The 115,343-nt window shown below is 66.0% G+C and carries 74 protein-coding genes, 4 tRNA genes and 2 rRNA genes (1 of these 80 cut by a window edge); 37 read left to right on the forward strand and 43 right to left on the reverse strand.

The genetic code is table 11. The annotated features are described in order from the left end of the window. From GYH29_RS02870 to GYH29_RS02880, 3 genes are all read left to right on the forward strand, one after another. A 23S ribosomal RNA gene (locus GYH29_RS02870) occupies nt 1–2,052 on the forward strand; it begins 837 nt to the left of the window's first position. A gap of 122 nt (nt 2,053–2,174) precedes the next feature. Beyond that, nucleotides 2,175–2,289: ribosomal RNA gene (gene rrf / locus GYH29_RS02875) — 5S ribosomal RNA — on the forward strand. Nucleotides 2,290–2,621: 332 nt separating this feature from the next. Continuing rightward, complete coding sequence (locus GYH29_RS02880; protein ID WP_019101561.1) at nt 2,622–3,371, forward strand: carbonic anhydrase family protein; 750 nt, start codon at nt 2,622–2,624, stop codon at nt 3,369–3,371. A 28-nt stretch (nt 3,372–3,399) separates the two neighbouring features. On the opposite strand, the gene GYH29_RS02885 is transcribed toward GYH29_RS02880, so the two are convergent. Both GYH29_RS02885 and pdxR read right to left on the reverse strand, forming a co-directional pair. Further along, entirely contained in the window at nt 3,400–3,891 is a 492-nt protein-coding gene (locus GYH29_RS02885) for a DUF523 domain-containing protein (RefSeq protein WP_161523154.1), read from the reverse strand. Continuing rightward, nucleotides 3,882–5,339, reverse strand: coding sequence for a MocR-like pyridoxine biosynthesis transcription factor PdxR (gene pdxR / locus GYH29_RS02890; protein WP_081575538.1), 1,458 nt, complete (start codon nt 5,337–5,339; stop codon nt 3,882–3,884). The genes GYH29_RS02885 and pdxR overlap by 10 nt, the downstream gene beginning before the upstream one ends. Before the next feature lie 91 nt (nt 5,340–5,430). Here pdxR and GYH29_RS02895 point away from each other — a divergent pair, with 91 nt between their 5' ends. From GYH29_RS02895 to GYH29_RS02905, 3 genes are all read left to right on the forward strand, one after another. Then, nucleotides 5,431–5,814: a rhodanese-like domain-containing protein gene (locus tag GYH29_RS02895; protein WP_019101564.1), complete on the forward strand. Its 384-nt coding sequence runs from the start codon at nt 5,431–5,433 to the stop codon at nt 5,812–5,814. An 11-nt stretch (nt 5,815–5,825) separates the two neighbouring features. After that, a complete protein-coding gene (locus tag GYH29_RS02900) occupies nt 5,826–6,557 on the forward strand; it encodes a GNAT family N-acetyltransferase (RefSeq protein WP_232060502.1) in 732 nt (243 codons plus the stop codon). 78 nt (nt 6,558–6,635) lie between these two features. Beyond that, nucleotides 6,636–8,084, forward strand: coding sequence for a hypothetical protein (locus GYH29_RS02905; RefSeq protein WP_019101566.1), 1,449 nt, complete (start codon nt 6,636–6,638; stop codon nt 8,082–8,084). Between the two features lie 302 nt (nt 8,085–8,386). Here the strand turns inward: GYH29_RS02905 and gabD are convergent, their stop codons facing one another. The 6 genes from gabD to GYH29_RS02935 form a co-directional block, all read right to left on the reverse strand. Next, complete coding sequence (gene gabD, locus GYH29_RS02910) at nt 8,387–9,847, reverse strand: NADP-dependent succinate-semialdehyde dehydrogenase (protein ID WP_161523155.1); 1,461 nt, start codon at nt 9,845–9,847, stop codon at nt 8,387–8,389. Between the two features lie 63 nt (nt 9,848–9,910). Then, nucleotides 9,911–11,176, reverse strand: a complete 1,266-nt coding sequence (gene gabT, locus GYH29_RS02915) for a 4-aminobutyrate--2-oxoglutarate transaminase (RefSeq protein ID WP_161523156.1) — start codon at nt 11,174–11,176, stop codon at nt 9,911–9,913. A 506-nt stretch (nt 11,177–11,682) separates the two neighbouring features. Beyond that, on the reverse strand, nt 11,683–12,993 hold the full coding sequence (locus GYH29_RS02920; RefSeq protein ID WP_043594180.1) for a TolC family outer membrane protein: 1,311 nt from the start codon (nt 12,991–12,993) through the stop codon (nt 11,683–11,685). A 50-nt stretch (nt 12,994–13,043) separates the two neighbouring features. Continuing rightward, nucleotides 13,044–16,097: an efflux RND transporter permease subunit gene (locus tag GYH29_RS02925; RefSeq protein ID WP_161523157.1), complete on the reverse strand. Its 3,054-nt coding sequence runs from the start codon at nt 16,095–16,097 to the stop codon at nt 13,044–13,046. Between the two features lie 7 nt (nt 16,098–16,104). After that, entirely contained in the window at nt 16,105–17,169 is a 1,065-nt protein-coding gene (locus GYH29_RS02930) for an efflux RND transporter periplasmic adaptor subunit (RefSeq protein WP_043594174.1), read from the reverse strand. A 1-nt stretch (nt 17,170) separates the two neighbouring features. Further along, nucleotides 17,171–17,827, reverse strand: coding sequence for a TetR/AcrR family transcriptional regulator (locus tag GYH29_RS02935; protein WP_043594172.1), 657 nt, complete (start codon nt 17,825–17,827; stop codon nt 17,171–17,173). 170 nt (nt 17,828–17,997) lie between these two features. On the opposite strand from GYH29_RS02935, the gene argB reads away from it, so the two are divergent. Together argB and GYH29_RS02945 are read left to right on the forward strand one after the other, a co-directional pair. Next, nucleotides 17,998–18,879 carry an acetylglutamate kinase gene (argB, locus tag GYH29_RS02940; protein ID WP_118266542.1) on the forward strand — a complete coding sequence of 294 codons (882 nt, stop codon included), beginning with the start codon at nt 17,998–18,000 and terminating at the stop codon, nt 18,877–18,879. A 161-nt stretch (nt 18,880–19,040) separates the two neighbouring features. Then, nucleotides 19,041–19,475, forward strand: a complete 435-nt coding sequence (locus GYH29_RS02945) for a CBS domain-containing protein (RefSeq protein ID WP_019100867.1) — start codon at nt 19,041–19,043, stop codon at nt 19,473–19,475. A gap of 169 nt (nt 19,476–19,644) precedes the next feature. On the opposite strand, the gene GYH29_RS02950 is transcribed toward GYH29_RS02945, so the two are convergent. Next, entirely contained in the window at nt 19,645–20,412 is a 768-nt protein-coding gene (locus tag GYH29_RS02950; protein ID WP_161523158.1) for an IclR family transcriptional regulator, read from the reverse strand. 162 nt (nt 20,413–20,574) lie between these two features. On the opposite strand from GYH29_RS02950, the gene GYH29_RS02955 reads away from it, so the two are divergent. The 8 genes from GYH29_RS02955 (at nt 20,575) to ylqF (ending at nt 29,868) form a co-directional block, all read left to right on the forward strand. Beyond that, the gene (locus GYH29_RS02955) at nt 20,575–21,762 is read left to right on the forward strand and encodes an acyl-CoA dehydrogenase (protein WP_043594164.1); all 1,188 of its coding nucleotides are present in this window, start codon (nt 20,575–20,577) and stop codon (nt 21,760–21,762) included. A 109-nt stretch (nt 21,763–21,871) separates the two neighbouring features. Then, nucleotides 21,872–23,065 carry a CaiB/BaiF CoA transferase family protein gene (locus tag GYH29_RS02960; protein ID WP_161523159.1) on the forward strand — a complete coding sequence of 398 codons (1,194 nt, stop codon included), beginning with the start codon at nt 21,872–21,874 and terminating at the stop codon, nt 23,063–23,065. A 112-nt stretch (nt 23,066–23,177) separates the two neighbouring features. Beyond that, complete coding sequence (locus GYH29_RS02965) at nt 23,178–25,511, forward strand: mechanosensitive ion channel domain-containing protein (RefSeq protein ID WP_161523160.1); 2,334 nt, start codon at nt 23,178–23,180, stop codon at nt 25,509–25,511. 101 nt (nt 25,512–25,612) lie between these two features. Next, nucleotides 25,613–27,232, forward strand: a complete 1,620-nt coding sequence (locus GYH29_RS02970) for an electron transfer flavoprotein-ubiquinone oxidoreductase (RefSeq protein ID WP_039754279.1) — start codon at nt 25,613–25,615, stop codon at nt 27,230–27,232. A gap of 288 nt (nt 27,233–27,520) precedes the next feature. Further along, a complete protein-coding gene (locus tag GYH29_RS02975; protein WP_019100861.1) occupies nt 27,521–28,090 on the forward strand; it encodes a hypothetical protein in 570 nt (189 codons plus the stop codon). A 40-nt stretch (nt 28,091–28,130) separates the two neighbouring features. Continuing rightward, nucleotides 28,131–28,469: a DUF4870 family protein gene (locus GYH29_RS02980; protein WP_039754276.1), complete on the forward strand. Its 339-nt coding sequence runs from the start codon at nt 28,131–28,133 to the stop codon at nt 28,467–28,469. Nucleotides 28,470–28,715: 246 nt separating this feature from the next. Further along, nucleotides 28,716–28,928 (forward strand): DUF3820 family protein, encoded by a 213-nt coding sequence (locus GYH29_RS02985; protein ID WP_019100859.1) that lies wholly within the window; start codon nt 28,716–28,718, stop codon nt 28,926–28,928. Between the two features lie 4 nt (nt 28,929–28,932). Then, on the forward strand, nt 28,933–29,868 hold the full coding sequence (gene ylqF, locus GYH29_RS02990; RefSeq protein WP_039754268.1) for a ribosome biogenesis GTPase YlqF: 936 nt from the start codon (nt 28,933–28,935) through the stop codon (nt 29,866–29,868). A 64-nt stretch (nt 29,869–29,932) separates the two neighbouring features. Here the strand turns inward: ylqF and GYH29_RS02995 are convergent, their stop codons facing one another. The 6 genes from GYH29_RS02995 to GYH29_RS03020 all read right to left on the reverse strand — a co-directional run bounded on the left by GYH29_RS02995 (nt 29,933) and on the right by GYH29_RS03020 (nt 34,647). Further along, nucleotides 29,933–30,619, reverse strand: coding sequence for a response regulator transcription factor (locus GYH29_RS02995; protein WP_081575529.1), 687 nt, complete (start codon nt 30,617–30,619; stop codon nt 29,933–29,935). Next, nucleotides 30,597–32,510 carry a sensor histidine kinase gene (locus GYH29_RS03000; RefSeq protein WP_043594159.1) on the reverse strand — a complete coding sequence of 638 codons (1,914 nt, stop codon included), beginning with the start codon at nt 32,508–32,510 and terminating at the stop codon, nt 30,597–30,599. The genes GYH29_RS02995 and GYH29_RS03000 overlap by 23 nt, the downstream gene beginning before the upstream one ends. Before the next feature lie 174 nt (nt 32,511–32,684). Continuing rightward, nucleotides 32,685–33,140, reverse strand: a complete 456-nt coding sequence (locus GYH29_RS03005; protein WP_043594158.1) for a DUF3592 domain-containing protein — start codon at nt 33,138–33,140, stop codon at nt 32,685–32,687. Then, nucleotides 33,137–33,655: a DUF3592 domain-containing protein gene (locus GYH29_RS03010; protein WP_081575527.1), complete on the reverse strand. Its 519-nt coding sequence runs from the start codon at nt 33,653–33,655 to the stop codon at nt 33,137–33,139. Before GYH29_RS03010 ends, GYH29_RS03005 begins: the two co-directional genes overlap by 4 nt. Before the next feature lie 7 nt (nt 33,656–33,662). Next, nucleotides 33,663–34,100, reverse strand: a complete 438-nt coding sequence (ruvX, locus tag GYH29_RS03015) for a Holliday junction resolvase RuvX (protein ID WP_043594155.1) — start codon at nt 34,098–34,100, stop codon at nt 33,663–33,665. Continuing rightward, complete coding sequence (locus GYH29_RS03020; RefSeq protein WP_043594153.1) at nt 34,084–34,647, reverse strand: YqgE/AlgH family protein; 564 nt, start codon at nt 34,645–34,647, stop codon at nt 34,084–34,086. The genes ruvX and GYH29_RS03020 overlap by 17 nt, the downstream gene beginning before the upstream one ends. A 133-nt stretch (nt 34,648–34,780) precedes the next feature. Here GYH29_RS03020 and smc point away from each other — a divergent pair, with 133 nt between their 5' ends. From smc to GYH29_RS03035, 3 genes are all read left to right on the forward strand, one after another. After that, complete coding sequence (gene smc, locus GYH29_RS03025; RefSeq protein WP_161523161.1) at nt 34,781–38,266, forward strand: chromosome segregation protein SMC; 3,486 nt, start codon at nt 34,781–34,783, stop codon at nt 38,264–38,266. Between the two features lie 284 nt (nt 38,267–38,550). Beyond that, a complete protein-coding gene (locus tag GYH29_RS03030; protein ID WP_019103189.1) occupies nt 38,551–39,927 on the forward strand; it encodes an MFS transporter in 1,377 nt (458 codons plus the stop codon). A 386-nt stretch (nt 39,928–40,313) separates the two neighbouring features. After that, nucleotides 40,314–40,598, forward strand: coding sequence for an energy transducer TonB (locus GYH29_RS03035; RefSeq protein WP_161523162.1), 285 nt, complete (start codon nt 40,314–40,316; stop codon nt 40,596–40,598). Between the two features lie 105 nt (nt 40,599–40,703). On the opposite strand, the gene GYH29_RS03040 is transcribed toward GYH29_RS03035, so the two are convergent. Next, nucleotides 40,704–41,171, reverse strand: coding sequence for a MarR family winged helix-turn-helix transcriptional regulator (locus GYH29_RS03040; protein WP_019103187.1), 468 nt, complete (start codon nt 41,169–41,171; stop codon nt 40,704–40,706). Nucleotides 41,172–41,446: 275 nt separating this feature from the next. Here GYH29_RS03040 and GYH29_RS03045 point away from each other — a divergent pair, with 275 nt between their 5' ends. The 6 genes from GYH29_RS03045 to GYH29_RS03070 all read left to right on the forward strand — a co-directional run bounded on the left by GYH29_RS03045 (nt 41,447) and on the right by GYH29_RS03070 (nt 48,488). Beyond that, nucleotides 41,447–41,740, forward strand: coding sequence for a hypothetical protein (locus GYH29_RS03045; RefSeq protein ID WP_161523163.1), 294 nt, complete (start codon nt 41,447–41,449; stop codon nt 41,738–41,740). Between the two features lie 13 nt (nt 41,741–41,753). Beyond that, complete coding sequence (locus GYH29_RS03050) at nt 41,754–42,932, forward strand: cell division protein ZipA C-terminal FtsZ-binding domain-containing protein (protein ID WP_019103186.1); 1,179 nt, start codon at nt 41,754–41,756, stop codon at nt 42,930–42,932. A 125-nt stretch (nt 42,933–43,057) separates the two neighbouring features. Next, nucleotides 43,058–45,478 (forward strand): NAD-dependent DNA ligase LigA, encoded by a 2,421-nt coding sequence (gene ligA, locus GYH29_RS03055; protein ID WP_161523164.1) that lies wholly within the window; start codon nt 43,058–43,060, stop codon nt 45,476–45,478. Between the two features lie 14 nt (nt 45,479–45,492). Beyond that, nucleotides 45,493–46,917, forward strand: coding sequence for a tetratricopeptide repeat protein (locus GYH29_RS03060; RefSeq protein WP_161523165.1), 1,425 nt, complete (start codon nt 45,493–45,495; stop codon nt 46,915–46,917). 73 nt (nt 46,918–46,990) lie between these two features. Continuing rightward, the gene (gene galU / locus GYH29_RS03065) at nt 46,991–47,863 is read left to right on the forward strand and encodes a UTP--glucose-1-phosphate uridylyltransferase GalU (protein WP_039755999.1); all 873 of its coding nucleotides are present in this window, start codon (nt 46,991–46,993) and stop codon (nt 47,861–47,863) included. Nucleotides 47,864–47,945: 82 nt separating this feature from the next. Further along, entirely contained in the window at nt 47,946–48,488 is a 543-nt protein-coding gene (locus tag GYH29_RS03070; protein WP_019103182.1) for a hypoxanthine-guanine phosphoribosyltransferase, read from the forward strand. A gap of 213 nt (nt 48,489–48,701) precedes the next feature. On the opposite strand, the gene GYH29_RS03075 is transcribed toward GYH29_RS03070, so the two are convergent. The 6 genes from GYH29_RS03075 to hemP all read right to left on the reverse strand — a co-directional run bounded on the left by GYH29_RS03075 (nt 48,702) and on the right by hemP (nt 54,957). Continuing rightward, the gene (locus GYH29_RS03075; RefSeq protein WP_161523166.1) at nt 48,702–49,517 is read right to left on the reverse strand and encodes an ABC transporter ATP-binding protein; all 816 of its coding nucleotides are present in this window, start codon (nt 49,515–49,517) and stop codon (nt 48,702–48,704) included. Then, nucleotides 49,510–50,496, reverse strand: coding sequence for a FecCD family ABC transporter permease (locus GYH29_RS03080; protein WP_232060503.1), 987 nt, complete (start codon nt 50,494–50,496; stop codon nt 49,510–49,512). Before GYH29_RS03080 ends, GYH29_RS03075 begins: the two co-directional genes overlap by 8 nt. Continuing rightward, a complete protein-coding gene (locus GYH29_RS03085) occupies nt 50,493–51,203 on the reverse strand; it encodes a heme/hemin ABC transporter substrate-binding protein (protein ID WP_232060594.1) in 711 nt (236 codons plus the stop codon). The genes GYH29_RS03080 and GYH29_RS03085 overlap by 4 nt, the downstream gene beginning before the upstream one ends. Before the next feature lie 214 nt (nt 51,204–51,417). Next, the gene (locus GYH29_RS03090; RefSeq protein WP_081575520.1) at nt 51,418–52,461 is read right to left on the reverse strand and encodes a hemin-degrading factor; all 1,044 of its coding nucleotides are present in this window, start codon (nt 52,459–52,461) and stop codon (nt 51,418–51,420) included. A 60-nt stretch (nt 52,462–52,521) separates the two neighbouring features. After that, entirely contained in the window at nt 52,522–54,702 is a 2,181-nt protein-coding gene (locus tag GYH29_RS03095; protein ID WP_081575519.1) for a TonB-dependent hemoglobin/transferrin/lactoferrin family receptor, read from the reverse strand. A gap of 81 nt (nt 54,703–54,783) precedes the next feature. Next, a complete protein-coding gene (gene hemP / locus GYH29_RS03100) occupies nt 54,784–54,957 on the reverse strand; it encodes a hemin uptake protein HemP (RefSeq protein WP_081555510.1) in 174 nt (57 codons plus the stop codon). Nucleotides 54,958–55,120: 163 nt separating this feature from the next. Here hemP and GYH29_RS03105 point away from each other — a divergent pair, with 163 nt between their 5' ends. Continuing rightward, nucleotides 55,121–55,807, forward strand: a complete 687-nt coding sequence (locus GYH29_RS03105; protein ID WP_081575518.1) for a 4'-phosphopantetheinyl transferase family protein — start codon at nt 55,121–55,123, stop codon at nt 55,805–55,807. Nucleotides 55,808–55,885: 78 nt separating this feature from the next. Here the strand turns inward: GYH29_RS03105 and GYH29_RS03110 are convergent. The 8 genes from GYH29_RS03110 to hmlG form a co-directional block, all read right to left on the reverse strand. Further along, nucleotides 55,886–55,960, reverse strand: a tRNA-Glu gene (locus tag GYH29_RS03110). An 8-nt stretch (nt 55,961–55,968) separates the two neighbouring features. Continuing rightward, a tRNA-Arg gene (locus GYH29_RS03115) sits at nt 55,969–56,045 on the reverse strand. A gap of 3 nt (nt 56,046–56,048) precedes the next feature. Continuing rightward, nucleotides 56,049–56,123, reverse strand: a tRNA-Glu gene (locus tag GYH29_RS03120). A gap of 9 nt (nt 56,124–56,132) precedes the next feature. Then, a tRNA-Arg gene (locus GYH29_RS03125) sits at nt 56,133–56,209 on the reverse strand. A gap of 190 nt (nt 56,210–56,399) precedes the next feature. Beyond that, the gene (locus GYH29_RS03130; RefSeq protein ID WP_081575517.1) at nt 56,400–56,729 is read right to left on the reverse strand and encodes a hypothetical protein; all 330 of its coding nucleotides are present in this window, start codon (nt 56,727–56,729) and stop codon (nt 56,400–56,402) included. A 347-nt stretch (nt 56,730–57,076) separates the two neighbouring features. Continuing rightward, nucleotides 57,077–57,856 (reverse strand): thioesterase II family protein, encoded by a 780-nt coding sequence (locus tag GYH29_RS03135; protein ID WP_161523168.1) that lies wholly within the window; start codon nt 57,854–57,856, stop codon nt 57,077–57,079. A 4-nt stretch (nt 57,857–57,860) separates the two neighbouring features. After that, on the reverse strand, nt 57,861–59,183 hold the full coding sequence (hmlH, locus tag GYH29_RS03140) for a jagaricin export MFS transporter HmlH (protein ID WP_161523169.1): 1,323 nt from the start codon (nt 59,181–59,183) through the stop codon (nt 57,861–57,863). Then, the gene (gene hmlG / locus GYH29_RS03145) at nt 59,176–67,632 is read right to left on the reverse strand and encodes a jagaricin-like haemolysin non-ribosomal peptide synthetase HmlG (protein ID WP_161523170.1); all 8,457 of its coding nucleotides are present in this window, start codon (nt 67,630–67,632) and stop codon (nt 59,176–59,178) included. Before hmlG ends, hmlH begins: the two co-directional genes overlap by 8 nt. Before the next feature lie 385 nt (nt 67,633–68,017). Here hmlG and GYH29_RS03150 point away from each other — a divergent pair, with 385 nt between their 5' ends. Further along, on the forward strand, nt 68,018–68,251 hold the full coding sequence (locus GYH29_RS03150; protein WP_019102904.1) for an MbtH family protein: 234 nt from the start codon (nt 68,018–68,020) through the stop codon (nt 68,249–68,251). Nucleotides 68,252–68,298: 47 nt separating this feature from the next. Here GYH29_RS03150 and GYH29_RS03155 read toward each other — a convergent pair whose 3' ends face one another. Genes GYH29_RS03155 through hmlA form a run of 5 tightly spaced genes read right to left on the reverse strand, consistent with a single transcriptional unit; the run spans nt 68,299 to nt 96,098 of the window. Beyond that, nucleotides 68,299–69,072, reverse strand: a complete 774-nt coding sequence (locus GYH29_RS03155; RefSeq protein WP_019102903.1) for a glycosyltransferase family 32 protein — start codon at nt 69,070–69,072, stop codon at nt 68,299–68,301. Further along, nucleotides 69,069–69,839 carry an SDR family oxidoreductase HmlD gene (gene hmlD / locus GYH29_RS03160; RefSeq protein WP_161523171.1) on the reverse strand — a complete coding sequence of 257 codons (771 nt, stop codon included), beginning with the start codon at nt 69,837–69,839 and terminating at the stop codon, nt 69,069–69,071. Before hmlD ends, GYH29_RS03155 begins: the two co-directional genes overlap by 4 nt. Then, a complete protein-coding gene (gene hmlC / locus GYH29_RS03165) occupies nt 69,836–80,758 on the reverse strand; it encodes a jagaricin-like haemolysin non-ribosomal peptide synthetase HmlC (RefSeq protein ID WP_456298363.1) in 10,923 nt (3,640 codons plus the stop codon). The genes hmlD and hmlC overlap by 4 nt, the downstream gene beginning before the upstream one ends. Then, nucleotides 80,755–89,772 (reverse strand): jagaricin-like haemolysin non-ribosomal peptide synthetase HmlB, encoded by a 9,018-nt coding sequence (hmlB, locus tag GYH29_RS03170; RefSeq protein ID WP_161523173.1) that lies wholly within the window; start codon nt 89,770–89,772, stop codon nt 80,755–80,757. The genes hmlC and hmlB overlap by 4 nt, the downstream gene beginning before the upstream one ends. Continuing rightward, nucleotides 89,769–96,098: a jagaricin-like haemolysin non-ribosomal peptide synthetase HmlA gene (hmlA, locus tag GYH29_RS03175; RefSeq protein ID WP_161523174.1), complete on the reverse strand. Its 6,330-nt coding sequence runs from the start codon at nt 96,096–96,098 to the stop codon at nt 89,769–89,771. The genes hmlB and hmlA overlap by 4 nt, the downstream gene beginning before the upstream one ends. Nucleotides 96,099–96,400: 302 nt before the next feature. Between hmlA and GYH29_RS03180 the strand changes: the two genes are divergently transcribed. The 3 genes from GYH29_RS03180 to GYH29_RS24965 all read left to right on the forward strand — a co-directional run bounded on the left by GYH29_RS03180 (nt 96,401) and on the right by GYH29_RS24965 (nt 101,117). Continuing rightward, nucleotides 96,401–98,155: a cholesterol oxidase substrate-binding domain-containing protein gene (locus tag GYH29_RS03180; RefSeq protein WP_052052165.1), complete on the forward strand. Its 1,755-nt coding sequence runs from the start codon at nt 96,401–96,403 to the stop codon at nt 98,153–98,155. Nucleotides 98,156–98,290: 135 nt separating this feature from the next. Further along, nucleotides 98,291–99,565 (forward strand): Y-family DNA polymerase, encoded by a 1,275-nt coding sequence (locus GYH29_RS03185; RefSeq protein WP_161523175.1) that lies wholly within the window; start codon nt 98,291–98,293, stop codon nt 99,563–99,565. Nucleotides 99,566–99,704: 139 nt separating this feature from the next. Beyond that, nucleotides 99,705–101,117 (forward strand): 3'-5' exonuclease family protein, encoded by a 1,413-nt coding sequence (locus GYH29_RS24965; protein WP_269473794.1) that lies wholly within the window; start codon nt 99,705–99,707, stop codon nt 101,115–101,117. 6 nt (nt 101,118–101,123) lie between these two features. On the opposite strand, the gene ubiB is transcribed toward GYH29_RS24965, so the two are convergent. From ubiB to queA, 5 genes are all read right to left on the reverse strand, one after another. Continuing rightward, nucleotides 101,124–102,650 carry a ubiquinone biosynthesis regulatory protein kinase UbiB gene (ubiB, locus tag GYH29_RS03195; RefSeq protein ID WP_081555472.1) on the reverse strand — a complete coding sequence of 509 codons (1,527 nt, stop codon included), beginning with the start codon at nt 102,648–102,650 and terminating at the stop codon, nt 101,124–101,126. A gap of 6 nt (nt 102,651–102,656) precedes the next feature. Beyond that, complete coding sequence (locus GYH29_RS03200) at nt 102,657–103,241, reverse strand: ubiquinone biosynthesis accessory factor UbiJ (protein ID WP_161523176.1); 585 nt, start codon at nt 103,239–103,241, stop codon at nt 102,657–102,659. Nucleotides 103,242–103,471: 230 nt separating this feature from the next. Further along, nucleotides 103,472–104,206 (reverse strand): bifunctional demethylmenaquinone methyltransferase/2-methoxy-6-polyprenyl-1,4-benzoquinol methylase UbiE, encoded by a 735-nt coding sequence (ubiE, locus tag GYH29_RS03205; RefSeq protein WP_043592865.1) that lies wholly within the window; start codon nt 104,204–104,206, stop codon nt 103,472–103,474. 2 nt (nt 104,207–104,208) lie between these two features. Further along, a complete protein-coding gene (locus tag GYH29_RS03210) occupies nt 104,209–104,580 on the reverse strand; it encodes a gamma-butyrobetaine hydroxylase-like domain-containing protein (RefSeq protein ID WP_019101334.1) in 372 nt (123 codons plus the stop codon). Nucleotides 104,581–104,617: 37 nt separating this feature from the next. Beyond that, on the reverse strand, nt 104,618–105,640 hold the full coding sequence (queA, locus tag GYH29_RS03215) for a tRNA preQ1(34) S-adenosylmethionine ribosyltransferase-isomerase QueA (protein WP_019101333.1): 1,023 nt from the start codon (nt 105,638–105,640) through the stop codon (nt 104,618–104,620). A 279-nt stretch (nt 105,641–105,919) separates the two neighbouring features. On the opposite strand from queA, the gene aroQ reads away from it, so the two are divergent. The 5 genes from aroQ to GYH29_RS03240 all read left to right on the forward strand — a co-directional run bounded on the left by aroQ (nt 105,920) and on the right by GYH29_RS03240 (nt 110,343). Then, complete coding sequence (gene aroQ / locus GYH29_RS03220; RefSeq protein ID WP_043592887.1) at nt 105,920–106,369, forward strand: type II 3-dehydroquinate dehydratase; 450 nt, start codon at nt 105,920–105,922, stop codon at nt 106,367–106,369. A 36-nt stretch (nt 106,370–106,405) separates the two neighbouring features. Further along, nucleotides 106,406–106,861: an acetyl-CoA carboxylase biotin carboxyl carrier protein gene (gene accB, locus GYH29_RS03225; RefSeq protein WP_043592859.1), complete on the forward strand. Its 456-nt coding sequence runs from the start codon at nt 106,406–106,408 to the stop codon at nt 106,859–106,861. A 121-nt stretch (nt 106,862–106,982) separates the two neighbouring features. Continuing rightward, nucleotides 106,983–108,341 carry an acetyl-CoA carboxylase biotin carboxylase subunit gene (accC, locus tag GYH29_RS03230; protein WP_019103345.1) on the forward strand — a complete coding sequence of 453 codons (1,359 nt, stop codon included), beginning with the start codon at nt 106,983–106,985 and terminating at the stop codon, nt 108,339–108,341. Further along, complete coding sequence (gene prmA, locus GYH29_RS03235) at nt 108,341–109,237, forward strand: 50S ribosomal protein L11 methyltransferase (RefSeq protein ID WP_043592855.1); 897 nt, start codon at nt 108,341–108,343, stop codon at nt 109,235–109,237. The genes accC and prmA overlap by 1 nt, the downstream gene beginning before the upstream one ends. Further along, nucleotides 109,234–110,343, forward strand: a complete 1,110-nt coding sequence (locus GYH29_RS03240) for a DUF3426 domain-containing protein (protein WP_043592853.1) — start codon at nt 109,234–109,236, stop codon at nt 110,341–110,343. The genes prmA and GYH29_RS03240 overlap by 4 nt, the downstream gene beginning before the upstream one ends. 222 nt (nt 110,344–110,565) lie before the next feature. On the opposite strand, the gene queF is transcribed toward GYH29_RS03240, so the two are convergent. From queF to murJ, 3 genes are read right to left on the reverse strand one after another with little or no spacing between them, the layout of a single operon-like run. Further along, entirely contained in the window at nt 110,566–111,405 is an 840-nt protein-coding gene (gene queF, locus GYH29_RS03245) for an NADPH-dependent 7-cyano-7-deazaguanine reductase QueF (RefSeq protein ID WP_081576184.1), read from the reverse strand. Nucleotides 111,406–111,455: 50 nt separating this feature from the next. Beyond that, on the reverse strand, nt 111,456–112,223 hold the full coding sequence (locus GYH29_RS03250) for a CPBP family intramembrane glutamic endopeptidase (RefSeq protein ID WP_019103349.1): 768 nt from the start codon (nt 112,221–112,223) through the stop codon (nt 111,456–111,458). 2 nt (nt 112,224–112,225) lie between these two features. Then, nucleotides 112,226–113,761, reverse strand: a complete 1,536-nt coding sequence (murJ, locus tag GYH29_RS03255) for a murein biosynthesis integral membrane protein MurJ (protein WP_019103350.1) — start codon at nt 113,759–113,761, stop codon at nt 112,226–112,228. Nucleotides 113,762–113,887: 126 nt separating this feature from the next. On the opposite strand from murJ, the gene rpsT reads away from it, so the two are divergent. Then, nucleotides 113,888–114,151, forward strand: a complete 264-nt coding sequence (gene rpsT / locus GYH29_RS03260; RefSeq protein WP_039756090.1) for a 30S ribosomal protein S20 — start codon at nt 113,888–113,890, stop codon at nt 114,149–114,151. A 92-nt stretch (nt 114,152–114,243) separates the two neighbouring features. Further along, nucleotides 114,244–115,287: a phospholipase A gene (locus GYH29_RS03265; protein ID WP_043592845.1), complete on the forward strand. Its 1,044-nt coding sequence runs from the start codon at nt 114,244–114,246 to the stop codon at nt 115,285–115,287. Nucleotides 115,288–115,343: the final 56 nt, after the last annotated feature.

A 115,343-nucleotide genomic window follows, 5' to 3' on the forward strand; every position in this document is an offset into this window, starting at 1 on the left:
ATGTATCACTTCCGGGGGTAAAGCACTGTTATGGCTAGGGGGTCATTGCGATTTACCAAACCATGGCAAACTCTGAATACCGGAAAGTGCGAGCATGGGAGACAGACGGTGGGTGCTAACGTCCATCGTCAAGAGGGAAACAACCCAGACCGCCAGCTAAGGTCCCAAATGATCAGTTAAGTGGTAAACGAAGTGGGAAGGCCTAGACAGCCAGGATGTTGGCTTAGAAGCAGCCATCATTTAAAGAAAGCGTAATAGCTCACTGGTCGAGTCGTCCTGCGCGGAAGATGTAACGGGGCTCAAACTGATAACCGAAGCTGCGGATTTGCACGTAAGTGCAGATGGTAGGGGAGCGTTCTGTAGGTCTGAGAAGGTGTCTCGTAAGGGATGCTGGAGATATCAGAAGTGCGAATGCTGACATGAGTAGCGATAAAGCGGGTGAAAAGCCCGCTCGCCGAAAGCCCAAGGTTTCCTACGCAACGTTCATCGGCGTAGGGTGAGTCGGCCCCTAAGGCGAGGCTGAAAAGCGTAGTCGATGGGAAACGGGTTAAAATTCCCGTACTTTTATGCAGTGCGATGTGGGGACGGAGAAGGTTAGGTCATCAGACTGTTGGAATAGTCTGTTTAAGCCGGTAGGCTGGGGAGGTAGGCAAATCCGCCTTCCCTTAAGGCCGAGACGTGATGACGAGGGTCTACGGACCTGAAGTGACTGATACCACGCTTCCAGGAAAAGCCACTAAGCTTCAGCTGCATAAGAACCGTACCGCAAACCGACACAGGTGGGCAGGATGAGAATTCTAAGGCGCTTGAGAGAACTCAGGAGAAGGAACTCGGCAAATTGATACCGTAACTTCGGGAGAAGGTATGCCTCTTAGAGTGAATCCCCCGCGGGAGGAGCTTTGAGAGGTCGCAGAGAATCGGTGGCTGCGACTGTTTAACAAAAACACAGCACTGTGCCAACACGAAAGTGGACGTATACGGTGTGACGCCTGCCCGGTGCTGGAAGGTTAAGTGATGGGGTGCAAGCTCTTGATCGAAGCCCCAGTAAACGGCGGCCGTAACTATAACGGTCCTAAGGTAGCGAAATTCCTTGTCGGGTAAGTTCCGACCCGCACGAATGGCGTAACGATGGCCACACTGTCTCCTCCTGAGACTCAGCGAAGTTGAAGTGTTTGTGAAGATGCAATCTCCCCGCTGCTAGACGGAAAGACCCCGTGAACCTTTACTGTAGCTTTGCATTGGACTTTGAACAGACTTGTGTAGGATAGGTGGGAGGCTATGAAGTGGGAACGCTAGTTCTCATGGAGCCGTCCTTGAAATACCACCCTGGTGTGTTTGAGGTTCTAACCTTGGTCCGTGATCCGGATTGGGGACAGTGCATGGTAGGCAGTTTGACTGGGGCGGTCTCCTCCCAAAGTGTAACGGAGGAGTTCGAAGGTTACCTAGGTACGGTCGGAAATCGTGCTGATAGTGCAATGGCAAAAGGTAGCTTAACTGCGAGACCGACAAGTCGAGCAGGTGCGAAAGCAGGACATAGTGATCCGGTGGTTCTGAATGGAAGGGCCATCGCTCAACGGATAAAAGGTACTCCGGGGATAACAGGCTGATACCGCCCAAGAGTTCACATCGACGGCGGTGTTTGGCACCTCGATGTCGGCTCATCACATCCTGGGGCTGTAGCCGGTCCCAAGGGTATGGCTGTTCGCCATTTAAAGTGGTACGTGAGCTGGGTTCAAAACGTCGTGAGACAGTTTGGTCCCTATCTGCAGTGGGCGTTGGAAGTTTGACGGGGGCTGCTCCTAGTACGAGAGGACCGGAGTGGACGCACCTCTGGTGTACCGGTTGTGACGCCAGTCGCATTGCCGGGTAGCTAAGTGCGGAAGAGATAACCGCTGAAAGCATCTAAGCGGGAAACTCGCCTGAAGATGAGACTTCCCTGAGGGCTTGACCCTCCTGAAGAGTCGTTCGAGACCAGGACGTTGATAGGTCGGGTGTGGAAGCGCTGTGAGGCGTTAAGCTAACCGATACTAATTGCTCGTGAGGCTTGATCCTATCATTTGAGTGGCTTGGGAGACTGAGCGACGAGGTGTGGGTGTGCGACACAATTGAATACCGAATATATGTGGGTTGATGAAACATCAACTCAGGCTTCTTCTAGTTTGTACCAGTTTATGTCTGGTGGCCATAGCGAGGTGGTCCCACGCCTTCCCATCCCGAACAGGACCGTGAAACGCCTTAGCGCCGATGATAGTGTGGCATTCGCCATGTGAAAGTAGGACACCGCCAGACGCCCGATTGCGAAGCCCAGCTCATACGAGCTGGGCTTTTGCGTTGGTGCTGCTGAGACGGCGCTACAACAAGCCTCCCATTGGGAGGCTTTCGTGCGTCTGAGGCAACTCGTCTGCGCCGGTTTCTTCCGTTTGTTTTCTCTATTTCCTTCTTTTCTTCTTCTTCTCTGTGTCCGGCAGCTGGCTGCGGGAGAGGGCTTTTCATCTCCATGTCCTAATTGCGTGTGCAGTGAACTAAGTCGCTAACTATCATCTAATTAAATAGTTACTAAATAAAATTAAAAAACTTTATACCACTGTACCTTTATGTCACTACACTAGGAAAGGACGCGAATGAGCGAGCATCTGTGTCGGGAAGTGAATTGCGGCGAGTCTATCGGCCGACGGACGGTGATGAAAACCGCCTTGGGCGCCGCGGCGCTATTTGCCATGGGTGCCGGCGGGGGCCTGAACGGCGTGGCGTATGCGGCGTCTTTGAGCAAGTCCCAGCGGGATGCGATGACGCCGGAGCAAGTGCTGGCGGAGATGGCGAAAGGCAATGAGCGCTTCCGAAGCGGCAAGCCGATGCAGCACGACTACCTGGCGCAAAAGCGTTCCAGCGCGGAGGGGCAGTACCCCTCCGCGGTGGTGCTCAGCTGCATAGATTCGCGCGCGCCGGCGGAAATCGTGATGGATGCGGGCATCGGCGAAACCTTTAATTCCCGGGTTGCCGGCAATGTGGTGAATGACGATTTGCTGGGTAGCATGGAGTTTGCTTGCGCGGTTGCCGGGGCCAAAGTAGTGCTGGTGATGGGGCATACCGCTTGTGGCGCCATCAAGGGGGCTATCGACCATGTGGAGCTGGGCAACCTGACGGGGTTGCTGGCGCGCATTCGGCCGGCGATTTCTCTGACCAAGTACGATGGCGAGCGCAGCAGCAAGAATGCGGAGTTTGTCGATGCGGTGGCACACAGCAATGTGTTGCATACCATCGATCAGATTCGCAAGCGCAGCGATGTGCTGGCCAAGTTGGAGAAAGAGGGCCGGATCAAGATCGCCGGCGCGATGTATCACTTGAGCGGCGGCCGCCTCGAGTTTTTGTAAAGGTCGTTCACGAGAGCGTCTAGGGGATTTACTCCCCAGGCGCTTTCAGCAATTCTTCCATGTGGTCTTCCGAACAGACCTTGATGCCAGCCTGTCGCAACAGGTTGGCGGTCACGCCTTCCCCATTCTTGAGCTGGCCGGAAAATTCGCCGTCGTAGATGCGGAGCGTGCCGCATGAGGGGCTGTTGGCCTTCAACAGCGCTTGCCGGCAGCCATGGGCCTGAGCCAGGCGCAGGCTGGCCTGGGCTCCGCGCACAAAGGCGGCGCTGACATTTTCGCCGGCGGCGGTTTCAACCGTGGCCTGACCGCGCAGCGCGGCAGCGCCGTCGCCTCCGCGCAGCTCCGCCGCGGGCCTGGGCGTAGGTAGGCCGCCCATGCATTCTGGACAGGCGGGGAGCAGGGTGAATTCCCGGCGCAATCGAGTCCAGGCATGTTCAGCCAGCGGTTTGGCTTGGCCATCGTAGCGTACGGGCTGCCCCAGCAGGCAGGCGCTGACCAGCAGCGTAGGTTTCACTTCCATCGCGTTTCCAATAGCGCCGCCAGCTTGAGCGCGGCGGCGTGAAGTTCCTGTTCTTCCACTCCGGCGTAGCCTAGCACTAATCCGTTGCGGTCCGCCGGGCCGATGAAGTGCTTGGCCAATGGGCGCAGCCACAGTTGCTGGCGGGCTGCGGAGCTGCTGAGCTCCCATTCATCGAAGCCGGTCGGCAGCTGTGCTACCAAGTGCAGGCCGGCCTCGCCGGCTGACAGCGGCAGCGCGTCGCCCAGCGCGCGCTGGAGAGTGCCGCGCAGCAGTTGTTGCCGCAATTGGTAGAGCTCGCGCATATGCTTGATATGGCGGGCGAAATGACCTTGTTCGATAAAGTCGGCCAGCGCGGCTTGCACCTGGTAATTGCCCTCCCGGTACAAACGCGCCTGAACGCGGCGGAACGGCTCCACCAGCGCTTCGGGTAGGATCAGGTAGCCCAGTCCCAGCGCCGGAAACATCACTTTGCTGAAGGTTCCGAGATAAATGACGCGTTCGCTGTCGGCCAGCCCTTGCAGGGAGGCGATGGGGTGGGTGGTGTAGCGGAATTCGCTATCGTAGTCGTCTTCGATGATCCAGCTGTCGTGCTGCTTGGCTAATTGAAGCAGTGCTAACCGCCGCGCCAGCGACATGACGACGCCGGTTGGATATTGATGGGACGGGGTGATGTAAATCAGGCGCGGCGGCATGGCCTGATGCGCGGGCGTCGGGGCCATGCCTTGGGCGTCAACGGGAACCGGGACGATGTTCAGTTCCGCTGCTCGCAGCGCGGCCTGCGCGCCGCTGTAGCCGGGATCTTCCACCCAGGCGTCGTCGCCGGGGTCGGCCAATAGCCGGGCCAGCAGTTCCAGTCCTTGCTGCGCGCCTTGGGTGATGACGATTTGCTCCGGCTGGCAGCGCACCGAGCGCGATAGATACAGGTATTGGCTGAGGGAGCGCTTGAGTTCGGGCAGACCGCCGTCGTGGCGGTAGTGCAGATGGTCCAGCTGCGGGCGTTGGATATGGTTTTGCAGGCAGCGCTGCCATTGGGCGTGGGGGAATTGTTTTAGCTCTGGCGTCCCGGGGGCGAAGGCGCCAGCCAGCCCAGTGGGCAGTGTGCAGTGGCCGGAGACGCGCTGGCCGCGTTGCGACAGCCCCGGGTGTTGCTGAGCGCGCTGCGGCGGCGCGGAACGCGGGCTGAATAAGGCCGCGACATAAGTGCCTGAGCCGTGACGGCTTTCCAGATAGCCTTCGGCGCCCAGTTGTTCATAGGCGTTGAGAATGGTGTTGCGGCCCAGAGCCAGTTCCGCCGCCAGCGCGCGGCTGGCCGGCAAGGGCGCGCCGCCGGCCAACTGACCGGCGCGGATCAGTTCGCGCAATAAGCGGTACAGCTGGCGAGCCAGGCTTTCCGCGCCTTGACGTTGCAGCCGCTGGCGCAGGAAATCGATCAACCACTCGGTGGACAAAGTGGTTCCTCCATAGTTTGCATGGTGGCACTGTTTGGGGTATGACTTGTCGCTTAGGCTAACAGCATTTACAAGGGCACAGGAGAAAAAAATGTTGAGTCAGCAAGATTTTTACGCCGCCAAGCTGGCGTACGAGATGGACGCCGCCGATGTCTGGAGTGCTTTGCAAGCCGGAGAAAAATTGGTGTTGATCGACGCGCGCGCGGAAGAGGCCTTCCTTAAGGAAACCCTGCCCGGCGCCGTGTCCGTGCCGCATAGAACCATGGACGAGGCAAGCACCGCGCATTTGCCCAGGGATGCGGTTCTGGTGTCGTTCTGCGATGGCATCGGTTGCAATGCGTCGACCAAAGGGGCCTTGAAACTGGCGCGTCTTGGTTTCAATGTGCGCGAATTGCAGGGCGGCCTGGATTGGTGGGTGCGCGACGGCTATGCAACCACGGCGCGAGCTGGCGTCTCCGTGTCCTGCGCATGCTGAAGGGGAAGGGGATGATTGAGGCGAGCATGGCGTCGGCGGGCACGGTCAACGCCTTGGGCCAGGCGGTGGGGCTGCCGGTGTCGGAGTGGCGCGAGGCGGCCTGGCCGCCTAAGACGGATCTGCGGGGGAAGTTCTGCCGGCTGGAACCGCTGCAGGCCGAGCGGCACGGCCCAGGCCTGTTCGCGTCGATGGGCGCGGACGCGGAGGGGCGCAACTGGACTTATCTGAGCTATGGCCCGTTTGCCGCTTACGCTGACTTCTCTGATTGGCTGGCCGAGCAGCAACGGCAGCGTGATCCGCACTTTTACGCGATTGTGGACGCTGTCAGCGGGGAGGCGCTGGGCGTAGCCGCCTATTTGCGCATTGACCCGAAGATGGGCTGCATCGAGGTGGGGCATCTGAATTTCTCTCCCTTGCTGCAGCGCAGGCCGGCGGCGACGGAAGCGATGTATCTATTGATGCGTCAGGCCTTCGCGCTGGGTTATCGCCGTTATGAATGGAAATGCGACGCCTTGAACCAGCCTTCACAGCGGGCGGCGCTAAGGCTGGGTTTCCGCTTCGAGGGTCTATTCCGGCAGGCCATGGTTTACAAGGGGCGTAATCGCGATACCGCCTGGTTTTCCGTCCTGGATCATGAGTGGCCGGCATTGCGGCTGGGCTTCGAGAACTGGTTGTCCGCTGACAATTTCGACGCGGCGGGCGAGCAGCGTCGAACATTGGCGCAATGGAGGGGAGAGGATTGATTTGGCCAGCGGACTTCAAGCCGCCACGCTAGGCAGGTACAATGAGTGTTTGATTTATTGAATAGATTCGCTTGCCAGATGAAATCCCTGCCGCGTAATGCCCGCATCAAGGGCGAGCCGTTTTTGCCCAACCGCTTCATTTTTGGTGATGCCGTTGACGATCAGGGCCTGGAAGGTTCCGAGTACCTGATTCACACCGAAGCGCCGGCTTTTGTTTGCCGTTTGCTTGGCGATGACGACACGGACTTTCCCGGACGCGATCGCGAAGGTCTGACTAGCGCCATGCTGTTCGACGAAGCGGACAATGTGACGGTCTATGTCTGCAATCTGCGTCTGCGTTTATTCGACTTCAACTTCAGCAATGAAGACGAGATGCCGACCGTGGGTCAGTTGCAGGCGATCTGCGACGAAGCGATGCAAGCTTATCAGCGTCTGCACAAGGCCTATGCCGACCGCGAGGCCGCGGGTCCGGTTCCGCGCGAGATGCGTACCGGCCCTACCGAGCCGCTGCCTCCGGCGGAGCGCGGTCGAGCGGTGAAGCAATTGGTGGAGCTGGCGCGCCGCGCGGTGGATCAGCCTATGGAGCGCGCGCAGCTGGCAGGCGAGGTGCAGATGGCGCTGGCGGCCGGCGACCAGGCCGTGTTCACCGAGTCGCAACTGGCGCTGTTGTCCCAACCGGCCGCGCGTCAGTTGCTGGTCAATTGCGCGCGCGACGCAATCGCTTTCCCCGAGGTGATGCGCAAGGATGGCTCGGTGGTGTCGTTCGAACTCTGGGCCTTGCCGTTCGCGTTTTCACGCGCCCAGGGCGGCGTGTGGTGGCATTTCCCTCAGCTGGAGCGGCTGGAAGTGGCGCTGGCGGATGCACTTGAGGTGCCGGAGCAGTCGATACTGTGGATTTCGCCCACCTTGTTCTCTCTGGAGATGCTGAACGAACGCGCCTGCCAAGACCTGGTGCAGTTGGCGCCGGTGATGGATGCGGGTTGCGATTTCGCGCCGCTGGATCCGGACTCCTCGCGCGCCACATACGAGGCGGCGCGCAAGACCAACGAGCCGCAACTGGTGCTGGCCTGGATTCCCTTCTTGGTGGAGCGCGGGGCTTTGCCGCCGGAGCAGGCGCGCCGTTTGGCGCGCAAGGCGCTGGATGCGGCGATGCCGCTGGTACAGCAGGCGGTGGGCGCCGAGATGGAATACGGCGAGGCCGAGCTGTTCGCGCCCTTGCCCTGGTGGGAGGCGGTGCAGACCGGTGTGCGAGCCTGGAACCGCAAGCGCCTGGGTGTGACCGCGGCCTTGCTGGCCGCGAGCGCGGGCGGGGTGCAAGAGCTGGAGGCTGTTGCGGAATATCAGCCGGAAATGCAGGGCTACGAAGTGGGCTTCCGCCTGCGCGGCCGAGAGGAAGTGGCGGCGCACGCGCCGTGGCTGGTGACGCCGGATGTGGCGCCTGAGCGCGACGAGGCCTGGCGGGATCTGGCTGAATGCCTGAAAGAGGCAGGGATTCCCCTGTCGGAGACCTTGGCCAAGTTCCACTAAGAGCGGCTAACAAAATTCCTGATGCTGCGTTGCGCCGACTTGCCGTACTCAAGTGCTGCCTGCGTCGGCGCGCCTTGCCTCAGCCGTGAAACTGATTTTTGTTAGCCGTACCTGTTCAATGTGTGCTGCGCTTCGGCGATGCGGCCTTGGAAGCCTCTTCAGAATGCTTGTGTACCGTGTGTACATTCCGCTTCTTCAGCGCTTGCTCTTGCTCGCGAGATTTTGAACAGGTTCTAAGCGCAGCGGTTGCGGCAATAAAAAACGGGCTGGATATCCAGCCCGTTTCGCATTGGCGGGGCGCTTTACTGGTCGATGCCGCCTAGCAGTACGTATTTGATTTCCAGATAGTCCTCGATGCCGTACTTGGAGCCTTCACGCCCCAGGCCGGATTGCTTGACGCCGCCGAAGGGCGCGGCCTCGTTGGACAGAATGCCGGTGTTGACCGCCACCATGCCGTATTCCAGACCTTCTGACACGCGGAAAATGCGGCCGATATCGCGGGCGTAGAAGTAGCTGGCCAGGCCGAACTCGGTGTCGTTGGCCATCCGGATCGCCTCTTCTTCGGAATGGAAGCGGAACAGCGGCGCCAGCGGTCCGAAGGTTTCCTCCTTGGCCACCTTCATTCGCGGCGTAACGTCGGTGATTACCGTCGGTTCGAAGAAGCTGTGACCCAGCGCGTGGCGCTTGCCGCCTGCCACCAGTCTGCCGCCCTTGGCCAGCGCGTCGGCGATGTGTTCTTCCACTTTGGCCACTGCGTTCATGTCTATCATCGGGCCTTGGGTGACGCCAGGCTCCAGACCGTTGCCCACTTTGAGCTTGGCCACCGCGGCGGCGAACTTCTCTGCGAAGGCGTCGTAGACGCCATCCTGCACCAGCAGACGGTTGGCGCAGACGCAGGTCTGGCCGGCGTTGCGGTATTTAGAGATGATGGCGCCTTCCACCGCGGCGTCGAGGTCGGCGTCGTCGAATACGATGAAAGGCGCGTTGCCGCCTAATTCCATCGACACTTTTTTGACGGTGTCCGCGCATTGAGCGATCAGCTTGCGGCCCACTTCGGTGGAGCCGGTGAAGGAGAATTTCTTTACCAAGTCGCTGCCGGTCAGCACCGCGCCGATTTCGCTGGAGCCGCCGGTGAGCACCGAGAACACGCCGGCGGGAATGCCCGCGCGTTCGGCAAGCACGGCCAGGGCCAGGGCCGAGAGCGGGGTCTGACTGGCCGGGCGCACCACCATTGGGCAGCCGGCGGCCAGCGCCGGGGCCGCTTTGCGCGTGATCATCGCATTGGGGAAGTTCCACGGCGTGATCGCTGCGGTGACGCCGATCGCTTCCTTGTTGACCAGGATGCGCTTGTCGGCGCCGGGAGAGGGGATGGTGTCGCCGTACAGGCGCTTGGCTTCTTCAGCGTACCACTCGATATAGGACGCGCCGTAGGCGATTTCGCCCTTGGCTTCCGAGAGCGGCTTGCCCTGTTCGCTGGTGAGGATGACCGCCAGGTCGTCCTGATTCGCCATCACCAGATCGAACCAACGGCGCAGCAGGGCGGCGCGTTCTTTCGCCGGCTTGCGTTTCCAGAGAAGGAAGGCTTCAGCCGCGCCGGCCACGGCGCGCTCGGCCTCGGCCTTGCCCATTTTGGGCACGCTGGCGATAGTTTCGCCGGTGGCGGGGTTAGTGACGGGAATGGTTTCGCCGTTGTCGGCGTCTAGCCAGGCGCCGTTCACATAGCACTGCTGCTTCAGCAGCGCGGGGTCTTTCAAATTCAACATGGGTTCTCCAACGCAGAGATGTCGGACTAGGCCCGCGCCGGCGGCGCGGGCCCGGCGCGGCCTTTAAGCTTTGAGCGCGGCTTCCAGCTTGGCCAGGGCTTCTTCGAACACCGCGTCTTCTATGGTCAGCGGGAACAGGAAGCGCACCACATTGGCGTAGACGCCGCAGGTCAGCAGGATCAGGCCGGATTCCAAGGCCTTGGTCTGCACTTTCTTGGCGAAGTCCGAGTCGGGTTGCGGGCTGCCGGGCTGATTGAACTCCACCGCCAGCATCGCGCCCAGCCCGCGGACCTCGGCGATCTGCGGCACCGCGCTCTTCAGGCCGTGCAGTTTTTCCTTCAGCAGCTCGCCCAGGCGGTTGGCGCGGTCCAGCAGCTTTTCTTCGGCGATGACGTCGATCACCGCCAGCGCCGCGGCCACCGCCAGCGGGTTGCCGGCATAGGTGCCGCCCAGGCCGCCGGGGGCGGGAGCGTCCATCAGCTCGGCCCGGCCGGTCAGCGCGGACAGCGGGAAACCGCCGGCCAGCGATTTGGCCATGGTGATCAGGTCGGCCTGCACCGGATAGTGCTCCATCGCGAACAGCTTGCCGGTGCGGGCGAAACCGGACTGCACTTCGTCGGCGATCAGCAGGATGCCGTGCTCGTCGCAAATCTTGCGCAGCCGGACCACCCACTCGCTGGGCGCGACGTAGAAACCGCCTTCGCCTTGCACCGGCTCAAAGATGATGGCGGCGACGCGTTTGGGGTCGACGTCGTACTTGAACAGCTTTTCCAGCCCGTTCAGGGAGTCTTCCACGGACACGCCGTGCAGCGCGTTGGGATAGGGAGCGTGATAGACGTCGCTGGGGAAGGGGCCGAAGCCCACTTTGTACGGGACCACCTTGCCGGTCAGCGCCATGCCCAGCAGGGTGCGGCCATGGAAGGCCCCGCCGAAGGCGATCACCCCGGCGCGGCCGGTGGCGGCGCGCGCCACTTTCACCGCGTTTTCCACTGCTTCGGCGCCGGTGGTGAACAGCGCGGTTTTCTTCGCGTGCTGGCCCGGCGTCAGTTGGTTCAGCCGCTCGGCAAGACGGATATAGGATTCGTAAGGGACAACTTGATAGCAGGTGTGACTGAACCGGGACAGCTGTTCGGCGACCGCGGCCTGTACTTTGTCATGCAGATGGCCGGTATTCAATACGCCAATGCCGCCGGCGAAATCGATATAGCGTTTACCGTCGGTATCCCAGACTTCGGCATTCTTGGCGCGCTCGGCAAAGAAGCCGCACATCACGCCCACGCCGCGCGGGGTGGCGTCGGCCTTGCGTTGCATCAAATCCTTATTGCTCATCTGCTATCTCCTCGACGTTGTGCGGCCGGCGCCGCGTATGGCGGGCCGCCGCGAATCGGTGTCGGAGCGATGCCGGTCTATCGTGGCGCCGGCTGGCCGCTCCGTGGCTTGGCTTTCATTATTCTTGTCTGACCGTCTCAGCACCTGTTTACGATCTGTTGCGCGTTGGCGGAATAGTTTAGACAAGGGCGTTAAAAACGGTTTCGAAATGCGTACATTCCGCTCTCTTAGCCGCAATGCCTTGTCTCGCCCACGCTCGCGATATCGTAAGCACGTTCTCAGGCATTCTATGTTTGTGTTTAGCAAAAAGCTACACGCGCACTAAAAAATTAAACACCTGTTGCGCGGATGCCAGCGGAGGAGCGTGGAAGGGGCGGGGAGACGGCGGCCATGCCTGTTGGCATGGCTGCGGAGAACCTAAGCCAAGGCGCGCCGACGCAGGCAGTACTTGAGTACGGCAAGTCGGCGCGCAGCATCAGGGGTTTGTTAGCCACTCTTAGCGGGGGTTAACGGCGGATGACGGCGTTGAGCTTGCTCAGTACCTCGCTATCCAATTGGCCGGCGGCCTGGGACAGCGACAGCCGCGCGATCAGATACTCATACTTGGCGGTGGCCAGGCTGGTGAGCGTCGAGTAGTAAGCCTGTTCGGCTTGCAGCAGGTCGATATTGGTGCGGATGCCCACTTCCTTGCCCAGGCGGGTGGACTCCACCTTGCTCTTGGCGGAGATCAGCAATTGCTCCTGAGCGCGCACCAGAGCCGCGCCGTTTGTAACGCCCAGGAAGGTGCGGCGCACGTCTTCGCGCACTTGGCGGCGGACGGCTTCCAGCTTGTCTTTGGCGGACTCCTGCTGCGCCGCCGCCTCGCGCACTTGCGAGTTGATGCCGCCGCCGGCGAACAAGGGCAGGGTGATGCCGACGCCTATGCTGCTGCCGCGGGTGTGGGGCTGCTGCATCGGGGCGCGGGTCTGGGTATCGCTGTAGCCGGCGGTCAGGCTGATCACCGGCAGGTGGCCGCCTTTTTTCTCGGTGACGTTCTTGCCGGCGATTTCCAGCGTTTGCTCGGCGGCCTTGATGCTCAGGCTGTTGCGCAGGGCGATCCCGATCCAGGCTTCCAGGGTAGCCGGCGTCGGCAGTTCCAGCGGCAGCTTGTCCAACACCGGTTGAATGGTTTTGGGGTCCAGCCCGGTGATGCGGCGCAGATTGTTCTCCGCCAATTCCAGGCTGTTGATCGCCTTGATTTCCTGTGCCACCGCGCCGTCGTAGCCGGCTTGGGCTTCGTGGGTGTCGGTGATGGTGGCGGTGCCCACTTCGAAGGCGGTCTTGGCTTGTTCCAATTGTTGCTGGAACGTTTTCTTGCTGGCGCTGGTGGCGGACAGGGTGTCCTTGGCCAGCAGCACGTTGAAATAAGCTTGGGAGGTATCCAGGATCAGCTGTTGTTCAGCTGCGCCGTAGCTGGTTTCCGCTTGCTGAGTGGCCAGCTTGCCTTTTTGGTAGCCGGTGTATTTGCTGACATCGAACAGCGGCTGTTGCAAGTTGACGCCGTAGGTGGTGGAGTCGTAACCGCCTTGGCCCGCGGGTGCGATTGGATTGGTGTAATTGTAATTGGCGGTGGCGCCCACCTGGGGCATCAGCAGGGCGCGGCCTTGCGTCGCTTTTTCCCGGCCGGCGTCGAGGTCGGAGCGCGCGGCGGCGAAGTCGGCGTTGTAGTCGCGGGCGGCGCGCCAGGCTTCAACCAGGTCGAAGGCGTGGGCCGGCAGGGCGAAACCCAGCAGCAACAGGCTGCCCAGCAGGGGCAATCGGAATCGGGTCTTGTTCATTTGTGTTTATATGCTCGGTTTGTTTTGTCTTGTCGCGCGGCAAGGGGCCGTCAGGCCTGGGGCCGCCGTACCTTGAACCATTGCGCGTACAGCGCCGGCAGGAACAGCAGGGTCAGTACCGTGGCCACCAGCAGCCCGCCCATGATGGCCACGGCCATCGGTCCCCAGAACGTGCTGCGGCTCAGTGGGATCATCGCCAGGATGGCCGCCAATGCCGTCAGCATGATAGGCCTAAAACGTCTAATTGTGGAGCCGACAATAGCGTGCCAGGGATCGATGCCGTCGCGAATGTCGTGTTCGATCTGGTCAACTAGAATAACCGAGTTGCGCATGATCATGCCGGACAGCGCGATGACCCCCAGCATGGCGACGAAGCCGAACGGCGCGCTGAAAGCGATCAGGGTCAGCGTCACGCCTATCATGCCCAGCGGCGCGGTCAGCAGCACCATGATGCTGCGCTGCACGCTGTGCAGCTGCAACATCAGCAGGGTTACCACCACCACCAGCATCAACGGCGCCACCGCCGCAATGGCTTTTTGCGATTTGGCGCTGGATTCCATGCTGCCGCCGGTTTCGATGTGATAGCCCAGCGGCAGCGTCTGCTCCAGCGCTTGCATCTTGGGCAGCAACTGCCGGGAGATGTCCGCGCCCTGGGCGCCTTCCGCCGGATCCGCGCTCACCGTGATGGCGGGCAGGCGGTTGCGCCGCCAGATGATGCTTTCTTCCGGCTGATATTCGATATGTCCGATCTGCGATACCGGCACAAAGCGGCCGCTGCCGGTTTGTATCATCAAGTTGCCGAGGCCGGCGACATTCTTGCGTTCGTCCGGATTGAGCCGCGCGACGATGGCGATGGCCTGGTCGCCTTCGCGGAAGTTGGTCACGGTGGCACCGGAAATCAGCATCTGCAATTGCTGCGACAATTGCTGAGAGGACAGGCCGAGCGCGCGCGCCTTGTCCTGATCAATGCGGATGCGCAGGGCCTTCACCTGCTCGCCCCAGTTGATGTTGACCTGGCGGGTGGACGGATGCGCACGCATCAGCGCCTCCACCTGGGCGGCGATGGCGCGCACCTTGGCGTGGTCCTCGCCCATCACCCGGAATTGTACCGCGTAGCCCACCGGCGGACCGTTCTCCAGCCGGGTCACCCGGCCGCGGACATTGGGGAAGTCGTTGTCGAATAGCTTTTCCAGCCGTTTCTTCACGTCTTCGCGCACATGTTCGTCCAGGGTCATCACCATCAGCTGCGCGTAGTTCAAGTGTTGCAGCTGCTGATCCAGCGGCAGATAGAAACGCGGGCTGCCGCTGCCCACGTAGCTGGTGACGCTGACGATGTCCGGGTCGCGTTTGAGCAGGGCCTCCAGTTTTTCTACTTCGCGTTCGGTGGCCTGATGGCTGGCGCCGCGCGGCAGCCACATGTCCACCATTAGTTCGGGTCTGTTGGACGAGGGGAAGAACTGTTGGGCCACCAGCAGCTTGAAGGCGAGCAGGGACAGCACGAAGGCGGCCAGAGTCAGCGCGATCACGGTCTTGCGACGTTCCAGGCACCATTCCACCACTTGTCGGAAGCGGCGGTAGAACGGTTTGTCGTAAACATCGTGCGCCTCGTGGTGCTGGAGGTTTTCCGGCAACAGCTTGTAGCCCAGGTAGGGGGTGAACACCACCGCGACGATCCAGGACAGCACCAGCGCGATGCCGACCACGGCGAACAGGCTGAACACGTATTCGCCGGCGTTGGACTTGGCGATGCCCACGGGCAGGAAAGTGGCGGCGGTGATCAGGGTGCCGGTCAGCATGGGGAAGGCGGTGCTGGTGTAGGCGAAGGTGGCGGCCTGAAACTTGCTCCAGCCTTGTTCCAGCTTCAGTGCCATCATTTCCACCGCGATGATGGCATCGTCCACCAGCAGCCCCAGAGCGATGATCAAGGAACCCAGCGAGATACGCTGCAGGTCGATATTGAAGAAATACATGGCCAGAAAAGTCATCGCCAGCACCAGCGGTATGGACAGCGCCACCACGATGCCGGTGCGCAGGCCCAGGCTGAAGAAGCTGACGGCCAGCACGATGACCACGGCCTCCACCAGCGAACGCATGAATTCGCCAACCGCGTTCTTGACCACCTTGGGCTGGTCGGAAACCGAATGGATTTCCAGGCCCACCGGCATTTTGGACTGGATCTGCAGCATGGCGGCATTCAGGTTTTTGCCTAGGCGCAGCACGTCGCCGCCGCCCTTCATGGTGATGGCCATGCCCAGTACCGGCTTGCCGTTGAAGCGCATGGTGCTTAGAGGCGGATCAATGTAGCCGCGTTTGACCGAGGCGATGTCGCCCAAGCGAAAGGTTTTGCCGTTGACGGTGACCGGAGTGGCGGCGATGGCCTCCACGCTGGCGTAGTTGCCGGTGGGGCGGACCCAGATGCGGTCGCTGGCGGTTTCGAACACGCCGGACGGCGTCATCGCGTTTTGTTGTTGCAAGGCTTTCCAGATTGCGCCGGTATCCAGCCCCAGCGAAGCCAGCTTGGCGGTGGACAGGTCCACGTAGACGCGTTGCTCCTGCACGCCCAGCAGGCTGACCTTGGCCACGTCCGGCACGCGCAGGATCTCGCGCTTGGCGTCCTCCAGGTATTGGCGCACTTCCTCGTAGCTGAAGCCGTCGCCGGCGAAGGCGTAGATGTTGCCGAAGGTATCGCCGAACTCGTCGTTGAAGAACGGTCCCTGGACTTCCGCGGGCAGGGTGGCGCGGATATCGCCTATCTTCTTGCGCACCTGGTACCACAGTTGCTGCACGTTCTTGGGCGGCACGTCTTCGCGCACCGAAATCAGCAGCAGGCTCTCGCCCGGTTTGGTATAGCTTTGGACGTAGTCAATCTCGCCCATCTCCTGCAGCTTTTCCTCCAGCTTGTTGGTGACCTGCTGTTCCATCTCCAATGTGCCGGCGCCGGGCCAGTAAGCTTGCACCAGCATGGCCTTGAAGGTGAATTCCGGGTCTTCCTTCTGGCCCAGCTGGGTGTAGGCCCAGACTCCGGCCAGCATCAGCATCACCATCAGGTAGCGCACCAAGGACTGGTGACGCAGCGCCCATTCCGAGAGATTCAGTTTTTTCATGACCGTCTCAGTGCTCCAACAGTTTCACGGCCTGGCCGTCGCGCAGCAGGTGGATGCCGGCGGTGACGATTTTGTCGCCAGGCCGCACGCCCTGGGACAGGGTGGCGGAGTCGGCGTCCACGCGGCTGACCGTCACCGCGCGGCGAGCGACCTTGCCGTTGGGGGCGATCAGCCAGACATAGTGCTTGCCCTGTTCGTCCAGCAAGGCGGTCAGCGGCAGGCGCATCTGCGCGTCCGCGGCGTTAGGCAAGGCGACGCTGGCGGTCATTCCCAATTGCAGGCGGCTGGAGTCGCCGCTGATGGCGACGCGCGCGGCGTAAGTGCGGGTAGCGGGATCGGCGTCGGCCGCCAGCTCGCGCAGCGTGCCCGACATCGGCGCGCCGCCGTTCCATAGAGTCACCAGGAATTGGCCGGCGCGGCGTACCTTGTCCAGTGCGTTCTCCGGCACTTGGACCGCGACCTCGCGCGCGCCGTCCTGCGACAGTCTAGCCATGGCCTGGCCGGCGGCCACCACCAGGCCGGGCTCGGCGACCATCTGGCTCAGCACGCCGTCGGCGTCCGCCACCAGGCTGGTGTAGCCGGTTTGATTGCGGCTAGCGGCGAGCTGCGCCTTGGCTTGATCCACCTTGGCTCGGGCGGCGTTGACCGCGTTCTGTTGCCCGTCCACCTGCGCCTGGCTGACGAACTGCTTGGCTAGCAGTTCGCGGTAGCGTTTCAGGTTCAGCTCTTGTTGGCCCAGGTCGGATTGCGCGGCGGCCAACTGAGCTTGTTTGGCCGACAGGTCCAGCGCGTAGTCGCTGGGGTCCAGCCGAGCCAGCACCTGACCTTTTTTTACCCGGTCGCCGCTATTGGCCAGCTTGGCCACCACTTTGCCGGCCACGCGGAAGGCCAGATTGGTCTCGTGACGGGCGCGGATTTCGCCGGAGTAGCTATCGCCTTGTTGCTGGGCGGTGGCGCCCGCCACCACGTAACGGACGGGGCGAGGCGCTTCCGGAGGCGCCTCCGGTTTGCCGCAGGCGGCGAGGGTCAGACTGACGATGCCTAGCCAGAGGCAGTGAGCGGCAGTTTTCATGTCAATTCTCGTAGGTTGGATTCTTCAGGCCTTGCAGCACCAACTGCAAGGCTTCGCTCAGGTGCGCGCGGGAGTATTGATGCGAGTAGCCGCAGACATCGGGCACCACCTTGGCGAAGGAGTGGGCCCAGGTCATCGCCATCACCAGGGGGGCCAGCAGAGCGTCGCTGCTGCTGGCGATGGGCAGGACGCGGAATTCGCCGCTGTCCATGCCGCGGCGCAGGATGTGCTCGATCATGCTCAAACAGGGGGAAATCACTTCCGTGGTGTAGAAGCGCGCCAGTTCCGGGAAATTGGTGGCTTCGGCTATGGCCAGCTTGCACAGGCCGGCGGCCGGCGTGGCGCCCACTTCATCCCACCACTTGAGCAGGAGGATTTGTAGCAGCTCGCCCACCGGTCCCGTGTGTTGCTGTTCTAGTTCGACGAAGGCGCTGAGCCGGCTGGATAGATGGTGGCGCACCATGGCTTTGAAGATCTCTTCCTTATTTTGGAAGTACAGATAAGGCGTGCCCTTGGTCACGCCGGCGGCGCGGGCGATGTCTTCCATCTTGGTGGCGCTGAAGCCTCTTTCTACGAACAGGGTCAGCGCGGCGTCCAGGATTTCGCTGGGGCGGGCGTCTTTTTTGCGCTGCCAGCGTGAGGCGGGGACTTGTGCCATTGGGATATAGATGAATATCGGTTCATTAATGAGTTGGAATGTATTGCAGAATGCCGTTGTTCTGCAATTAATAAATTACAGTTCATTAACCGGCTTGATTAAAATGCAACAGATCAGACCATCAGGTCAGAACCGTCATATCGCCGGCCCGGCAACGGCCCGGCGCAACCATGGAGAACGCCGTGCCGACCGATGCAGCAGAAAAAGCCCTGATTCTTGCCGAAGCCCTGCCCTATATCCGCCGTTTCGCCGGCAAGACCCTTGTCATCAAGTACGGCGGCAACGCCATGACCGACGCGGCTTTGAAAGAGGGTTTCGCCAAGGACGTGGTTTTGCTCAAGCTGGTGGGCATCAACCCGGTAGTGGTGCATGGCGGCGGCCCGCAGATCAACGAACTGTTGAACCGCGTAGGCAAGCAAGGCGAGTTCATTCAGGGCATGCGCGTGACCGACTCGGACACCATGGATTTGGTGGAAATGGTGCTGGGCGGCCTGGTGAACAAGGAAATCGTCTCGCTGATCAACAAGCACGGCGGCAAGGCCGTTGGCCTGACCGGCAAGGACGGCCACTTCATCCGCGCCAGCAAGATGTATCTGAAATCCGAAACCGACGACGAGATCGACATCGGCCAGGTGGGTGAAATCTCCGGCATCGATCCGTCGCTGGTGTCTTTGCTGGACAGCCAGGATTTCATCCCGGTGGTGGCGCCCATAGGCGTCGGCGAAGACGGCGAAGCCTACAATATCAACGCCGACCTGGTAGCCGGCAAGCTGGCGGAGACTCTGAGCGCGGAAAAGCTGGTGTTGATGACCAATACCCCGGGCGTGCTGGACAAGAACGGCAAGCTGTTGACCGGCTTGTCCGCGCAGCAAGTGGACGGCTTGTTCGCCGACGGCACCATACATGGCGGCATGCTGCCCAAGATCAGCTCGGCGCTGGACGCGGCGCGCAACGGCGTCAACGCGGTGCACATCATCGATGGCCGCGTGCCGCACGCGCTGTTGCTGGAGATCCTGACCGACGCGGGCGTCGGCACCATGATCCGGGCCTGACGAGCCGCGAGGTCTCGACCTGGGGATGGCCGGCAGGCTTGCGTGCTTACCGAGGCGCCGCAGCCTGCGCTATAGTGGATTGGTAGGCGCTCGTCCGCGTCGTCTGGCGGTGGGAGAGGGCCACGGGAACGGCCGGATTGCCGGTTTGAAAGGGGACATGCATGCAAACGGTAAGACAGTTGTTGGACAGCAAGCCAAACCGCGCCTTGGTCTATGTGAACCCGGAGAGCACGGTGTTCCAGGCTTTGCAGGTGATGGCGGAAAACGACATTGGAGCGGTGCTGGTGATGGAGGAGGGCGGCATCGTCGGCATCTTCTCCGAGCGCGATTACGCGCGGCGCATCGTATTACAGGGACGCACTTCCGCCGGCACCAAGGTGCGCGACATCATGACCAGCCGCGTGGTCTACGTGACGCCCAGCCAGACGCTGGACGACTGTATGGGCCTGATGACGGAAAAGCGCATACGCCACCTGCCGGTGCTGGAAGGCAGCGATGTGATGGGCATGTTGTCCATTGGCGACTTGGTCCGCGCCACCATCGAGGAGCAGGAGCAGGTGATCAATCACCTGGTCCATTACATCCAGTCCGCTTGAACCCGGCGAACGGTCTCGCGCGCTTAGAACGTGTTTACGATCTCGCGAGCTAAGGCGGGACAAGGCGAAAACGGCTGAGAAAGCGGAGTGTACACACGGTACATGAGCATTTCGAAGCCGTACTCACCGTGCAACGCTCCACGACGCACAGCCAATCGTAAACAGGTTCTTAGCCCAGCGGTGCCAGCCGCTGACGCAAGGCCTTCAAGGCCGGCGCGATGCGTTCGCGCATCGCGCTTTCGTGCAAGGCGAAGGCCGGGCCGCTGGCGTTCAGCGCCATCGCCGGCTGGCCGGGCACGGCCAAGTGCACGCCCACCGCCATCACATCCGGTTCGTACTCTCCAAAGGACGCGGAATAGCCTTGGTGCAGATAGTCTTGGCGGGCCTCCTCCAAGCGCGTGCTGATTTCCCCCCATTCCGCGCCGTAGCGCGCGGCCAGCACCGGCTGCAGCTTGAGTTGCTCAGTCTCCGGCAAGCCGGCGTAATAAGCGCGGCCTATGGCGGTGGTGGCCAGCGGTACCCGAGAGCCCACGGTCAGCTGCACCGAGATGCGCGCCGGGCTGCGGCAGGTCTCCAGATAGACCATATCGCTGCCGTCGCGCAGCGCCAGGCTGATGGACATGCCCTGTTCCAGCGCGAACTCGCGCATCAGCGGTCCGGCGATCTGGCGGATGTCGTAGCTGGCCAGGACAGTGGAGCCCAAAGCCAGCACAGCCAGCCCTAGCCGGTAGTGGCCGCTGGCCTCGTCCTGGGCCAGATAGCCCAGCCGGGTTAAGGTGTAGCTCAAACGCGACACTGTTGATTTGGGCAGGCCGGTGCGTTTGGCCAGCTCCTGGTTGGATAGCGCCAGCTCGCCAGGGCGAAACGCCGCCAGTACTTCCAGCCCGCGCGCCAGCGCGGTGATGAACAACCGGTCCTTATCTGTTTCCAAATCCATTGCATCCATCTTGTTTGGTGAGCCTCCGCTTGGGTTGCGCGCTGCGGGCGGGCGTCGAGTTTCGCAAAAACGCTTTACATCCGTCCAGACGGCGATTAGTCTATTCTGCAATGTGAAACCAAATTCCGCAATGCGGAACAAGTTAACGCGGAGACAGAACTTATGGCAGCCCCTTCCAGTCGCGCGCCGTTCAGTTGGGACGATCCTTTGCTTTTGGCGGAATGCCTGAGCGAAGAAGAACGCATGGTGCAGCAGAGCGCCCATGACTACTGTCAGGACAAGCTGTTTCCGCGGGTGTTGAGCGCCAACCGCGAAGAACGCTTCGACCGCGAAATCATCAACGAGATGGGCGAGCTCGGCCTGCTGGGTTGCACTATCGAAGGTTATGGCTGCGCAGGCCTCAGCCACGTGGCCTACGGCCTGGTGGCGCGCGAGGTGGAGCGGGTGGATTCCGGCTATCGTTCGGCGATGAGCGTGCAATCCAGCCTGGTGATGCACCCGATCTGGGCTTACGGCTCGGACGCGCAGAAAGACAAATACCTGCCGCGATTGGCCAGCGGCGAATGGCTGGGCTGTTTTGGCCTGACCGAGCCAGACTCCGGCTCGGACCCGGCCAGCATGAAGACGCGGGCGCGCAAAGTGGATGGCGGCTATCTGCTCAACGGCAGCAAGATGTGGATCACCAACAGTCCGCAGGCCGATGTGTTTGTGGTTTGGGCCAAGGACGACGAGGACGAAATCCGCGGCTTCGTGTTGGAAAAAGGCATGGCGGGTCTATCCGCGCCCAAGATCCACGGCAAGTTTTCGCTGCGCGCCTCCATCACCGGCGAGATCGTGATGGACGATGTGCTGGTGCCGGAAGACGCCATCCTGCCGGGCGTCAAGGGCTTGAAAGGGCCGTTTGGCTGCCTGAACAAGGCGCGCTACGGCATCGCCTGGGGGGCGCTGGGCGCCGCCGAATTCTGCTGGCACGCGGCGCGTCAGTACACGCTGGACCGCAAGCAGTTTGGCCGCCCGCTGGCCGCCAACCAACTGATCCAGCTGAAGCTGGCCAATATGCAGACTGAAATCGCGCTGGGCCTGCACGCCGCGCTGCGCGTGGGACGTTTGATGGACGAGGGCAAGGCCGCGCCGGAAATGATCTCGCTGATCAAGCGCAACAACTGCGGGAAGGCGCTGGACATCGCCCGGCTGTCGCGCGACATGCACGGCGGCAACGGCATCGCCGACGAATTCCACGTAATCCGCCATGTGATGAATCTGGAGGCGGTCAACACTTACGAAGGCACGCACGATGTGCATGCCTTGATTCTGGGCCGAGCCCAGACCGGTATTCAGGCGTTCGCCTGATAAGCCGGCGCGGCCGGGAGGCCGGCCGCGCCGTTATTCCTGTCTGTCCTTGGAGGCCCGGCTTGCCGGGCCGCTTTTTTTCGATGGACCGATGTATCGGGAGACGCAGATGACGGGCGCGCTGGAAGGCATCAAGGTATTGGATTTGTCTAGGGTATTGGCCGGGCCGTGGACCGGCCAGTTGCTGGCCGATCTGGGCGCGGAAGTGATCAAGGTGGAGCGCCCGGGCTGCGGCGACGATACCCGGCAATGGGCGCCACCCAGCCTGCCGGACGGCACCGCCGCCTATTTTCTGTGCGCCAACCGCGGCAAGAAATCGCTGACCGTGGACATCGCCAAGCCGGAGGGGCAGGAGATCGTCCGCCGGCTGGCCGCCGACGCCGACGTGCTGATCGAAAACTACAAGGTGGGCGGGCTGGCCAAGTACGGGTTGGACTACGCCAGCCTGGCCGAACTCAACCCGCGGCTGGTGTACTGCTCGGTCACCGGCTTCGGTCAGGACGGACCGTACGCGCAGATGGCCGGCTACGACTACATCGTGCAGGGCATGTCCGGGTTGATGAGCATCACCGGTCCGGCCGACGGCGAACCCCACAAGGTGGGGGTGGCGGTCACCGATCTGTTCACCGGGCTCTACGCCGCCAACGCGATTCAGGCCGCCTTGTGGGCGCGGCAAGGCAGCGGCCGCGGTCAGCATATCGACATGGCTTTGTTCGACTGCGCGCTGGCGATGCTGGCCAACGTCAACATGAACTGGCTGGTGGGCGGCGCGGTGCCGCCGCGCCTGGGCAACGCCCATCCCAATATCGTGCCCTATCAGGTGTTCAAGTGCGCCGGCGACGGCCACTTCATCCTGGCCTGCGGCAACGACCGGCAGTTCCGCTCGGTGTGCGAACTGATTGGCCGCCCGGAATTGGCCGACGATCCCCGCTTCGCCAGCAATCCGCAGCGCGTCGCGCACCGGGACGTGTTGGTGCCCTTCTTGACCGCCGGCTTCTTGGCCCAGCCGCGCGATGCCTGGCTGGCGCAACTGGACCAGGCGGGCGTCCCCTGCGGGCCGATCAACACCGTGGACGAGGCCTTCGCCGACCCGCAAATCCGGCACCGGCGGATGCAGATTGAACTGCCGGGTTTGGACGGCGAGGAGGTGCCTCTGGTGGCCTGCCCGATCAAACTGTCGGACACGCCGCCTCAATATCGCGACGCGCCGCCCCGGCTGGGGCAGCACACCGACGCCTTGCTGGAGCAGGCCGGTTACGACGCCGAGGCTATCGCCCGTTTGCGCGGCGCGGGCGTGATCTGAAGCCTGGAGATGCTTTCGGCATTTTAGGCGTCTGGGTGTCGCGCGCGGATTCGTGCGAAAATGCGCCGTCGAGTTGCCGCCGGCGGTCTGCGCCAGGGCAAGGTCCACCGTCATGTTGAATGAAATGCCTAGCGTGAAGAGCCGCTTCATTTTCGCCTGTTGTCTGCTTGCCGGGTTTTTGTCGAGCTCCGCGGCTTACGCGGCTCTGCCGACAATGCCCAAGCCCGCGGCGAAGCAGGCGGCTTCGGCGCCCGCTGTCAGCCTGACGGACAAGCTGGCCGAGGCACAGCAGGCGCTGGATCAATTGGAAACCATCAAGCTGGACAAGCTGCCGGCCGGCGTGACGCCGGGAGAGCTGTTGTTCCGTCGCGCCTTGCTGGAGCGTCTGGTGGCGTCCTACGCTTGGCAGCTGGATCTCGCGGGTGAACGCGATCAGCGGCTGAGGCAGCAAGCCGAGGCCGAGGAGGCTTTACGGATCTGGAGCGGTTTCGCGCAAGCCGGCCCTTATCCGGTGTCCTTGGTGGAAGGCTTGCGCAGCCGCTTGCAGACTGGAGGCTGGGAGAAAGAGACCCAGCAGGCTCAGCAACTGATGCTGTCGCAGATGCAGGAAGCGATGCGCAACAGCCTCAAGCTTAATGAAGTGAGCTTGCGCCAGGCGCGGGAACAGTTGGAGGGCGCGGCTGCCGGAGAGGCCGAGGCGCTGCGCTGGAAGATGGACGGCGCGCGTTGGCGTCGCGACATCAGCGCGTCGGAGTTGCTGCAGTTCGATGCCTTGGGACAGGTGCTGCGCATCCGCCAACAAACGTTGCAGGCGCAGCTGGAGCTCTGGCGCAAGCAACTGGACGGCATCGGCAAACAGGTCCGCTTTCAGCCGGCCGAGCTGGACGGGGTGCAACGGCGGCTGGGAGAGGAACGCCTGCGGCTGGAGCGGGAAATGGGCGCGCATGAGCAGCGCCGCCGCCGGGTTAAGGCCGAGTTGGAGGAGTTGGAGAGGCAGCTGGCCGCGTTGAAGCTTAAAAAGGACGCGCCGGCGCAGGCTGCCCTGCTACAGGATTTGACCCAGCGCACAGTCGAGCAACGCCAGGCTCTGGACAATAGCGACCTCGCGGTGCAACTGACGCGCATCCGACAAGAGGCCAACTCACAGGAAGGCGGCATTTGGGAATACCGCTACCAGCTGTACGCCGGCAAGGCGGCCAACCTGGCCGAAGTGGCCAGCGCCAGCCGCCAGGCCGGCGAGGAGTTGGGCGCGGTGCGCGACTATCTGCAAAAAGAGGCCGAGCTGACGATGGCCAAGATGGCGGACGTGCAGCATGAGATCGGTCTGGACCGCGGCAGCGGCCACGCGCTGGCCATGCTGCAACTGCTGCGCCAGCGGCTGGACATCGTCAACGCCGCTCAGCAGCCGGTGCAGGCGGCTTTGACCGGCATTCTGCTGCTGCAGCAGGAGTTCGATGTCGGCGCGCCGGCGGAGGGCACGCCGCAGGAGGTGTCCCGTCGGCTAAGCGAGCGCGTGTTGCAGGCGTCGCGGGCGCTGTGGAATTATGAGCTGTTCAGCGCCGACGACAGCGTGGAAATCAACGGCCAGAAAGTGCAGGCCACCCGCAGCGTGACCATCGGCAAGAGTCTGGGCGCCATCCTGGTGCTGCTGATAGGCTACGCCGCCAGCACTGCGCTGCTGCGCGCTTTGCGGCGCCTGGCCACGCATCGCTTGGGCGTGAGCGAAGCCGCCGCCAATATCTGGTGGCGTTGGAGTTATGTCTGCGTGATCGCTCTGCTGGTGGTGTTCGCGCTTAATCTGGTCAAGATTCCGCTGACGGTGTTCGCCTTCCTGGGCGGCGCCTTGGCGATCGGCATCGGCTTCGGCACTCAGAACCTGCTGAAGAACCTGATCAGCGGCGTGATGCTGCTGGTGGAACGGCCGCTGAAAGTGGGCGATTTCGTTCAGGTCGGCGGCATCAGCGGCACCGTCAGCAGCATAGGGCTGCGCTCTTCGGTGGTGCGCGCCGGCGACGGCATCGAAACGCTGATCCCCAACTCCACCTTCGTGGAGAGCGCGGTGACCAACTGGACGTACAGCAACCGGCGAATTCGCCGGAAAATAGCCATCGGCGTGGCTTACGGCAGCCCGCCGCGCGAGGTGTGCAATCTGTTGCTGGCGGAGGCGGAGCGTCATGGCCTGGTGCTCAAGGAACCGCCGCCTCGGGTGCTGTTCAGCAACTTCGGCGTCGACGCGCTGGAGTTTGAACTGGAATACTGGCTGGACATCGGCGACGCCGACTCCGTGCAGGTGGCCAGCGACTTGCGCCACATGATAGACGGCGCGCTGGCCAAGGCCGGCATCGAGCTGCCTTTTCCGCAGCGCGATGTGCATTTGCAACAGGGCGAGCCCTTACAGATTGAAGTCAGACGCGCGGGCGACGGTCGGGCGTCTGACAGTTTTTAAACGGTTGTTTGATTTTTGATCGCGCGCCATGCAACATGCATGCGGTAGCGGGGCTTTTGAACCCGGCGCGCGATTAAGGAGATGCAGTGGAACGCGATTACATGGAATACGATGTGGTGATCGTCGGCGGCGGCCCCTCCGGGCTGACCGCGGCGATTCGCCTGAAGCAACTGGCGGCGGAGCAGGGCCGGGAGGTCAGCGTCTGTCTATTGGAGAAGGGCTCGGAAATCGGCGCGCACATCTTGTCCGGCGCGGTGATCGAACCGCGAGTGCTCAATGAGCTGATTCCGGACTGGAAGGAAAAAGGCGCGCCGCTGAACACCGAGGCCAAGTCCGACCGCTTCCTGCTGCTGACTGAGACCGAATCCATCCAGCTGCCGACGCCGCCGCAGATGCACAACCACGGCAACTACATCGTCAGCCTCGGCAATTTCTGTCGCTGGCTCGGCCAGCAGGCCGAGGAACTGGGCGTGGAAATCTACCCCGGCTTCGCCGCCGCCGAAGTGCTTTATCACGAGGACGGCTCGGTCAAGGGCGTGGCCACCGGCGACATGGGCATCGGCAAGGACGGCGAAAAGACCGACGCCTGGCAGCCCGGCATGGAGCTATGGGCCAAGCAGACCATCTTCGCCGAAGGCTGTAGGGGCTCGTTGACCAAGGCCTTGTTTGAGCGTTTCCGCCTGCACGACGGCGCCGATCCGCAAACCTACGGCATCGGCATCAAGGAGTTGTGGGAAGTGAAGCCGGAACTGCACCAGCCGGGCAGCATCACCCATACCGTGGGCTGGCCGGTGGACACGGCCACCTACGGCGGCTCCTTCATGTACCACTTGGAGAACAACCAAGTGGTGGTGGGCTTCGTCATCGGCCTGGATTACCAGAACCCCTACCTGTCGCCGTTCGAGGAATTCCAGCGCTTCAAGACCCATCCGGCCATCCGCAAGGTGTTCGAGGGTGGCCGCCGCCTGTCCTACGGCGCGCGTGCGCTGACCGAGGGCGGCTTGCAAAGCCTGCCGCGCCTGACTTTCCCCGGCGGCTTGCTGGTGGGCGACACCGCCGGCTTCCTCAACGTGCCCAAGATCAAGGGCACGCACACCGCGATGCAGTCGGCGATGCTGGCGGCGGAAGCGGTGTTCGAACTGCTGGGCCAGGAGCAGCCCGCGCGCGAAGCCACCGCCTATAGCGAGAAGTTCAAGCAGAGCTGGCTGCATGAGGAGTTGCACCGAGTGCGCAATATCCGGCCGTCGTTCCGCTGGGGCCTGTGGCCGGCGATGATTTATTCGGCGCTGGACACCTTCCTGTTCCGCGGCAAGGCACCGTGGACGCTGCGCCATCACCAGGCCGACCATCAAAGCCTGAAGCCGGCCGACGAGTGCGCGCCCATCGCCTATCCCAAGCCGGACGGGGTGCTGACCTTCGACCGCCTGTCCTCGGTGTTCATCTCCAACACCAATCACGGCGAGGACCAGCCGCCGCATTTGAAGCTGAAGGACGCCAGCGTGCCGGTGGCGTTCAATCTGGCCAAGTACGATGCGCCGGAACAGCGTTACTGCCCGGCCGGCGTTTACGAAATCGTCGGCCGCGAAGAAGGCGAGCCGCGCTTGCAGATCAATGCGCAGAACTGCGTGCATTGCAAGACCTGCGACATCAAGGACCCAAGCCAGAACATCGTCTGGACCACGCCGGAAGGCGGCGGCGGCCCCAACTATCCCAATATGTAAACGGGATGATTTGGCGAAACCCCGGAGCGCGCTCCGGGGTTTTTCTTGACAAGCCGGGCCGATTATTGGCAGCATGGACGACATGACTCAATCTTTCGCCTTCTTCAACAGCTATTTTTATTGGTACCGCACACCGGCGGCGCCAAGGGATGGCTGTGAACTGAAAGATTGATCCAGCACTAGTAAAGATTCCCGATAAATGCCGCCGCGCTACCGGCGGCATTTGTTTTTCCTCCCCGAAATACATGACCTCCGGAAGCCAGGCCAGACCCCTAGGAGGTCCGTTCCATGAATGAAGTCAGCGATGCCGCGCAAATCGCGCGCCAGTCTTGGTCCCTGCTATGTCCTTGCGACGCCGTGCCGGTGAGAGTGTTGACCGACGGCGAACGCTACGCCAACCATCCGGCGCCGGACGCCGCGTGGATGGCCGCCGCGCGACGCGACGGCGGCGTGCTGGAAAGCCGCTTGCCGCAACTGCGCGCGATGGCCATGCTGCTGGCGGCGCAACGCTGGCGCGAACGGAGCGGGGAGACCTCGGCGCGGCTGGCCGACGCCGCGGATTGGCTGGCGGCGCGCATTCTGCTGCTGGGTCTCAGCCATGTGTTGGTGACGGCGGAGAGCTTTTCCCTGCTGGATCTGGCGAACCGTCGCTGCCGCGCGTGGTCGGAACAGACCGGCCAGCCGTTTGCGCCGGCGCTGCCCATCCTGGTGGCGGACGCCGGCGGCGAATCCTGCCTGCAAGCCTGGAGCCGCAGCGCCGAAGTGGCGCTGGCTTTGGCCGGCGGCAGAGCGGAGGCGGCGTTGACGCGGCATTGCGAGCAGCGCTTGCAAGCGCTGCTGGCTAGGGTATCTTGTTAATTGTTTCGCATGAAATTTAAGCCGGGGAGGCATGATGTCGATGGACGTGATTACGCAAGAAGACGAACGCAAACTGAATAATCTGACCCTTGTGGTCTATATCCTGCAGGCAATCAGCCTGTTTGTCGGCCTGACAGGTTTGGTGGCGGTGATCATCAACTACGTCAAGCGCGACGATGTGCGCGGCACGCGCTATGAGAGCCATTTCAACTGGCAGATCCGCACTTTCTGGTGGGCCTTGCTCGGCACTGTGCTGGGCGTGGCGCTGGCCTGGATCCTGGTGGGCTTCGTGATCCTGGGCGTCACTTGGGTGTGGTACGTCTACCGCATCGTGCGCGGTTTCCTGAATTTCAACGACGGCAAGCCGATGCCGGAGTAAAGCGGTAAAAAAGACGGGCGCGGACATGGATGATGCCCGGCGCCCGCAAGGGTTCTGCGCGAACCGGAAAATGGGCGGCGAACGCCGCTGGTTTTTGAAGGCCGCCTACATGCTAAACCCCGTGCCTGCTCGTCCCCAGTTAAACCGCGCCCGCGTTTGCGCCATGTCAAGCCGGAGCCGGGCAACGGGCATGGTCAGAGCGCCGCGGTTTTGGCACAATGCGCAACTTGCTTGAAGGGAGCCGCAATGCAAGCCGATGATTTGCAAAGCCTGGTGACCCGGGCCATGCCGTTTGGCAAACACAAGGGCACGCTGATCTGCGATCTGCCCGGCAACTATCTGAACTGGTTCGCCCGCGAAGGATTTCCCCCCGGCGAAATTGGCCGCCTGCTGCAATTGATGCAGGAGCTGGACCATAATGGTCTAACCTATCTACTTGATCCGATAAGAAAGCGCTAGAAGCATGGCAATCCAATGGTTCCCCGGCCATATGAACAAGGCCCGCAAGGATGTGGCCGAGCGATTGAAAGACATCGACGTGGTCATTGAAATGCTGGACGCGCGGCTGCCGGCTTCCAGCGCCAATCCCATGCTGGCGCGCATGGCCAAGGGCAAGCCGCGGCTGATGATTCTGAACAAGCAGGATCTGGCCGACGCCGCCGCCACTTTGCAGTGGCTGGAATGGTATCGCGCCAAGAAGAACACCCAGGCGCTGGGCATGGACGCCGGCGAACGCGCTCCCGCTCAGAAGCTGGTGGCGGCCTGCCGCGAGCTGGCGCCGACGCGCGGCGGCCTGGAAAAGCCGCTGCGGGTGTTGATCTGCGGCATCCCCAACGTTGGCAAATCCACGCTGATCAACAGCATGAGCAGCCGCAAGGTGGCCAAGACCGGCAATATGCCGGGCGTTACCAAGAACGAACAGCGCATCATTCTGGCCGACGACGTGGAGTTGTTCGACACCCCGGGCATGCTGTGGCCCAAGATCGAGGTGGAAGAGGGCGGCTACAATTTGGCGGCCAGCGGCGCGGTGGGCCGCAATGCGATGGACGAGGAGGAAGTGGCGTTGGAGCTACTCAAGTATCTGCTCCAGCACTATGCGCCGGAATTGACGGCGCGCTACAAGCTGGACGACATCGCCGGCCAGCAGGACTGGCAGGTGCTGGAAATGATAGGCCGCAAGCGCGGCGCGGTGCAGTCCGGCGGCAAGATCAATGTGCAAAAGGCGGCTGAGATCGTGCTGACCGATTTTCGCGACGGCAATATCGGCCGCATCACGCTGGAACGCCCGGCCGAATGGCTGGCGTGGGAAAAGCGGGCCAAGGAGTTGGCGGCCATCCGGGCCGCCGAGCGCGAAGCCAGGCAACAGGAGAGAGACAGCAAGAAATCCGGCAGCCGTTGAGCCGGCGTCCATTCTCACCCCGCCCATGCGCGGCCCGATTCCGGGCCGCGTTTTATTTGCCTGCTCAAAGCGGCTGGCAGGGCTCGCTGAACCCATAGCCCACGCCCCGGGCCGCCAGGATAGGATTGTGCTGCGGCGCGATGCCGCTGAGTTTGCGCCGCAGCCGGCTGATCAAGGTTTCCAGCCGGCGCTCATCGTAGTGTAGGTAATTGGCGCCCAGCGCTTCCGCCAATTCGCGGCGGTGCGCCGGTTCCGGCGCGCGCCGCAGCATTGCGCTCAGCACTTGGTGCTCCGCGTGGGTCAGGTGCAACTGCTGGCCGTTGGGCGCGGTCAGCATGCGATTGGCGGCGTGGTAGCGCCACCCGTCGGCGCGTTCCGCCGCGTCGCCGTCCAGCCGCCGCAGCACGCTGGCCAGCGTGGCCAGCAGTTCCGCCAGCGGCGTGGGCTTGACCAGATAGGCGTCGGCGCCTTGCTGCAAGCCTTGAACCTTGTCGTCCAGCGCGCCGCGCGCGGTGAGCATGACTTGTCCCAGGCCGGGGTGGCTGGCGCGCAGCCTCCGGCTGAGCGCCATGCCGTCGATATCGGGCAAGCCCAGATCCAGAATCAGCAAGCGGCAGGGATGCTCGGCCAAGTGCCGCTCCAACTCCTGGCCGCAAGCCAGGCCGGTGGCTTGAAAGCCACAGCGTTTGAGCTGGAACAGCAACTCTTCGCGCAGGTCCGGATTGTCTTCAAGCAAGGCTATATGCGTCATGAGCGGCTTTCGGTAGATACAAGATGAAACTAGCGCCGTGTGGCCAGTCAGGGTCCAGGCCCAGTTCGCCGCCGTGCTGAACGGCGATGCGCCGCGCCAGATGGAGGCCTAGCCCCAGGCCGGGACGGTTGCTGGTCTCCGCTAGCCGAGTGAAACGCTGGAAAATAGCTTCTTCCTGGCCCGGTGCGATGCCGGGGCCGTGGTCGCTGATCTGCCAGACGACGCGGTCGGCTTGGCGGCGGATGCCGATTTGAATGGGGGTGTCCGGGTGCGCGTATTTCAGGGCGTTTTCCATCAGGTTCTGCAACAGCACCGACAGCAGCTGCGCGTCTCCGTAGAGCGGCATGCGCTCTTGGCCGATTTGCAGCTGGAACCGCCGCTGCTCATCCGCGTCCAGCTGTTCCAGGCTGTGGCGGGTCAGTTCCAGCAAGTCCAGCGATTGCGCGTGCAGTCTGGCGTCGCTCACATCGGCTCGGCCGTGTTGTTCGGCCAGCCGCATCAATTCCTGCATCCGCAGCAGCGCGCGCTGAATGCGCTCGTGGCGGGCCTGACGCTGTGCGAGCACGGTCGGCTCCGGCGCGTCCTCCTCCAGTAGACGCAAGCTGCTGCTGGCGGCGTCAATGATGGCCACCGGGGTGCGGATTTCATGGGTGATCATCGCCAGCAGATCGGTCTGCTCCTCGCGCGCCTCCCGCTGGCGCAGGCTATCGGCCTGGGCCTGGCTGGCCTGGTGCAGCGCCTCGATGCGTTCGCGCTCCAGCGTGCGCATGCGCAGGAACAGACCGATGTAGAGCAGGGTGATGGGTGGCAGGTCGGCCAGCCGGCCGTATTCCTGGATCCAGGATTGATAGGGGATATGCCCCAGGTGCAATAGCAGCGCGGGGATATTGAGCGCCAGATTGGTGGGCAGGTGCAGCGCGATCAGGCGGTCGCCGCTATCGTTGCGTTGCCATAGACGCCAGCAGACCGGCAAGGTCAGCAGATTGATGAAGATGACGGCGTAGAGCGTGACCGGAATGCTGTAAGCGAGGCCAAAGGGCCAGAACAAGGCGCACAGCACGGTGGCGGCGCCGGCGGCGGCCTGCAGCTGGTATAGCCGGTAGGTGCGGGGGTAGTCGCGCTTCAGTTCCAGCAGATGGGCGAAATAGGCGCAGCCCAGCATGACGGCGGCGCCCAGGCCGACGTAATTGCACAGCAGCGCGATCTGGGGCTGTTCCGGAAACAGCAGCAGGCGTGCCATGCCGTCGGTGGCGAATCGATGGCAGGCCACCGCCAGGATGTAGCCGAACAGCTTGGCGTGCTGCGCTTGGCGGGTGATCAGCCAGGCCGCCAGCGCGATCAGCACCATGGTGAGCATATAGCCGTAAATCAGGCCCAGTTGCAGCAGGCGCTCGTTGTGGTGGGCGACCAGATCCGGCTCGCTCCACAGGCGCGGCTGCGCGTTCAGAGCCAGGGACTGGATCTTGACGAACACGGTCTGTTCGCTCGGCTGCAGGGAAAAGCTGGCGGCCATCAACGGCAGCTCCATCGCGGACATCGGCCGCCAGGAGCCGATGTCCTGTCTTCGCCAGCCGCCGTCTGGCAGGGGTTGGAATAAGCTTAAGCGGGCCAAATAGCTGGGGATCAGCTCCAGCCAGGGCCGTGGCGGCACATCATGTAGCTGGAGCCGCAGCCAGCAGGTGTCGTGGCCGTAGCCGCGCGCCAGTTTGCCGTCGGGCAGCGGCTGGAAACGCGCTTGCCAGCCGGGGCTGGATATTTGATTGATGCCGAGACTGGCGTCGGCGCTGCAAAAGGCGCCGGCGTCCCGCTCGCTGAAGGTCTGGAAGCCGGCATGAGCGGCGCCGCCCATTAACAGCAGGCACAGCAAGAGTATCGACAGCGCGCGTGTCATCGGGGCAATGGCTCGAAATCCGGGATTGGGGCGACATTGTGACGGCAATGTCATTTTTTGTCAGTGCTTACGCCAAAAATTAAAACAGCCACCGTTAGCGTAATAAATAATGACTTTGTAATGACATGTCCGGGTGGACAGTTTTAGCAGTGAGTAGGGGGTGAGAGGTCGGTTTTAACGCAGCAGCAGCCATAGGCCGATAAGGACCACGAGCGCGCCCACGGCTTGCGCCAACCACGCCGACCAGTGCTTGCCCGGCTCCAGGCAAGCCTCTTCGGGATTTTGCGGGTCGTAGAACACTTGTACGACCTGACCCGCCGGGTAGCGCTGAACGATTTCGAGCGCTTGTTGATCGCTGCTGCCGTAGCCGGGATTGGGGAAGCGCAGCCGCTCGGCGCGGTGGATACGGCCGGCCACGTGGTATTCATAGCGTACGACGGCGCGGTATTCCCTGCGATCCGAGCTGTCGCCGCCGCGCGCATGGCGCCAGTCCACTTCGCTGGAGACTATCTTGCCGACGACGCTGGGCCAGGCGGAGGCTTGCTGGGCTTTGACGGACTGCTGCCAAAGATAGACGGAAACGGCCAAGCCGATGGCGATGACCAGCAGGGCGATGACTTTTTCGCTCATGGGGCGCGGATGCCTCGGTGAACGCGCCGGCGCGGCAGCGGCAGCTTGGCCCGCAGCCGATACAGCAGCGCCCAGCCGAACAGCGCGCTCAGCGCCGCCAGGATGAATTTGGCGCTGCCGATATCGCTGTCCCCGCCCTTGATCAGCACGGACTCAGCGGGGCTGCGCGGATTGTAGTAGACGGTGATCGCCTTGCCGGCGGGAAAGCGCCGCGTCAGGTCGTCGGCGTTGCTGCGGTCGCCGGGCAGGGCGTTGTCGACGGCGAACAGCCGGTCGCTGTGGTAGACCTGGCCGCGCACCGTGTACAGGTATTGCACATGGGGCTGCCAGTAAAGTTGATCGGGGTGTTCGGTGCTGGACACCACCAGCATGCGGCTGCTCTCCACGTGGCCCGGCGCGTTGCGCCATTCGCGTAATTGATGGCTGGGTGTCAGCAAGACCGCGATCAAGCCCAGAAGGCTGGCGAGAAAGGCCAGCATCAGCGCGCTAACCCGGGCTTGCGGCGAGAATTTCATGATGGGGTCAGACGGCTTGTCCGGGGTGCTCGAACCAGGTCAGCAGAATGGCCTGGGCCGCTACCTGATCCAGCGCCGGCTTCTGCTTGCGGCCGCGCACGCCGGCTTCTTCAAGCATGGATTCGGCCACCACCGAGGTCAGCCGTTCGTCCACCAGCCACACCGGCAGACCGTAGCGGCCCTTGAGCCGGTTGGCGAAGCGGCGCGCCAGTTGCGTCATCTGGTGTTCAGTGCCGTCGATGTGCATCGGCAGCCCCACCACCAGCTGCGCCGGCCGCCATTCCGCGATTAAAGCGGCGATGGCGGCGAAGCGGGCGTCGTTGATTTCCGTGTCTATGGTGATGAGCGGGTGGGGAATGCCGAGCAGGGTGTCCCCGACGGCGACGCCAATGCGGCGCTCGCCGAAGTCGAATGCCAAGGCGCAACCTTCAGGCATGGCCGACATCCGTGGACAATAGGGAAGGATCGAAGCCCAGCAGCGCCATCGCGGCGTCGTAGCGCTCCTCGCAGGGCAGGCCGAAGATGATGTCCGGCTGCGCCGGCACCGTCAGCCAACCGTTGTCGGCGATCTCCTGCTCCAGCTGACCGGCGCTCCAGCCGGAATAACCCAGCGTGATCAGCATGCGGTCCGGCTGCTTGTGGTTTTCGGACACCGCCATCAGCACGTCCTTGGATGTGGTCAGCGCGATGTCGTCGGTGACCAGCAGGCTGGATTGCCAATTGCCCACCGGCATGTGCAGCACAAAGCCCCGGTCCGGCTGCACCGGGCCGCCGAAGTAAATCGGCTCGGCGCGGAGCGAGTCGCCGTCCAGCGGCAGATCGATTTGATCGAACAACTGCGCCATGGCGATGCCGGAAGGCTTGTTGACGATCAGGCCCATGGCGCCGTGCTCGCCATGCTCGCAGACGAAGACCAGCGAGCGAGAGAACAGCGGGTCCGCCATATTGGGCATGGCGATCAAGAATTGATTGGACAACGATAGCGGTTCCATGCGGCCATTATGGCATAAGTGGGCTGTCTGGGTAGATGCGGCTGCGCGACGCGCAACAGGTCCGCGCGCGACGCGCGGCCGGCGCGGGCAACTGCTAAAATGCCGATTTTCGCCCAGCCATTGCGAGGACATCTTGCGTCTCACCCACATCAAGCTTGCCGGTTTCAAGTCATTCGTCGATCCCACCAGCATTGCCGTGCCCGGTCAACTGGTGGCGGTGATCGGCCCCAATGGCTGCGGCAAGTCCAATGTGATAGACGCGGTGCGCTGGGTGCTGGGCGAGTCCTCGGCCAAGCAACTGCGCGGCGAATCGATGCAGGACGTGATCTTCAACGGCTCGTCCACGCGCAAGCCGGTTAGCCGCGCTTCGGTTGAACTGGTGTTCGACAACGGCGACGGCGCGCTCACCGGCGCATGGGGTCAGTACGCGGAGGTGGCGATCAAGCGGGTGCTGACCCGCCAGGGCGAATCCAGCTACTTCATCAACAACCAGCAAGTGCGCCGCCGCGACATCACGGATCTTTTCCTAGGCACCGGGGTGGGCGCGCGCGGTTACGCGGTGATTGAGCAGGGCATGATCTCCCGCATCATCGAGGCGCGGCCGGAAGAACTGCGCGCCTATCTGGAAGAAGCCGCCGGCGTGTCCAAGTACAAGGAGCGCCGCCGCGAAACCGAACACCGCATCGCGGACACCCGCGCCAATCTGGAACGCATCGCCGACTTGCGACAAGAGCTGGAGCGGCAGGTGGAGCGCTTGTCCGAACAGGCGGAGGTGGCAGCCCAATACCACGATCTGCGCGGCGCGCTGACCCATAAGCAAAACCTGCTGGCTCTGGCGCGACGGGAAGAGGCCGCGCGCAACGAGGCGGCGGCGCGCGGGGAACTGGCGCGCATTGAAACCGAAGAAGCGGCGCTGGAAGCGGCGGTCACCCATGTGGAGGCCGAGTCCGAAACCGTTCGCGAAAGCCATTTCGCCGCCAGCGACGAAGTGCACGAGGCGCAGCAGCGCTTGTTCGAGGCCAACGCCCAACTGGCGCGGCTGGAAGAGGCGCAGCGCCACCGAGAGCAAAACCGCGCCCGCGTCGACCGAGAGCTGAGTGCCGTGCGCACCGAGCGTCAGGTGCTGGCCGAAAGCCGCGGCCAAGTGAAGGCTGAGCTGGACGACTGGCTGCCGCGGCGCGAAGAAGCGCAGATGAGGCTGGAAGAGGCGCAAATGACGCTGGAAGACGGCGCCGACGAATTACCCACCGCCGAGGCGGAATACCGCGCGATAGAGCAGCAGTTGAACGGGCTGACCGCGCAGCAGGCCAAGCTCAGCCGGGATCGAGACCTGGCGCGCCAGAACGGCGAGCATCAGCGTCGCAATCTGGAGCAGCTGTCCGGCCGCGAAGACGCGTTGCGCCGAGAACTGAGCGATTTGAATCTGCCGGACCAAGAGCGGCAGCAAGCCGCCGCCGCCGAAGTGGAACGCGCGCGCGGCGCGCTGGAGACGGTGCGAGGCCGGCTGGTGGCCGACGAGGCCAAGCAGGCGGACCTGGCCGCCGAGCGCGAAAAACTGGACGAACAACTGGCCGCGCTGCGCGGCGAACAGGCGCGGGCCGAGGCCGAGGCCGCCGCGCTGGCCGGAATGCTGGCGCGCGAGGCGGCCAGCGAGCAATTGGACGGCTGGCTGCAGCGCCGGGGCCTGGCCGAGGCGCCGCAGTTGTGGCAGAGCCTGCAGGTGGAGCCTAAATGGCAGCCGGCGCTGGAAGCGGCGCTGGGCGAACGCCTGGCCGCGCGCGCCGCCGCGCTGTCCGGCGAATTGCCGCCGGCGGCGCTGGCGTTGGCGGACGGCGCGACGGCGCGCGGCTGGGAAGCGGAGCGCTCGTGGCCGACGCTGTTGCAACAGGTGCGAGCCGCCCAACCCTTTCAGGCCGCCTTGCAAGACTGGCTGGCCGGCGTCTATTTGGCCGGATCGTTGGACGAGGCACTGGCCTTGCGCGAACAATTGCCGGCCGGCGCTTGCCTGCTGACGCCGGAAGGCCACCGCGTTTACGCCGCCAGCCTGTGCCTGCACGCCGAAGCCGGCGGCGACGGGCTGATGGCGCGCAAGGCACTGTTGGAGGCGGCCCAGGCGCGCTTGGAGACCTTGTCGCCGGAAATCGACGCCTTGCAGCGGCGCCGCGAATCATTGCAAAGCCGCGGCGGCATGCTGGCCGAGGCGGTGCGGGCGCAAAAGGGCGCGTTGACCCGTTTGGAGGCGGAGCTGAACGCGGCGACCCTGGAGCACGTCAAGCTGGACCAGGCCGCGCGCCAGGGCGCGGCGCGGCTGGCGGCGATCGAGGCCGAGCGCCGGCGCATCGCCGAAGAGGGCGAATTGGCGCGCCAGAGCATCGCCGAAGCCGAAATGCTGGGCGAAGAGACGGCGTTGACGCTGGAAGAACTCACGGTGCAATTGGAAGACATGCGAGTCGACCGGCTCAATGCCGAGACGGGGTTGCAGTTGGCGCGCAACAAGACGCGCGACGCCGAGCGCATGCTGCACGAGATCAAGCTGGAAATGAGCACCGCCGAGCAGAAGGTGGCGGAGCTGACGCGGAGAGGCCGCGAACTGGATGAGCGCGATCAGCAACTGGCCGAGCGTTTGGAGACTCTAGCCGAGGAAGCCGAGGCGGTGGAGGAGGCGGTGCCCGAAGAGGCCTTGCAACTGGCCTTGGCCGAACGCGAACAGCGCGAGCACAGCCTGGGCGCGGTGCGTGACCGGCTCAACGGCCTGACCGAGAAGCTGCGCGAATTGACCCAGCAACAACAGCAAGCCAACGCCGCTTTGCCGGCGCTGCGCGAAGCGCGCTCGGACTGGTTGCTCAAGCACCAGGAGGCGAGGCTGGCGATGGAGCGTTTCGCCGAAGAACTGGCCAGCGCCGGCGCCGACGAAGCCGCGCTGATGGCCGATCTGAGCGAGTCGGTGAAGCCGAACGCGCTGGCCGCCGAGATCGCGCGGCTGGCGCGCGCGCTGGAAGGCCTGGGCGCGGTCAACCTGGCCGCGCTGGAAGAACTGGATGAGGCCCGGAAGCGCGGCGACTACCTGGCCAATCAGTCCGAGGACCTGAATCAGGCGATGGCCACGCTGGAGGAGGCCATCGCCAAGATAGACGGCGAAACCCGCGAGATGCTGCAAGCCACTTACGATGCGGTCAACACCAAGATGCGGGAGTTTTTCCCCACGCTGTTTGGCGGCGGCCGCGCCGAGCTGGTGCTGACCGGCGAGGACTTGCTGGACGCCGGCGTGCAGATCATCGCCCAGCCGCCGGGCAAGAAGAACAGCACAATTCACCTGCTGTCCGGCGGAGAAAAGGCGCTGACTGCGATGAGCCTGGTGTTCTCGCTGTTCTCGCTGAACCCGGCGCCGTTCTGCCTGCTGGACGAGGTGGACGCGCCGCTGGACGACGCCAATACCAGCCGTTTCTGCGATCTGGTCAAGCAGATGTCGGAGCGAACCCAGTTTCTCTATATTTCTCATAACCGCCTGACCATGGAAATGGCCGAACAACTGGTGGGCGTGACCATGCAGGAACAGGGCGTCAGCCGCATTGTGGCGGTGGACATCGTGGAAGCGTTGAAAATGCGGGAAACCGCCTGAGAATCTGCTCAAAGTCTGCGGCGCTTCGTGAAGCTTTGCACGGTGAGTGCAAGCTCAAAATGCTCATGCACCACTTGACCATTGCGCTTTCTCAGCCGCTTTCGCCTTGTCTCACTCTAGCAGGCGAGGCTTTGAACAGGCTCTGAAGGCTCGAGCTGCCCGCAGACTGTTTTCATTAGTTTCGGTTTGACGGCGCGCAAAATGTAGCGCGCGCGCGAATGGCATACTGCGCAGCTTCCCGGCGGCAGCGGCCGCCGGACGATATCATTGCTGGATGAATAGGCATGACCGTAAGCATCAAGCGTTGGGAACCTGAAAACCCTATTTTCTGGCTGCGCCGCGGGCGGCGCATCGCCAATCGCAATCTCTGGCTGTCCATCCTGTCGCTGCACCTGAACTTCAATATCTGGATGATGTGGAGCATGGTGGTGGTCAACCTGCCGGCGGTCGGGTTCGCGCTCAGCAATCAGCAGCAGTTCCTGCTGGTGTCGATTCCGCCGCTGGTCGGCGCCTTGATGAGGCTGTTGTACTCATGGATATGGAGCTGGGTGGGCGGCGGCCTGTGGCTGGGCATTTCCACCTTGCTGCTCTTGCTGCCGGCTTTGGGCGTGGCCACGGTGGTGCAGGATATTTCGACGCCGTTTCCCATGCTGTTGCTGGTGTCCGGCTTGTGCGGCATCGGCGGCGGCGCTAGCGCTTCCCATCTGTCCAATACCAGCTTTTTCTTTCCCAAGGCGGCCAAAGGGCTGGCGATGGGGTTGAACGCGGGGTTGGGAAATCTGGGCGTGTCGGTGGCGCAATTGGCGATCCCGGTGGTGATTCTGCTGCCCTTGTTCGGCGCGGCCGGCGGTCCGCAGATCTGGGGCGTTGGCGGCGCCGTGCACCCGGTGTGGCTGCAGAACGCCGGGTATCTGTGGCTGCCCTTCATCGTCGTCATCGCGCTGGCCTGCTTGCTGTACGCGCATGATCTGCCCAAGCTGCGCATCACGCCGCATGATCAGCTGGACGCGATGCGCGATCCGCACACTTGGTATATCTGCCTGCTGTACATGGGCAGCTACGGCACTTTCCTCGGCTTCGCCGCCGCCTTTCCTCTGCTGGCGCGCAATATGTTCCCGCTGATCGATGTCACGCCCTACGCCTTTATCGGGCCCATGGTCTGCGCCTTGTCGCGGCCGCTGGGCGGCTGGATGGGCGACCACATCGGCGGCGGCATCGCCACCATGCTCAGCAACGGGGTGATGGCGCTGGCCACCGTCGGCGTTTATCTGAGCATGCCTTCCGCCGGCAACGGCGGTTCGTTCTGGCTGTTCCTCGCCATGTTTCAGTTGATTTTCTTCGCCGCGGGCGTGGGCAACGGTTCGTCTTTTCAATTGGCGCCCAAGGTTTTTCTGTTGCAGGCGGGCCAGCGGGCCAAGGCCGCGGGCCTGGACGTTGCGGAAGCCTACGCGCGCGGTGGGCGGCGCGGCGCGTCGGCGATGAATGTCAGTTCGGTGATGGCGGCGTTCGGCGGCTTCGTGATTCCCAAATCCTTCGGCAGCGCGCTGGCCGCCTTCGGTAGTTTCCTGCCGGCTTTCGGCATGTTCTTTGTGTTTTATCTGGTGTCCATGCTGGTGGCCTGGTGGCATTACAGCCGGCCGGGCAGCCGGATGCGCTGCTGAGGCGAAAGATGGGCGCGCGCCCGGTTTGTTGGGCTTTGTTGGCGTCGTTGGCGCTGCATGCCTTGCTATTGTTCGCTTGGCAAGGCCGTCCGCCTCAGCCAAGCGTGGCCGCGTTGACGCTGAGACTGGCGCAGCCCGCGGGCGGACCTGAGCCCGTTATCGCTCAAAATGCGGCCAAGACCGGGAATCAGGCCGGCAACAAGGTTGAAAATAAAGCGGCGGCCAGGCCAAGCTCCAAGCCAAGCGCCCGTTTTGCGGCGCCTCCGCTTTTACCTGAGGCCGGCCTGGCCGGGCCGGCGACAAGCGCCGTTGAGTCCGCCGGCGACAGTGGTGCGAAGAGCGGGGCCGCCGCGCGGTCGGGGGGCGGCGGCACATCGCAGGGCGGCGTGGACAGCGTGGCATTGTACCGCGCGGAATATCTGAACAATCCGCAGCCGGAATACCCGGAACGCTCACGGGAAAACGGCGAGCAGGGTACGGTTTTACTGCGGGTGAGCGTTAGCGCCGCCGGCCGCTCCGGCGAGGTGACGGTGGCCGTCAGCAGCGGTTATCCGCGGCTGGACCGAGCGGCCAAGACCACGGTGGAGCGTTGGCGCTTCGCGCCGGCCAAACGCAATGGCCAGGCGGTGGATTCGGTGTTGATGGTGCCGGTGCGTTTTCAAAGCCCTTGAGCCGCGGGCGCGGCCGGAATTGAAAATGCAATGGCGGCGAGGGCGCGGGCCGCATCGCGGGGCCGCGTCTCGCCGCCGGGTAAAGGGCGGTGACGGCTGGAGATGCTAAGCCGTGACTTCTTCCTGCTCCTCCAGCGCCAGGCTGAAGCCTTCGCGCAGGCGGCCCAGTTCCTGGCAGAAGCCGGACAGGTCGTGTTCGCCAAAGCGTTTGAAGGCGATCTGCATATAGTCGATATGAGCGGGGAAGGCCTGATCGAACAGACGTTCGCCGTGCTGGGTCAAGGAAACGAACACGCTGCGGCGATCGTTTGGCTGCATGGTGCGGGTAACCAGACCCTTGTCTTCCAGCCGGTCAATGACGCCGGTCAGCGTCCCTTTGGTGATCAACGTGCGGTCGGACAGCTCCTTGCAATTCATGCCCTTGCTATGGCCCAGGGTGGCGACCACGTCGAATTGCGGCGGAGTCAGGCCCAGCTGACGAATGTGCTGGCTGGCAAACTGTTCGAATGCCTGGTAGGTGCGCGCCAGCTCGTGGACCACCGGAAGGAAACTGGCTTGAGAAGTGTTTTTCATCGATCTATCCCTTGCTTTCCTAAGCAGTGTTTAAGACGATTTGGAATCATTCATTTGCATGAACACGAAATATTCTGGCACGAGATATTTCAGAGCGCCCCTGTCAGAAATGTCATCTGCCGGACCTTTCGGCACTGAAAATGACGTTCCGCTTCCATTTGGCCCGCTTGCGGCGGGCCGATTCGCGACGTACAACGGTTGGCTGGAGCCGTTCTACGCGGTCTGATGGAACCAGCAGGGGCGATTCGGCATCCAATTCAGGTTGAGAACCCGGTTTGAAGCGCCAAATTGCCCGCATCAGCTATCGCCCCGGCTTGATTTACGCTGGCGGCACGGCATTTACGTCTAAATTGCCGCCAAATGATGCGCAAGCTGAGGCTTTCGTTATAATAACCGTGGTCTATCGCCGTTCTCGACTGGCCGAAACGCCAGATTCGAACGGTTTTGTTGCCGAATACTTAAAGGGAGGCTGTCGGCCCGGCTATTGCCGAAAGACGCCGCATCGCGCATTGAGAGATGCGCCGGCGCGCGGCGAGGAGGCTGCCGACGGCTTCGATTATTCGCCTTAATGCGGACTGGCTGATGAGCGAATTACAGATTGGTGTATTGATACTGGGCGGCGCGGTGATCGCTCTGGTGTACGGATTCAATGCTTTTCAGGAATGGCGTTTTCGCAAGAAGACTCGCCAGGCCTTCACGCGCGGCCACGACGACGTGCTGCTGGACGTACCCAAGAACAATGTGCGCGACGGCGTGAAGCAGGACCGGATGGAACCGGTGCTGGTGGACGCCTCGCCGGAGCCGGACGACTACGCCGCCGCTTACTTTGAGCCGCAAATCCCCGTGGAGCAGGCGCGAGCCGAGCCTGACCGGCCGCGCGAGGCGGTCTTCGACGCGGTGCCGGTGGTGGAGGAAGAGGACGAGGCTCCGCAGATGGACTCCGCCGATCACCAGGCGCTGGTGGTGGCGATGCTGGACCCGTCTTTGGATTTCATCGCCGAGGTGGTGTTCCATGCGCCGCACGAGCTGGCGGCGATCCCGCGTTTCAACGTGGGCAAGCGCACCCAATTGATAGGCCGCACGGAAAAAGGCCTGTGGAAGCCGGCCGAAGCCCTGCCTGGAACCCGTTACAAGCAGATCAACGTCAGCATGCAGATGGTGGATCGCAGCGGTGCGGTGACTGAGCAGGAACTGGCCGGTTTCTGCCAACAAGTATCGCGTTTCGCCGAGGAGCACGACGCCGCGGTCAGTTTCCCGCAGCGTCAGCAGAAGCTGGTGGCGGCGCGCGAGCTGGACCGTTTCTGCGCCGACGTGGACGTGCTGATCGGCATCAACATCGTGCCGCAGGGGCCGATAGAAGGCACCCGGCTGCGCAGTTTCGCCGAGGCCGCCGGCCTGCAACTGGAGCCGGACGGCGCTTTCCATTACCTGGCGGACTCCGGCAACACCCTGTATTCGCTGATGGCGGCCGACCAGATGCCGTTCACCTTCCACACGCTGCTGGACAAATCCTTCCCGGCGCTGACTCTGTTGTTCGACGTGCCGCGCGTGGCCGGCGGGGTCGAGGTGTTCGACCGGGCCGTGTATTTCGCGCGCCAGTTGGCGCAGGAGTTCGACGCCCAACTGGTGGACGACAACCGCCGTCCGCTGTCCGACGCCGGCCTGACCCGCATTCGCGACCAATTGCTGCACATCTACGGCAGCATGGACGACCGCGGCATCGCCCCCGGCAGCGTGGCCGCCTTGCGGCTGTTTGCCTGACCGGCCGCAAGCCCCGGTGTCTCTTTGCTGTCCAGCCGCTACACTGGGGTAATCGGCCCGCTCGATAATCTTCCGTTTCCAAGGCCGGCGCCACGCCGGCTTTTTCTGTTTGAGTCCGACTGAACATGACCACCCTCACCCCGCAACAGCGCGTAGCCGAACTGCATCAACTGCTGAACCGCTACGGCCACGAATACTATGTGCTGGACGCGCCCACGGTGCCGGACGCCGAATACGACCGCCTGTTCCGGGAGCTGCAGCAGCTGGAACAGGAGCACCCGGAACTGGCGAGCGCGGATTCGCCTACCCGACGCGTCGGCGGCGCGCCGCTGGACGAGTTCCAGCAAGTGACCCACAGCGTGCCCATGCTGTCGCTGTCCAACGCGTTTTCCGATATGCAACTGAGCGAGCGGGAACTGCGCCATGAGGAACTGCTGCAGTTCGATGAGCGGGTGCGCAAGGGCCTGGACGCCGCGGAGGTGGAGTACGCAACAGAGCCCAAGTTCGACGGCCTGGCGATCTCTTTGCTCTACCGCGACGGCGTGCTGGTCCAGGCTGCGACTCGCGGAGACGGCGTGACGGGCGAAAACGTCACCGAGAACATCCGTACCGTGCGCGCGATTCCGCTGCGTTTGCCGGCAGGGGCCGCCGTGCCCAGCCTGCTGGAAGTGCGCGGCGAAGTGTTGATGCTGAAACAGGACTTCGACAAGCTCAACGCCGAGCAGGCGGCGCGCGGCGACAAGACCTTCGCCAATCCGCGCAACGCCGCCGCTGGCAGCCTGCGTCAGCTGGATTCGCGCATCACTGCTCAGCGCCGCTTGTCTTTCTTCGCCTATTCCATCGCTCAGGTGGCAGGCGCGGACTGGCCGGCCAGCCACAGCGCTGAAATGGCCTGGTTGCGCGAGCTGGGCTTCCCGGTGGTGGCCGAGGATTTGCGGCCGGTGGTGCGCGGCGTGGATGGCTTGATCGCCTATTACGAACAGGTGAGGCAGCGACGTCCCGGCCTGCCTTTCGATATCGACGGCGTGGTGTACAAGGTCAACCAGCGCGCCTTGCAGGATGAACTGGGCTTTGTGTCGCGCGCGCCGCGCTGGGCCATCGCCCACAAGTTTCCGGCCGAGGAGGCGCTGACTCAAGTTGAGGCGATCGAGGAGCAAGTGGGGCGCACCGGCGCCATCACCCCGGTGGCGCGCTTGAAGCCGGTGTTCGTCGGCGGCGTCACCGTCACCAACGCTACCCTGCACAATGAGGACGAGGCGCGGCGCAAGGATGTGCGCGTCGGCGATACCGTGATTGTGCGCCGCGCCGGCGACGTGATCCCCGAGGTGGTGTCCGTGGTGCTGGAGCGCCGGCCAATGCAGCCGGCAGCCGGAGGCGATCTGTTCAGCGCCGGCGAAACGCCGCAATACCCCGCCTATCGTTTGCCGGCGGTCTGTCCGGTCTGCGGCAGCCACGTGGTGCGCGAAGAGGGCGAGGCGGTGGCGCGCTGCTCCGGCGGCTTGTCCTGCCGCGCCCAGCGCAGCCAGGCGATTCAACACTTCGCCGGCCGCCGCATGATGGATATCGACGGTCTTGGCGAACGCTATATCGACAAGCTGGTGGAGTACGACTATGTGCGCGGCGTGGCCGATCTGTATCGGCTGACGCTGGAAGACTTGCTGGAGATGAAGCGCCGCGCCGATGAGGACGAAGGCGTGACTCCGGAAACCGTCAAGGCGGGCAAGGTGGCTAGCAAGTGGGCGGAAAACCTGATCGAGGCGATCGCCGCCAGCCGACGGCCGCCGCTGGCGAGGCTGTTATTCGCGCTGGGCATCCGCCATGTGGGCGAATCCACCGCCAAAACCTTGGCCGATTGGCTGGGGACGATGAGCTTGATCCGCCGTTCGCCGGCGGCCTTGTTCGCGGCGTTGCCGGATATTGGCGGCGTGGTGGCGGAATCGCTGGCAGACTTTTTCGCCGAAGCCAATAACGAAGCCGCGCTGGACGCGTTGTTGAGTCATGTCGCCCCGGCCGACGAGCACGCGCCGTCCCCGCGCCTGGCCGAGCGCCTACAGCCGGCCGTGTTGCTGGCGCGGCTGGACATTACGCGTTTGACCGAGGTGCGCAGCCAGCAATTGGCGGCGCAGATAGACGGCCTGGCCGCCTTGGCCGAACGCGAGCGGCGCGCGCTGCTGGATCTGGAGTTGCCGGCCGAGGTGATCAACGCGCTGGCCGACTGGCTTGATTTGCCGGGCAAGCGCGACAGCCTGCGCGCGCTGGCCGCCTTGGTTGACGAGATCCTGGCGGCGCTGCCGGCGCAAGCCGCGGCGGCTGGGGTGCTGGAAGGCAAGACCCTGGTGCTGACCGGCACGCTGCCGACCTTGAGCCGGGATCAGGCCAAGGAGTTGATAGAAGCCGCCGGCGGCAAGGTATCCGGCAGCGTCTCCAAGAAAACCCATTACGTCGTCGCGGGAGCGGAGGCCGGCAGCAAGCTGGCCAAGGCGGAAGAACTGGGCGTGGCGATTGTGGACGAAGCCGGCTTGCAAGCCTTGCTGGCCGGAAAGTAAGCCAAGGAGCGGATATGGCGGACCAAGCCTTTGAACAAGGCAATCAATTCGCGGCGGAAGGCCGCTGGCGCGAGGCGGAGCAGGCGTTTGATCAATGTCTGAGGCGGAACGCCAAGGATTGGCAGGCGCTGGCCAACCGCGCCAACGCCCGCCTGCGCCAAGGCGACAGCGCGCGCGCGCTGGACGACTACCTGGCCGCCGCCGCGCTCAATCCGCAGTCCGTCAACATCAAATGCAATCTGGCTGTGCTGCTCAAGGAATTGGGCGAATTGGAGCTGGCGGAGGCGCTGTTGCGCGAGGCGCTGGCGGCGGAGCCCGAGCATGTGGACGCTTGGAGCAACCTGGGCGTGGTTTTGCAGCACCGCTTGCAATATCAGGAAGCCATCGCCTGCCATTTGCGCGCCATCGAGCTGGCCGGAGTCAGTCCGGCGCGATGCAACAACCTGGGCTATGCCTGCACCTGCGCCTTATTGCTGGACGACGCCATCGCTGTGCTGCAAGGCGGTCTGGAACTGGACCCGGACGACGCCAATCTGCGTTTCAGCCTGTCCATCGCGCTATTGCTGGCCGGCCGCTACGCCGAGGCCTGGCCGTATTACGAGGCGCGCTGGGAGGCCATTCTGCAGCCGCGCCACCACGATCGGCGCTGGCAAGGCCAAGCGCTGGGCGCATCCACCTTGCTGCTCTGGGCGGAACAGGGCTTGGGCGACGGCCTCCAGATGGCGCGTTTCCTGCCGCGGTTGCGAGCCGAGCACCCGAGGGCGCGCCTGCTATTGGCCTGCCCCAAAACCTTCCACCGCCTGTTCGCTCAATTCGATGGCGTGGAATTGTTGGAGCCGGAGGCCGCGCCGGTGTTCGATTGCCAACTGCCGCTGATGTCCTTGCCGGGCGTGTTGGGCATCACCTTGGACAATCTGCCCGCTCAGCCTTATCTGGCGGCGGTGCCGGCGGCAAGCATCCCGCCGTGCCGCGGCGGCCGGCCGCGCGTCGGCGTGGTGTGGGAGAGCGGACAATGGGGCGTGGGCAAGGCCGATCATTGGCGTCGCCACAAATCGGTGCCGCCGGAAGAGTTCGCCGCGCTGTGCCGGCTGCCCGGCATTGATTTTGTGTCCCTGCAGCAGGGCGAGCCGCCTTCGGCTTTGCAAGCTTTGTTGGCCACGCCGGCCTTGAGCGATTTCGCCGACACCGCCGCCTGGGTGGCGGAGCTGGATCTGGTGATCACCGTGGACACCGCCGTCGCCCACCTGGCCGGGGCGATGGGCAAGCCGGTGTGGGTGTTGATGCGCGCGGAAAGCGCGCCCTTCTTCCTGGCCGCCGGCGAGCGAGCCCCGTGGTACGACTCGATGCGGGTCTGGCGTCAGGCGGAAGCCGGCGTTTGGGGGCCGGTGCTGGAAAACGCGGCTCAGGCGCTGGCGCGGCGTTTTGCCGCCGGTTTGTGAGGCCGGGACTTTCACCCGCGGGCCGGGGCGCGGTAGAATGCGCGCCTGTCAACGCTTGTTAACGAGAATGGGCATGAAAAAAATCACGAAAGCGGTCTTTCCCGTCGCCGGCCTGGGCACCCGCTTCCTGCCGGCCACCAAGGCCAGCCCCAAGGAAATGCTGCCGGTGGTGGACAAACCGCTGATCCAGTACGCGGTGGAAGAGGCGATTGCCGCGGGCATGACCGAGTTGATTTTCATCACCGGCCGCAACAAGCGTTCGATTGAAGACCATTTCGACAAGGCTTACGAGCTGGAAACCGAACTGGAAAACAAGAATAAGCAGAAGCTGCTGGAAACCGTTCAGGGCATTATTCCGCCGTCGGTGTCTTGCATCTTCATCCGTCAGACCGAGGCGCTTGGTTTGGGCCACGCGGTGCTGTGCGCGCGGCCGGTGGTGGGTAACGAGCCGTTCGCGGTGATCCTGGCCGACGACCTGATTGAAGGCGCGCCGGGCGCGATGGAGCAGATGGTCAAGCTGTTCGACGAAACCCATGCTTCGGTGCTGGGAGTGGAAACCGTGGCACCGGAAGAAACCAGTTCCTACGGCATCGTCAAGGTGGCGCCGGACGCGCGCGGCCATCAGCAAGTCGAGCACATTGTGGAAAAGCCGCGTCCGGAAGTGGCGCCGTCCAATCTGGCGGTGGTGGGCCGTTACATCCTGACCCCGCGCATCTTCGACAAGCTGGTCAACACCACGGCCGGCGCTGGCGGCGAAATCCAGCTGACCGACGGCATCGCGGCGCTGATGAAGGACGAGCCGGTGTTGGCGCTGCCGTTCAAGGGCGTGCGTTACGACTGCGGCTCCAAGCTGGGCTATCTTAAAGCCACGGTCAATTACGGTTTGCAGCATCATGAGGTGGGCGTCGAGTTCGCAGCCTATCTGCGCTCGCTGGCCAAGAACTAATCGTTTTTTCAATCACGCCGCTCCTGTTTTTTTGATGATATGGGCAAGAGCGGCGTTTGCGTGTGTGAATCAAGGAGTCATCATGCCCAATATTGCCGAGGCCCGTGGCCTGATCAACAGCTCCGACGTGCTGTTTACCGCCGAGGAAGTCAGCGCGGCCGTTGACCGCATGGCGGTGGAAATCACCGAGGAACTGGGCGAAACCTATCCGCTGGTCTTGTCCGTGATGGGCGGCGCCGTGGTGTTTACCGGCCAGTTGCTGCCGCGCCTGGCTTTCCCGCTGGACTTTGACTACGTTCACGTGTCTCGCTACGGCGACAAGACCCAGGGCGGCGAGCTGGTGTGGAAACAAGCGCCCAAGGAAGACGTGCGCGACCGCGTGGTGCTGGTGCTGGACGATATCCTGGACGAAGGCCACACCATGGCGGCGATCCGCGACAAAGTGATGGCCATGGGCGCCAAGGCCTTCTACAGCGGCGTGTTCGCCAACAAGCTGATCAGCAAGGAAAAGCCGATGCTGGCGGACTTCGTCGGCCTGGACGTGCCGGACCGCTACGTGTTCGGTTACGGCATGGACGTGCGCGGCGCCTGGCGCAATCTGCCGGCGATCTACGCGTTGAAATAAGCGCGGCCAGATCGCGAAAAACCCCCGGCTCGCACAAGCAAGCCGGGGGTTTTTATTTTTGGACTTGGTCTCAGAGTCTGTTCAAAGTTTCGCGAACTAGGGCGAGACAAGGCGAAAACCGCTGAGGAAGCGGAATGGTTGGGTGCATGAGCATTTTGAGCTTGTACTCACCGTGCAACGCTTCACGAAGCGCAGCAGACTTTGAACAAGTTCTCAGGCCCCGGCAGCCAGTGCCGCGGGCTTTTGTGCCTGCGCCAAGGCGGCGTTGACCTGCCAGTCGTTGCCGTTGCGCTGCAAACGCACTGGCCAGCGGTAGACCGCCAGCAGCCGCTCCGGCGTCAGCACCTGTTCCGGCGCGCCGGCCACCACCAGCCGGCCCTGTTCCAGCAAGGCCACGTGGTCGGCGTAGCTGGCGGCCAGCGCCAGATCGTGCAGCACCTGCACCACGGTGCGGCCCTGGCGGGACAGCTCCAGCAGCAGTTGTTGCAAGCGGTGCTGGTGGCGCAGGTCCAGGTGATTGGTGGGCTCGTCCAGCAGCAGCACCGGCGCTTGCTGCGCCAAGGCGCGGGCGATGGCCGCGCGCTGGCGTTCGCCGCCGGATAATTGATCCAACCGTTTGTCGGCGTAATCATCCAGCTCCACCGTGCCCAGGGCATCCGCCACCGCGCTTTTGTCCTCAACCCGCGGACGAGAGAAAGCGCCGAGGTAGGGCACGCGGCCCAGCATTACGAACTCGCGCACCGTCAGCGGAATGCCGGAGGGAATGTGCTGCGGCACCCAGGCGATGCGGCGGGCGCGCACCGACGGCTCCATGCGGCCGACGCACTGGCCGGCCAGGCGCACCGCGCCGGCGCTGGGCGTGTCCAGGCCGGCCAGCAGCCGCATCAAGGTGGTTTTGCCGGCGCCGTTGGGGCCTAGCAGCGCGCTGACCCGGCCGGTGGGCAAATCCAGGTTGATGTCGTCCAGAATCCGCTTGCCGCCGATGTCGCAGGCCAGCTGGCGCACGCACAGGGTTGTGGTTTCAGCCATTGATCAGACTCCTTTGTTGTCGCCGGAACAGCCATACGAAGAACGGCGGGCCGGCGAATGCCGCCATCAGGCCCACAGGCAGATCAATGGGCCAGGCGATGGTGCGCGCCAGCGTGTCCACCGCCAGCAGGAACAAGGCACCGGCCCAGGCCGACAGTAGGATCAGCCTGCGGCGGCAGCCGCCCATCAGCAGGGCCAGCGCGTTGGGGATCATCATGCCGACGAAGCCGATCACTCCGGACAGCGCCACCGCGCCGCCGGTGGCCAGCGCCGCGCCAACGGCGGTGAGCCGGCGGGTGCGACGCACGTCGATGCCCAGGGATTGGGCGGCGTCTTCGCCCAGCAGTAGGCAGTCCAGATCGCGGCCCACCGCGATCAGGATCAGCAAGCCCAGGGCGGCTACGCCCAGGCAGGCCAGCAGCCGTTCCGACGAAGCGGAGGACAGATTGCCGGCCAGCCAGCTGGTGGCGGCGCGCAGGGTCAGGTCGTCGGACATGAAAATCATCAGGCTGGTGACCGCGCCGCAGAAGGCGCCCACCACCAAGCCCATCAACAGCAGACCGGCCAGGCCGCCGCGGACCAGCCGCGACAGCAACAGGATCAGCCAGGTGGCCAGCAGGCCGCCGCCAAAGGCGGCCAGCGGCAAGGACAGGCCGGCGGCGCCGATGGCCAGCATGCTGACCACGGCCAGCGCCGCGCCGCTGGAGGTGCCGATCAGGCCGGGGTCGGCCAGCGGATTGCGGAACAGCGCCTGCAAGGCCGCGCCGCTGGCGGCCAGCGCCGCGCCCACGCCCAGCGCCGCGGCGATGCGAGGCAGCCGCAGCTGGGTCAGCAGCGGATCGCTGAAGTCCGGCCAGGCCAGGCCGTTGCCGCCGCTGGACAAGGCCAGCAAGGGCAACAGCAGGCTGGCGGCGATCAGGCCCAGCAGCAGCCAGCGGCCGCGATTGGGCGCGGCGGCGTCTATGGTCAGCGCGCTCACATCTTCACCATCTGCTCGACCACCGCCGGGCTGTTCAGGCCCACCATCATCGAGTCCTTGGCCGGCAGCAGGTAGATGCGGCCTTGTTTTCCGGCCGGCGTGGAAGCGATTTCCGGCCGTTTGGAGAAGGCTTCCTTGCCGCCGTGCACCGCACCGGTGTGGCTGCCCAGAATGATCACGTCCGGCCGCAGGCTCTGCCAGGCGTCGCGCGCCATCGGCTTGAAGCCGGACAGCTGGCTGGCGACGTTGACGCCGCCGGCGGCGCGGATCAGGGTGTCGGCGGCGGTGTCGCGGCCGGCCACCAGTTGGCCGTCATAGCTGACCAAGTAGCGCACGCCGCGCGCCGGGCGCGGCGTCATCTCGCGCTGCCAGCGGCTGGCCAGTTGCTGGGCGTGGGCGTCGCGGCCCAAGAGTTGCCCCACTTTGCGGATCGCGTCGGCGAAATCCGCGCCGTCCTCGCGGCGCGTCACTTCCTCGGCGCGCACCTGCAATTGGCGCAGCTGGGCCCACACCGTGGGCGGTTGCGCCTCGGCGCTGCCCAACACCAGGGTGGGTTTGAGCCGGGCGATGGTTTCGGCGTTCAGCGCGCGGGAGAAACCCACCACTTGCGCCTGGGCCAAAGCCGGCGCTTTGCTGGAACGGTCGCGGCCGACGACTTCCTTGCCGGCGTCCAGCGCCACTACGATATCGGCGATGTCGGGGGTCATCACCACGATGCGTTGCGTGGGAAGCCTCGAAACACCTGCTGTGCGGTTCGATAGCTGCGTTGCTCCGTGCTCGCTCCCTCGCTGTACCGTTTGTACTATCTCGGTCGCTGCGCGCGGTGCGCCTTGCTCTCGAACGGCTCGCGACGGTTTTTCGAGGTTCCCTGCCCAGACGGGCAAAGCGGCAGCCAGGCCCAGCAGGGCGGCGAAGGCGAATTTAGGCGACATCGGCGCGCTCCAGTGCCGGCAGTTCGCCCAGCAGCTTGATCCATTCCACGCGTTCCGCTTGGCCTGGCTTGCGTTCGCCAAAGAAAGTGGCCAGCGACAGGCCCTGGTCGTCGAACAGTTCCAGCGAGGTCACCACGCCGTGGTCGCCCGGCTTGCGGGTGACCCAAGCCTCGGCAATCAGATCGGTGCGCAGATGCAGGTTGAAGTGAGAGTCCAGCACATTGAGCCAGTTGCCGACGATCTGCACATTGCGCACCGGGCCGGTGTGGATCTGGATCATGCCGCGGTTGCCGGCGAATACCATGATGGGGGCTTCGATATGGGCGGCGCGGCGCAGCAATTGCTCCACCGCTTCCGGCAGCACGCGCCAGGCCTGGCCTTCAGGCGCCAGGCGAAAGCCTTGTTGACGGGACACGCCCCAGCGGCGCAGGAAGGGGTGGAAGGCGTGCACGTCTTTAAGGCTCCGCCACTCCTGCTGGAAGCCTGCCTTGTCGATGGCCTCGTCGTCCAGCTCCGCCGCTTCGGCTTCCGGCGGATCTACGCGCAGCACGGTCTTGGGCGCGGCGAAGCTCTCCACCAGGCGCTGATAGGCGGCCACGTCGCTATTGGCGGTCAGATAGATTTTGTGCACCGCTTCGCCGAAGCGGTCGAAGAATTGCAGGCTGCGCTGTTCGCCGCGCGCGCCGGCCGTGGTGACCGCGAAGGCGTGCTGCCAATGGAACAGGAAAATGCGCAGGTCGATGACCGGGTTGATGGCCAGGCCGATCTTGCCGTCGATCTGCACATTGCGGTAATCGCCGGTGGTTTCATGCACGCAAGCGTGATTGCGCGTTAGCGCCATCACCGGGCCCAGGTGGCCGATCTGGCTCAAGATGTCGTTCCAATGCGGCCGCAGGGCCTGGCTCGCCGGATCGGCGGCCACCAGCTCGGCTTCGCTGACGCCCAGCGCGTCGGCGGCGTCGCGCGCGCGCAGTTTCGGCTGGCTGGCTTTCAGGATTTGGAAGCGATCCCACAGCTGGCTGAAGTCGGTCATATTCGGGTTCTCCTTGGAGCGATCAAAGGCGGGCGCCCGCCAAGGGGCGGGCGCTCGCGGTCAGAAGGTGTATTCGACGCTGGCGCTGACGTTGCGGCCAGGCTGAGTGAACAGGTCCAGCGTGCGGTCGCTGCTGGACTTGCCGCGCACATCGGCGGCTTTCCAGTATTTCTGGTCGAAGACGTTGAACACGCCGGCGCGCAGCACCGTGTTCTTGGCTGGTTTCCAGTAAGCGGTCAGGTCCAGCACCGCGTAGCCGGGCGCTTTGAACGGGGTGGTGCTTTGGCCGCGTGCTTCTTCAGGACGCAGGTTGGGAAGGCGAGTATTGGCGCGGGCCAGTTTCAGCAAGGCCTCGCCGCCGAAGTTCGCCTGGTCATAGCGCAGGCCCAGCGTGGCGTTCAGCGGGCTGATGCTGGCTAAGGGCTCGTTCGTTTGCTTGTTCTGGCCATGGGTGTAGGCGATGGAGGCCATCGCGCGCCAGCTCGGCGCGAATCGCCAGGCGGCGCGGCCTTCCACGCCCTTGATATCGACTTTGCCGACATTCTGGTACTGGTAGGTGTCAAAGCCATCAATCATGCCCAGTCCAACTCGATCAATGAAGTCCTGGTAGCGGTTGGCATAGGCGGTGACGCCGAAGTCAAAGTCCGTCCACTGGCCCTTAAGTCCCAGTTCAACGCCGCGACTGGTTTCCGATTTCAGGTTGGGATTGGGAATGACCTGGTATTTGTAGCTGCCAGCTGTATTGGAGAAAGCCATATTGGCATCATCGAACGGCGGCGCGCGGAAGCCGGAGGAGAACTGCAGGAAGCCGGTGTAATGATCGGCGAAGGGCAGGCTCAGGCCCAGCTTGGGCGAGAAGGCGCCGTCCTTGAAGGTGGGCACCTGATAGTTGTTGGGGTTGCCGTTGGCGAAGGCCTGGTCCGGCTGCGGCGTCATCTTGTAGTGATCCCAGCGCAGCGACGGCGAGGCCACCAGGCCGTTGCCGAACTTGATCTCATCCTGGACAAACAGGCCGATGCGCTCGGAACGGCTGTCCGGGAAGGTCTTGTTGGGGAAGGTATCGGTTCCCACGACATTGCTGCTGCTGCCATTTGTGTTGAACAAGGTCTTCATTCGCGGCCGGCTGGTGTCGCTGCGGCTCAAGTCCGCGCCCCACAGCAGCTGGTGCTCGGCGGAGAGGGCCTGGAAGTTGTGCTCGGCCTCCAGGGTCAGGCCGTAGCTATCCTGAGTGAAGCCGTAGTCGGAGAAGATGCGCTGGCCGTTGCTGCGCCATTCGGTGTTGGTGTCCGCGTTGTCCAGCTTCTGGTAATAGGCTTTCACCGCCAGGCGGTCGAAGGCGCCCAGCTGTTTACCCTCCCAGGCCAGCGACACACGGTCGCGCTGGGTTCTGTCCTCTGATTCATTTTTGCGTACCGTCGAGGTCAAGGTGTTCAGCAGATTGGTATTGGCATCGCGCCGATAGTGTTCCAGCGTCAGCTCCAGCCGCTGATTGGCGGCAGGCTTGAAGCCCAGCTTGGCCAGCACGTTGTCGCTGTCCCAGCTTTGCGGATTGGGCTTGGTGCGCAGCGTGCCGCTGCTGTCGTTATTGCCCTGATTATCGGTTTCATGGCCGTTGCGGTGGGTGTAGAGCACCATCAGATCGCTGCGCTCGCCCTTGATGCCCACGCCGGCGCTGCTGCCCCAGCCGTTGTCGGCGGTGCCGCCAAAGCCCTTGACGCTGCCGCCCACGCCTTGCTCCTCCGGGACGAAATCGTCCACGGTCTTGGTGCGGTAGCCCACCACGCCGCCGATGGCGTCGGAGCCGTACAGGCTGGAGGTGGGGCCCTTGACGATGTCGATGGCGCGCAGGGTTTCCAGTTCCACGTAGTCGCGGCCGGAAACGGCGCCGTTATTGCTGCCGCCGCCGGCATAGGACTCCGGCAGGCGGATGCCGTCGATCAGCATCAGGATGCGGTTGCCGTCTATGCCGCGGATGGTGTAGCCGGCGTTGCCGCGGCGCGCCGGATCGGTGGCCACTTCCACGCCGGGTTCGTATTTGACCGCGTCGGCGATGTCGCGCACCAGTTGATCGTCCAGTTTGTGGCGCGAGATCACGCTGGCGTTGGGGGCGGTTTCCGCCAGCGGTTTGCTGCTGCGGTGAGCGGTGACCTGAACGGTCTCCAGTTCCGCCGGCGTTGCCGCCAGCGCGGGCCAGGCTGCGGCCAGGCTCAAAACCAAGGGGGTGGCGCGAAATATGGCCATGGAAACTCCAAACTTCCTAAGGTTGGGTGCTTCCGCTGGCTGGCTGATTTTGGCTGGCTTGCGGTGTGTGTGGTCTGGGACCTATTTGATCAGGATGAGCTTGCCGTTGCGGGTCAACTGCAAGCGGTACATCTCGCCCTGATGTTCGATCAGGATTTCCTTGCCTTTGGCGAACAGCTCGCAGCTGCGCAGCACTGGCGACAGGCTGGCAGCGCCGGTTCCGGAGCCGGACTTGGAGGCGGTGTGGGCTTGCATGAATTTATCCATAGCCAAATGGTAACGATTCTCATTATCGAATTCAAGCTGGACAAGGCCGCGAGGCGAACGAAAAGGGCGGGCCTGTGGCGCGGGGGTCACAAAACGGCATGGCCGAGCCGGCGCAGGCCGGGGATAATGGCGGTTTTGCGCGGAGAGGCGGATGGAACTGAACGCTTTGATCAAGCCCTTGCCCTGCCCGGCGGGCGCGCCGCAGGCTTTGCGGCTGTACCGCGTGGGGCTGGATGTGGATTGGCCGGTGGACGAGGCGCTGCTGGCGGGCTTGAGTCAGGACGAGCGCAAGCGTTGCCTGCGCTATCTGCGTACCATCAATCAGCTGCAGTTCGCTCTGACCCGGCTGGCTTTGCGGCGGCTGTTGGCGCAAGAGACCGGCCTGGCGCCGGACGCGCTGGTGTTTGAGCTGGGAGAACACGGCAAGCCAGTCTTGGCTTGGCCTGGAGCGCCTGTCTTCAATGTGTCTCACTCCGGCGCTTACGCACTGATCGCCATCGCGCGCGGCGGGCAAGTGGGGGTGGACATCGAAACGGTGCAGCCCATGCGCGACGTGCCGGCGCTGGCGGAGCAGACCCTGCTGCCGGGGGAGCTGGAGCTATGTGGGCACGGCCGGGACGTGGGGGCTTTCTTTCAGTTGTGGACCATCAAGGAGGCGGTGCTGAAAGCCTGGGGGGTGGGTATTGCCCAGCATCTGTCCGCGTTCGAGGCCTTGGAACTGACGAACAAGGAGCTGCCGTTGCGGATGGCCGCGCCTGAGCGCTGGCCGGCGACAAGAGCCTGGGCGCTGGAGGCACCGGAGGGGTATAGGGCGACGCTGGCTTGGGCGGAAGGGTAAGGCGGGGCGGCCGGATGGCCGCCTGGCGGAAACAACAAAAAGCCCGTCATGTTGCCATGACGGGCTTTTTGAGAAAGCTGGCGTCCCCACGGGGAATCGAACCCCGGCTACCGCCGTGAAAGGGCGGTGTTCTAACCGCTAAACTATAGGGACTTAAATTGTGGCGCACCCGGAGCGATTCGAACGCCCGACCCTCTGGTTCGTAGCCAGATACTCTATCCAACTGAGCTACGGGTGCTAGTGGCGTCCCCACGGGGAATCGAACCCCGGCTACCGCCGTGAAAGGGCGGTGTTCTAACCGCTAAACTATAGGGACACTAAGTTGTGGCGCACCCGGAGCGATTCGAACGCCCGACCCTCTGGTTCGTAGCCAGATACTCTATCCAACTGAGCTACGGGTGCGCTGTTTCGCGAGACGTTGTGTCTTGCGAGAAGCGGAATAATATAGATCCGGCTTTTGAGCGTCAAGGACTTTTGAAAAAAATTTCACATGGCCGCGAGCGGGCGGATTCAGGATGTCGCTTCATGCCAACATGCTAAGTCCGATCTTCCGGCCAAAGCCCCTTCTCGGGGCTTTGGTCATTTATCAGGCTCAGGCCAATTCCAGCATCTGCATCGTAGTCTGATGCAAGCCGCGAGCGAAGGGTTCCAGCAGGCAATACACCTGCTCGCATTCCAGCGTGTCTAGCTTGGATTGCTCCAGCATCGCCGCCAGCGCAGACAAGGCGGTGCTGACTTGATTGAATTCCAGGCTGAGCAGATGAAGGCTGTGATCGAAGTGTTCGCAGTACTCGTCGAGTTGCCGCAATAGCGGGTCAATGGGGTGGAGCGTGGCATCCTGTTGACGCAAGTTTTTCAGCTGGAGCAGCAAGGTGGATAGCGATGGGATGTGGTGGGAATGGGATTGAACGGGGCTAGTCATGGTGATGACTCCTTACTGAGCATTAAACCTGCCCCTTCGCTGCCAAGCGTGGAGACAGGCGCGTGGCAGGGTTGGCAGACCGGCAGTAAGGACCCGGCGCGTGCAAGCACGCCCCCACCACGGCCAGCCTTAGCGTAAGACTTACCCTGTGGTGTGCAACGGACGTAAAAATGCCGCGTGCGGCGGCTGTCCGCCTTACTGGTTCGGGCTGCCAAGCCCGGTGCTGAAGTACAGCACGGCGGGATTATCACGCGCTTGCGGCGGGGTGGCAAGGGGCGGGCGTCCGCCATGGAGGCGACGCGAGGCCGGGCGCGTTTGCGCTCGGCCTCGCGTCGGACGGCTGCGGTTCAGGCGGGTTCCGGCATGGCGGCTGCGTGGCTGGACAGCGCGTCGGCGAGTTCGCTGTTGAGATGGGCGAGCACGGCGTCCCGGGCGCTGGCGATGAAGAAGTGGTCGCCGTCGAACCAGTGGACGCGCGAGGGCGAGGCGGTTTCCCGTTGCCAACCTTCGGTTTGTTCCGGCAGGCGTTGACGGTCGTTGCGCCCGGCCAGCACGGTGATGGGCAGGGAGAGCGGCGGGGCCGGCTGGTAGCGATAGGTTTCCACCAGTTCGAAATCGGTGCGCAGCGTGGGCAACAGCAGGTCCATCATTTCCCGGTTGGCCAGGATCTCCGCGGGCGTGCCGTTGTAGTCGCGCAGCGCGTCGATGAAGCCGTCGTCGTCCATCCGGTGCAGCATGCGCGGCGGCTGGCGGTGTTGCGGCGCGTCGCAGCCGGACACGATCAGCTGCTGCGGCAGCGGCCGGCCTTGGGCGCGCAGTAGCCGCGTCAATTCGAAGGCGATCAGCCCGCCCATGCTGTGGCCGAAGAAGACGAAGGGCGGGGCGTCGTCCAGCGGGAGCTCCCGCGCCAGCGCGTCCACCAGCGGCGGCAGCGCCTTGAAGCCGGCTTCGCGGAAGCGGGCGGCGCGGCCGGGCAGTTGCGCGGCGCAGACTTCCACTTCGGGAGGCAGGCGGCCTTGCCAGCCGGCATAGGCGCCGGCATGGCCGCCGGCGTAGGGAAAGCAGTACAGGCGCAGCCGCGGCGGCTGGCTGCTGGGCTGACGCTGGAGCCAGGGTGAGGGGTGCATCGATTCAGTCTCCTGTTTGCAGTGAAGGGTTGGGGCGGAGCTTCGCCGGGCCTGAGCCGCCGGGCGCGCCGATGGCGCGCAGCCGGGGGCTGCACAGCGCCAGCACGGCGACGCCGATCAGCAGCAGGCCAGCGCCGGCGAACAAGGCGCGCACCGGCGCGGACGCCAGGCTCACGCCGGCCAGCGTGGTGGACAAGGGCGTGACCGCCGCCATCATGAACATTAAAAAACTCATGACCCGGCCGCGCATTTCCGCCGGAATGCGGGCCTGGATCCAGGCCATCAGACGAACTTGAACCAGGCCGCCCAAGAGGCCGATCAGGAACATCATCGCGCAACTGGCGGCAAACGCGGGGGACAGACCCAGGCCGATGATCAGCGCGCCCATCAGGGCGTCGGCGCAGAATACCATCCATCCCAGCCGGCCCAGGGCCTTGAGCGGCAGCAGACTGAGCAGGGCCATGCCCAGCAGGCTGCCGGCGCCTTGCGCGGACAGCAGGGTGCCGAAGTGGCCGGCGTCCAGGCCCATCGCGGTTTTGACCAGCAGCGGCAGGCCGATCTGGATAGGGCCGGCGGTCAGGAAGGCGATCACCGCCCAGTAGAAGAACAGCGCGCGAAGGGTGGCGTCGCCCCAGGTCCAGGCGGCGCCGCGGCGGATGGCGCGCAGTATGCCGGCGGCCGATTGCGCCGATTGCGCCGATGGCGCCTGTGCGGCGGCGCGCGGCCGCAGGCGGCTGAGCATCAGGCCGGCGCTCAGGAAGCAGGCGGCGCCCAGCAGGAAGGCGAGGCCCAGGCCGCCGCCGGCGCGGACGCCGGGCAGGGCTATCAGCGCGCCGGCCAGCATGGGGCCGGTCAGCAAGGTGAGCTGGTTGACCGCCATGAACACGGAGTTGGCCTGTTGCAGCTTTTCTTCCGGCACGGTGTTGGGCAGCAGCGCGGCGGCCGACGGCCCGGTGAAGGCGGCGACCACGCCCATCGCCGCGGCGAAGGGGTAGAGCCAGGCCAGCGGCAGGCCGCCGCGGTAGGCTGCGTAGCCGAGCAGGGCCAGCAGCGCCGCGCAGCACAGCAGCGAGCACTGAAACACCCGCCGCGGCGAGTACCGGTCCGCCACCGCGCCGCCGACGATGATGAACACCGCGCGCGGCAGCTCCATGGCGGTGACGATCAGGCCGAGGGCGAGGCCGTCGCCGCCCCGTTGCAGCACCAGCCAGGGCAGGGCGATCAGCGCGGTCTGCTGGCCCAGGATGGCGCAGAACCAGGCGGCGGAGAGCCAGAGAAAGCGCCGGTCGCGCCAGAGCGCCGGCTGGACGGGCATGGGCTTAGACATGGCGGGCCCTCATCGCGTGTTCCAGGCTCTCCGCCAGGCTGGCCGCATGCGGCTCGCGCAGCATGTCGGCGTGTTCGCCGGCGGCGCGGAACACTTGGACCGGGCCGGCGGCGTAGTCGGACCAGCCCAGGTCGGCCGGTCCGGCCGTAGCGGCGGCCAGGCCGTCGGTGACCCACACCGCCACCGGGCAGAGCGCGGGCCGAGGCTGGTGGCCGCGCAGGCTGAGCAGGTTGGCGCGGTAGACGTCGAACATGGCTTCCACCCGGCGCGGGTCCATGCCTTGCGGGAACAGGCCGGAGTCTTGCACCCGCCGGCTCAGCAGCGCGAAGCGGCCGGCTCGGTCCAGCGGACGCAGCATGTCTTCCGAGACGGCCAGCGCTTTGCCGGTGGCGATTTCCACGGTGCGGCTCATATAGTGCAGCAGCCCGGCCTCGTCCTGGGGCAGTTCGCTCAGGAAGCCGGCGTCCGGGCGCGGCGGCGCGTCCAGCGCCGCCAGCAGGCTGACTTCGGCGCCGGCCTCGACCAACCGCCGCGCCAGTTCCGCCGCCACCGCCGCGCCGAAGGAGTGGCCGGCTAGGATCAACGGTCCGGACAGGCCGGCTTGCAGCACCGCTGCGGCGTAGCGCGCGGCCATGGCCGCCACGCTGTCGTCGGACGCGACGGCCGGGTCCAGCCCCGCCGCTTGCAGGCCGTAGACGCGCCAGCGCGGCGACAGCCGCTCCACCAGCTTCTGATAGCCGATGATCTGGCCGGAGCCGTCGTGGACCAACAGCAAGGTGGCGTCGTCGCCGTCCGTGCGTATCGGCACCAGCACCGACGGCGCGGCGGCTTGGCCGGCCTCCTGAACCAGCCGGGCGAACTCGGCGACGGTGCCGGAGGTGAACAGCGAGGCCAGCGGCAGCTCCACGCCCAGTTCCTCGCGGACGCGGGACAGCAGTTGCAGCGTGAGCAGCGAGTGGCCGCCCATGTCGAAGAAGCTGTCGTCCACGCCTATGCTCGGCAGGCCCAGGGTGGCGGCGAACAGCGCGGCCAGTTGTTCTTCCAGCGGGGTGCTCGGCGCGCGGTAGGCGCGCGCGGCCAGTTCCGGCGCCGGCAGCGCGCGGCGGTCCAGCTTGCCGTTGGGCGTTTGCGGCAGGGCTGGAAGGCTGACCCAGGCGCTGGGAATCATGTATTCCGGCAATTGCTCCGCCAGCGCGCTGCGCAGCGCGGCGGTGTCGATCTCGCCGTCCGTCGGCACCAGATAGCCCACCAGCCGCGCGGCGGCGGGCGGCGCGTGGTGCAAGGCCACCGCGGCGGCGGCGATGCCGGGCTGCGCGCTGAGCGCGGCTTCGATCTCGCCGGTTTCGATGCGGTAGCCGCGCAGCTTCAGCTGTTGGTCGCCGCGACCCAGATATTCGATGCGGCCGTCGGCCAGCCAGCGGGCGCGGTCGCCGGTGCGGTAGATCCGCTCGCCGTCCCGGAAGGGGTTGGGGAGAAAGCGTTCCGCGGTCAGCCGCGGGCGGCGCAGATAGCCGCGGGCGACGCCGGGGCCGGCGAGATAGAGTTCGCCGGCCAGGCCGGGCGCCGTCGGCTGCAGCGCCTCGTCCAGGATGTAGGCGCGGTAGCCGGGGATGGCGCGGCCGATGTCGATGGCTTGGCCGTCGCGCGCGACGATTTCCGTCGCGGTGCCCCAGACGGTGGCCTCGGTGGGGCCGTATTCGTTGTAGAAGCGCCGGCCCTCGCCTATCAGGTCGCCGGCCGTTACCGCTTCGCCGCCGAACAGCACCGCGCGCAGCGATCCGCCCCAGCCGGCGGGCTGGGCTTGCGCCACGGTCCGGTACAGCGAGGGCAGGCTGAGCCAGACGTCGGCCCGCTCGCGTTCCACCAGGCCGGCCAGGTAGCCGGGTTCCAACTGGCCGCCGGCGCGGCTGACGATCAGCCGGCCGCCGCAGGCCAGCGACCAGAACAGCAGCGCCACCGAGCTATCGAAGGAGAAGGAGGGCAGCAGCAGGAAGGCGGTGCCCGGGCGCGACAGCTCCGCAGGATAGAAGGCAAGCCGGGCCGCCGTGGAGGCGTGGAGATTGCCGTGCTGGATCGCCACGCCCTTGGGGGCGCCGGTGGAACCCGAGGTGTAGATCAGGTAGGCGGGGTGGCTGGGCCGCAGCGGGCGGACGCGCTCGCTGTCGGCGGGGTTGCCGTCAGGCAGCGAGGCCAGGTGCTCTTGCAAGGCCGGGTCGTCCAGATCCAGCCGCGCCGCGCCGTCCGGCAGCGTTGCGTCGCTCAGGGTCAGCACGCAGCGGGGGGCGGCGTCCTTCAACATGAAGGCGATGCGGGCCGGAGGGTAGTCCAGGTCCAGCGGAAGATAGGCCGCGCCGGCTTTCAACGCTGCCAGCAAGGCCACCACGGTATCGGCGGAGCGCGGCAGCGCGATGGCGACGATGTCCTCCGGGCCGACGCCGAGGGCGATCAGACGCCGCGCCAGTTGATTGGCGCGGCGGTTGAGTTCGCCGTAGCTCAGGTCGCGGCGCTCGTCGCTCAAGGCCGTCGCCTCCGGCGCGGCGGCGGCGCTGGCCTCGATCAGGGGCAGCAGGGTGGCCGGCGCGGATGCCGCTTCGCCGTCTTGTTCCAGCAGCAGCCGGGTTTCGTCCGCGTCCAGCAGCGGCAGGCGCGACGGCGCTTGCTCCGGCTGCGCGGCCATGGCCAGCAGCAAGCGTTGCAAGCGGGAGGCCAGGCGGCGCGCGCCGGCTTCCTCGAACAGGTCGACGTCGTATTCCAGCATCGCCTGCAGGCCGCCGTCGGCTTCGTGCAGGGTCAGGGTCAGGTCGAAGCGCGGGGAGCTGTCGTCGCTGGACAGCGTTTCCAGTTCCAGCCCCGGCAGGCGCAGGGTGTCCAGCGGCGCGTTTTGCAGCACCAGCATGGTCTGGAACAGCGGGTTGCGCGTCAGCGAGCGATCCAGCCGCAGCGCGTCGACGATGGTTTCAAAGGGCAGGTCTTGCAGTTCGTAGGCTTCCAGCACCACATCGCGCACCCGCGCCAGCAATTGCAGCGCGCTGGGCGCGCCGGCCAAGTCGACGCGCAGCGCCAGGGTGTTGACGAAGCAGCCGATCAGGCCCTCCAGGTCCGCGTGCTGACGGTTGGCGATGGGGCTGCCTATCACCAGGTCGCGCTGGCCGCTGTACCGCGACAGCAGTTCGGCGTAGCCGGCCAGCAACACCATGAACAGCGTGCCGCCGGCGCGTTCGGCCAGCCGGCGCAGGCTCTGGGTTTCCGCCGGCGAGAAGCCGAAGCGGACGAAGCGCCCACGGCGCGGACGGCCGATGGCGCCCATGCCGCGCGGCCGGTCGCCCAGCAGTTCCAGTTCCGCCGGGGCGTCGGCCAGCCGTGTTTTCCAGCGTGCCAGCATGTGTTCGAAGCGCTCGCCGGCCAGGCCGTCGCGTTGCCATTGGGCGAAGTCGCCGTATTGGATGGGCAGGGCGGGCAGGCGGGGCGGGCGTTGCTCCAGCGCGGCGGCGTACAGTTCGCCGAACTCCCGCACCAGCACCCCCAGCGACCAGCCGTCGGACAGGGCGTGGTGCAGCGCGATCAGCAAAGCGGCGTCGTCCGGCGCGATGCGCAGCAGGGCGAAGCGCAGCGGCGGCGCGGCCTCCAGGTCGAATTTGGGTCGGGCGAAGGCTTCGGCGGCGCGGTTCAGCGCCGTTTCCAGGCTCTCGCCGGCGGTCACGCGCAGCGTCAGTTCTTGCAGTTCCGGCCCGTCGCCGTTTTCGATGATTTGCCGCAGCTCGCCGTCGCTCAGTTCGAAGCGGGTGCGCAGCGCCTCGTGGCGGCGGACCACGCCGGCCAGCGCGGCGCGCAGCGCGGGGAGGCTCAGGCGGCCGCGCAGGCGCAGGCCCTGGGCGATGTTGTAGACGCCGTTTTCGCTCTGGTCCAGCCGCTCCAGGAACCAGAAGCGTTGCTGGGCGAAGGAGGACGGTAGCGGCCGCGAGCGGTTCGCCAGGGGGATGCGGCGCTCCGGAGCGGAAGCCGGCGCGGCCGGGTCTTCCAGCTCTACGCGTTCCGCCAGGGCAACGGCGAATTCGGCCACCGTCGGGTGTTCAAACAAGGTGCGCAGGGGCAGTTCGACCCCGAATTCGGCGCGCAGCCGGGACATGACCCGGGTGGCCAGCAGCGAATGGCCGCCGGCTTCGAAGAAGTTTTGTTCGCGGCCCAGGCCGCCGGCGCCCAGCACTTCGCCCCAGATGCGGGCCACTTCGCTTTCGGCGCGGCTGCGCGGCGGCGCACCGGCATCGACGCAGCCTTGTTCGGACTGTCCGGGTTCGGGCAGCGCGCGCCAATCCAGTTTGCCGCTATGGGTCAGCGGCAGCTTGTCCAGCGTGACGAAGGCGGCGGGCAGCATGTAGTCGGGCAGCCGCGCGGCGAGATGACGGCGCAATTCCGGCCCCAGCGCGTCGCGGGGCTGGCTTTGCGCCGGGGTGTTGAAGCAGTCGGCGGGCTCGCCGTCGTCGTCGCAGTCCAGCCGCTCCAGCGGCAGCGCGGGCAAGGCGTCGGCGGTGGCGGCCAACGCTAGGTCGAACCGGCCGTCGGCGGCGTTTTCGCTCCAGCAGAGGCGCGCGGCCAGGCCGTCGGCGGCGGCGGCCGCCAACAGCTCCGCGGGCTCGGCGGTGTCGGGCAGCGCTTGCGCCCGCCAGGGCTGGCCGTCGGCGGTTTCGTCGTCGGCCGTGCTGTTGACCTGATCATGATCCAGCCAGGCGAGGAAGCGGTTGACCTCGGCGGCGCGGCGGTTGGCCAGGCCGGACCGCGGGCGCCGCGCATCAGGGGCGGGAGCGGCCTTAGGCGCGCCCTTGCTCAGCACCACGTCGTAGCGATAGGTGGTCAGTTCGCAGTCGCCGCCGTCTTCTTTCAGGCGGATTTCTATCGCGGCGATGTCGCCGCGGCGGCGCGCCAGCCGGCGGAACAGCGCCGGGTCCACCAGCAGTTCCTTTTCTTCCGCGATCAGCGCGTCCAGTTGACGGCGCAGTTCCGCCCGCGTCGGGCGGGCGGCGGCGGGCAGGCGGTGCAGCAGGCGGCTGGCCTGGAAGTGCCGCAGCATGCCCAGGTGGCGCAGGTCGCCCAGCAGCAGTTTGCCGCCCGGACGCAGCCGCGCCAGCGCCTGGTCCACCACATCCAGGAAGTAGGCGGCGTCGGGGAAGTATTGCGCCACGGAATTGATGATCACGGTGTCGAAGTCGTCCGGCAGGCCGGCCAGGTCGCGGGCTTCGCGCCGCTCCAGCTTCACCTGGTTCAGGCCGCGCGCGGCCACGGTGCGGCCCAGGCGCTCCAGCGCGCGGGCGGAGAAGTCCAGGCCGTGGTAGCGCTCGCTGTCCGGGGCGACGGCGAGCAACAGCATGCCGCTGCCGACGCCGATTTCCAGCACCCGGCGCGGATGCAACGCGCGGATGCGGCTCAGGATCTCGTCGCGCCAGCGCCGCATGTGGGCGGCGGGAATCAGGGCGTTGTCGTAGGAGTCGGTCCAGCCGACCAGATCGAGGTCGGCGTCCTCGGCTGGCGCGTCCTCGTAGATCATGTCGAAGGCGGGCAGCCAGCCCTTTTCCTTGTCCTTGGCGGCGGCGGCTTCCAGGCCGCTACGTTTGGCGACATAGGCGACCAGACGCGCCTGATCGCCTTCGCCGCGCACCACCACGGCGGCTTCCGCCACCGCCGGGTGCTGGCTGAGCAAGGCCTGGATTTCGGCGGTTTCGATGCGGAAGCCGCGCAGCTTGACCTGTTGGTCGGCGCGGCCGCGGTATTCCAGTTCGCCGCGCGGGGTGACGCGGGCCAGATCGCCGCTGCGGTAGAAGCGCAGGCCGCTGTCCAGGTGCGGATCCGGCATGAAGCGTTGGGCGCTCAGCTCCGGCTGATTGACGTAGCCCAGCGCCACGCCGGCGCCGCCGACGTGGATTTCGCCCACCATGCCCGGCGGCACCGGCTGCAGCGCATCGTCCAGCAGGCGGATGCACAGGTCGGGGAGAGGCGCGCCGATCACGCTGCCCAGCTTGCGCTTGATCTCGGGCAGGCCGATGCGGCGGAAGGTCACGTGCACGGTGGTTTCGGTGATGCCGTACATATTGATCAACCGCGGGTAGTCGTCGCCGTGACGGTCCAGCCAGGGCTCCAGGCTGCTGAGGTCCAGCGCCTCGCCGCCGAAGACGACGTAGCGCAGCGCCAGATCGCCTTCGCGCGGGTTTGCCTCCTCGGCGGCCATCAATTGGCGGAAGGCCGACGGGGTCTGGCTCAGCACGGTGACTTTTTCCTCGCACAACAGCTGGTAGAAGGCGTCCGAGGAGCGGGCCAGCAGCGGCGGCACAATCAGCAGGACGCCGCCGTGGGCCAGCGCGCCCCAGATTTCCCACACGGAGAAGTCGAAGGCGTAGGAGTGGAACAGCGTCCACACTTCGCGCGGGCCGAACTGGAACAGCTCGGCGCTGCTGGAGAACAGCCGGGCGCAGTTGCGGTGGCTGACCGCCACGCCTTTAGGCCGGCCGGTGGAGCCGGAGGTGTAGATGATGTAGGCCAGGCCGTCCGGGTCGTCGCCGGCCGGCAGCGCCGCCGACGGCGCGGGCTCCGCCGCGTCCAGAGTCAGCAGCGGGCCGGCGAAGGGCGGCAGCGTAGGCGCCAGCGCCTCGGTGCTGAGCACGGCGCACGCGCCGCTGTCTTCCAGGATGTAGCGGATGCGGTCGGCCGGATAGGCCGGGTCCATCGGCACATAGCCGGCGCCGGCCTTGAGCGCGGCCAGCACGCCGATCATCAGTTCGAACGAGGGCGTCAGCCACAGGCCGACGGGATCGCCGGGCCGCACGCCGGCAGCCGCCAGCCGCCGCGCGGCGGCGTCCGACAGCCGTTCCAGTTCGCCGTAACTGAGCTCCCTGCCGTCGCAGCGCAGCGCCGCGGCGTCGGCTTGCATCGCGGCGAAACGGCTGAAGGCGCGGTGCACCGGTTCGCCATCGCGCGCGGCGGCGCGCAGCGGCAGCGTCAGCAGGGAGGCGGCCTGTTGCGGCGTGGTCAGCGGCAGCGCGGCCAGCGGCGCGTCCGGCTGGCGGCTGGCTGCGTCCAGCAGAATCACCAGTTGTTCGGCGAAACGCTCGACGGAGAGCCGCTCGAACAGCGCGGTGTTGTAGGAGAAGGCGCCGGACAGGCCGTCCTCGGTCTCGCGCATGAACAGCTCAAGGTCGAAGCGGGCGGCTTCCTGGCTGAGCACCGGGGTCAGCCGCAGCCCGTCCAGCGTCGGCATCGCCGCCGGGATGTTGAGCAGGGTGAAGGCGACCTGGAACAGCGGGTTGCGGCTGGGGTCGCGGCTGGCTTGCCCCAGTGCGCCGACCAGCTGGTCGTAGGGCACCGCGGCGTGTTCGACGGCATCGCGCATGACGTCCGATTGCCTGCGGGCGAACTGGCGGAAGCTGTCTTCCGGGGCGATGCGGGCGCGGATCACCAGCATATTGGCGAAGAAACCGATCAGCGCCTCGGTTTCCACTCGTTCGCGTCCGGCCAGCGAGGTGCCGATGGCCAGGTCGTCCTGGCGCGCGTGGCGCGCCAGCAGCGCCTGGAAGGCGGACAGCAGCAGGCAGAACAGCGTGGTGCGCTCGGCCGCCGCCAGCCGGCGCAGGCGTTCCGCGGTGTCGGCTGGCACGGCGAAGCCCACGGTGGCGCCGTCGAAGCTTTGCACCGGCGGCCGGGGCTTGTCGGTGGGCAGCTCCAGCGTGGGCAGCCCGGCTAGCTGGGTTTTCCAATAGGCGAGGTCGGCGTCCCAGCGGTCTTGTCGGCCGCAGGCGTGCTGCCAGCGCGCGTAGTCCAGATACTGGATGGGCAGCTCTGGCAGATCCGGCGCGCGGCCGCGGCTGAGCGCGGCGTAGGCGCTGGCGGCTTCGTCCATCAGCACCGCCAGGGACCAGGCGTCGCCGACGATGTGGTGCAGGGTCAGCACCACCGCGTGCTCGTCCGCCGCCAGCTTCACCAGCGCGATGCGCAGCGGCTGGCCGAAGGACAGGTCGAAGGCGTGAGCGCTTTCCCGGCGCGCCAGCGTTTCCAGCCGGGACGCGGCTTCTTCGGCCGGCAAGGCGGACCAGTCCAGTCGATCGATAAAGGCGCGGCCGGCGGGCTGCGGGATTTGCGTCGCCACGCCGTTCACTTCGCGAATGGCGGTGCGCAGGGAGGCGTGGCGCGTCACCACGCAATCGAAAGCCCGGCATAGCGCGTCCGCCTGCAAGGCGCCGCTGAGGCGGAAGGCGGAGCAGATATTGTAGGCGGCGGCGCCGGCGCTGAGCTGGTGTAGAAACCAGAGCCGCTGCTGCTGAAAGGACAGCGGGCCGGAGACGGCGTCGCCGCGCGGAATCCGTCCGCCGTCCACGGGCGCGGGGGACGGGGGCAAGACGTCCAGCTCTTGTTCCAGCAAATGGTCGAGAAGGTCCAGATCGTTATCGTTCCAATCGCTAACGCTCATTTCAATGGCTTTCCAGGTGATGTGTTGTCGTCGCCCATCGGGCTGCGCGTTTATCGCGCCCGATTTGATTTCGATTATTTTTCGAGGTCTGTAAAAATATTCAATTTGTGCGGTATATTCTTTGGCGGGTTTGTGGGTCGGTATTCTCCGATTTAAACAATTCCAATTAGAACCTGTTTGCGACCTGCTGCGCGTCGGCGATACGGCGTTGAAAACACCTTCGAAATGCTCATGTACCACTCGTACATTCCGCTTTCTCAGCTGTTTTCGCCTTGTCTCGCTCTAGCTCGCGAGATCATAAACACGTTCTTCGCAATGTTTTGATTGGGTAAATTAATTTATTTGAAAACTGTCTTAATTTTCTAGCGACGGCACGGAGGTTGATATGACGCAGGACGCGATGAACGAAACCAAATACATCGTGGTGATGAATCATGAAGAGCAATATTCGATATGGCCGGAATATCGCGACATTCCAGCCGGCTGGCGCTCGCTTGGCGTCAGCGGCGCGGAACAGGAATGCCTGGACTATATTGAAAAGAACTGGACGGATATGCGTCCGTTGAGCCTGAGACAATTCATGCAGGAAAATCAAACGGCTTCCCCTTCCGCTAATTAATGGTTGTTATGTGTTGTTTTTGAAGTCGCCGCATTGCGGCGACTTTTTCATTGCAAAGGCAGCCGCCGAGTCAGCCAGGGCAATAGCAGCCGGTTCAGCCGGGACAACAGCCGGTGGCGCAGGCCCAGCCAGTTAAGGTCCATGTGGTGACGGGCATAGCCGCCGTCGGGGTCGTTGGCCGGCGGCCAGGAGCTGCCGTCCGGCGTGGGCGAGCCGGGTTCGAAGTAATAGCCGGGGCAACACAGCGTGGCCGGGTCGTCCAGACAGCCGCTTTGCTGCGCGCACCAGGTGAAGAAGCGCGGGCCCACGGTGACGGCGGTGCGCATCGCCGGCGACTCGCGCAGCCTGGCCGGCATGGCCGGGTCCAGCGGCGCGGACTGGCCGGCCGCCAGCCGGTCCAGCACCGTGTTCCACAATGGGTGGCCGGGCGCGCTGCCTATCAGCGCGTTGTTGAAACCGTGGGTGCGCGACAGGATGAGCCGCCTTCCAGGCAGCAGCGGGTCTATGGGCCGCAGGTTTTCGATGTCCATGTCGATGTAGAAGCCGCCGTGCAGCGCCAGGAACAGGTAGCGGGCGGCGTCTATGCGTTGGATGTCGCGCTCGAAGCTGGCGTAGCGAGCGGCGAACCACGGGTAGTGTTCGTCAACCAGCGCCTGCATCCGGGGCGCGTCCCAGAACACGAACTCCCAGTCCGGATGCCGCCGCATCCAGGTGTCGCGGTAGCGGCGATATTTGTCCGGCAGCGCGGCGGCGCCTTGATACCAGATCTGATGGATGCGGCGCGGAATGTCCGCGGCCGGGGTGGCGAGTGTCGGGTTCACGAGAAGGTGGCTCCGCCGTCGATTGCGATGATGCGGCCGTTGAAGTAGTCGCATTCGATGATGAATTTCAGCCCCTGCCAGATTTCGGCCGGCTCGGCCATGCGCCGCAGCGGCACCTGGGCGATCAGTTCCTCGCGGGTGGCCGGCGCCAGGCCGGCGGCCATCGGGGTGTCGGTCAGGCCCGGGGCGATGCCGGCCACGCGAATGCCGAAGGGCGCCAGCTCCAGCGCCCAGGTCCGGGTGAGCGCGTCCAGGCCGGCCTTGGACGCCGCGTAGTTGGACTGGCCGGGATTGCCGGCGCTGGTGACCGAGGAGATGTTGACGATCAGGCCCGGCGTCTTGAGGCCGGACTCCACGCGAGCGGCGGCGAACTCGCGGCTCAGCAGATAAGGCGCGGTCAGGTTGGTTTCCAGCACCGACCGCCATTGCGCGGTGGGCAGCTTGCGGACGAAGCCTTCCACGTCCAGCCTCACCAGCCAGCCGTCGCGCAGGATGCCGGCGTTGTTGACCAGCAGATTGGCCGGTTCCGCCTGTTCCGACGCGGTTTTCAGAAAAGCGCGGACCGCGGCCTCCTGGCTCACGTCCAGCACCGAGCCGCGCACCGAGCCGGGTAGGCCGGCGGCGTCTTCTTCCAGCCGGCGCAGGCCGGCGGCGTCCAGATCCGCGGCGTGGACCCGAGCGCCGGCGCGTGCCAGCTCCAGAGCGAAGGCGCGGCCGATGCCGCTGGCGGCGCCGCTGACGATGGCGTTGATGTGTTCCAGTTTCATTCTGCGGTTTCCATGGTGGAGGGTTGAGCGGCGGCCCGGCGCAGCGCGTCGCGCTCGGCGTCGGACATGCCGCGCAGCTTCAGGTAGACGGCGGCGATCTTGGCGGCCAGGCCGGGCGCGGACTCGCGCTCCGCCAGCAGCGCGGCCAGGGCGCGCGGGGTTTGGGCGTGGAAGGTGGCGCGCAGCGGCAGCGTTTGCCGGAAGATTTTGTTGACGCGCACCTGGATGCGGGTGGCCAACAGCGAATGGCCGCCCAATTCGAAGAAGTCGTCGTCGGCGGCGATGCCGGCGCGTTCGAACACTTCTTCCCACAATGCGCACACCGCTTGCTCCAGCGCGCCCTGAGGGGCGCTGCCGGCGCGGGTCGGCGCGCTGGCGGCCGGTTCGGGCAGGGCCTTGCGGTCCAGCTTGCGGTTGGCGGTCAGCGGCAACTGTTCCAGGGTGACAAAGCGGCTGGGCAGCATATAGCCGGGCAGCGCGGCGGATAGCTGGGCGCGGACCCGCTGCAAGGCAGTCGGGTCGGCTTCGTCGCCGGAGCGCCAGGCGCCGCCGCCGTCCGGCACCAGGTAGGCCACCAGCCGGGCGTGGCCTTGCGGGTCGCGGCGGACGGCCGCCGCAGCCTGGCGCACGCCGGGCAGTTCGCGCAGCCTGGTTTCCACTTCCTCCAGCTCCAGCCGGAAGCCGTTGAGCTTGGCCTGGCCGTCCAGCCGGCCCAGCACGCGGACGCTGCCGTCCGGCCGCAGGCAGGCCAGGTCGCCGCTGCGGTAGACGCGGGCGCCGGGCCGGCCGGCCAGCGGGTCGGGTCGGAAACGGGCGGCGGTTTGCGCCGGCGCGCCCAGATAGCCCAAAGCCAGGCCGTCTCCGCCGATCTGCAGTTCGCCCGCCAGTTGCGGCGGCAGCGGCTGGCCGTGGTGGTCGGCCACCCACAGCGTGGTGCGGCGGACGGCGTGGCCGGCCGGCGGCGGCAGTTCCGCGCCGTCGACCCGGTGCAGCGCGGACCAGATGGTGGTTTCGGTGGGGCCGTAGACGTTCCACAGCGCGGCGCCGGCGTCCAGCAGCTCGCGGGCCAGGTCGGCGGGCAGCGCCTCGCCGCCGCACCAGGCGCGCAGCCCGGGCGCGGGCTTCCAGCCGGCTTCCAGCAGCATGCGCCAGCTGGCCGGCGTGGCCTGGATCACGCCGGCGCCGCGGCGCGCGGCCTCGGCGGCCAACGCCGGGCCGTCGCCGCTGGCCGAAGCCGGCGCGATGGCGACCGTGCCGCCGCGGACCAGGGGCAACAGCAGTTCCAGCGCCGCGATGTCGAAGGACCAGGTGGTGACCGACAGCAACACGTCGTCCGCGCCGAAGCCGGGTTCGGCGCTGAAATGCCGCAGGATGTTGGCCAGCGAGCGATGGGCGATCTGCACGCCCTTGGGCCGGCCGGTGCTGCCGGAGGTGAACAGGGTGTAGGCCGGCGCTTCCGGGTGGAGCGCGTCGCCGGGCAAGGGAGCGTCGTCGCCGTCGGCTTGAGGCAGAGGCGTCGGCAGCGTCAGCAGTTTGGCGGACGCGGGCCAGCCGGTCTGCTCGCCGTCGACGAGGACCAGGCCGGGGCGGGCGTCTTCCAGGATGGCGTCGCGCCGCAGCGGCGGCAGCGCCGGGTCCAGCGGCAGGTATTGCGCGCCGGCCCACAGCGTGCCCAGCAGGGCGGTCAGCGCGCGTCCGTCCGGCGGCAGGGCCAGCGCCACGGTGTCGCCGGGAGCGACGCCGCGCTCCGCCAACCGGCGCGCCAGCGCGCGCGCGCCGTTCACCAGTTGGCGGTAGCTCAGCTCGCCGTCCTCGGCGGCAACCGCGATCTTGTCCGGGTTGAGCCGCGCGGCGGCGGTCAACATGGCGAGCACATTATCGCCGCGCTCCGGCGGCGGGAAGGCGGCCGGAGGCGTCGGTTCGGCCAGACGCAACTCGCCTACGCGGGCCGCGCCGCCGGCGATCTGCCTCAGCAGCCGCGGCAGCGCTTCCAGCAGCGCCGCGACGCGTTCCGGTTCGATGCGGCCGGCGTCGAATACGCCGTCCAGCTCAATGGTGTCGGCGTCTGGCTTGACGTAGAGGGTCAGCGGATAGTTGGACTGTTCGCGCGCGGAGGCCGCGCCCACGCGCAGCGCTTGGGCGACGTCGCCGACCGAGGCGCGAATCGGGTAGTTCTCATAGACCAGCACCACGTCGAACAGCGCCTGGCGCGCGGACAGGCCGCTCCAGCGCTGGATGTCCACCAAGGCGCTGGACTCGAAGGGGCCCAGACGGCTCTGGGCGTTCTGCAGCCGGTGGAGAAAATCGTCCACCGCTTGAGCGGCCGAGCAGTCGGCGCGCAAGGGCAGGGTGGAGATGAACAGGCCGACGGCGGCGTCGCAGCCGGGCAGCGATTCGGGCCGGCCGGCCATGGTGACGCCCAACACTAGGTCGTCGCAGCGGCCGACGCGTGACAGAGCCACCGCCAGCGCGCCCTGGAATAAGGTGTTGAGCGTGACTTTGCGCTCTCGCGCCGTCCGCCGCAACTCAGCGGTCAGCGCGGAGTCCAGCCGCAGCGAATGGGCGCGCGGCTGGGGCGGGCCGCCGGCCGGCAGCAAGGCCAGATCGGCCGCGGCGGCGTAGCCGCTGAAGTAGTCGCGCCAGAAGTCTTCCTGGGCTTGGCGGTCGCTGTGCGCGCGCAGCCATTTGATGAAGCGCCCGAACGAGGGCGCCGGCGGCAGCGCCGCGCTCTGGCCTTGGCTCAGCCCGCGGTACAGGGTCAGGGCCTCGTCAAAGACGACGGCCATCGACCAACCGTCCAGCAGTGCGTGGTGATGGGTCCAGACCAGCCGCCAAGGCGCGCCGTTCCGGGTCAGCAGCGCCAGGCGCATCAAGGGCGGGGCGTCCAGCGCGAAGCCGGCGGCGCGGTCGTCGGCCAGATAGCGTTCCAGCGCGGTCTCGTCCGGCGTTTCGCAGATGGAGAACGGCAGCGCGGGCGCGCGATGGACCCGTTGCAGCGGCGCGGCCAAGCCTTCCCAGGCGAAGCTGACGCGCAGCGCGTCGTGCCGCGCCAGCACCTGCTCCCAGGCTTGGCGCAGCAAGACCGGATCCACCGCGCCGTCCAGTTCGGCGACCACTTGTTCTATGTAGACGCCGGCGGGGCCGGAAGAGGCTTCCATTCGCGAGTGGAACAGCATGCCTTCCTGCACCGGCGTCAGCGACCACAGGTCGACGATGTCGCCGCGCTCGCCCAGCGCCGCGGGCAGGCTGGTCTCATCCAGCGCGGCCAGCGGGAAGTCGTCCGGCGTCAGCGCCGCCGCCGCGGCGTCCGCGTCCAGGCTCAGCAGCGCGAGCAGCCGCTGCCGCATTTGCCGGGCGAGGGCCTCCACCGTCGCGCGCGGCAGCGTGGCGCGGCCGTAGTTCCAGCGCAGGGACAGTTTGCCGTCGCTGACCAGGGCCACGATGTCGATCAGCCGGGGGCGCAAGCCATCCGGGTCTTCCATCGCGCCCACGGATTCCGGAGCAGGCGCCAGCGCGCCGTCGGCCGGCAGGCTGGCGTCGAACTGGCCCAGGTAGTTGAAGGCGATTTGCGGTTCCGGCATGGCGGCCAGCGCGCGGGCGTCGGCCGCCTGACGTAGCGCGCCGTAGCCGGCGCCGCCGGCCGGCACCGCGCGCAAGGCTTGCTTGACCCGGCGCAGCAGCCGCGGCGGCGAAGCCTCGGCCAGGCCGGTCACGGTCAGCGGATACAGGGCGGTGAACCAGCCCACGGTGCGGGAGAGGTCCAGGGCCTCGTCGTCTCGGCCGTGGCCTTCCATGGTGAGGACCAGCGCGTCGGCGCCCAGCCAGTCGCGGAGCGCGCCCAGCGCCGCCGTCAGCAGCATTTCCTCGGCGCTGGCGCGCAGCGCTCCGCCGCGGAGCAGGGCGGCGGTCTCGCCGCTGTCCAGCGACAGCTCCACGGTGTCCGTCATCCCGTAGCGGTTGTCGCGCGCCGCCTCCGCCGTCAGCGGGACGCGGACCGCGTCGGCGGCCAGCCGCGCCTGGTCTAGCCAGTAAGCGCGTTCTTCGGCGGAGGGTTCGAACGGGCGCAGCGCCCAATGGCCGAAGCCGACGTTCGCCGGCATGGGGGCGACGCCGGCAAGCAGGCCGGCGAGATCTTGCAGCAGCACGCGCCAGGACACGCCGTCCACAATCAAATGATGGATGACCATCAGCAGCCGGCCGGCTTCGCCGTCGCCGCAATCGAAGTGCACGGCTCGCAATAGCGGCCCGCGTTCCAGATCCAGCTCGCGCTGCGCCGCTTCGGCGCGGGCCTCGACGGCGGCGGCGCGTTCGGTCGCCGGCAGCGCGCTCAGATCGACGCGTTCCAGCCAGTCTTCTTCGCGCAAGGCCTCGCGCGGCGCGTAGTGTTGGCGCCAGCCGTCGGCTCCGGCGGAGAAGCGCAGGCGGAAGGCGTCGTGGCTCTGTTCCAGCCGTAGCAGGGCGCTGCGCAGCGTCGGAGCGGAAATGCCGGCGGCCACGCTCAGCAGCAGCGCCTGGTTCCAGTGGCCGGGACGCGGCAGGGTGTCGACGCGTTCGAAGAACCAGCGTTGGGCCGGCGTCAGCGGAAGCGGAGCGCCTGGCGGAATGTCCTCCAGCTTGGCTTCCTGCCGCGCCGGGCGCGCTTGGGCGGCCAGCTCGGCGATGGTGGGGTGGCTGAAGATGTCGCGCGCGGCCAGCGTCAGGCCGGCCTGGCGGGCCTGAGCCACGATTTGCAGGCCTAGGATGGAGTCCCCGCCCAGTTGGAAGAAGTTGTCGTCGGCGCCGATGTCTTCGCGGCCCAGCGTTTGTCGCCAGATCGCGGCCAAAACCTGTTCCTCTGGGGTATTGGGCGCGCGGCTGCGCATTGGGGCCGCCGCGTCCGCCTGCGGCGCGGGCAGCGCGGCGCGGTCGGTTTTGCCGTTGGCGCCGACCGGCCATTGCCGCAGCGCGATCAATTGCGCGGGCAGCATGTATTCCGGCAGACGCAGGCGCAGCGCCGCCAGGATGGCGGCTCGCCAGTCGCCGGCCTCGGCCTCCGGCGTCAGCCCTACGTAACCGGCCAGCTTGTCCGCGCCGGAGCGGTCGCGGTAGAGCGCGGCGGCGGCTTGGCGCACGCCGGGGCAGGCGGCGAGGCCGGCTTCGATCTCTTCCAGTTCCACGCGCTGGCCGCGCAGCTTGACCTGGCCGTCGGCGCGGCCCAGGTATTCCAGCACGCCGTCCGGCAGCAGGCGCACGATATCGCCGCTGCGGTACATGCGGCCGCCGGGCAACGGCGACAGCGGGTCCGGGATAAAGCGCCGCGCGGTCTGCGCCGGCTGGCCCAGATAACCGCGGGCCAGGCCGCAGCCGGCGATGTACAGTTCGCCGCGCACGCCGGGGGGCACCGGATTGAGGCGGGCGTCCAGCACATGGAAGACGGCGCTGTCTATGGGGTGGCCGATGCCGATGGCGGCCGCGGGCGGGTCCGAACGCAGGTATTCCGCGCTGGAGGCGTCGATGGCGGTTTCGGTGGGGCCGTAGAGGTTGACCAGCGGGATGTCCAGCGCTGCGTGGAAGCGGGCCAGGGTGGCGGCCGGCAGCGCTTCTCCGCCGACGAAGACCCGGCGCAGCGCGCGGCAGCCGGCGAAGTCAGGCATCGACAGCAGCACGGCCAGCAGGCTGGGCACCAGCTGCAGCACGGTGACGCCTTGTTCGCGCACGGCGCGGATCAGGTAGTCCGGGTCGCGGTGTCCGTCCTCCGCCGCCAGCAGCAGCCGCGCGCCCTGAGTCAGCGGCGCCCAGAACTCCCAGACCGAGGCGTCGAAACCCACCGGGGTTTTCTGCAGCACCGCGTCGTCCGCGTCCAGCGGGTAGCGGCGGTTCATCCAGGCCATGTGGTTGTCCAGCGCGGCGCGGCCGACGGCGACGCCTTTGGGGCGACCGCTGGAGCCGGAGGTGAACAGCAGATAGGCCAGCGCGTCGCCATGGACGGGCGCGGCGGGGGCCGCCGCGTCTTCGTCGTTCAGATCGTCGGCCAGGTTCGCCTGCAAGACGGCGCAGCCGGGCGGCGCATAAGCGGCGGGGTTCAGGCTGAGCAGCTGCGCCGGGGCGGCCTCCCGCAGGATTTCGCGGCGGCGTGCCTCGGGCTGGCCTCGGTCCAGCGGCAGATAGGCGGCGCCGGCCTTCAAGGTCGCCAGCATCGCCACCACCAGTTCGGGCGAGCGCGGCAAGTCCAGCGCCACCACCGCGTCCGGGCCAAGGCCATGCGCCAACAGCCGGCGCGCCAGCCGGTTGGCCTGGCCGTCCAGCTGGGCGTAGCTCAGCGCCTCGCCGTTTCCGGCGACGGCGGGCGCGTCCGGTTGCCGCCGCGCGATGGCGGCGACCGCCTGCGGCACCGATAAGGCCGCGAGACCGGCGGACGGTCCGCGTAGCGGCTCGACAGCGGTCTCCGTCAGCGCGGCGTCCAGGCAGAGGGCGTCGGGGTCTCGCGCCAGCGCGGCGGCGGCGGCCAGGTAGAGCCGGCCGATGGCGGCCACTTGCTCGTCGGGGAAGGCGGCGCGGTCGTAGGAAAAGCCCAGGGTGACGGCGCCCTCGGCGCGGCTGGCGCTGAAGGTGACGGCCAGCGGGATGTCCACCGCTTCCAGGCGGCTGCTGTCCAGCACCTCCAGGCCGCCGCTCTCGCTCAGTTCGCGGTAGACGTGGAAATCCACATAGTTGAACGAGGCGTCGAAGCGGGCGGCCTCGTCCAGTTTGAGGATTTCCGCCAGCGGGAAGAAGCGGCGGGGCAGGCTGTTTCCCTCCGCCGTCATGGTTTCCGCCAGCAGCGCGCGCCAACTGCCGCCAACGCGGACGCGCAGCGGCAGGGTGTTGAGGAAGAGGCCCAAGGCTTCGGCGCCGTCGGCGTCCGCCGGCCGGCCGTTGCTGACCAGGCCGGTGACGATTTCGTCCTGGCCGCACAAGCAGGCCAGCACGCGGGCGTGCACGGCCAGCAGCAGGGTTTTCAGCGGCATGCCGCTGTCCGCGGCCAGCCGGATCAGCGCCGCGGCGGTGGCGCTTGGCAAGCGCGTTTCCCGCGAGCCCTCCCTGGCCTTGCCCGTCGGCGCGGTGCGTTGAGGCCAGCGCGGGATGGCGGCGGACGGCAGGCCTTTCAGCTGTGCGCGCCAGTAGTCTCGTTGCGCCGGATCGGCCAGCGCCGCGCGTTCGGCGGCGACGAATTCTCGGAAGGCCGCGCGCGGTGCCCGCGCGGGGCCGCCCTGGTCGCGCATCTTTTTGAACAAGGCCGCGCACAAGGTGGCCACGCTCCAGCCGTCCAGGATGGCGTGGTGGAAAGCCAGCGTTAGCTGCCACTCGTCCTCGGCCAGCCGCAGGCAGCCGACGCGCAGCAGCGGCGGCCGTTCCGGCGCGAAGCGCTGTTCGCTTAGCTGTCGCAGCTGGCTGGCGACGGCGTCGTCCCGTTGCTGCGGAGAAAGGCCGCGCAGGTCGTCGATGTCCAGGCTGGGCGTCAGATCGAGCCAAACCAGTTGCAGCGGCTGGGAGTAGCCGGCCAGCGCGAAGCCGGTGCGCAGCAGCGGGTGTTCGCGGCTCAGCTCCGCCAGCGCCCGGCGCAGGCGCTCCGGGTCGATATCGACGCGCAGCCGGTGGGAGAACACGTCGTGGTACAGGTTGCGGCCGTCGTCGTATTCATTGTGGAAGAGCATGCCGGCCTGCAGTCTGGCCAGGGGCAGCGCGTCTTCCACCTCGGGCGGCAGCCGCGCGCGGTCCGCGGCGTCAATCAGCGCGAACGGCGGCAGTGCCGTGTCCGGCGCGGCCGTGCTTTCGGCTTCGCCTATCGCTTCGACGATGGCTTCGATGGTGCCGTGGCGGAAAATGTCCTGGATGCTCAACGGGCAGCCGCGTTCCTTGGCCAGCCCGGCGATGCGCACGCTGCGGATGGAATCTCCGCCCAGCGTGAAATAGTTGTCTCGTATGCCGACGCGCGGCAGGTCCAGCACCTGGCGCCAGATCTCCGCCAGCAGCTTTTGTCTGGGGGTGGCCGCTTCGACATAGGGCGTGTCCAGCGCCGAACGCGCGCCTTGCGGCGAGGGCAGCGCGCGCGCGTCAACCTTGCCGTTGAGGGTGAGCGGAAACTCGGTCAACGCGATGAAGACCGCCGGAATCATATGCGCCGGCAAGCGCGCGGCCAGATGGCGGCGCAGGGTTTCGGCGCCGGCCGCTGCGGGGTCGTCGGCGAGCAGATAGGCGATGAGTTGGTTGTCGGCGGCGACGAGATGGACATCGCGCACCGCCGGATGGCTCAGCAGCGCCGCGCGCACTTCGCCCAGCTCGATGCGGAAGCCGCGAATCTTCACTTGATGGTCGATGCGGCCGCAGTAGAGCAGCTCGCCGTCGGCGATTCGCCGCGCCAGGTCGCCGGAACGGTAGCGCCGTTCCGCGCCGACGCCGGGAAAGCGTTCGGCATTGAGTTGCGGGCGGTTCAGATAGCCGAGGCTGACGCCGGCGCCGCCGACCAAGATTTCGCCGGGCGCGCCCAGGGGAACGGGGTGGCCGCAGGGGTCGGCCAGTTCCAGGCTCAGGTCGTCCAGCGGCTCGCCTATCGGGCTGAGTTCGCCGCCGGCCTCAAGATCGGCGGCGCGGATGCGGCGGAAGGTGACGTGCACGGTGGTTTCGGTGATGCCGTACATATTGGCCAGCCGCGGACTGTCGTCCCCGTGCCGCTCCAGCCACGGGCCCAATTCCGCCAGCCGCAGCGCCTCGCCGCCGAAGATCACCCAGCGCAGCGCGGACGGTCGCGGCAGCGGCGCGGCGGCTTCGGCCGCTATCGCCAGTTTGAACGCCGACGGGGTCTGGTTCAGCACGGTGACGCCTTCGCGGCCCAGCAGTTCGACGAAGGCGGCCGGATCGCGGCTGAGCTCGCGCGGCACCACGACGCAGCGGCCGCCATGCAGCAGCGCGCCCCAGATTTCCCATACCGAGAAATCGAAGGCGAAGGAGTGGAAATAGCTCCAGACGTCGCTTTCGTCGAAGGCGAAGTGGCGGGCGCTGGCGGAGAACAAGCGCAGCACGTTGCGGTGGGAAACCAGCACGCCCTTGGGCTGGCCGGTGGAGCCGGAAGTGTAGATCACGTAAGCGCCGTGCCCGGCTTCCAGGCCGGCGGGCGGCCGCGCCGCCGGCCTGGCGCCGCAGCCTATCTCCGCCAGCGACAGGCAGCGGTGTTCCGCCGGCAGCCGGGGCTTGAGTTCGGCGTCGGTCAGCGTGAGCAGCGCCTGGCTGTCGGCCAGTTGGTAGGCCAGCCGCTCCGCCGGATAGTCCGGATCCAGCGGCAGATAGACGCCGCCGGCCAGCGTCACCCCCAGCATGGCGGCGATTTGTCCGGCGGAGCGCGGCAGGCAAATGCCTACCCTGACGCCGGGCTGCACGCCGTCTTGACGCAGCCGTTCCGCGATGGCGGCGGCCTGGGCGCGCAGTTGCCGGTAGCTCAGCGTCGCGGGGCCGTCGCTGACGGCGATGCGGTCCGGAAAGCGCTCGGCGGCGGCCAGGAAGGCGGTGGCCAGGGTGCCCGGCCCGCCGCGGCCGGCCGGAGCGGTCGGCTGGATCGCGCTGGGCCGCACCAGGCCCAGCTCGCGCAGCGCGGCGTCCGGCCGCGCGGCGATCTGGCGCAGCAGCTCCAGGTAGGCTTCGGCCAGCGCCGCGGCCGGAGCATCGTCCACGCGAGCGCGGTCGAAGCCCAGCTTCAAGCTCAGTCCGCCGGCGCCCGGCACCAGGGTCAGGGTCAGCGGGTAGTGAGTGCGCTCGCGCTGGGAGACGTCCGATATCCGGAAGCCCAAGCCGTCCGAGGGCAGGGCCTCGCCTATCGGGAAGTTGTCTATCGCCACCAGGGTTTCGAACAGCGGCTGACCGCGCGGCACGCCGCTGTGGCGCTGCACTTCGGCCAGATCGCTGTGCGACAGCGATTGCAGCTCCAACTGACGGCGTTGCACCTCGGCCAGCCATTGCGGCAGGGCGGCGTCGGCCGGCACCGGCAAGCGCAGCGGCAGGGAGTTGATCAAGAGACCCACCATGCCGTCCACGCCGGGCAGATCAATGGCCCGGCCGGACAGGGTGAGGCCGAAGACCACGTCGTCCTGGCGGCTGTATCGGCTGAGCAGGATGGCCCAGGCGCCCAGCAGCAGGCTGCCCGGGGAGACCCGGCAGCGTTCGGCGGCGGCCGCGAGGTCGCCGTCGGCACGGTAGTCCAGCCGCATCTCGATCTGGCCGACGTCGGCGCCGGCCAGCGCGCCCGGCAGCGCCGGCCGGTCCAGGCCCAGCGGGGTGGGCGCGGCCAGATCGCCCAGCGCGGCGCGCCAGCGCTTGGCGGCGGCGTCCTGGTCCTGGCGGCCCAGCCAGCTGAGGTAGGCGGCGAAGGGCGGCGGCGCCGAGGGCAGCGCCGCGCCGGACAGCAGGGCGAAGTAATCGCGCATCAGGATGGGCAGCGACCAGCCGTCCAGCAGAATGTGATGATGGCTCCAGATCAGCCTCCATTCCTCTTGCCCGTAGCGCAGCAGGGTCAGCCGCATCAGCGGCGGCCGGTTCAGCTGGAAGCCGCGGCGGCGGTCTTCGTCCAGCAGCGCTTCCAGCCGCCGTTCGCGCTCGGCGGGATCGTCCCGGCTCCAGTCGTGGACGTCCAGCGGCGTCCGCGCGTGGCGAAACACCACTTGGCGGGGCTCGGCCTGGCCCTTGGTGACGAAGGCGGTGCGCAGGATGGGGTGGCGCTCGGCCAGCCGCTCCAGCGCGTCGGCCATGGCGGCGGGATCCACCGCGCCGTCCAGCCGGCAGATCAATTGCTCGAAATAGACCGGGGAGCCGGGCGCGAACAAGGTGTGGAACAAGACGCCGCGTTGCAGCGGGCTCAGGGGCAGGATGTCCTGGATCTGGTCTTTGAGGTTCGGTGTGCTTGTCATGTTCATTCGATGTCGGTGAGGTCGTCCAGCAAGGCGGCCAATTCGTTCTCCTCCAGCGCGACGCCGGCGAAGTCCGAGGTGTGGTAGGCGACGGCGGGCAGGCCGCCGGCGCGGCAGAGCGCGGCCAGTTCTTCCAGCGCCAGCCGGCACTGTTCGGCCAGCGCCGGGGTTTCGTGGGCGTCGGCGTAGTCGAAGTCCAGCCGCAGGCGGCCCTTCTCTATGCGGGCATTGACGGAGATGGCGTGTGGTAGCCGCTGGCGCGGGTCTTGCGCCGGCCCGGCCTCTAGCGTCGACAGCCGCGCCCGCAGCCGCGGCAGCACGCCGTCGGCGGCGTCGTCCAGCCGGCCCAGGTAGTTGAAGCTGAGCGGCCGAGGCGGCGCCTGGTCCAGAGCGGCGGCCTGGGCCGGGTCGCCCAGATAGCGCAGCACGCCAAAGCCGATGCCGCCGCCGGGCACGCCGCGCAGCGCGGCCTTGGTCGCCGCGGCCGCGGGCTCCCAGCCGTCGCCGGCCGGCTCTATGCGCAGCGGGTGCAGGCAGGTGAACCAGCCCACGCTGCGCGACAGATCGGGCGCGGGGCCGGCCGCCGCGTTGCGGCCGTGGTTTTCCAGGTCCAGAGCGAGCGCGGGCAGGCCGCTCAGCCGGCGCCAGGCCAGGGTCAGCGCCGCCAGCAGCAACTCCTGCGGCTGAGCGCGGTAGCGTTCGGCGCCGCCCTCCAGCAGCGCGGCGCTGGCGTCGGCGTCCAGGCTGACCGTCGCGCGGCGGCGTTCCGCCACGCGGCCGACGGCGGCAAGTCCCGGCGGCGCGGCCAGCGGGGAGACGGCGCGGCGCCAGTAGTCGAACTCGCCGGCCAGCGCGGGCGCGTCGTCCGCCAGAGATTGCGCCCAGGCCCGGTAGCTGACGGGCACGGGAGGCAGCGAGGGTTCGGCGCCGTCCATGGCCTGGCCGTAGGCCTGGTCCAGGTCGTCCAGCAGAATGCGCCAGGACACCACGTCCACTACCCAGTGATGGGCGATCAGCAACAGCTCGGCGCGGCCGCCCGGCCCGGCCTCGATCAGCACGGCGCGCAGCAGCGGGCCGTGTTCCAGGTCCAGAGAAGCCTGCAGCCGCGCGCAGCGGGTTTGCAGCTCCGCCTCGCGGGCGGCGGGCTCCGTCGCCCGCAGCGTCAGCGTTTCAAGCGGCGGCGCGCCGCGCGGCCCGTAATGCTGGCTCCAAGCGCCGTCGGGCGCGCGGCGCAGCCTCAGACGCAGCGCGTCGTGCCGCAAGGCCACGGCCGTCAGCGCCGCCTGCAAGGCGGCGGGGTCCGCGGCGGAGTCCAGGCTCAGCCGCAGGCTGAGGTTCCAGTGCTGCGGCGCGGGCCAGTCTTGTTGCAGGAACCAGCGCTGGATCGGCGCCAGCGGCGCCTCGGCCTGTTCCGGCTCCTCGATGTGCGCCCGCCGCGCGGCGGCGCCGGCCACGGCGGCCAGTCCGGCCACCGTGGGATGGGCGAACAGCGCGCGCGGCTCGATGTCGAAACCGGCCTGCTTGGCGCGAGAGACGATCTGCAGGGCCAGAATGGAGTCGCCGCCGACGGCGAAATAATTGTCGTGAACGCCGATGCCGCTCCGCCCCAGCGCCGAGCGCCAGATCTCCAGCAGCGCGGCCTCGGCCGGGTTCAGCGTCTTGTACGCGTCCGGCGAGTCCGGCGCGGCCTCCTCCGGCGACGGCAGCGCCGCGCGGTCTATTTTGCCGGCGGGGGTCAACGGCCATTGCCGCACGCCGACGATGGCTTGCGGCAGTTCGTGGGCCGGCAGGCGGGCGGCCAGGTGCTCTCGCAGCGCGGAGGCGTCGAAGCCCGCTTCCGGCTTGAGCCGCGCGTAGGCCACCAGTTGGCGGCGCTCGCCGTCCAGGCGGATCAGCGCCAGCGCTTCGTCCACGCCCGGATGGGCGCTGAGCGCGGCGGCGACGCCGTCCAGTTCGATGCGGTAGCCGCGGTGTTTAACCTGGCCGCCTGCGCGGCCGAGGAAGCGGATGCCGCCGTCGGGCAGGTATTCGCCGAGGTCGCCGCTGCGGTACAGCCGCGCGCCGGGCAGGCCGGACACGGCGTCCGGCACGAAGCTGGCGGCGGTGCGGCCGGGCTGGCCGATATAGCCGCGCGCCAGCGCCTCGCCGCCGATGTGGATCTCGCCGGGCACGCCGGGCGGCACTAGCGCGCCCCAGCGGTCCAGCAGATAGAGGCGGACGCCGGCCATGCCGCGGCCTATGGACGGCAGCGGCTCCACGGCGTCGCAGACCCGCATGCTGGCGCAGACCGTGGCTTCGGTCGGGCCGTAGGCGTTGACCACGCGGCGGGCGGCGGCCCAGCGCGCCAGCAGGCCGGGCGCGGCGGCTTCGCCGGCGGCGATCAGGGTGCGCAGGCCGGGTAGATCGTCTTGATCCAACGCCGCCAGCAGCGCCGGGGGCAGGGTGGCGTGGGTCAGACCGTGGCGCTGCGCGGCGCGGCGCAGAGCGCCGGCCGGATCTTGCGCGGCGTCGGCCTCCGGCAGGCACAGGGCCGCGCCGCTGCCCAGCGCCATGAAGATTTCCGACACCGAGGCGTCGAAGCTCAGCGGGGCGAACTGATAGACCCGGCTGCCGGCGTCCACCTGGAACACTTCGCATTGGGCGCGGCAGAGATTGGCGACGCCGCGATGGCTGACGCCCACGCCCTTGGGCCAGCCGGTGGAGCCGGAGGTGTAGATGAGGTAGGCCAGGTTGTCGACGCCGGCGGCGCAGGGCGGGGCGGAGTCCGGCGCGGCGTCAGCAGCGTCTGGGGCTTCGTCCAGCAAGAGCAGGCTGGCGGGCAACCGGCTCAACGTCGGCAACAGGCGGGTTTCGCTGAGCAGGATGGCGGCGCGGCTGTCTGCCAGCATGTAGTCCAGCCGCTCGGCAGGGTAGGCCGGGTCCAGCGGCAGATAGACGGCGCCGGCCTTCAGCGTGGCCAGCAGCGCGGTCACCGCGGCCGCGCCGCGCGGCAGCAGCACGCCCACCACGGTTTCCGGGCCGGCGCCCAGCGCTTGCAGCCGGTGGGCCAGCTGGTTGGCGCGGGCGTCCAGCCCGGCGTAATCAAGCGCGCCGTTTTCGTCCAGCAGCGCCGGCGCGCGCGGAGCGGCGGCGGCTTGGCGCTCGAACAGGCGCTGCGCCAGTTGCGGCGACGCCAGCGGGGGCCGGGCGGCGTCGGCTATCCGCGCCCGCCGCGCTTCCGCCGGCAGCAGCTCGATGGAGGCGACGGCGGCGTCCGGAGCGGCGACCAGGCCTTCCGCCACGGCGAGCAAGCCTTGCAACAATGCCTCGGCCGCGGCGTCCGCGACGCGGCTGCGGTCGAAGGTGAGCTTGACGGTCAAGGCCGCGCCCGGGATCACGGCCAGCGTCAGCGGATAATTGGTGTGCTCGCTGAAGCGCGGAGTTTCAAAGCCCAGGCCGGCGGCCTCGTCGCGCAGCAGCGCGTCGGCGGGGTAGTTCTCGAAGACCAGCAGCGAGTCGAACAACTGGGCGTTGTCGCGGCCGGCCCAGCGCTGGACGTCCACCAGCCGGTTGTGGGCGTAGTCCTGCACCTGGGCTTGATTGGTCTGTACCTGGGCCAGCAGCGCGCGCGCGTCGGCGGCGGGGTTGAGCCGCACCCGCAGCGGCAGGGTGTTGATGAACAGCCCTATCATTTCGGCTATGCCGGGCAGATCGCCGTTGCGGCCGGACAAGGCGGTGCCGAAGACGATGTCCTCGCCGTGGCCGCTGCGCGCCAGGGTCAGCGCCCAGGCGGCCTGGAACAGGGTGTTCAGCGTGCTGGAGCAAGCCTGCATCGCGGCGGCGGCGCGCGCGCTCCATTCCGGCGACAGCCGGATTTCCCGTTCGACGAAGTCGGCGTCGCCGTCGGCGGGGCCGGCGAGCAGGGTGGGGTGTTCCAGCCCGGAAAAGTAACGACGCCAGAACCCTTCGTCCGAGCGGGCGCGGCGGCCGGTGCGGTCCAGCCAGCCGATATAGGCGGAGAACGGCCGCGCCGGCGGCAGGGCCGGGGTTTCGCCGCGGCTGAGCGCGCGGTACAGGGTCAGCAGCTCGCGGAAGAACAAGGGCAGCGACCAGCCGTCCAGCAGCAGGTGGTGATAGCTCCAGATCCAGCGCCAGCGGTCCTGGCCCAGCCGGATCAGCGCCAGCCGCATCAGCGGCGCGGCGTCCAGGGCGAAGGGCCGCGCGGCGTCTGCGGCCAGGTAGTCGGCCAGCGCGGTTTCGGGCTCGGCCAGATCGGACCAGTCCAGCCGGCTGATCGGCAGCGGCGCAGCGCGCATCGCCGCCTGCAGCGGCTGGGTCAGGCCCCGCCAGTGGACGCTGGAGCGCAGCAGCGGATGGCGCGTCAGCATCGCGCGCCAGGCCTCGGCGAAGGCGTCCGGGTCCAGCGCGCCGTTGACCACGCTGCTGAGTTGTTCCAAGTAAGCGCCGTCGGCGGCGTCGGCCACGCTGTGGAACAGCATGCCCTGTTGCAGCGGGGACAGCGGATAGAGATCGTCGAAGGGGCCGGTCCGGCGCGCCAGCTCCTCGACGGCGGCCTGTTCCAGACGGGCCAGCGGGTAATCGGCGGCCAGCAGCGGCGCGGCTTCGATCTCGTCCAGCGCCAGCGCCAGTTCGCGGGCGAAGGCGTCGGCCCAGCCGGCGACGGTGGCCGGCTCGAACTGGCCGCCGGGGTAGCGCCAGTCCACGCGCAGCCTGCCGTCCAGCACGACCAGCACCAGATCCAGCGCGAAGGGGCGCAGGTTGTCGGCGGCGCGTTCTCCGGTAATCAACTCGGGCCGCAGTTGGAACCAGGCCTTGTCGACGCCGCGCGGCGCGCCCAGGTAGTTGAAACTGATTTCCGGCAGGCCGGCCGCCTCCAGTTGCCGGCGCGCGTCCAGATCCGGCCCCAGCCAGCGCGCCTGGCCGTATTCCGGCGCGACGGGCGTCAGCCGCGACAATTGCGCGGCGATGGAAGCCAGGAGATCGGCCGCGCCGGCGGCGGCGGCGTCGCCGGCCACGCTCAGCGGATACAGCGCGGTGAACCAGCCCACGGTGCGGGACAGGTCCAGGCCGGATTCGGCGTCGCGGCCATGGTGTTCCATCGTCACAGCGAAGCGCGGGGCGTCGAGCCGGGGCGCCAGCGCGCGCCACAGCGCCAACAGCAGCAGGGCGCTGACGCGCTGGCCGGCTGCCCGGGCGCCGGCGGCCAGCAGGCGGCCGGTCAAGGCCGCGTCCAATTCGCGGCTGAGCAGCCGCGAGGCGGCTTCGGTATTGGCCGCAGGGGCGGCGGCGTCGCGGCGCAGCGTCGGGAAACCGGCCTCGGCCTGGCTGAGCCAAGGCGCGGGGTCCGCCTCGGCGGCCTCGGCCCGTTGTTGTTCCGCCCAGCGGTGCCAGTGGGCTGGCACGGCGGGGAGTTGCGGCGTTTCGTCGTGCGCCAGCGCGTCCAGCGCCTGGTTCAGATCGTCCAGCAGAATGCCCCAGGACACCGCGTCCACCGCCAGATGGTGGACGATCAGCGCCAGCACCGGCGCTTGTGGGCCGCGGCGCAGCAAGAGCGCGCGGGCCAGCGGGCCGGCGCTTGGGTCTAGCTCGCGCTGGACTTGTTCCAGCGCCGCGCGCGCGGCTTCGTCGCCGTCGTCTGTTAGTTCCAGTTCGCGGCAAGGCCAGCCGCCGGTCTCTTCGCTTAGCGCCGGCTCCGGCGTGAAGCGCAGGCGGAAGGCGTCGTGGCGCGCGGCCACTGCGTCGAGCGCGGCTTGCAGCCGGACCGCGTCCACGGGGCGGGCCAGTTGCAGCGCCAGCGCTTGGTTCCAGTGCCGCGGCTCGGCCAGACCCAGGCCGGCGAACCAGCGCTGGATGGGCGTGGCCGGCAGCGGGCCGGCGGCCGCGGCTTCCTCCTCGGCCGCGGCCGTGCCGAGCGCGGCGGCCAGTTGGCGGATGGTGGGTTCCAGCAGCAGCTGGCGCGGGCTCAGCGGCAGGTCTTGCGCCCGCGCCCGGGCGACCACTTGCAGGGAGAGGATGGAATCGCCTCCCAGGGCGAAGAAATTGTCGTCGATGCCGGGCAGGGGCACGGCGAGGACGTCGGCCCAGATTTGGGCGAGCGCGCGTTCCGCGTCGGAGCGGGGGTCGACGCGCGGCGCGTCGCTGGCGGCTTGCGCGGCCGGCAGGGCGGCGCGGTCGATCTTGCCGTGGTGGGTCAGCGGGAAGCGCTCCAGCGCCACGATGACGGCGGGCAGCATGTGCTCGGGCAGCTCGGCGGCCAACGCGGCGCGCAGGGCGGCGGGTTCGGCGTCGCCGACGGCGTAGGCCACCAGCCGGGGTTCGCCGGCGGCGGGGCGGTCCAGCAGGACCAGAGCCTCGCGCACGGCGGGCAGCCGGCACAGCGCGGCTTCGATCTCGCCCAGCTCGATGCGGAAACCGCGCAGCTTGACCTGATGATCGGCGCGGCCCAGGTATTCGATCTCGCCGTCGGCGCGGCGGCGGGCGAGGTCGCCGGAGCGATACAGGCGGGAGCCGTCGGCGGCGAAGGGGTTGGGCAGGAAGCGGGAGGCGGTCAGCGTCGGGCGGTTCCAGTAGCCGCGAGCGACGCCGGGGCCGCCGACGTAGATCTCGCCGGGCACGCCGATGGGCACCGGCTGCAGGAAGCGGTCCAGCAGATGGAAGGCCAGATCGGGAATCGGCGGGCCGATGACCTGACCCCGGCGAGCGTCGAGATCGGCCTGTCGGATGGCGCGCTGGGTGACGTGCACGGTGGTTTCGGTGATGCCGTACATATTGACCAGCTCGGGACGTTGATCGCCGCGTTGTTGGAACCAGGGCTCCAGACTGGCCAGTTCCAGCGCCTCGCCGCCGAAGATCACCAGACGCAAGTCCGGCAAGGCGTGAGCGGCGGCGGCGGGGATCAACTGGCGGAAAGCGGCCGGGGTCTGGTTCAACACCGACACGCGATGCTGCTGCAGCCAATCGGCGAAGGCCTCCGGCGAGCGGGACACCCAGTAAGGCACCACCAGGCAAGTGCCGCCGAACAGCAGAGGCCCCCAGATCTCCCACACCGAGAAATCGAAGGCGTAGGAATGGAACAGCGACCAGACATCGTCGGGACCGAAGGCGAAACGCTCGGCGGTGGCGGCGATCAATCGGACCACATTGTGGTGGCTGACCACGCAGCCCTTGGGGGTGCCGGTGGAACCGGAGGTATAGATGACGTAAGCGGCCTGCTGCGGATGCAGACGGCGCGGCGGCGGCGCGGCGTCGCCGGAGGAGACGGCCACATCCAGCCAGCGCAGGGCGAGGCCGGCGGGCAGGGCATCGGCGGACTCGGCGTCGCCGACGACGACATGGATGGCGCTGTCGCGGACGAGGAACTCCAGGCGCTCGGCGGGATAGCCGGGGTCCAGCGGGACATAGGCGGCGCCGGCCTTGAGGATGGCGAGCATGGCGACGAGGAGATCGGGCTGACGCTGGCAGCACAGGCCGACGCGTTGTTCCGGCTGCACGCCGAGCTGGAGTAATTGCCTTGCGAGCTGATTGGCGCGGGCGTCGAGTTCTTGGTAGCGCAGGGCGGAGGTTTCGCCCTGGACGGCGACGCGCTCGGGGAAGGCCTGGGCGGCGTGTTCGAACCAGCTGCAAAGGTCGGGATGGGGCGGGGCGATGGAAATGGGCGCGGGGCCCAGTGCCTGGGCGGCTTGCTCGGCGTTCAGCAGCGGCAACCGCGCCACAGGACAATCCGGTTGAGCGGCCGCGGATTGCAGCAGTTCACGATAGTGTTCCAGCCAGCGGGCCGCTGTGTCGGCGCCGATCAGGCCGGCGCGGTATTCCAGCGTGGCGCGCAGGCCGTCGCCGGCCGGCTCCAGCATCAGGCTCAGGTCGAATTTGGCGTCGGCGGGGAATAGCGGCAGCGCTTCCGCTTCCACGCCCTGCCAGTCCAAACGGCCCAGCGGCGCGTTCTGCAGCGCGAACAGGGCGCGGAACGGCGCGTCCTGGGCCTGGGAACGGGAGCCGGCCAGTTTCACCACCTGATCGAAGGGCGCGTGCTGATGGGCGAAGGCGTCCAGGCAATCGGCGCGGTTGCGCGTCAGCAATTGAGAAAAGCTGGGCGAGCCGCTCAGATCCTGACGCAGGATCAGGGTGTTGACGAAGAAACCCAGGGTCTGTTCGAACTCGGCGCGGTCGCGATTGGCCACAGGGCTGCCGACGCAGATGTCGTCGCGTCCGCTCAGCCTTTGCAGCAGCGCCTGGAAGCCGGAGAGCAAGGCCATGAACAAGGTGGCGTCGGCGGCGAGGGCCAGCTTGCGCAGCGGGTCGACCAGCGAGGCCGGCAGCGTCAGGCTGACGTGGCCGGCTTCCTCGCTCCGGCTTTGGCCGGCGGCGTAATCGCCGGGCAGCTCCATTTCGCCGTCTAGGCCGGCGAGGCGTTCGCGCCAGTAGCGCAGCGCATCGGCGTCGCTGTCGCCGCCGGCGCGGGTTTCGCGTTCCCATTCGGAAAAGTCGGCGTATTGCAGCGCCTCGGGCAGGGCCGGCACGGGTAGGCCGGCGGCCAGCGCCGGGTAGAGCGCGCCCAGTTCGCGCACCAGCACGCCCAGCGACCAGCCGTCGCAGGCGATGTGATGGATCACGATGGAGAGCACATGGTGTTGAGGGCCCAGAACGAACAGGCGCGCCCGGATCACCGGATCGCGCCGCAGATCGAAACGCAGGGCGGCTTCCGCGCGCAAGCGCGCCGGCAGGCCGGCCTCGTCGCAGGCGGTGCGCGGCAGCTCGCAACCGGCTTGCGGGCGGATCAACTGGCAGGGTTCGCCGTCGACCAGATCGTATTGAGTGCGCAGGATCTCATGGCGCGCCACCAGGGCGTTCAGAGCGGCTTGCAGCGCGTCGGCGTCCAGTGCGCCGCGCAGGCGCAGGGCCAGCGGGATGTGGTAGGCCGTCGAGTCCGGCGCCAGGTCCGCCAGCGTCCACAAGCGGCGCTGGGCGCCGGATTGCGGGAAAACATAGGCGTCGAAAGAGGCGTGGGCGTCAATTGCGTTCATGGTTGGCCTTGATTGGACTGCTGGGATGAGGTGTCGCCGTCGGCGCCGAACGTGACGCGCGCCAGCTGGCGGCGCGCTTGCCGCACCGGCGAGGCGGCCGATGTCTGTCCGCGCTGCGCGTCGATGTGTTGCGCCAGTTCCGCCGCGCGCGGATGTTCGAACAGGAGGCGCAGGGGCAGCGGAACCCCCAGGCGTTCGCGCAGCCGGTTGGCGGCGCGCACCGCCAGGATGGAGTCGCCGCCCAACTCGAAGAAGCTTTCATCGCGGCTGACTTGCGGCAGCTGCAACAGATCGGCGAACACCTCCGCCACCAGGAATTCGCTGGGCGTGCGCGCCGCTTCGAAGGCGCGCCGCGCCAGCGGCTCCGGCGCCGGCAGGGCGGCGCGGTCGATCTTGCCGTGGTGGGTCAGCGGGAAGCGCTCCAGCGCCACGATGACGGCGGGCAGCATGTGCTCGGGCAGCTCGGCGGCCAGCGCGGCGCGCAGGGCGGCCGGTTCGGCGTCGCCGACGGCGTAGGCCACCAGCCGGGGTTCGCCGGCGGCGGGGCGGTCCAGCAGGACCAGAGCCTCGCGCACGGCGGGCAGCCGGCACAGCGCGGCTTCGATCTCGCCCAGCTCGATGCGGAAACCGCGCAGCTTGACCTGATGATCGGCGCGGCCCAGGTATTCGATCTCGCCGTCGGCGCGGCGGCGGGCGAGGTCGCCGGAGCGATAGAGGCGGGAGCCGTCGGCGGCGAAGGGGTTGGGCAGGAAGCGGGAGGCGGTCAGCGCCGGGCGGTTCCAGTAGCCGCGAGCGACGCCGGGGCCGCCGACGTAGATCTCGCCGGGCACGCCGACGGGCACCGGCTGCAGGAAGCGGTCCAGCAGATGGAAGGCCAGATCGGGAATCGGCGGGCCGATGACCTGACCCCGGCGAGCGTCGAGATCGGCCTGTCGGATGGCGCGCTGGGTGACGTGCACGGTGGTTTCGGTGATGCCGTACATATTGACCAGCTCGGGACGTTGATCGCCGCGTTGTTGGAACCAGGGCTCCAGACTGGCCAGTTCCAGCGCCTCGCCGCCGAAGATCACCAGACGCAAGTCCGGCAAGGCGTGAGCGGCGGCGGCGGGGATCAACTGGCGGAAAGCGGCCGGGGTCTGGTTCAACACCGACACGCGATGCTGCTGCAGCCAATCGGCGAAGGCCTCCGGCGAGCGGGACACCCAGTAAGGCACCACCAGGCAAGTGCCGCCGAACAGCAGCGGCCCCCAGATCTCCCACACCGAGAAATCGAAGGCGTAGGAATGGAACAGCGACCAGACATCGTCGGGACCGAAGGCGAAACGCTCGGCGGTGGCGGCGATCAGCCTGACCACATTGTGATGGCTGACCACGCAGCCCTTGGGGTTGCCGGTGGAACCGGAGGTATAGATGACGTAAGCGGCCTGCTGCGGGTGCAGGCGGCGCGGCGGCGGCGCGGCGTCGCCGGAGGAGACGGCCACATCCAGCCAGCGCAGGGCGAGGCCGGCGGGCAGGGCATCGGCGGACTCGGCGTCGCCGACGACGACATGGATGGCGCTGTCGCGGACGAGGAACTCCAGGCGCTCGGCGGGATAGCCGGGGTCCAGCGGGACATAGGCGGCGCCGGCCTTGAGGATGGCGAGCATGGCGACGAGGAGATCGGGCTGACGCTGGCAGCACAGGCCGACGCGTTGTTCCGGCTGCACGCCGAGCTGGAGTAATTGCCTTGCGAGCTGATTGGCGCGGGCGTCGAGTTCTTGGTAGCGCAGGGCGGAGGTTTCGCCCTGGACGGCGACGCGCTCGGGGAAGGCCTGGGCGGCGTGTTCGAACCAGCTGCAAAGGTCGGGATGGGGCGGGGCGATGGAAATGGGCGCGGGGCCCAGTGCCTGGGCGGCTTGCTCGGCGTTCAGCAGCGGCGCGGCCAGCCAATCGGCGTCGGTATCTTCGGCCAGCGACGCCAGCGCCCCTTGCAGATAGCCGGCCATATCCTCCATCTGCGGCGCGTCGAATTCCGCCTCGTCCCAGGCCAGCGTTAGTTCCAGGCCTTGGTTTCGTGGATCGCGGCTGAATTGCACCAGGCAGGGAAAGTCGGTTTCCTCGAACACTTCCACGCCTTCCACCGTCACGTCGGGCAAGCGCAGCGCTTGTCCGTAGACATGAAAGTGGATGTAGTTGAAGCCGACTTCGAAACCGCGCCTGCCGTGGTTCAGTTGCATGATGGCGGCCAGCGGCAGGCGACGCAGCGCTTGCAAGGCCGTTTCCTCGGCAAAGACGCGGCGCGCCAGTTGCGCCCAACTGCCGGTTCGCAGTGCCACGCTCAGCGGAACGGTGTTCAGGAAGAGGCCTAGCGCGGCGGCGCTGTCTTCGCGTTCGGGGCGGCTGTGGGTGACGTAGCCGGTGCTGGCGGCGGCGGAACCGGTCAGCAGCGCCAGCACGCGCAGGTGAGCGGTGAGCAATACGGTTTTGAGCGGCAGCGCCAGCCGCGCGGCGGCGGCGTCCAGCGCCATGGACAGTTCGGCCGGCAGCATGCGGCTGAGACGGCGGACGCTGCGCGCGCCGCCCGCGGCCGGCTGAGGCCTCAACCGGGGCAAGACAGAGGCTTCCAAGCCAGCCAGCCGTTGCCGCCAAGCCGCTTTCAGCTCAGGGGTGTTCTCGGCTTGTTTTTCCTGTTCGATGAACAGCGCGCTCAGCGCGCCGGACGCGTCGGCCGGGCCGGCGCTTTGCGCGTGCCGCGCCAGCCGCAGCAGGTCGGTGACCAAGGTGGCCACGCTCCAGCCGTCCAGAATCGCGTGATGGAAGCTTAGCGTCAGCCGCGCGCGGCCGGTGTCCAGCCGGAACAGGGAGAGGCGCAGCAGCGGCGGGGATTGTGGCTGGAAGGGCCGGGCTTTTTCCGCGGCGACGAAGTCGGCCAGCGCCCGGCTTTGCGCTTCGGGCGCCAGCGCGCGCAAGTCGGCGACGCTTAGCGGGATGTCGCCGTCGCGATGAATCAGCTGCAGCGGTTCCGAGTAGGCGTTCCAGTGGAAGGTGGTGCGCAGCGCGGCGTGGCGTTCCGCCAAGCGGCGAACAGCAGCGCGCCAGGCGGCTTCGTCCCAGGGCAGGCGCAGATCGAAGCTGAAAATGTCGTGGAAGATGGCGCCGTTTTGCGACAGCTCGCTGTGGAACAGCATGCCGGCCTGCAGCCGCGACATGGGCAGCGCTTCGATCACGTCGTCCGGCAAGCGCAGCCGGTCGGCGTCGGAAATCAGCGAGAAGGCTTGCCGCGCGGCGGCGCTTGCGCCGTCGTCGGCGGGCTCCGGCGCTTCGCACAGCTGGCGAATGGTGGGCCGGCTGAACAGCTGTTGCACGTTGAGGGCCAAGCCCTGGTCGCGGGCGCGGGCGACCACTTGCAGGGAGAGGATGGAATCGCCTCCCAGGGCGAAGAAATTGTCGTCGATGCCGGGCAGGGGCACGGCAAGGACGTCGGCCCAGATTTGGGCGAGCGCGCGTTCCGCGTCGGAGCGGGGGTCGACGCGCGGCGCGTCGCTGGCGGCTTGCGCGGCCGGCAGGGCGGCGCGGTCGATCTTGCCGTGGTGGGTCAGCGGGAAACGCTCCAGCGCCACGATGACGGCGGGCAGCATGTGCTCGGGCAGCTCGGCGGCCAACGCGGCGCGCAGGGCGGCGGGTTCGGCGTCGCCGACGGCGTAGGCCACCAGCCGGGGTTCGCCGGCGGCGGGGCGGTCCAGCAGGACCAGAGCCTCGCGCACGGCAGGCAGACGGCACAGCGCGGCTTCGATCTCACCCAGCTCGATGCGGAAACCGCGCAGCTTGACCTGATGATCGGCGCGGCCCAGGTATTCGATCTCGCCGTCGGCGCGGCGGCGGGCGAGATCGCCGGAGCGATACAGGCGGGAGCCGTCGGCGGCGAAGGGATTGGGCAGGAAGCGGGCGGCGGTCAGCGCCGGGCGGTTCCAGTAGCCACGAGCGACGCCGGGGCCGCCGACATAGATCTCGCCGGGCACGCCGACGGGCACCGGCTGCAGGAAGCGGTCCAGCAGGTGGAAGGCCAGATCGGGAATCGGCGGGCCGATGACCTGACCCCGGCGAGCGTCGAGATCGGCCTGTCGGATGGCGCGCTGGGTGACATGCACGGTGGTTTCGGTGATGCCGTACATATTGACCAGCTCGGGACGTTGATCGCCGCGTTGTTGGAACCAGGGCTCCAGACTGGCCAGTTCCAGCGCCTCGCCGCCGAAGATCACCAGACGCAAGTCCGGCAAGGCGTGAGCGGCGGCGGCGGGGATCAGCTGGCGGAAAGCGGCCGGGGTCTGGTTCAACACCGACACGCGATGCTGCTGCAGCCAATCGGCGAAGGCCTCCGGCGAACGGGACACCCAGTAAGGCACCACCAGGCAAGTGCCGCCGAACAGCAGCGGTCCCCAGATCTCCCATACCGAGAAATCGAAGGCGTAGGAATGGAACAGCGACCAGACATCGTCGGGACCGAAGGCGAAACGCTCGGCAGTGGCGGCGATCAATCGGACCACATTGTGGTGGCTGACCACGCAGCCCTTGGGGGTGCCGGTGGAGCCGGAGGTATAGATGACGTAAGCGGCCTGCCGCGGATGCAGACGACGCGGCGGCGGCGTGGCGTCTCCGGAGGAGACGGCCACATCCAGCCAGCGCAGGGCGAGGCCGGTAGGCAGGGCTTCGGCGGATTCGGCGTCGCCGACGACGACATGGATGGCGCTGTCGCGGACGAGGAACTCGAGGCGCTCGGCGGGGTAGCCGGGGTCCAGCGGCACATAGGCGGCGCCGGCCTTGAGGATGGCGAGCATGGCGACGAGGAGATCGGGCTGGCGTTGGCAGCAGAGTCCGACGCGCTGTTCCGGTAGCACGCCGAGCTGGAGCAATTGCCGGGCCAATTGATTGGCGCGGGCGTCGAGTTCTTGGTAGCGCAGGGCGGAGGCTTCGCCCTGAACGGCGACGCGCTCGGGGAAGGCCCGGGCGGCGTGCTCGAACCAGCTGCACAGGTCGGGGTGCGGCGGGGCGACGGGCGCGGGCGGCTCGGCGAGGCGCGGGGCCTTGGCCAGCGTTTGCTCCGGATCGCGCAGCAGGCTGTGCAGCAAGGGCTCCACGCCGTCGATGAAGGCGGCGGCATCCAGTTCGGCGAAGCTGGCCAGGTTGTAGTCGAGGTCCACTTTCACCGGCTGGCGCGAGTCCGCCTCGCGCACGAAGACCTTCAGCGGATAGTGCTGCGACAAGGCGCGCATCGCGGTCATATTGCTGACGGTGCCGTCGAACATGGCGTCGTAATCGTGCTTCTCGTACGACAGGCTGATTTCGTAGGGCAGCCTGTCCCGGCCGAGGCCTTCGGTTTCGCCTATCGGATAGCGGTGATGGCGGAAATCGGCTCTTAGTTCGCGCTGGATCAGGCTGAGCAGTTCCGCGAAGCTCCAGTGCGGTTGGAGCTTCAAGCGCAGCGGGCACAGGCTGGCGAACAGTCCCGGGGTGTTCTTGGCCAAGGCATTGCGGCGGTTGAGGATGGGCAGGGCCAACAGCAGATCGTCGGCGCCGAACTCGCGCAGCGCATGGGTGTAGATCAGGCCGATGAAAAAGTGGAAGACGGTGGCCTGGTGCGCGGCGGCCAGTTCGCCGATGCGCCTGTAGGTTTCCGCCGACAGTTGGAAGCTGCGCTGCCCGCAGCTCAGTTGTCCGCCGGCGTCGGTGAACAGCCGGGTTTGGTAGCCGGCGAGTTTGTTTTGCCAGTATTCCCGGTCCTTCGCGTAATGGCGCGATTCGTAGTAGCCGTCTTCCTCCTCCACCAATTCGGCCGGCGTCATCATCGGCGTCGGCGCCGGCAGCAAGCCCTGGCGCAGGTGATTGTAGTAACGGCACTTCTCGCCGTAGAGCTGGGCGATGGCCCAGCCGTCGAAGGCGATGTGGTGGAAGCGGCCGTACAGGATGAAATCCTCTTCCCCGTGACGCAGCAAGGTGTAGGCGGCCAACGGGGTTTGGCCATCGAACGCGAAGGCTTGGGCGAAGTCGCGCTCGGTCCATTCCCGGGCAGCGCGTTCCGGCTCCGGCTCGCCGCGGGTGTCGATTACCGTCAACGGGCGGGGATGACGCGGGCACAGCACTTGGCGTGGCTGGCCGTCGGCATCGTCAATGGCGATGCGTAGCGCCGGCGTGTGCTCCATCAGGGCGGCGAGCGCGGCTTGCAGGGTTTCGATATCGAGTGCGCCCTGTATTTTGATGAAACCGCCGATATTGAATAGTTCGGGCGCGGAGAATAACGATTGATGAAAATAAATTTCCAGCTGCCGGCGTGTAAGCGGGAAGGTTTTCATTTGAGTTATTCCAATCTTATTTAGAAAGTATTATGCCGAAATATGCTTCTGTACTGCCATGTGTGTGTCGCGTAAATCTACACTGATGTGAATTAAATTAGTGAAGCAATTTAACTGGTAAATAAGTCAGGTTTTTAATGGTTGTATTACATGATAGCGTCATTCTATTAAGATAATGGGATAGCTAAATCAGCGATCCGCATTATAAATTTTCAAATATTCCTGCTAAATACGGTTTAAATAATTCATGTTTAATCCGTATTGTTTTTATTTTTACTTTTGCATTTGCGAGGAGTTTTGGAATGAGTTCGAATGATGCGGAAAAACCTTTGGCCGCCAGCCGTCGGGACTTTTTGACCGGAAGCTTGAAACTGGCTTCCGCGGGCGCGCTGGCGGGATGGTTGCCGGCCGAACGGATCATGGCGGGGAGGCTGACTTGCAGCCAACCCAATAATTTCCCTGCGGAAATCCCCTTATATAAGCAAAGCTTCAAAAACTGGGCCGGCGATATCAAGGTGGATGATGTCTGGACCTGCGCGCCGCGTTCCGCGGACGAGGTGGTGAAGGTGGCCAACTGGGCCAAGGACAACGGTTATAAGGTGCGGGCGCGCGGCATGATGCATAACTGGTCGCCGTTGACGCTGGCCGCCGGCGTCAGCTGCCCGGCTGTGGTGTTGTTGGACACCACGCGATACTTGACCGCGATGTCCATCGACGCTTCAGGTCCGGTGGCCAAGGTCACGGCCCAGGCCGGCATCACTATGGAAGCCTTGCTTACCGGCCTGGAAAAGGCCGGCCTGGGCGTGACCGCCGCGCCGGCGCCGGGGGACCTGACCCTGGGCGGCGTGCTGGCCATCAACGGCCACGGCACCGCGATTCCGGCCAAGGGCGAACGCCGTCTGGCCGGCGCCAGTTACGGCTCGATCAGCAATCTGGTGCTCAGCCTCACCGCCGTGGTTTACGACAAGGCCAGCGGCGCTTACGCGCTGCGCAAGTTTGCCCGCAACGATCCGCAAATCGCGCCGCTGCTGGCGCATGTGGGCCGCTCGCTGATCGTGGAAGCCACTTTGCAGGCGGCGCCCAACCAGCGTTTGCGTTGTCAAAGCTGGTTCAACATCCCCTATGGCGAAATGTTCGCCGCGGCGGGCAGCGGCGGACGCACCTTCGCCAGCTATCTGGACAGCGCGGGCCGGGTGGAGGCGATCTGGTTCCCGTTCACTAGCAATCCCTGGCTCAAGGTGTGGACGGTGACGCCGAACAAGCCGCTGTTCTCCCGCCAGACCGACAAGCCGTTCAACTATCCCTTCTCCGACAACCTGCCCGACGAAGTGACCGATCTGGCCAACAAGATTCTGTCGCTGGGAGACGGCAAGCTGACGCCGGCCTTCGGCAAGGCGCAGTTCGCCGCTGCCAGCGCCGGCCTGGTGGCCACGGCCAGCTGGGACTTGTGGGGCTGGTCCAAAAACCTGCTGCTCTACGTCAAGCCCACCACCTTGCGCGTCACCGCCAACGGTTACGCGGTATTGACCCGTCGCGAGAACGTGCAGCGCGTGCTCAATGAATTCGTCACCTTCTATCAGGCGCGGGTGCAGGCGTATCAGCAGCAGGGCCGCTATCCTATGAACGGGCCGGTCGAAATCCGCGTGACCGGGCTGGACGATCCGAGCGAGGCGGCGCTGAGCGGCGGCGTGGCGCCGGCGCTGTCCGCCATTCGCCCGCGCCCGGATCATCCTGAATGGAATGTCGCCGTGTGGCTGGACATTCTGACGCTGCCGGGCACGCCGTACGCCAACCAGTTCTATCGCGAGATAGAGCAGTGGATAGAGGCCAATTTCAACGGTTCTTACGCGGCGGTGCGTCCTGAGTGGTCCAAGGGCTGGGGCTATACCGATCAGGCGGCGTGGGCGGATTCCGCCATGCTGCAGACGACCATCCCCAACGCCTTCCGCGCCGGGCAGCCGGCGGCGGCCAACTGGGACGCGGCCAAGGCGGCGCTGGCGGCCTATGACCCGTACCGTCTGTTCTCCTCGCCCTTGCTGGACAGCCTCGCGCTCTGATGTTTGAGGGGGTAAAGACAGCGCGCCTCCATTTGAAGGCGCGCCGTTTTCTTTGCGCGCTCGCTTACGCCGGGCGGGGAAGGCTACACTATAAGCAGTTCCCACCGCGCCGGATTCGCGCCATTCCGCCCAGCCATGCCATCCTGTTACGCCCAAGTCGACTGCAATTCCTTTTACGCTTCCTGCGAGCGGGTGTTCAACCCTGGTCTGGCCGGCTTGCCCATTGTCGTGTTGTCCAACAACGACGGCTGCATCGTGTCGCGCTCGGCCGAGGCCAAGGCTTTGGGCGTGCCCATGGGCGCGCCTTACTTCCTGCACAAGGCGCGGCTGGAGCAGTTGGGCGTGGCGGTGTTTTCCTCCAACTACGCCTTGTACGGCGATTTGTCCGGCCGCGCGATGCGGCTGCTGGCCGGCTTCGCGCGCGCGCAGGAGGTGTATTCCATAGATGAATGCTTTCTGGACATCGGCGGCGAGCCGGAGCCGGAACGGCTGGCGCAAGAGATGCGCTATGCCATGCTGCGCGGCCTGGGCCTGCCTGTGTGCGTCGGCATCGGCCCCAGCAAGACCTTGGCCAAGCTGGCCAACCACCTGGCCAAGCAAAATCCGGCCTGCGACGGGGTGATGAATCTGCAAGCGCTGGACGCGGCGGAGCTGCGGAGCTTGCTGGCCGCCGTGCCGGTGGAGGATATCTGGGGCGTGGGACGCAAGCTTTCGGTCAAGCTGCGGCTGGAGCGCGTAAACCACGCCGCGGCGCTGGCGGAGGCGGACCGGGATTGGCTGATCCGCCGTTTCGGCGTCACCGTGGCGCGCATCGCCGACGAACTGGACGGCCTCTCCTGCCTGAGCCTGGAGGAGGCGCTGCCGCCGAGGCAGTCCTTGATGTCCACGCGCTCCTTCGGCCACAAGGTGACGCGGCTGGAGGAAGCGGGCGAGGCGGTGGCGATGCACGCGGCGCAAGTGGCGGAGCGTTTGCGGCGGCAAGGCTCCCTAGCCTCCTTCCTGCAAGTGAGCCTGCAGCGCGGCGTGTACCAGCAGGGCACGGTGCAGCGGGACAGCGAGGTGGTGCCCTTGCTGCCGGCCAGCGCCGACAGCCGGGTGTTGGTGGCCGCGGCCAGCCGAGCGCTTGAACGCTTGTGGCGGCCCGGAGCCAGCTACCAGAAGTGCGGGGTGATGGCCTGGCAATTGGTGGACGCGGAGCGGGCGCAGCCGGACCTGTTCGCCAGCGGGCCGGATCCAGAGAAAGGGAAACGCTTGATGGCGGCGCTGGACGCGATCAACCAGCGCATGGGCCGCGGCACGGTCAAGTTGTTGGCGGAAGGCTTGGAACAGCCTTGGAAGATGAAGCAGGACATGTTGTCGCCGGCCTATACCACGCGCTGGGAAGATATTCCGGTGGCGAAGGCGAAATAGCGGCGGCGGAATGCGGCGGAAAGCGGATTGCGCCCCGGCTCTTGGAGTAAAATGCCGCTCTTGATTTGCAACCTTGCGGGGCCAGGGCGGTGGCTATAGTGCAATCAAGCCGCCGCGCGCCGCACTTGAAAGCGAGACATTGAACCCTCTGTTTGCCCAGCCTTGCGCCATTGTCGACTTGGAAACCACCGGCGGCCACATCAGCCGCGACCGCATTACCGAGGTGGGCGTCATCCTGATCGATGGAGACCGGGTGGAGCGCTTCAGCTCTCTGATCAACCCCGGCCAGCCCATCCCTCCCTTTATCGAGAACATGACCGGCATTTCCAACGCCATGGTGGCGGAGGCGCCGAATTTCTCCGACTTGGCCGAGCGTTTGCTGTCGATGCTGTCCGGCCGTCTGTTTCTGGCGCATAACGCGCGTTTCGATTACAGCTTTTTGAAAAACGAGTTTCGCCGTGTCGGGCTGCGCTTCCAGAGCCAGTCGCTGTGCACGGTGAAGCTGTCGCGCCGCCTGTACCCGCAGTTTTTCAAGCATAGCCTGGACAGCCTGATAGAGCGCCACGACATTCGCCTGCCGGAGCGCCACCGGGCGCTGGCGGACGCGGAGGCGGTGCGCCGTTTTCTGGACATCGCCCATCTTGAACTGGGCGCGGAGACGATGGGCGCGGCGATGGCGGCGGTGTTGGCCGCGCCGCCGGAGCTGGCCGGCTTGCCGGCGGCCTTGCAGGATCAATTGGAACTGCTGCCGGACGTGCCGGGGGTGTACACGCTGTACGGCGAGGACGGCAAGCCCTTGTACGTGGGCCGGGGAAGCAATCTGCGCAACCGGGTGTTGGCGCATTTCGTTGCGGTCAAAGGCGGAGGCAAGAGCCGCGAGGTGCATATCGGCGAGCCGATAGGCAGGGTGGAATGGCAGGAGACCTTGGGCGATTTCGGCGCGCATTTGCTGGAGTTGCAGCGCATACACGCTTTGGCGCCGAGGCATAACCATCGCGGCAAGCTCAGTCCTGAGCTGTGTTCCATCCAACTGGTGACGGAGGACGGCTTCATTCGTCCCAAGGTGGTGTACGCGCGCGAACTGGATTTTAGCCGCACCGCGGATTTGTACGGCTTGTTCCGCCATGCGCGCGAGGCGCGCAAGATCCTGGCGGAAATCGCGCTGGGCAATGCGCTGTGCCAGTCGGTGCTGGGAGTGGAGGCGGTGACCAGCCGCAAAGGCGCGCCGTGCGCGGCCTTGAAACTGGGCCGTTGCCGCGGCGCCTGTGTCGGCCGCGAGCCGGCGGAGGTGCACGATATCCGGTTGCTGGGCGCCTTGGCCAAGCTGAAAGTGAAGGCCTGGCCGTTCGCCGGCGCCATCGCGGTGGTGGAAACCGACGAAGTGACCGGCGAGCGCGCCGAGCATGTGTTCGACCGCTGGTGCTATCTGGGGTCGCGTCAGGGCGAGGGCGGCCCGCTGGAGGGCGCGCCGTCTTTCGATCTGGACAGCTACAAGCTGCTGGAGGGCTGGCTGCGCAAGCCAGTGGAGGGGACGGCGCTGCGCGAGCTGTGAACAGGTTTAAAGCCAGTTCTTCAGCAGCAGCGCCCCCAGCAGGACGGCGATCAGCGCCAGCAGCCAGTTCTGGCGCTTTTGTTCCCGCATCAGCTGGATATAGCCGCTGATCAGCAGCTCGCTGTTGGCGGAGGACAGCGCGTCATTCAGCTTGCGCGGCAGCGTGGGCAGAGTGGTGGCCCATTGAGGCGCTTCGTGCTTCAGCGTGCGCAGCAGGCCGCGCCAGCCTATCTGCTCGTTCATCCACTTGGTCAGGAAGGGCTTGGCGGTGTCCCACAGATCCAGATTGGGGTCCAACTGGCGGCCCAGGCCTTCGATATTGAGCAGGGTTTTTTGCAGCAGCACCAGTTGGGGCTGGATCTCCACATTGAAGCGGCGGCTGGTTTCGAACAGACGCAGCAGCACCATGCCGAAGGAGATTTCCGACAGCGGTTTTTCGAAGATGGGTTCGCACACGGTGCGCACCGCCGCTTCCAGTTCTTCGGCGCGGGTGTCTTTCGGCACCCAGCCGGATTCGATGTGAGCGGTGGCGACGCGGTGGTAGTCGCGGTTGAAGAAGGCGAGGAAGTTGACCGCCAGGTAGTGCTTGTCGGTGTCGGTCAAGGTGCCGACGATGCCGAAGTCCAGTGCGATGTAGCGGCCGTCGGCGGCGACGAAGATATTGCCCGGGTGCATGTCCGCGTGGAAAAAGCCGTGGCGGAACACCTGGGTGAAAAAGATTTCCACGCCGAAGCGGCTGAGCTTGGACAGGTCCACGCCGGCTTCGCGCAGCCGGTCCACCTGGCCCACCGGGATGCCGTGCATCCATTCCAGAGTCAGCACGTCGCGGCTGGTGTAGTCGTAGAACACCTCGGGCACGATCAGCATGTCCGAGTTCTTGAAGTTGCGGCGCAGCTGCGAGGCGTTGGCGGCCTCGTGCATCATGTCCAGTTCGTCGTGCAGGTATTTGTCGAACTCGGCCACCACTTCGCGCGGCTTCAAGCGCTTGCCGTCGGTGAACAGCTTCTCCACCCAGCCGGCCAGCGTGGCCATCAGTGCCAGGTCTTGCTCTATCACAGGCTGGATACCGGGGCGCAGCACCTTGACCGCCACTTCGCGGCCGCGGCCGCCGTCGGGTTGGCGCAACCAGGCCTTGTGCACCTGGGCCACCGAGGCGCTGGCCACCGGGGTGTTGTCGAAGTCGACGTAGAGTTCGTCCACTTTGCGGCCCAGGCTGCGTTCTATCATCTCGCGCGCTTGCAAGCCGTCGTAAGGCGGCACCTGGTCTTGCAGCCGCGCCAGTTCGTCGGCGTAATCCGGGGGCAGCAAATCACGGCGGGTGGACAGCACTTGGCCGAATTTGACGAAGATGGGCCCCAGGCTTTCCAGCGCCAGCCTCACCCGCTGCGGCAGCGGCGCACTGGCGTCGCGGCGCCGCGGCAGCAGGGCGAACAGCTTGTGGATGAAGCCGAGTTTGGAATGACCTTCCAGAAAGTCGTCCAGTCCAAAGCGATAGCAAGTGCCAACAATTTTGATGAAGCGCGAAATCCGCATGTGCCGTCAGGCCTTTGTCTGTTCTTGTTGCAGCGCGGCCTGCAGCCGCGCCAGGCGTTTTTCCAGGCGGCCGGCGTCGTCGCGCAAGGTGTCCACCGCGGCGACGAAGCCTTGCACTTGCCGGCGGCCGGCCAGGACCGGCGCTTCCTCGCGCAGATGCTCCACCCAGTTGGCGGCCAAACGCCAGGCCACCTGGCCCTTGAAGCCGAGCAGGGCGCGCGCCAGCGTTTCCGCGCGTTGGGCGGCGGCGTCGCCCACCAGCCGGGACAGGTCCTCGGCGGCGTTCCACTGCAAGCGGCCCAATAGGCGGCCAAGGGCGGCGGCCAGTTCGGCGTCGCCTTCCAGCTGGATGTCGTTCAGCGCCGGGTCCCGTCCGGCCACCGCCGCCAGCGCGACGGCGTGCTTGAGCCGCACCGTGGCTTCCGGCTCGCCCTCGCAGGCGGCCAGCCAGCCGTCGTCGGTGATCACGCCGGCCACATGAAAGGGCGGCAGCGCCACGGCGACGCGTCGGCCGGCGTGCGCGGCCAGTTCCGCTCGCACCGCCGGGTGCTGGTTCAACAAGTGGTTGAATGCCGCAATCTGGATGCCCATGCGTTGTCTCCGCCGTGATTGGAAGGTGAAGGGGTCTAGTCTCAAGGCCGCATTGCCGGAGCGCCGCCGATGATAAACCGGTTCTTTAAGAGTCTGTTTACGATCTCGCGAGCAAGAGCGAGACAAGGCGAAAAACTAGCGAAAAAGCGGAATGTACAAGGGGTACATGAGCATTTTGAGCTTGTTTTTAATGCCGTATCGCCGAAGCGCAGCAGACTATGAACAGCTTCTTAGAACTTGTAGCCCTTGTGCAGGGCTACCACGCCGCCGCTCATATTGTGGTAGTCCACCTTGCCGAAGCCGGCGTCCAGCATCATCTGCTTCAGCGTCTCCTGATCCGGATGCATGCGGATGGATTCCGCCAGGTACTGATAGCTGTCGGGATCGTTCGCCACCAGTTTGCCCATGACCGGCAGCGCCTTGAAGGAGTAGAAGTCGTAGAACGGCGACAGCGGTTTCCACACTTTGGAGAACTCCAGCACCATCAGTTTGCCGCCCGGCTTCAGCACCCGGCACATTTCCTTCAGCGCCGCATCCTTATGCGTCATATTGCGCAGGCCGAAAGCCACCGACACCGCGTCGAAGTAATTCTCGGGGAAGGGCAGTTTCTCCGCGTCGGCCAGCGACACCGGCAGTATCAGACCTTCGTCCAGCAGCCGGTCGCGGCCCACGGTCAGCATGGAGCTGTTGATGTCGGTCAGCCACACTTCGCCGCTCTTGCCCACGCGCTTGGCCCAGCCTCGGGACAGGTCGCCGGTGCCGCCGGCGATGTCCAGCACCTTGTCGCCGGCCTTGACGCCGGAAGTGGTCAGGGTGAAGTGTTTCCACACCCGGTGCAGCCCGCCAGACATCAGGTCGTTCATCACATCGTATTTCTTGGCCACCGAGTGGAACACATCGGCCACCTTGGCGGCTTTTTCGCTTTCGGCTACGGTCTTGAAGCCGAAGTGGGTCGTCTTGTCCATGGTCACTCCCTGCTCGCGCCTGCGGCGGCGAGGCGATTGAGATAATCCTGCCAGTACTGGTCGCGCTTGGCGCCCAGCTCGTATAGATAGCTCCAGCTGTACAGCCCGCTGTCGTGGCCGTCGTCGAAGGTGATCTTCAGCGCGTAATGGCCCACCGGCTCCAGCGCGGTGACGGCGACATGGCGCTTGCCGGTTTGCAACACTTCCTGGCCGGCGCCGTGGCCGCGCACTTCCGCCGATGGCGAGTAGACGCGCAGGTATTCGCAAGGCAGTTCGAAGCGAGCGCCGTCGTCGAAGCTGATTTCCAGCACGCGCGATACCGCGTGTAGCTGGATGTCCTGCGGCGCGGGCGCGTCGGGGGAGAGTCCGGACATGGTCTGATCCTCTAAAGGCGGCCGATTAAGCCGCGCATCAGTCTTTTCGTTCCAGCAGCATGGCGTCGCCATAGCTGAAGAAACGGTATTCCTGCTCCACCGCGTGCTGGTAGGCGGCGCGGATCTCCTCGTAGCCGGCGAAGGCCGAGACCAACATCAGCAGCGTGGACTTGGGCAGGTGGAAATTGGTCAGCAGGCGGTCCACCACCCGGAAGCGATAGCCCGGAGTGATGAAGATGTCGGTTTCGCCATGGCCTGCGGTCAGTTCGCCGCCGCGGGCCGCGGATTCCAACGCGCGCATGCTGGTGGTGCCCACCGACAGCACTTTGCGGCCTGCGGCGTGGGCTTCCGCTATCAGCGCGCGAGTGGTTTCCGGCACTTCGTAGATCTCGCTGTGCATCTTATGTTCGGCGATATTGTCCACCCGCACCGGCTGGAAGGTGCCGGCGCCGACGTGCAGGGTGACGTAGGCCAGCCGCACGCCTTTGGCGCGCAGCCGCTCCAGCATGTCCTCGGTGAAATGCAGGCCGGCGGTGGGCGCCGCCACCGCGCCGCGTTCGCGGGCGTAGACGGTTTGGTAGCGCTCGTCATCCTCGTGGCCGGCGCCGCGTTCTATATAAGGCGGCAGCGGCAGCTTGCCGGAGGCTTCCAGGATGTCGAACAGATTGTCCTCGGCCAGGAAGCGCAGCTTGAACAGTTCGCCGTGGCGCTCTACCATCTCCGCCTCCCAGCGATCGGCGAAGATCAGCCGGGTGCCGGGCTTGGGCGATTTGGAGGCGCGGACGTGGGCCAGCGCGGTGTGCGCGTCCAGCACGCGTTCAATCAGCGCCTCGATCTTGCCGCCGCTGGCTTTTTCGCCGAACAGCCGCGCCTTGATCACGCGGGTGTCGTTGAACACCATCACGTCGCCGGGGCTGACCTGATCAATGAAATCGGTGAAGCGCAGATTGGCGCGGTCATGGCCGGCCACGCGCAGCAAGCGGCTGGCGCCGCGCTCCGCCGGAGGGTGCTGGGCGATCAAGCGCTCGGGCAGGTGGTAGTCGAAGTCGGAAAGCTGCATAAGACGTAAAAGATTCAGAATCGGCAAATTATACCCGTGCCGCCGCCCTCCGGCATCAGCTTAGTGAGCGAAGTGGCGGGATTTGCGCTGAATCAACATCGATTTTCGGCAAGGCGGTAAAAACTTGCCACGTGGAAAAACGCCCGTGGATACTAGTGCTTTGACTCGAAGAATGACCGTGTCTGGTGTCCAAACAACTGTTTTAAATGATGCAAAAGCTAGACATCTTGCAGCGAATTGCGGCAAACTCGCGCCCAAGATGATAAACAGGAGCAGGCTTTGACCGGAAAAATCCTCGTGTTGCATGGCCCCAACCTCAATCTGCTGGGACAGCGGGAGCCGCAGCACTACGGCCGGGAAACGCTTGACGATATCAACCAGCGGCTGGAACAGCAGGCTAGCGCCGCGGGGTTTGAATTGTCGGCATTGCAGAGCAATGCGGAACATGTGTTGATTGATCGCGTGCAGCAGTGCCTGCATGACGGTACTGCCTTCATTCTGGTCAATCCGGCCGCTTTCACCCATACCAGCGTCGCCTTGCGCGATGCGCTGGCGGCGGTGCGAGTGCCGTTTATCGAAGTCCACCTTTCCAACGTTCATGCCCGCGAACCGTTCCGCCAACATTCGTATTTCTCCGACCTCGCGGTCGGCGTGATCTGCGGACTCGGCGCCCACGGCTATGAACTGGCGCTTGCGCACGCCATCCGGCACCTTGCCGCGCAAGCCTGACTCACTCTACCGAATATCCCACTCGAAGGATTATCAATGGATCTCCGTAAACTCAAGAAGCTGATCGATCTCGTCGAGGAATCCGGCATCGCCGAACTCGAAGTGACCGAGGGGGAAGAAAAAGTCCGCATCACCCGCGTATCCGCCGCGCCGCAGATGGCTTACGCTCAGCCGATGACCGCGCTGCAAGTGCCCAACGCGCAAAGCGCAGCCGTTGCCGCTCCGGTTGCCGAGGCCGCCGCGCCGGCCAGTAACGACAAGAACGCAATGAAATCGCCTATGGTGGGTACGTTCTATCGCTCGCCCAGCCCGGGCGCCAAGAGCTTCATCGAGGTGGGGCAGAACGTCAACGCTGGCGATACCCTGTGCATCATCGAAGCGATGAAGCTGATGAACGAGATCGAAGCCGACCGTTCCGGCGTGGTCAAGGCCATTCTGGTTGAAGACGGCCAGCCGGTGGAATTCGGCGAGCCGTTGTTCATCATCGAGTAAGCCAGACGACAGGCTGACGGCAAGGGGGCACGGCGCAGCGTCTGTGCCCTTGTCGTTTGCCACGACAGCATTGGCGGCCCCGCCGGCGACGACGCCGGCGGGGCCGCCAGCGGAGAATTCCATGTTTGAAAAAATTCTGATTGCCAACCGGGGCGAGATTGCCCTGCGTATCCAGCGCGCCTGCCGCGAAATGGGCATCAAGACCGTGGTGGTGCATTCCGAGGCCGACCGCGAAGCCAAGTACGTGAAGCTGGCCGACGAGTCGGTTTGCATCGGCCCGGCGCCTAGCGGCAAGAGTTACCTGAACGTGCCGGCCCTGATCGCCGCCGCTGAAGTGACCGACTCCCAGGCCATCCATCCGGGTTACGGTTTTCTGTCGGAAAACGCCGACTTCGCCGAGCGCGTCGAGCAGTCCGGCTTCGTGTTCATCGGCCCGCGTCCGGACACCATCCGCCAGATGGGCGACAAGGTGTCCGCCAAGAACGCGATGATAGAGGCCGGCGTGCCCTGCGTGCCGGGCTCCGACGGCGCCTTGCCGGACGATCCGGCCGAAATCGTCAAGATCGCCAAGAAAATCGGTTTCCCGGTGATCATCAAGGCCGCCGGCGGCGGCGGCGGTCGCGGCATGCGCGTGGTGCATACCGAAGGCGCGCTGATCAATTCGGTGCAGATGACCCGCACCGAAGCCGGCGCGGCTTTCGGCAACCCCACCGTCTACATGGAAAAATTCCTGGAAGAGCCGCGCCACATCGAAATCCAGATCCTGGCCGACGAATACGGCAATGCCATCTATCTGGGCGAGCGCGACTGCTCGATGCAGCGCCGCCACCAGAAGATCATTGAGGAAGCGCCGGCGCCGGGCATCACCGACAAGCAGCGCCAGAAGATAGGCGAAGCCTGCGCCGAAGCTTGCCGACGCATCGGCTACCGCGGCGCCGGCACTTTCGAATTCCTGTTCGAGAAAGGCGAGTTCTACTTCATCGAGATGAATACCCGCGTGCAGGTTGAGCACCCGGTGACCGAGATGATTACCGGCATCGACATCGTGCAAGAGCAGATCCGCATCGCCGCCGGCGAGAAACTGCGCTACAAACAAAAAGACGTGGTGTTGCGCGGCCATGCGATGGAGTGCCGGATCAACGCCGAGGACCCGTTCACCTTCGTGCCGTCCCCGGGCAAGATCGAAAGCTACCATCCGGCCGGCGGCCCGGGCATTCGCATCGATTCGCATATTTACCAGGGCTACACCGTGCCTTCGCATTACGATTCCATGGTGGGCAAGCTGATCGCCTTCGGCGATACCCGCGAGCAGGCGATGGCGCGGATGCGGGTGGCGCTGTCGGAAATCTCCATTTCCGGCATCAAGACCAACATTCCGCTGCATCAGGAACTGTTCATGGACGCGGCCTTCCAACGCGGCGGCACGTGCATTCACTATCTGGAGCAGCGTTTGTCGCAGCAGAAAAAAGGGGGCGCGTGATGGCCTGGCTGCAAGCCACCATTGACGCCGAGTCAACCGTTGCCGAGCGTCTGGCCGACGCGTTGATGGACGCCGGCGCGCTGTCCACCGCGATCGAGGACGCTTTTGCCGGCACCGAGCGCGAAGAACCCATTTTCGGCGAGCCCGGCGAGCCGGTGGACAAGCTGTGGAGCCGCAGCCGCATCATCACCCTGTTTGATGAAGCGGCCGACGTGGCCCTGCTGATCGCCGCCGCCGCCAACGCCTGCGGCCTGAGCCTGCCCAGCTACAACGTGGAGCGGGTGGAAGAGCAGGATTGGGTGCGTCTGACCCAGTCGCAGTTTGATCCGATCCGGATTTCGGACCGGCTGTGGATCACGCCGACCTGGCACGAACCGCCGGCGCCGAACGCCGTCAACCTGCAACTGGACCCGGGCCTGGCTTTCGGCACCGGCAGCCATCCCACCACGCGCTTGTGTCTGCAGTGGCTGGACGCGCATCTGCAAGGCGGAGAAAGCGTGCTGGACTACGGTTGCGGCTCGGGCATCCTCGCCATCGCCGCGCTGAAGTTGGGCGCGGTTTCGGCCTTGGGCGTGGATATCGACCCGCAGGCGGTGCGGGCCAGCCAGGACAACGCCGAGCAGAACCAGGTCAAGGCGGATTTCCGCCTGCCGGACCAGAACCCGGAAGCGGTCTACGACGTGGTACTGGCCAATATTCTGGCCAATCCGCTGCGCATGTTGGGCCAGTTGCTGGCGAGCCACGTCAAAACCGGTGGTAGAATCGTGCTTTCAGGCATTCTCGCCGAACAAGCCGAAGAATTGTCGGCCATCTACGAACAATGGTTCCAGATGGACGCTCCGGTGTTCGACGAAGGATGGACCAGACTGACAGGAACCCGACGTCCCACGGTATGACATATACGACACAGTGCCCCAATTGCCAGACACGCTTCAAGGTCAATGATGCCCAATTAGCGGCCGCCAATGGCTTGGTGCGCTGCGGGCGCTGTTCGCATGTGTTCAACGCCACCGAGCACTTCGTCGCGGCGGAAGCGCCGCCGGCGGAGCCTCCGCGCGCCGTGGCGCCGCAGCCGGCCGTTCCGCAGCCGGCTGCCCAGCCTCGCGAGGCGCTGGACGATTTCGAGCTGGAAGTGCCGGATTTCGATCCGGGCGCCAGCGTGGCGGAAGCGCCGCCGGACGAATTGCTGATGCCGCCGCCGATGGCGGAGGAGGCCCCGGCCGCCCGCGCCGACGTCGAGGAGTTCCAGCGCGCTTTGGCGGAGGCGATGCAGAATCGCCATGTCAGCGCGCCGCTGGGCAACCCGTTTGACGCCGAGCCGCCTGCCGCCGCGGAGCCCGCGCCGGAGGTGTTCGGCAACCGTCGTCGCCCCGCGCCGGAGCCGGAAGCGGAAGCCGCGCCGGCAGCGATTGCTGAGCCCAAGTTTGAAGAGCCCCCCGCCAGACCGATGCAGGAAGCGCGCGTCGAGCCGCTGTCTAGCCACCGTGAGGACGTGCCGGACGAGTCGCCGCGGCGACGCCATCCGGCGCTAACCTTCCTGGCTGTCCTCGCCTCGGTGATAGGCGTGCTGGTGTTGGCCGGCCAATTGGTGTATTTCAACCGCACCCGGATCGCGGCGGAAGTGCCGGAGCTGCGTCCGACGCTGGAAAGCCTGTGCGGCGCCGTAGGCTGCGCGGTGCCTTGGCCCACCGACATCGCCCGCGTGCGCACCGAGTGGTCGGAATTGGCCTTCGTCCCGGATTTCCCCAATCTGATCCAGTTGTCCGCCACGCTGAAGAACCACGCCACTTACTCCCAGGCCTATCCGATGCTGGAAGTGACGCTGAAGGATTCGGACGATCAGGTGCTGATTCGCAAGGTGTTCGCGCCCAAGGAGTATTTGAAGGCCGACGATTTCAAGCTCGGCCACTTCAACTCCAACAGCGAGGTCAAGGTGACTATGCGGCTGGACGCGGGCAAGGTGCATGCGATGGGGTATAGCCTTTATTGGTTCTATCCTTAAGAGCCTGTTTACGATCTGCTACGCGTCGGCGATACGGCGTTAAAAACGCTTTCAGAATGCTCATGTACCACCTGTACATTCCGCTTCTTCAACCGTTTTTGCCTTGTCTCGCCCTAGCTCGCGAGATCGTAAACAGGCTCTAAGATCCATTGATCATCGTTTCCAGAACGACAAACAGGCCGGCATTTGCCGGCCTGTTTGCTTTTCCCGCTCAGAACAAGCTTATTGCCGCGCGGTGCGGGTGTTGCCCACCGGCATCTCGCCGCAATTGCTGCGGAAGGGGTTGATGTCCAGCCCGCCGCGGCGGGTGTAGCGCGCGTAGACGGTTAGCCGGCTGGGCGCGCAGGCGCGCAGCAGATCGGTGAAGATGCGTTCCACGCATTGCTCGTGGAATTCATTGTGTTGGCGGAAGCCTATCAGGTAGCGCAGCAGCGCCTCGCGGTCCAGTCGCGGGCCGGTGTAGCGGATTTGCACGCTGCCCCAGTCCGGCTGGCCGGTGACCAGGCAGTTGGATTTCAGCAGATGACTGCACAGCGTTTCGCTGACGACGTCGCCGGCGTCGGCGCGCAGGATTTGCGGGCAGGGCGCGTAGTTGTCCACCTCAATGTCCAGATCGTCGATGCAGTCGCCGGCCAGTTCGGCGATGGTTTCGCCGGCAAACTGTTGCGGCAGCATGATGTCGACGCCTATCGCCTTGCCGGCGGCGGCGGATAGGTCGTCGGCCAGTTGGCGGCGCAGCGCGTCCAGGCCGGCCATCCGGGTCTGGTTGTAGCTGTTCAGATAGAGCTTGAACGATTTAGATTCGATCAGCTTCGGGCTGTCGGCCGGAATGCGGAAGGTGGCGATCCCCACTTGCGGCTTGCCGCGTGCATTGAGCCAGGACAGCTCGAAACCGGTCCAGATGTCCACGCCGGCAAACGGCAGCGCGGCGGCGTCCACGCCGATTTCATCGCGCTTGACTTGGCGTGGGATCGGAAACAGCAGGCCGGGGGCGTAATGGTCCTGGTAGCTGACGGTTTTGCCCAGAGGCGATTGCTCCGGAGACATGGATTGAGTGTTCATGGCTTGAATTATATCGATTTTCAAAGAGGCCGCAGGTCGTGAGCCGCTTTTTAAAGCAGGCCCTTGCGCCACAGCGCCATCACATCCATGGTCAGCGCCACGCTGCAGTGCAAGGCGATGCCCAGCCAGATGGAGCGGTAGCGATAGCTGAGCGCGCCCAGCGCGACGCCGGCGACAATGGCGGCCAGGCTTTCCAGCAGCGGTTTTTCAAAATGGATCATGCAGTAGGGCAGTACCATCACGAAGACGGCGCTGACGCCCAGCCTGGGCTTGAGCCCATGCACCATATAGCCGCGAAAGAAGAATTCCAGCGCGGCGAATTGGGCGAAGTACAACAGCTCCCACAGCAGCCAGTGCGGCCACAGGCTTTCGCCGGCGCTAAGTCGGAAAAAAGGGTAGATCTTCAAAAAGCCCGGCTGTCCCGACGCCCACCATACCAGGGGCAGCATCACCGCGTAGAACAGCGGAAACAGCTTCAGGTCGGTTTTCAAGGCGGCGCGGTCCGGCCAGGCCAGGCCGAAGTCGGCCAGCGGGCGGCGGTCCAGCAGGCGGATGGCCAGCAGCGGCAGCAGGCAGTAGCTGGCGATGCTGGCCAGCGCCCAATAGGCGGCGCGGTAGAGATCGGTGTCCGGGTTGTGCACCACCTGCTGGCGGAAGGACAGGCCCAGCGCCGGCCACGATTGTTGCAGCCAGTCCAGCATCCAGTAGCGGTTGGCGGGGTAGTAGAGCAGGGTCAGGCATAGACAGCTCACCAGCAGCACGCCCGCGGCCTGGCGGTCGGCGGGCGTCAGGAAGGGCGTGCGCGGCAGGCTGCTCATGTTTAGCGTTCGCGGCGCATGAAGTCGCGCGGGCGGAAGCCGAGCGCGAACAGCGCGGCGAAATAGACGACCGCGCCGGCCGTCACCAGCAGGCTGAGCCAGGCCACGCGCAGCCAGGCTGGGCCGTGCCAGTGGATGGGCAGCAGCCATTGCAGCGCCAGCAAGGCGGCGGCCATGGCGGCGATGGCCACGGCCATTTTGCCGAGGAAGCCGCCCCAGCCGGCGGAGGGCTGGTAGATGCCGCGTCTGAGCAGCGCGCGCAGCAGCAGGCCGGCGTTGAGGCAGGAGGCGAGGCCGATGGACAGCGCCAGGCCGGCGTGCTTGAGCGGGAACACGAAGGCCAGGTTCATCACTTGGGTCAGGCACAGGGTGATCAGGGCGATGCGGACCGGGGTTTTGATGTCCTGGCGCGCGTAGAAGCCGGGCGCCAGCACTTTGACCAGAATCAGGCCGAGCAGGCCGAAGGAGTAGGCGATCACTGCCTGCTGCGACATCAGCGCGTCGTGGGCGGTGAATTTGCCGTAGGTGAACAGCGTGGCCAGCAGCGGGCCGGACAGCAGGCCCAGGCCCACCGTGGCCGGCACCGCCAGCAGCAACGACAGGCGGATGCCCCAGTCCAAGAGCACGCTGAACTCGCCGTCGGAGCGGGTGGCCGCGTGTTTGGATAGAGAGGGCAGCAGGATGGTGCCCAGCGCCACGCCCAGCACGCCGGAGGGGAACTCCATCAGCCGGTCCGCGTAATACATCCAGGACACGCTGCCGGTGGGCAGAAAGGAGGCGAAGGTCGAGTTGATCAGCAGCGAGATCTGCGCCACCGACACGCCGAAAATGGCCGGCCCCATCTGTTTGATCACACGCCAGACCGCCGGGTCGCGGAAGGCGAACACCGGGCGCGCCAGCATGCCTATCTGTTTCAGGAAGGGCAACTGCCACACCAGTTGCACCAGGCCGCCGACAAACACCGCCCAGGCCAGCGCCATGATGGGCGGATCAAAGTGGCTGCTGAAGAACAGCGCGAACACGATGAAGCTGAGGTTGAGAAAGGTGGGCGTGAAGGCCGGAATCGAGAACTTGCCCCAGCTGTTGAGCACGCTGCCAGTCATGGACGACAGCGAAATGAAGAAAATATAAGGGAAGGACACGCGCAGGATATCGGCGAACAGAGCCGCTTTGGCCGGTTCGCGGTAAAAGCCGGGCGCGGATATCCACATGATCAGAGGCGCGGCCAGCATGCCGACGGCGGTGACCAGCAGCAGCACCGAACCCAGCACGCCGGTGATTTTGGCGACGAATTCGCGGGTTTCCTCTTCGCTGCGCTGGTTCTTGTATTCGCCCAGAATGGGCACGAAAGCTTGCGAAAACGCGCCTTCGGCGAACAGGCGGCGCAGCATGTTGGGAATCTTGAAGGCGGCGTTGAAGGCGTCGGCGGCCATGCCGGCCCCGAAAACGCGAGCGATGATGGTGTCGCGGACCAGGCCCAGGATGCGGGACACCATGGTCATGCTGCTGACAGCAGCCAGAGCCTTGAGCAGATTCATGTTGCGGGTGGTTTATCTAGCGTTGAGCAGGCCCGCTAGTGTACGCCGCCAGGTTTATTGTTGCAAAACCTGAGTTTAGGGCTTAGAATCGCGGGTTTCAGATTCCGCTCATCAGGAGAAAGATTCATGGCTAACAGCGCACAAGCTCGCAAGCGTGCACGCACAGCCCTTAAGCAGCGCGCGCACAACGCCAGCCTGCGTACTGCATTCCGTACTGCAGTTAAGAAAGTGCTCAAGGCAGTTGAAGCCGGCGATAAAGCCGCTGCCAAGGTAGTGTTCCACACTTCCGAAAAAGTGATTGACCGCATTGCTGACAAGGGCGTGTTCCACAAGAACAAGGCCGCTCGTCACAAGAGCCGTCTGTCGGCTCAGATCAAGGCCATGGCCTGATCACAGCCCAGCGCTGAAGAATACGCAAAGGCTCCGCATCGCGGGGCCTTTTGTGTGTCTGGCGCATTGATTTCCCTGGGGGAGGCATGGCTATGTCTGGATGGACGGCTTGTGCGCTGGCTTTGTGCGCGGCGCAGACCCTGGCGGCGGAGCTGCCGCAGCAACTGGCCGAGTGCGGCCGCCTGGCGGACGCCAAGCTGCGTTTGGCCTGCTATGACGGACTAGCCGCCGGCCAGCCCGCGGCGGCCTTGCCTTCCCCCGCCGTTCCGTCCCAGGAGCGGCAGGTTTCGGCCGGCGGCGTTCCGCCGGACGCTGTACCGGCTCCCAGCCGGTTGACAGAAGCATGGGACTTGGACGGCCGCTCCCGCGGCGACACTTTCGGTTTCCGCTTGTACCGCCCCAATTACTATCTGCCGGTCTGGCAGATGGCCAAGCCCAACAACGAGCCGCAATCGCCAACCCGTGCGCCCAGTCAGACGCCGGGCGGGGATCTGGACAAGACCGAGGCCAAGTTCCAGCTGTCGTTCAAGACCAAGGTGTGGGAAGACATTTTCGATATCCCGCTGAACCTGTGGTTCGCCTACACCCAGCAATCGCATTGGCAAATCTACAACCAGGCGCATTCCGCGCCGTTCCGCGAGACCGACTACGAGCCGGAGCTGATTCTGACTTTCCCGTTGCCGTCCAATTGGGCCTGGGGTGACACCCGGCTGCGCATGGGCGGCCTGGGTTTGTTGCACCAGTCCAATGGCCGCGCCAATCCCTTGTCGCGCAGCTGGAACCGGGTGTATGCGATGGCGGCGTTGGACAACGGCCCGTTTACCCTGCAGGGGCGTTGGTGGGCGCGGCTGCCGGAGTCCGGCGACAAGGACGATAATCCGGACATCGTCAAATACATGGGCCGCGGCGATTTACAGGCGATCTACCAATATCGCGGCCAGACCTTCAGCGCCTTGTGGCGGCCCAATTTCGACAGCGGCAAGCACGGCTTGCAGCTGGATTGGAGCTTCCCGCTGAGGGGCAAGCTGCGCGGTTATGTGCAGGCTTTCGACGGCTATGGCGAAAACCTGATCGACTACAACGTGCGCACCCGCGCGGTGGGCCTTGGCCTGACGATGAGCGATTGGCTGGAGTGAGCCCTCGCGAGCTGTCCGGGACTGGAGTCCGCTGCGCGGCTGCTGGAAAGAATGTG

Origin of the sequence: Chromobacterium haemolyticum, from assembly GCF_009936155.1 — a bacterium.
GTDB lineage: Bacteria > Pseudomonadota > Gammaproteobacteria > Burkholderiales > Chromobacteriaceae > Chromobacterium > Chromobacterium haemolyticum.

What these genes read in the sequence shown, in the direction of transcription:
- GYH29_RS03020 (WP_043594153.1), bottom strand. Translation starts at nt 34,647, where the DNA reads ATGGAACCGCTATCGTTGTCCAATCAATTCTTGATCGCCATGCCCAAT.
- gabD (WP_161523155.1), bottom strand. Translation starts at nt 9,847, where the DNA reads ATGTTGAATTTGAAAGACCCCGCGCTGCTGAAGCAGCAGTGCTATGTG.
- GYH29_RS02985 (WP_019100859.1), top strand. Translation starts at nt 28,716, where the DNA reads ATGCAAGCCGATGATTTGCAAAGCCTGGTGACCCGGGCCATGCCGTTT.
- GYH29_RS02895 (WP_019101564.1), top strand. Translation starts at nt 5,431, where the DNA reads ATGTTGAGTCAGCAAGATTTTTACGCCGCCAAGCTGGCGTACGAGATG.
- GYH29_RS02980 (WP_039754276.1), top strand. Translation starts at nt 28,131, where the DNA reads ATGGACGTGATTACGCAAGAAGACGAACGCAAACTGAATAATCTGACC.
- GYH29_RS03265 (WP_043592845.1), top strand. Translation starts at nt 114,244, where the DNA reads ATGTCTGGATGGACGGCTTGTGCGCTGGCTTTGTGCGCGGCGCAGACC.
- GYH29_RS03150 (WP_019102904.1), top strand. Translation starts at nt 68,018, where the DNA reads ATGACGCAGGACGCGATGAACGAAACCAAATACATCGTGGTGATGAAT.
- GYH29_RS02960 (WP_161523159.1), top strand. Translation starts at nt 21,872, where the DNA reads ATGACGGGCGCGCTGGAAGGCATCAAGGTATTGGATTTGTCTAGGGTA.
- GYH29_RS03210 (WP_019101334.1), bottom strand. Translation starts at nt 104,580, where the DNA reads ATGTCCGGACTCTCCCCCGACGCGCCCGCGCCGCAGGACATCCAGCTA.
- hmlD (WP_161523171.1), bottom strand. Translation starts at nt 69,839, where the DNA reads ATGAAACTGGAACACATCAACGCCATCGTCAGCGGCGCCGCCAGCGGC.
- GYH29_RS03060 (WP_161523165.1), top strand. Translation starts at nt 45,493, where the DNA reads ATGGCGGACCAAGCCTTTGAACAAGGCAATCAATTCGCGGCGGAAGGC.
- GYH29_RS03000 (WP_043594159.1), bottom strand. Translation starts at nt 32,510, where the DNA reads ATGACACGCGCGCTGTCGATACTCTTGCTGTGCCTGCTGTTAATGGGC.
- GYH29_RS03185 (WP_161523175.1), top strand. Translation starts at nt 98,291, where the DNA reads ATGCCATCCTGTTACGCCCAAGTCGACTGCAATTCCTTTTACGCTTCC.
- GYH29_RS03010 (WP_081575527.1), bottom strand. Translation starts at nt 33,655, where the DNA reads ATGAAATTCTCGCCGCAAGCCCGGGTTAGCGCGCTGATGCTGGCCTTT.
- hmlB (WP_161523173.1), bottom strand. Translation starts at nt 89,772, where the DNA reads ATGAACGCAATTGACGCCCACGCCTCTTTCGACGCCTATGTTTTCCCG.
- accB (WP_043592859.1), top strand. Translation starts at nt 106,406, where the DNA reads ATGGATCTCCGTAAACTCAAGAAGCTGATCGATCTCGTCGAGGAATCC.
- GYH29_RS02920 (WP_043594180.1), bottom strand. Translation starts at nt 12,993, where the DNA reads ATGAACAAGACCCGATTCCGATTGCCCCTGCTGGGCAGCCTGTTGCTG.
- ubiE (WP_043592865.1), bottom strand. Translation starts at nt 104,206, where the DNA reads ATGGACAAGACGACCCACTTCGGCTTCAAGACCGTAGCCGAAAGCGAA.
- GYH29_RS02955 (WP_043594164.1), top strand. Translation starts at nt 20,575, where the DNA reads ATGGCAGCCCCTTCCAGTCGCGCGCCGTTCAGTTGGGACGATCCTTTG.
- GYH29_RS02995 (WP_081575529.1), bottom strand. Translation starts at nt 30,619, where the DNA reads ATGACGCATATAGCCTTGCTTGAAGACAATCCGGACCTGCGCGAAGAG.
- gabT (WP_161523156.1), bottom strand. Translation starts at nt 11,176, where the DNA reads ATGAGCAATAAGGATTTGATGCAACGCAAGGCCGACGCCACCCCGCGC.
- queA (WP_019101333.1), bottom strand. Translation starts at nt 105,640, where the DNA reads ATGCAGCTTTCCGACTTCGACTACCACCTGCCCGAGCGCTTGATCGCC.
- hmlA (WP_161523174.1), bottom strand. Translation starts at nt 96,098, where the DNA reads ATGAAAACCTTCCCGCTTACACGCCGGCAGCTGGAAATTTATTTTCAT.
- GYH29_RS03240 (WP_043592853.1), top strand. Translation starts at nt 109,234, where the DNA reads ATGACATATACGACACAGTGCCCCAATTGCCAGACACGCTTCAAGGTC.
- GYH29_RS03030 (WP_019103189.1), top strand. Translation starts at nt 38,551, where the DNA reads ATGACCGTAAGCATCAAGCGTTGGGAACCTGAAAACCCTATTTTCTGG.
- GYH29_RS02905 (WP_019101566.1), top strand. Translation starts at nt 6,636, where the DNA reads ATGAAATCCCTGCCGCGTAATGCCCGCATCAAGGGCGAGCCGTTTTTG.
- GYH29_RS02885 (WP_161523154.1), bottom strand. Translation starts at nt 3,891, where the DNA reads ATGGAAGTGAAACCTACGCTGCTGGTCAGCGCCTGCCTGCTGGGGCAG.
- GYH29_RS02945 (WP_019100867.1), top strand. Translation starts at nt 19,041, where the DNA reads ATGCAAACGGTAAGACAGTTGTTGGACAGCAAGCCAAACCGCGCCTTG.
- GYH29_RS03250 (WP_019103349.1), bottom strand. Translation starts at nt 112,223, where the DNA reads ATGAGCAGCCTGCCGCGCACGCCCTTCCTGACGCCCGCCGACCGCCAG.
- ubiB (WP_081555472.1), bottom strand. Translation starts at nt 102,650, where the DNA reads ATGCGGATTTCGCGCTTCATCAAAATTGTTGGCACTTGCTATCGCTTT.
- GYH29_RS02930 (WP_043594174.1), bottom strand. Translation starts at nt 17,169, where the DNA reads ATGAAAACTGCCGCTCACTGCCTCTGGCTAGGCATCGTCAGTCTGACC.
- GYH29_RS02970 (WP_039754279.1), top strand. Translation starts at nt 25,613, where the DNA reads ATGGAATACGATGTGGTGATCGTCGGCGGCGGCCCCTCCGGGCTGACC.
- GYH29_RS03090 (WP_081575520.1), bottom strand. Translation starts at nt 52,461, where the DNA reads ATGACCGACTTCAGCCAGCTGTGGGATCGCTTCCAAATCCTGAAAGCC.
- hmlH (WP_161523169.1), bottom strand. Translation starts at nt 59,183, where the DNA reads ATGTCTAAGCCCATGCCCGTCCAGCCGGCGCTCTGGCGCGACCGGCGC.
- GYH29_RS03095 (WP_081575519.1), bottom strand. Translation starts at nt 54,702, where the DNA reads ATGGCCATATTTCGCGCCACCCCCTTGGTTTTGAGCCTGGCCGCAGCC.
- GYH29_RS03085 (WP_232060594.1), bottom strand. Translation starts at nt 51,203, where the DNA reads ATGACCCCCGACATCGCCGATATCGTAGTGGCGCTGGACGCCGGCAAG.
- hemP (WP_081555510.1), bottom strand. Translation starts at nt 54,957, where the DNA reads ATGCAAGCCCACACCGCCTCCAAGTCCGGCTCCGGAACCGGCGCTGCC.
- hmlC (WP_456298363.1), bottom strand. Translation starts at nt 80,758, where the DNA reads ATGAACATGACAAGCACACCGAACCTCAAAGACCAGATCCAGGACATC.
- GYH29_RS03050 (WP_019103186.1), top strand. Translation starts at nt 41,754, where the DNA reads ATGAGCGAATTACAGATTGGTGTATTGATACTGGGCGGCGCGGTGATC.
- galU (WP_039755999.1), top strand. Translation starts at nt 46,991, where the DNA reads ATGAAAAAAATCACGAAAGCGGTCTTTCCCGTCGCCGGCCTGGGCACC.
- GYH29_RS02950 (WP_161523158.1), bottom strand. Translation starts at nt 20,412, where the DNA reads ATGGATTTGGAAACAGATAAGGACCGGTTGTTCATCACCGCGCTGGCG.
- murJ (WP_019103350.1), bottom strand. Translation starts at nt 113,761, where the DNA reads ATGAATCTGCTCAAGGCTCTGGCTGCTGTCAGCAGCATGACCATGGTG.
- argB (WP_118266542.1), top strand. Translation starts at nt 17,998, where the DNA reads ATGGAGAACGCCGTGCCGACCGATGCAGCAGAAAAAGCCCTGATTCTT.
- GYH29_RS03075 (WP_161523166.1), bottom strand. Translation starts at nt 49,517, where the DNA reads ATGGCTGAAACCACAACCCTGTGCGTGCGCCAGCTGGCCTGCGACATC.
- GYH29_RS03070 (WP_019103182.1), top strand. Translation starts at nt 47,946, where the DNA reads ATGCCCAATATTGCCGAGGCCCGTGGCCTGATCAACAGCTCCGACGTG.
- rpsT (WP_039756090.1), top strand. Translation starts at nt 113,888, where the DNA reads ATGGCTAACAGCGCACAAGCTCGCAAGCGTGCACGCACAGCCCTTAAG.
- GYH29_RS03200 (WP_161523176.1), bottom strand. Translation starts at nt 103,241, where the DNA reads ATGGGCATCCAGATTGCGGCATTCAACCACTTGTTGAACCAGCACCCG.
- GYH29_RS02975 (WP_019100861.1), top strand. Translation starts at nt 27,521, where the DNA reads ATGAATGAAGTCAGCGATGCCGCGCAAATCGCGCGCCAGTCTTGGTCC.
- GYH29_RS03005 (WP_043594158.1), bottom strand. Translation starts at nt 33,140, where the DNA reads ATGAGCGAAAAAGTCATCGCCCTGCTGGTCATCGCCATCGGCTTGGCC.
- accC (WP_019103345.1), top strand. Translation starts at nt 106,983, where the DNA reads ATGTTTGAAAAAATTCTGATTGCCAACCGGGGCGAGATTGCCCTGCGT.
- GYH29_RS03180 (WP_052052165.1), top strand. Translation starts at nt 96,401, where the DNA reads ATGAGTTCGAATGATGCGGAAAAACCTTTGGCCGCCAGCCGTCGGGAC.
- hmlG (WP_161523170.1), bottom strand. Translation starts at nt 67,632, where the DNA reads ATGAGCGTTAGCGATTGGAACGATAACGATCTGGACCTTCTCGACCAT.
- ylqF (WP_039754268.1), top strand. Translation starts at nt 28,933, where the DNA reads ATGGCAATCCAATGGTTCCCCGGCCATATGAACAAGGCCCGCAAGGAT.
- queF (WP_081576184.1), bottom strand. Translation starts at nt 111,405, where the DNA reads ATGAACACTCAATCCATGTCTCCGGAGCAATCGCCTCTGGGCAAAACC.
- GYH29_RS02880 (WP_019101561.1), top strand. Translation starts at nt 2,622, where the DNA reads ATGAGCGAGCATCTGTGTCGGGAAGTGAATTGCGGCGAGTCTATCGGC.
- prmA (WP_043592855.1), top strand. Translation starts at nt 108,341, where the DNA reads ATGGCCTGGCTGCAAGCCACCATTGACGCCGAGTCAACCGTTGCCGAG.
- GYH29_RS03135 (WP_161523168.1), bottom strand. Translation starts at nt 57,856, where the DNA reads ATGCACCCCTCACCCTGGCTCCAGCGTCAGCCCAGCAGCCAGCCGCCG.
- GYH29_RS02925 (WP_161523157.1), bottom strand. Translation starts at nt 16,097, where the DNA reads ATGAAAAAACTGAATCTCTCGGAATGGGCGCTGCGTCACCAGTCCTTG.
- ligA (WP_161523164.1), top strand. Translation starts at nt 43,058, where the DNA reads ATGACCACCCTCACCCCGCAACAGCGCGTAGCCGAACTGCATCAACTG.
- GYH29_RS02965 (WP_161523160.1), top strand. Translation starts at nt 23,178, where the DNA reads ATGTTGAATGAAATGCCTAGCGTGAAGAGCCGCTTCATTTTCGCCTGT.
- GYH29_RS02900 (WP_232060502.1), top strand. Translation starts at nt 5,826, where the DNA reads ATGATTGAGGCGAGCATGGCGTCGGCGGGCACGGTCAACGCCTTGGGC.
- GYH29_RS03130 (WP_081575517.1), bottom strand. Translation starts at nt 56,729, where the DNA reads ATGACTAGCCCCGTTCAATCCCATTCCCACCACATCCCATCGCTATCC.
- GYH29_RS02935 (WP_043594172.1), bottom strand. Translation starts at nt 17,827, where the DNA reads ATGGCACAAGTCCCCGCCTCACGCTGGCAGCGCAAAAAAGACGCCCGC.
- ruvX (WP_043594155.1), bottom strand. Translation starts at nt 34,100, where the DNA reads ATGTCGGCCATGCCTGAAGGTTGCGCCTTGGCATTCGACTTCGGCGAG.
- GYH29_RS03105 (WP_081575518.1), top strand. Translation starts at nt 55,121, where the DNA reads ATGGAACTGAACGCTTTGATCAAGCCCTTGCCCTGCCCGGCGGGCGCG.
- GYH29_RS03040 (WP_019103187.1), bottom strand. Translation starts at nt 41,171, where the DNA reads ATGAAAAACACTTCTCAAGCCAGTTTCCTTCCGGTGGTCCACGAGCTG.